The 112,487-nt window shown below is 72.0% G+C and carries 106 protein-coding genes, 1 pseudogene and 1 riboswitch (2 of these 108 only partly in view); of the genes and pseudogenes, 57 read left to right on the top strand and 50 right to left on the bottom strand.

Going from position 1 to position 112,487, the window contains the following annotated elements; translation table 11 throughout:
- The 7 genes from IF04_RS0105100 to IF04_RS0105070 form a co-directional block, all read left to right on the top strand.
- Positions 1-574 carry the 3' portion of an RsmB/NOP family class I SAM-dependent RNA methyltransferase gene (locus IF04_RS0105100; RefSeq protein WP_030251550.1) on the top strand. 854 nt of this gene lie to the left of the window's left edge, so the window shows 574 of its 1,428 coding nt (coding positions 855-1,428); its start codon lies beyond the left edge, outside the window; its stop codon occupies positions 572-574.
- Between the two features lie 198 nt (positions 575-772).
- Positions 773-1,396 carry a TetR/AcrR family transcriptional regulator gene (locus IF04_RS35515; protein WP_051830714.1) on the top strand — a complete coding sequence of 208 codons (624 nt, stop codon included), beginning with the start codon at positions 773-775 and terminating at the stop codon, positions 1,394-1,396.
- Between the two features lie 133 nt (positions 1,397-1,529).
- Positions 1,530-2,972 (top strand): MFS transporter, encoded by a 1,443-nt coding sequence (locus IF04_RS0105090; RefSeq protein ID WP_051830711.1) that lies wholly within the window; start codon positions 1,530-1,532, stop codon positions 2,970-2,972.
- Positions 2,969-4,180: a M20 family metallopeptidase gene (locus IF04_RS0105085; RefSeq protein WP_030251542.1), complete on the top strand. Its 1,212-nt coding sequence runs from the start codon at positions 2,969-2,971 to the stop codon at positions 4,178-4,180. Before IF04_RS0105090 ends, IF04_RS0105085 begins: the two co-directional genes overlap by 4 nt.
- Before the next feature lie 41 nt (positions 4,181-4,221).
- Positions 4,222-4,905 (top strand): ribulose-phosphate 3-epimerase, encoded by a 684-nt coding sequence (gene rpe, locus IF04_RS0105080; RefSeq protein WP_030251539.1) that lies wholly within the window; start codon positions 4,222-4,224, stop codon positions 4,903-4,905.
- A 216-nt stretch (positions 4,906-5,121) separates the two neighbouring features.
- Positions 5,122-6,105, top strand: coding sequence for a sugar-binding transcriptional regulator (locus IF04_RS0105075; RefSeq protein WP_030251537.1), 984 nt, complete (start codon positions 5,122-5,124; stop codon positions 6,103-6,105).
- Positions 6,106-6,295: 190 nt separating this feature from the next.
- Positions 6,296-6,739, top strand: coding sequence for a barstar family protein (locus IF04_RS0105070; RefSeq protein ID WP_030251535.1), 444 nt, complete (start codon positions 6,296-6,298; stop codon positions 6,737-6,739).
- Between the two features lie 47 nt (positions 6,740-6,786).
- Here the strand turns inward: IF04_RS0105070 and IF04_RS0105065 are convergent, their stop codons facing one another.
- Positions 6,787-7,236 carry a GNAT family N-acetyltransferase gene (locus IF04_RS0105065; protein WP_030251533.1) on the bottom strand — a complete coding sequence of 150 codons (450 nt, stop codon included), beginning with the start codon at positions 7,234-7,236 and terminating at the stop codon, positions 6,787-6,789.
- Between the two features lie 133 nt (positions 7,237-7,369).
- On the opposite strand from IF04_RS0105065, the gene IF04_RS0105060 reads away from it, so the two are divergent.
- Positions 7,370-7,786, top strand: coding sequence for a hypothetical protein (locus IF04_RS0105060; protein WP_030251530.1), 417 nt, complete (start codon positions 7,370-7,372; stop codon positions 7,784-7,786).
- 16 nt (positions 7,787-7,802) lie between these two features.
- Here the strand turns inward: IF04_RS0105060 and IF04_RS0105055 are convergent, their stop codons facing one another.
- The gene (locus IF04_RS0105055) at positions 7,803-8,303 is read right to left on the bottom strand and encodes a GNAT family N-acetyltransferase (RefSeq protein ID WP_030251526.1); all 501 of its coding nucleotides are present in this window, start codon (positions 8,301-8,303) and stop codon (positions 7,803-7,805) included.
- An 80-nt stretch (positions 8,304-8,383) separates the two neighbouring features.
- Positions 8,384-9,370 carry a hypothetical protein gene (locus tag IF04_RS0105050; RefSeq protein WP_030251523.1) on the bottom strand — a complete coding sequence of 329 codons (987 nt, stop codon included), beginning with the start codon at positions 9,368-9,370 and terminating at the stop codon, positions 8,384-8,386.
- Positions 9,371-9,623: 253 nt separating this feature from the next.
- Here IF04_RS0105050 and IF04_RS0105045 point away from each other — a divergent pair, with 253 nt between their 5' ends.
- The 5 genes from IF04_RS0105045 to IF04_RS0105025 all read left to right on the top strand — a co-directional run bounded on the left by IF04_RS0105045 (position 9,624) and on the right by IF04_RS0105025 (position 16,277).
- Positions 9,624-11,060, top strand: a complete 1,437-nt coding sequence (locus tag IF04_RS0105045; RefSeq protein ID WP_030251520.1) for a GuaB1 family IMP dehydrogenase-related protein — start codon at positions 9,624-9,626, stop codon at positions 11,058-11,060.
- Between the two features lie 417 nt (positions 11,061-11,477).
- Entirely contained in the window at positions 11,478-12,959 is a 1,482-nt protein-coding gene (locus IF04_RS0105040; protein ID WP_030251517.1) for an amino acid permease, read from the top strand.
- Between the two features lie 10 nt (positions 12,960-12,969).
- A complete protein-coding gene (locus IF04_RS0105035; protein WP_030251514.1) occupies positions 12,970-13,425 on the top strand; it encodes an Lrp/AsnC family transcriptional regulator in 456 nt (151 codons plus the stop codon).
- Between the two features lie 249 nt (positions 13,426-13,674).
- Positions 13,675-14,472, top strand: a complete 798-nt coding sequence (locus IF04_RS0105030; protein ID WP_030251511.1) for a carbon-nitrogen hydrolase family protein — start codon at positions 13,675-13,677, stop codon at positions 14,470-14,472.
- Between the two features lie 113 nt (positions 14,473-14,585).
- A complete protein-coding gene (locus IF04_RS0105025) occupies positions 14,586-16,277 on the top strand; it encodes a flavin monoamine oxidase family protein (protein WP_030251508.1) in 1,692 nt (563 codons plus the stop codon).
- Between the two features lie 105 nt (positions 16,278-16,382).
- On the opposite strand, the gene IF04_RS0105020 is transcribed toward IF04_RS0105025, so the two are convergent.
- Entirely contained in the window at positions 16,383-17,312 is a 930-nt protein-coding gene (locus IF04_RS0105020) for an LLM class F420-dependent oxidoreductase (RefSeq protein ID WP_030251504.1), read from the bottom strand.
- A 187-nt stretch (positions 17,313-17,499) separates the two neighbouring features.
- Here IF04_RS0105020 and IF04_RS0105015 point away from each other — a divergent pair, with 187 nt between their 5' ends.
- A complete protein-coding gene (locus IF04_RS0105015) occupies positions 17,500-18,192 on the top strand; it encodes a DUF5995 family protein (RefSeq protein WP_030251501.1) in 693 nt (230 codons plus the stop codon).
- A gap of 265 nt (positions 18,193-18,457) precedes the next feature.
- On the opposite strand, the gene IF04_RS0105010 is transcribed toward IF04_RS0105015, so the two are convergent.
- Positions 18,458-19,864: a uracil-xanthine permease family protein gene (locus tag IF04_RS0105010; protein WP_030251498.1), complete on the bottom strand. Its 1,407-nt coding sequence runs from the start codon at positions 19,862-19,864 to the stop codon at positions 18,458-18,460.
- Between the two features lie 241 nt (positions 19,865-20,105).
- Here IF04_RS0105010 and IF04_RS0105005 point away from each other — a divergent pair, with 241 nt between their 5' ends.
- Positions 20,106-20,582, top strand: a complete 477-nt coding sequence (locus tag IF04_RS0105005) for an acyl-CoA thioesterase (protein ID WP_030251495.1) — start codon at positions 20,106-20,108, stop codon at positions 20,580-20,582.
- Between the two features lie 57 nt (positions 20,583-20,639).
- Here the strand turns inward: IF04_RS0105005 and IF04_RS0105000 are convergent, their stop codons facing one another.
- Positions 20,640-21,857, bottom strand: coding sequence for an MFS transporter (locus IF04_RS0105000; RefSeq protein WP_030251491.1), 1,218 nt, complete (start codon positions 21,855-21,857; stop codon positions 20,640-20,642).
- A gap of 88 nt (positions 21,858-21,945) precedes the next feature.
- On the opposite strand from IF04_RS0105000, the gene IF04_RS0104995 reads away from it, so the two are divergent.
- On the top strand, positions 21,946-23,181 hold the full coding sequence (locus IF04_RS0104995) for an ROK family transcriptional regulator (protein ID WP_037958291.1): 1,236 nt from the start codon (positions 21,946-21,948) through the stop codon (positions 23,179-23,181).
- A 32-nt stretch (positions 23,182-23,213) separates the two neighbouring features.
- Here IF04_RS0104995 and IF04_RS0104990 read toward each other — a convergent pair whose 3' ends face one another.
- Positions 23,214-24,971 carry an ATP-binding protein gene (locus tag IF04_RS0104990; protein WP_051830707.1) on the bottom strand — a complete coding sequence of 586 codons (1,758 nt, stop codon included), beginning with the start codon at positions 24,969-24,971 and terminating at the stop codon, positions 23,214-23,216.
- A 27-nt stretch (positions 24,972-24,998) separates the two neighbouring features.
- Positions 24,999-25,784, bottom strand: coding sequence for a response regulator transcription factor (locus IF04_RS0104985; RefSeq protein ID WP_245654279.1), 786 nt, complete (start codon positions 25,782-25,784; stop codon positions 24,999-25,001).
- A 143-nt stretch (positions 25,785-25,927) separates the two neighbouring features.
- Between IF04_RS0104985 and IF04_RS0104980 the strand changes: the two genes are divergently transcribed.
- Complete coding sequence (locus IF04_RS0104980; protein WP_051830705.1) at positions 25,928-26,701, top strand: GAF and ANTAR domain-containing protein; 774 nt, start codon at positions 25,928-25,930, stop codon at positions 26,699-26,701.
- 21 nt (positions 26,702-26,722) lie between these two features.
- Here IF04_RS0104980 and IF04_RS0104975 read toward each other — a convergent pair whose 3' ends face one another.
- Entirely contained in the window at positions 26,723-27,535 is an 813-nt protein-coding gene (locus tag IF04_RS0104975) for an SDR family oxidoreductase (protein WP_051830703.1), read from the bottom strand.
- Between the two features lie 201 nt (positions 27,536-27,736).
- A riboswitch (FMN riboswitch) is annotated at positions 27,737-27,867 on the top strand.
- A 180-nt stretch (positions 27,868-28,047) separates the two neighbouring features.
- Here IF04_RS0104975 and ribD point away from each other — a divergent pair.
- The 10 genes from ribD to IF04_RS0104925 all read left to right on the top strand — a co-directional run bounded on the left by ribD (position 28,048) and on the right by IF04_RS0104925 (position 36,676).
- On the top strand, positions 28,048-29,124 hold the full coding sequence (ribD, locus tag IF04_RS0104970; protein WP_030251478.1) for a bifunctional diaminohydroxyphosphoribosylaminopyrimidine deaminase/5-amino-6-(5-phosphoribosylamino)uracil reductase RibD: 1,077 nt from the start codon (positions 28,048-28,050) through the stop codon (positions 29,122-29,124).
- Position 29,125: 1 nt separating this feature from the next.
- Positions 29,126-29,734 carry a riboflavin synthase gene (locus IF04_RS0104965; RefSeq protein ID WP_030251475.1) on the top strand — a complete coding sequence of 203 codons (609 nt, stop codon included), beginning with the start codon at positions 29,126-29,128 and terminating at the stop codon, positions 29,732-29,734.
- Complete coding sequence (locus IF04_RS0104960; protein WP_030251472.1) at positions 29,731-30,384, top strand: nicotinamide mononucleotide transporter family protein; 654 nt, start codon at positions 29,731-29,733, stop codon at positions 30,382-30,384. Before IF04_RS0104965 ends, IF04_RS0104960 begins: the two co-directional genes overlap by 4 nt.
- A complete protein-coding gene (locus IF04_RS0104955) occupies positions 30,381-31,673 on the top strand; it encodes a bifunctional 3,4-dihydroxy-2-butanone-4-phosphate synthase/GTP cyclohydrolase II (RefSeq protein WP_030251470.1) in 1,293 nt (430 codons plus the stop codon). Before IF04_RS0104960 ends, IF04_RS0104955 begins: the two co-directional genes overlap by 4 nt.
- A gap of 58 nt (positions 31,674-31,731) precedes the next feature.
- Positions 31,732-32,217 (top strand): 6,7-dimethyl-8-ribityllumazine synthase, encoded by a 486-nt coding sequence (gene ribH, locus IF04_RS0104950; protein ID WP_030251467.1) that lies wholly within the window; start codon positions 31,732-31,734, stop codon positions 32,215-32,217.
- A 34-nt stretch (positions 32,218-32,251) separates the two neighbouring features.
- A complete protein-coding gene (locus tag IF04_RS0104945) occupies positions 32,252-32,524 on the top strand; it encodes a phosphoribosyl-ATP diphosphatase (RefSeq protein WP_030251465.1) in 273 nt (90 codons plus the stop codon).
- Positions 32,525-32,574: 50 nt separating this feature from the next.
- Positions 32,575-33,423 (top strand): ATP phosphoribosyltransferase, encoded by an 849-nt coding sequence (gene hisG / locus IF04_RS0104940; RefSeq protein WP_030251463.1) that lies wholly within the window; start codon positions 32,575-32,577, stop codon positions 33,421-33,423.
- A 73-nt stretch (positions 33,424-33,496) separates the two neighbouring features.
- On the top strand, positions 33,497-33,946 hold the full coding sequence (locus tag IF04_RS0104935; protein ID WP_030251461.1) for a PH domain-containing protein: 450 nt from the start codon (positions 33,497-33,499) through the stop codon (positions 33,944-33,946).
- A 271-nt stretch (positions 33,947-34,217) separates the two neighbouring features.
- On the top strand, positions 34,218-35,573 hold the full coding sequence (locus tag IF04_RS0104930) for a hemolysin family protein (protein ID WP_037958287.1): 1,356 nt from the start codon (positions 34,218-34,220) through the stop codon (positions 35,571-35,573).
- A complete protein-coding gene (locus IF04_RS0104925) occupies positions 35,570-36,676 on the top strand; it encodes a hemolysin family protein (RefSeq protein WP_030251456.1) in 1,107 nt (368 codons plus the stop codon). The genes IF04_RS0104930 and IF04_RS0104925 overlap by 4 nt, the downstream gene beginning before the upstream one ends.
- A gap of 40 nt (positions 36,677-36,716) precedes the next feature.
- Here IF04_RS0104925 and IF04_RS0104920 read toward each other — a convergent pair whose 3' ends face one another.
- Positions 36,717-38,600, bottom strand: coding sequence for an AAA family ATPase (locus IF04_RS0104920; RefSeq protein ID WP_030251453.1), 1,884 nt, complete (start codon positions 38,598-38,600; stop codon positions 36,717-36,719).
- 362 nt (positions 38,601-38,962) lie between these two features.
- Positions 38,963-39,580 (bottom strand): uridine kinase family protein, encoded by a 618-nt coding sequence (locus IF04_RS0104915; protein ID WP_030251451.1) that lies wholly within the window; start codon positions 39,578-39,580, stop codon positions 38,963-38,965.
- A gap of 157 nt (positions 39,581-39,737) precedes the next feature.
- On the opposite strand from IF04_RS0104915, the gene IF04_RS0104910 reads away from it, so the two are divergent.
- Positions 39,738-41,120, top strand: a complete 1,383-nt coding sequence (locus tag IF04_RS0104910) for a peptidase C39 family protein (RefSeq protein WP_030251449.1) — start codon at positions 39,738-39,740, stop codon at positions 41,118-41,120.
- Positions 41,121-41,174: 54 nt separating this feature from the next.
- Here IF04_RS0104910 and IF04_RS0104905 read toward each other — a convergent pair whose 3' ends face one another.
- The 3 genes and pseudogenes from IF04_RS0104905 to IF04_RS0104895 all read right to left on the bottom strand — a co-directional run bounded on the left by IF04_RS0104905 (position 41,175) and on the right by IF04_RS0104895 (position 43,933).
- Positions 41,175-41,618, bottom strand: coding sequence for a DUF7144 family membrane protein (locus IF04_RS0104905; protein ID WP_078599863.1), 444 nt, complete (start codon positions 41,616-41,618; stop codon positions 41,175-41,177).
- A 185-nt stretch (positions 41,619-41,803) separates the two neighbouring features.
- Positions 41,804-41,962: pseudogene (locus IF04_RS38100) on the bottom strand (cation:proton antiporter domain-containing protein); the annotation flags it as partial.
- A gap of 51 nt (positions 41,963-42,013) precedes the next feature.
- Positions 42,014-43,933, bottom strand: coding sequence for an alkyl/aryl-sulfatase (locus tag IF04_RS0104895; protein WP_030251440.1), 1,920 nt, complete (start codon positions 43,931-43,933; stop codon positions 42,014-42,016).
- A 263-nt stretch (positions 43,934-44,196) separates the two neighbouring features.
- Here IF04_RS0104895 and IF04_RS0104890 point away from each other — a divergent pair, with 263 nt between their 5' ends.
- Positions 44,197-45,519 (top strand): DUF2254 family protein, encoded by a 1,323-nt coding sequence (locus IF04_RS0104890; RefSeq protein WP_030251437.1) that lies wholly within the window; start codon positions 44,197-44,199, stop codon positions 45,517-45,519.
- An 18-nt stretch (positions 45,520-45,537) separates the two neighbouring features.
- Here IF04_RS0104890 and IF04_RS0104885 read toward each other — a convergent pair whose 3' ends face one another.
- Positions 45,538-46,980, bottom strand: a complete 1,443-nt coding sequence (locus IF04_RS0104885; RefSeq protein WP_078599859.1) for an MFS transporter — start codon at positions 46,978-46,980, stop codon at positions 45,538-45,540.
- A 47-nt stretch (positions 46,981-47,027) separates the two neighbouring features.
- Entirely contained in the window at positions 47,028-48,332 is a 1,305-nt protein-coding gene (locus IF04_RS0104880; RefSeq protein WP_211259766.1) for an MFS transporter, read from the bottom strand.
- Between IF04_RS0104880 and IF04_RS0104875 the strand changes: the two genes are divergently transcribed.
- Positions 48,319-49,239, top strand: coding sequence for a LysR family transcriptional regulator (locus IF04_RS0104875; protein ID WP_030251427.1), 921 nt, complete (start codon positions 48,319-48,321; stop codon positions 49,237-49,239). The two genes, IF04_RS0104880 and IF04_RS0104875, sit on opposite strands and share 14 nt — an antisense overlap.
- Positions 49,240-49,248: 9 nt before the next feature.
- Here the strand turns inward: IF04_RS0104875 and IF04_RS0104870 are convergent, their stop codons facing one another.
- The 3 genes from IF04_RS0104870 to IF04_RS0104860 all read right to left on the bottom strand — a co-directional run bounded on the left by IF04_RS0104870 (position 49,249) and on the right by IF04_RS0104860 (position 54,957).
- The gene (locus IF04_RS0104870; protein ID WP_030251425.1) at positions 49,249-54,291 is read right to left on the bottom strand and encodes a caspase family protein; all 5,043 of its coding nucleotides are present in this window, start codon (positions 54,289-54,291) and stop codon (positions 49,249-49,251) included.
- Positions 54,288-54,644 (bottom strand): hypothetical protein, encoded by a 357-nt coding sequence (locus IF04_RS0104865; protein ID WP_030251422.1) that lies wholly within the window; start codon positions 54,642-54,644, stop codon positions 54,288-54,290. The genes IF04_RS0104870 and IF04_RS0104865 overlap by 4 nt, the downstream gene beginning before the upstream one ends.
- A gap of 109 nt (positions 54,645-54,753) precedes the next feature.
- Positions 54,754-54,957, bottom strand: coding sequence for a hypothetical protein (locus tag IF04_RS0104860; protein ID WP_245654277.1), 204 nt, complete (start codon positions 54,955-54,957; stop codon positions 54,754-54,756).
- A gap of 246 nt (positions 54,958-55,203) precedes the next feature.
- Between IF04_RS0104860 and IF04_RS0104855 the strand changes: the two genes are divergently transcribed.
- On the top strand, positions 55,204-56,097 hold the full coding sequence (locus IF04_RS0104855; protein ID WP_030251416.1) for a D-alanyl-D-alanine carboxypeptidase family protein: 894 nt from the start codon (positions 55,204-55,206) through the stop codon (positions 56,095-56,097).
- Between the two features lie 137 nt (positions 56,098-56,234).
- On the opposite strand, the gene IF04_RS0104850 is transcribed toward IF04_RS0104855, so the two are convergent.
- Positions 56,235-57,410 (bottom strand): adenosine deaminase, encoded by a 1,176-nt coding sequence (locus tag IF04_RS0104850; protein WP_030251413.1) that lies wholly within the window; start codon positions 57,408-57,410, stop codon positions 56,235-56,237.
- A gap of 117 nt (positions 57,411-57,527) precedes the next feature.
- On the bottom strand, positions 57,528-58,283 hold the full coding sequence (locus tag IF04_RS0104845) for a GntR family transcriptional regulator (RefSeq protein WP_030251410.1): 756 nt from the start codon (positions 58,281-58,283) through the stop codon (positions 57,528-57,530).
- Positions 58,284-58,667: 384 nt separating this feature from the next.
- On the opposite strand from IF04_RS0104845, the gene IF04_RS35510 reads away from it, so the two are divergent.
- The 4 genes from IF04_RS35510 (at position 58,668) to IF04_RS0104820 (ending at position 62,419) form a co-directional block, all read left to right on the top strand.
- Positions 58,668-60,230, top strand: a complete 1,563-nt coding sequence (locus IF04_RS35510; protein WP_245654276.1) for an MFS transporter — start codon at positions 58,668-58,670, stop codon at positions 60,228-60,230.
- 43 nt (positions 60,231-60,273) lie between these two features.
- Positions 60,274-61,752 carry an FGGY-family carbohydrate kinase gene (locus tag IF04_RS0104830; RefSeq protein ID WP_030251408.1) on the top strand — a complete coding sequence of 493 codons (1,479 nt, stop codon included), beginning with the start codon at positions 60,274-60,276 and terminating at the stop codon, positions 61,750-61,752.
- 131 nt (positions 61,753-61,883) lie between these two features.
- On the top strand, positions 61,884-62,111 hold the full coding sequence (locus IF04_RS0104825) for a DUF5133 domain-containing protein (protein WP_030251405.1): 228 nt from the start codon (positions 61,884-61,886) through the stop codon (positions 62,109-62,111).
- Between the two features lie 80 nt (positions 62,112-62,191).
- Entirely contained in the window at positions 62,192-62,419 is a 228-nt protein-coding gene (locus IF04_RS0104820) for a DUF6480 family protein (RefSeq protein WP_030251401.1), read from the top strand.
- A 29-nt stretch (positions 62,420-62,448) separates the two neighbouring features.
- On the opposite strand, the gene IF04_RS0104815 is transcribed toward IF04_RS0104820, so the two are convergent.
- The 4 genes from IF04_RS0104815 to IF04_RS0104800 form a co-directional block, all read right to left on the bottom strand.
- Positions 62,449-64,218 (bottom strand): hypothetical protein, encoded by a 1,770-nt coding sequence (locus IF04_RS0104815; RefSeq protein ID WP_030251397.1) that lies wholly within the window; start codon positions 64,216-64,218, stop codon positions 62,449-62,451.
- 216 nt (positions 64,219-64,434) lie between these two features.
- On the bottom strand, positions 64,435-64,617 hold the full coding sequence (locus tag IF04_RS0104810) for a DUF2795 domain-containing protein (protein ID WP_245654275.1): 183 nt from the start codon (positions 64,615-64,617) through the stop codon (positions 64,435-64,437).
- An 85-nt stretch (positions 64,618-64,702) separates the two neighbouring features.
- Positions 64,703-65,422, bottom strand: coding sequence for a 2OG-Fe dioxygenase family protein (locus IF04_RS0104805; protein WP_030251395.1), 720 nt, complete (start codon positions 65,420-65,422; stop codon positions 64,703-64,705).
- Positions 65,423-65,484: 62 nt separating this feature from the next.
- A complete protein-coding gene (locus IF04_RS0104800; RefSeq protein ID WP_030251394.1) occupies positions 65,485-65,988 on the bottom strand; it encodes a metallophosphoesterase family protein in 504 nt (167 codons plus the stop codon).
- Between the two features lie 81 nt (positions 65,989-66,069).
- Between IF04_RS0104800 and IF04_RS0104795 the strand changes: the two genes are divergently transcribed.
- Positions 66,070-67,311 carry an ROK family transcriptional regulator gene (locus IF04_RS0104795; protein ID WP_030251393.1) on the top strand — a complete coding sequence of 414 codons (1,242 nt, stop codon included), beginning with the start codon at positions 66,070-66,072 and terminating at the stop codon, positions 67,309-67,311.
- Positions 67,312-67,321: 10 nt separating this feature from the next.
- On the opposite strand, the gene xylA is transcribed toward IF04_RS0104795, so the two are convergent.
- Positions 67,322-68,485: a xylose isomerase gene (xylA, locus tag IF04_RS0104790; RefSeq protein WP_030251392.1), complete on the bottom strand. Its 1,164-nt coding sequence runs from the start codon at positions 68,483-68,485 to the stop codon at positions 67,322-67,324.
- Between the two features lie 115 nt (positions 68,486-68,600).
- Here xylA and xylB point away from each other — a divergent pair, with 115 nt between their 5' ends.
- Positions 68,601-70,079: a xylulokinase gene (gene xylB, locus IF04_RS0104785; RefSeq protein ID WP_245654274.1), complete on the top strand. Its 1,479-nt coding sequence runs from the start codon at positions 68,601-68,603 to the stop codon at positions 70,077-70,079.
- A 76-nt stretch (positions 70,080-70,155) separates the two neighbouring features.
- Here xylB and IF04_RS37120 read toward each other — a convergent pair whose 3' ends face one another.
- The 4 genes from IF04_RS37120 to IF04_RS0104760 form a co-directional block, all read right to left on the bottom strand.
- The gene (locus tag IF04_RS37120) at positions 70,156-72,402 is read right to left on the bottom strand and encodes a caspase, EACC1-associated type (RefSeq protein ID WP_078599855.1); all 2,247 of its coding nucleotides are present in this window, start codon (positions 72,400-72,402) and stop codon (positions 70,156-70,158) included.
- Between the two features lie 3 nt (positions 72,403-72,405).
- Positions 72,406-72,816 (bottom strand): effector-associated constant component EACC1, encoded by a 411-nt coding sequence (locus IF04_RS0104770; RefSeq protein WP_051830699.1) that lies wholly within the window; start codon positions 72,814-72,816, stop codon positions 72,406-72,408.
- Between the two features lie 403 nt (positions 72,817-73,219).
- Complete coding sequence (locus IF04_RS0104765) at positions 73,220-73,954, bottom strand: Mut7-C RNAse domain-containing protein (protein WP_030251380.1); 735 nt, start codon at positions 73,952-73,954, stop codon at positions 73,220-73,222.
- 15 nt (positions 73,955-73,969) lie between these two features.
- Positions 73,970-74,632, bottom strand: coding sequence for a TetR/AcrR family transcriptional regulator (locus IF04_RS0104760; protein WP_037958279.1), 663 nt, complete (start codon positions 74,630-74,632; stop codon positions 73,970-73,972).
- A gap of 183 nt (positions 74,633-74,815) precedes the next feature.
- Between IF04_RS0104760 and IF04_RS0104755 the strand changes: the two genes are divergently transcribed.
- The 5 genes from IF04_RS0104755 to IF04_RS0104735 all read left to right on the top strand — a co-directional run bounded on the left by IF04_RS0104755 (position 74,816) and on the right by IF04_RS0104735 (position 79,117).
- Positions 74,816-76,366 (top strand): long-chain-fatty-acid--CoA ligase, encoded by a 1,551-nt coding sequence (locus tag IF04_RS0104755; RefSeq protein ID WP_030251372.1) that lies wholly within the window; start codon positions 74,816-74,818, stop codon positions 76,364-76,366.
- Between the two features lie 73 nt (positions 76,367-76,439).
- Positions 76,440-76,838, top strand: a complete 399-nt coding sequence (locus IF04_RS0104750) for a hypothetical protein (protein ID WP_030251370.1) — start codon at positions 76,440-76,442, stop codon at positions 76,836-76,838.
- 74 nt (positions 76,839-76,912) lie between these two features.
- A complete protein-coding gene (locus IF04_RS0104745; protein ID WP_030251367.1) occupies positions 76,913-77,410 on the top strand; it encodes a winged helix-turn-helix transcriptional regulator in 498 nt (165 codons plus the stop codon).
- A gap of 118 nt (positions 77,411-77,528) precedes the next feature.
- A complete protein-coding gene (locus tag IF04_RS0104740; protein ID WP_030251364.1) occupies positions 77,529-78,059 on the top strand; it encodes an SRPBCC family protein in 531 nt (176 codons plus the stop codon).
- A complete protein-coding gene (locus IF04_RS0104735; RefSeq protein WP_030251361.1) occupies positions 78,059-79,117 on the top strand; it encodes an LLM class flavin-dependent oxidoreductase in 1,059 nt (352 codons plus the stop codon). The genes IF04_RS0104740 and IF04_RS0104735 overlap by 1 nt, the downstream gene beginning before the upstream one ends.
- Positions 79,118-79,127: 10 nt before the next feature.
- Here IF04_RS0104735 and IF04_RS0104730 read toward each other — a convergent pair whose 3' ends face one another.
- The 3 genes from IF04_RS0104730 to IF04_RS0104720 form a co-directional block, all read right to left on the bottom strand.
- Positions 79,128-79,634, bottom strand: coding sequence for a DinB family protein (locus IF04_RS0104730; RefSeq protein ID WP_030251358.1), 507 nt, complete (start codon positions 79,632-79,634; stop codon positions 79,128-79,130).
- Between the two features lie 106 nt (positions 79,635-79,740).
- Positions 79,741-81,237: an amino acid permease gene (locus IF04_RS0104725; RefSeq protein WP_169746109.1), complete on the bottom strand. Its 1,497-nt coding sequence runs from the start codon at positions 81,235-81,237 to the stop codon at positions 79,741-79,743.
- Positions 81,238-81,409: 172 nt separating this feature from the next.
- On the bottom strand, positions 81,410-82,951 hold the full coding sequence (locus IF04_RS0104720; RefSeq protein ID WP_030251352.1) for a UxaA family hydrolase: 1,542 nt from the start codon (positions 82,949-82,951) through the stop codon (positions 81,410-81,412).
- 172 nt (positions 82,952-83,123) lie between these two features.
- Between IF04_RS0104720 and IF04_RS0104715 the strand changes: the two genes are divergently transcribed.
- Positions 83,124-84,044, top strand: coding sequence for a dihydrodipicolinate synthase family protein (locus IF04_RS0104715; protein WP_030251350.1), 921 nt, complete (start codon positions 83,124-83,126; stop codon positions 84,042-84,044).
- Between the two features lie 12 nt (positions 84,045-84,056).
- Here IF04_RS0104715 and IF04_RS0104710 read toward each other — a convergent pair whose 3' ends face one another.
- From IF04_RS0104710 to IF04_RS0104700, 3 genes are all read right to left on the bottom strand, one after another.
- On the bottom strand, positions 84,057-84,749 hold the full coding sequence (locus tag IF04_RS0104710) for a hypothetical protein (RefSeq protein ID WP_157847608.1): 693 nt from the start codon (positions 84,747-84,749) through the stop codon (positions 84,057-84,059).
- Complete coding sequence (locus tag IF04_RS0104705) at positions 84,734-85,336, bottom strand: sigma-70 family RNA polymerase sigma factor (RefSeq protein WP_245654271.1); 603 nt, start codon at positions 85,334-85,336, stop codon at positions 84,734-84,736. Before IF04_RS0104705 ends, IF04_RS0104710 begins: the two co-directional genes overlap by 16 nt.
- Positions 85,337-85,469: 133 nt before the next feature.
- Complete coding sequence (locus IF04_RS0104700; protein WP_037958277.1) at positions 85,470-86,342, bottom strand: MEDS domain-containing protein; 873 nt, start codon at positions 86,340-86,342, stop codon at positions 85,470-85,472.
- Positions 86,343-86,633: 291 nt separating this feature from the next.
- Here IF04_RS0104700 and IF04_RS0104695 point away from each other — a divergent pair, with 291 nt between their 5' ends.
- Positions 86,634-87,158: a hypothetical protein gene (locus tag IF04_RS0104695; RefSeq protein ID WP_030251337.1), complete on the top strand. Its 525-nt coding sequence runs from the start codon at positions 86,634-86,636 to the stop codon at positions 87,156-87,158.
- 97 nt (positions 87,159-87,255) lie between these two features.
- Positions 87,256-87,492 (top strand): hypothetical protein, encoded by a 237-nt coding sequence (locus IF04_RS0104690; RefSeq protein ID WP_051830697.1) that lies wholly within the window; start codon positions 87,256-87,258, stop codon positions 87,490-87,492.
- A gap of 11 nt (positions 87,493-87,503) precedes the next feature.
- Here the strand turns inward: IF04_RS0104690 and IF04_RS0104685 are convergent, their stop codons facing one another.
- The 5 genes from IF04_RS0104685 to IF04_RS0104665 are packed head-to-tail and all read right to left on the bottom strand — an operon-like array spanning position 87,504 to position 94,365.
- Positions 87,504-89,186, bottom strand: coding sequence for a right-handed parallel beta-helix repeat-containing protein (locus IF04_RS0104685; RefSeq protein WP_245654270.1), 1,683 nt, complete (start codon positions 89,184-89,186; stop codon positions 87,504-87,506).
- Positions 89,183-90,166 (bottom strand): UDP-glucuronic acid decarboxylase family protein, encoded by a 984-nt coding sequence (locus IF04_RS0104680; protein WP_078599849.1) that lies wholly within the window; start codon positions 90,164-90,166, stop codon positions 89,183-89,185. The genes IF04_RS0104685 and IF04_RS0104680 overlap by 4 nt, the downstream gene beginning before the upstream one ends.
- Positions 90,163-91,506, bottom strand: coding sequence for a UDP-glucose dehydrogenase family protein (locus IF04_RS0104675; protein ID WP_037958274.1), 1,344 nt, complete (start codon positions 91,504-91,506; stop codon positions 90,163-90,165). The genes IF04_RS0104680 and IF04_RS0104675 overlap by 4 nt, the downstream gene beginning before the upstream one ends.
- Positions 91,503-92,567 carry a UDP-glucose 4-epimerase GalE gene (gene galE, locus IF04_RS0104670; protein ID WP_030251323.1) on the bottom strand — a complete coding sequence of 355 codons (1,065 nt, stop codon included), beginning with the start codon at positions 92,565-92,567 and terminating at the stop codon, positions 91,503-91,505. The genes IF04_RS0104675 and galE overlap by 4 nt, the downstream gene beginning before the upstream one ends.
- A gap of 22 nt (positions 92,568-92,589) precedes the next feature.
- Positions 92,590-94,365: a glycosyltransferase family 2 protein gene (locus IF04_RS0104665; RefSeq protein WP_078599915.1), complete on the bottom strand. Its 1,776-nt coding sequence runs from the start codon at positions 94,363-94,365 to the stop codon at positions 92,590-92,592.
- 194 nt (positions 94,366-94,559) lie between these two features.
- Here IF04_RS0104665 and IF04_RS0104660 point away from each other — a divergent pair, with 194 nt between their 5' ends.
- Entirely contained in the window at positions 94,560-95,273 is a 714-nt protein-coding gene (locus IF04_RS0104660; protein WP_030251318.1) for a TetR/AcrR family transcriptional regulator, read from the top strand.
- Between the two features lie 437 nt (positions 95,274-95,710).
- On the opposite strand, the gene IF04_RS0104655 is transcribed toward IF04_RS0104660, so the two are convergent.
- The 6 genes from IF04_RS0104655 to IF04_RS0104630 form a co-directional block, all read right to left on the bottom strand.
- Positions 95,711-96,631, bottom strand: a complete 921-nt coding sequence (locus tag IF04_RS0104655) for a sugar phosphate isomerase/epimerase family protein (protein WP_030251314.1) — start codon at positions 96,629-96,631, stop codon at positions 95,711-95,713.
- Between the two features lie 128 nt (positions 96,632-96,759).
- Entirely contained in the window at positions 96,760-97,455 is a 696-nt protein-coding gene (locus IF04_RS0104650) for an HAD family hydrolase (RefSeq protein WP_030251311.1), read from the bottom strand.
- A gap of 76 nt (positions 97,456-97,531) precedes the next feature.
- Positions 97,532-98,296, bottom strand: a complete 765-nt coding sequence (locus IF04_RS0104645) for a phosphatase PAP2 family protein (protein WP_063829434.1) — start codon at positions 98,294-98,296, stop codon at positions 97,532-97,534.
- A gap of 92 nt (positions 98,297-98,388) precedes the next feature.
- Entirely contained in the window at positions 98,389-99,324 is a 936-nt protein-coding gene (locus IF04_RS0104640) for a M56 family metallopeptidase (protein ID WP_030251305.1), read from the bottom strand.
- 125 nt (positions 99,325-99,449) lie between these two features.
- Entirely contained in the window at positions 99,450-100,007 is a 558-nt protein-coding gene (locus tag IF04_RS0104635; RefSeq protein WP_030251302.1) for a DUF5134 domain-containing protein, read from the bottom strand.
- A gap of 165 nt (positions 100,008-100,172) precedes the next feature.
- Positions 100,173-100,565, bottom strand: a complete 393-nt coding sequence (locus tag IF04_RS0104630; protein ID WP_030251299.1) for a VOC family protein — start codon at positions 100,563-100,565, stop codon at positions 100,173-100,175.
- Between the two features lie 112 nt (positions 100,566-100,677).
- Between IF04_RS0104630 and IF04_RS0104625 the strand changes: the two genes are divergently transcribed.
- Complete coding sequence (locus tag IF04_RS0104625) at positions 100,678-101,220, top strand: GNAT family N-acetyltransferase (RefSeq protein ID WP_030251297.1); 543 nt, start codon at positions 100,678-100,680, stop codon at positions 101,218-101,220.
- Between the two features lie 10 nt (positions 101,221-101,230).
- On the opposite strand, the gene IF04_RS0104620 is transcribed toward IF04_RS0104625, so the two are convergent.
- Complete coding sequence (locus tag IF04_RS0104620) at positions 101,231-101,914, bottom strand: glycerophosphodiester phosphodiesterase (RefSeq protein WP_030251294.1); 684 nt, start codon at positions 101,912-101,914, stop codon at positions 101,231-101,233.
- A 215-nt stretch (positions 101,915-102,129) separates the two neighbouring features.
- The gene (locus IF04_RS0104615; protein ID WP_037958437.1) at positions 102,130-102,684 is read right to left on the bottom strand and encodes a helix-turn-helix transcriptional regulator; all 555 of its coding nucleotides are present in this window, start codon (positions 102,682-102,684) and stop codon (positions 102,130-102,132) included.
- 370 nt (positions 102,685-103,054) lie between these two features.
- Here IF04_RS0104615 and IF04_RS0104610 point away from each other — a divergent pair, with 370 nt between their 5' ends.
- From IF04_RS0104610 to IF04_RS0104595, 4 genes are all read left to right on the top strand, one after another.
- Positions 103,055-104,452 (top strand): DUF6421 family protein, encoded by a 1,398-nt coding sequence (locus tag IF04_RS0104610; RefSeq protein WP_030251289.1) that lies wholly within the window; start codon positions 103,055-103,057, stop codon positions 104,450-104,452.
- Positions 104,453-104,481: 29 nt separating this feature from the next.
- Entirely contained in the window at positions 104,482-105,243 is a 762-nt protein-coding gene (locus tag IF04_RS0104605; RefSeq protein ID WP_030251285.1) for an SDR family NAD(P)-dependent oxidoreductase, read from the top strand.
- Positions 105,240-106,313, top strand: a complete 1,074-nt coding sequence (locus IF04_RS0104600) for a threonine aldolase family protein (protein WP_030251282.1) — start codon at positions 105,240-105,242, stop codon at positions 106,311-106,313. Before IF04_RS0104605 ends, IF04_RS0104600 begins: the two co-directional genes overlap by 4 nt.
- Positions 106,314-106,404: 91 nt before the next feature.
- Entirely contained in the window at positions 106,405-107,100 is a 696-nt protein-coding gene (locus tag IF04_RS0104595; RefSeq protein WP_030251280.1) for a B3/B4 domain-containing protein, read from the top strand.
- 61 nt (positions 107,101-107,161) lie between these two features.
- Here the strand turns inward: IF04_RS0104595 and IF04_RS0104590 are convergent, their stop codons facing one another.
- Complete coding sequence (locus IF04_RS0104590; protein WP_030251277.1) at positions 107,162-107,875, bottom strand: lysophospholipid acyltransferase family protein; 714 nt, start codon at positions 107,873-107,875, stop codon at positions 107,162-107,164.
- Positions 107,876-108,169: 294 nt separating this feature from the next.
- Between IF04_RS0104590 and IF04_RS0104585 the strand changes: the two genes are divergently transcribed.
- The 6 genes from IF04_RS0104585 to IF04_RS0104565 all read left to right on the top strand — a co-directional run.
- A complete protein-coding gene (locus IF04_RS0104585) occupies positions 108,170-108,514 on the top strand; it encodes a thioredoxin domain-containing protein (RefSeq protein ID WP_030251275.1) in 345 nt (114 codons plus the stop codon).
- Complete coding sequence (locus IF04_RS40320) at positions 108,514-108,690, top strand: putative leader peptide (protein ID WP_425428364.1); 177 nt, start codon at positions 108,514-108,516, stop codon at positions 108,688-108,690. The genes IF04_RS0104585 and IF04_RS40320 overlap by 1 nt, the downstream gene beginning before the upstream one ends.
- Before the next feature lie 56 nt (positions 108,691-108,746).
- Positions 108,747-109,259, top strand: coding sequence for a flavin reductase family protein (locus tag IF04_RS0104580; protein ID WP_030251272.1), 513 nt, complete (start codon positions 108,747-108,749; stop codon positions 109,257-109,259).
- Positions 109,260-109,470: 211 nt separating this feature from the next.
- On the top strand, positions 109,471-110,256 hold the full coding sequence (locus tag IF04_RS0104575; RefSeq protein WP_078599845.1) for an electron transfer flavoprotein subunit beta/FixA family protein: 786 nt from the start codon (positions 109,471-109,473) through the stop codon (positions 110,254-110,256).
- A gap of 75 nt (positions 110,257-110,331) precedes the next feature.
- Entirely contained in the window at positions 110,332-111,294 is a 963-nt protein-coding gene (locus IF04_RS0104570; protein ID WP_030251252.1) for an electron transfer flavoprotein subunit alpha/FixB family protein, read from the top strand.
- A 223-nt stretch (positions 111,295-111,517) separates the two neighbouring features.
- Positions 111,518-112,487, top strand: partial view of a DUF6986 family protein gene (locus IF04_RS0104565; protein ID WP_030251242.1) — the 5' portion only. The gene runs 314 nt beyond the window's last position; 970 of the gene's 1,284 nt are visible here — the first part of the coding sequence; the start codon lies at positions 111,518-111,520; its stop codon lies beyond the right edge, outside the window.

Raw genomic sequence — 112,487 nt, 5'->3', positions numbered from 1 at the left:
CTGGCTGGATGCCTGCGCGGGCCCCGGGGGCAAGGCGGCGCTGCTGGGCGCGCTGGCGGCGGAGCGCGGTGCCGCGCTGCTCGCCGCGGAGAAGCAGCCGCACCGTGCGCGGCTGGTCGCGCGGGCGCTGGCGGGCAACCCCGGGCCGTACGAGGTGGTCGCCGCCGACGGTACGCGTCCGGTCTGGCGCCCCGGCGCCTTCGACCGCGTCCTGGTGGACGTGCCGTGTACGGGCCTGGGCGCGCTGCGCCGCCGTCCGGAGGCGCGCTGGCGCCGCCGCCCCGAGGACCTGGACGGCTTCGCGCCGCTCCAACGCGATCTGCTGCGGCAGGCGCTGCGGGCCGTACGGGTCGGCGGGGTCGTCGGGTACGCGACCTGCTCGCCGCATCCGGCGGAGACCCGCGCGGTCGTCGACGACGTACTGAAGGAGCAGGGCGTGGACGCCGAGTTCGTCGACGCCCGGCCGCTGATGCCCGGGGTCCCGGCCCTCGGCGACGGCCCGGACGTCCAGCTCTGGCCGCATCTGCACGGTACGGACGCGATGTACCTGGCGCTGCTGCGCCGCACGGCGTGAGAAGGTGGCGCGTGAGTTAGGGGACGCTCTGGGTTCTAACTCGGAGAGCTGCTCGGCCCTGCGGGGCAGGGAGTAGCTGGTGATCGGGGACAGTGCGTTTCCGTTGAAGTATTGACCGGGTGGGTGGCCCGTCGTACGTTGTTGGCCTGCCGGCGGGGATCCGCCGGCCCCTCTCCCCTTGCCGCTGCGGAGTGCACCATGAGTTCGCGTCGTACCCCGAAGACCGAAGCAGCCCGCGGCGGCCGTCCCAAAGACCCCGAGCTGGACGGCAAGGTCCTGGACGCCGCGGCCGGGCTCCTGGAGGAGCTGGGCTATCTGGAGCTGACGATCGAGAAGGTCGCGGCCCGGGCCGGCGTCACCCGTAAGACGGTCTACAACCGCTGGGCCAACAAGTCCGCGCTCGTCGGCGAGCTGCTCATCCGGAACGCCGGGGTGGAGCACATCCCCGACCTCGGGGACACCCGCGCCGAGATGCGCGAGCTCTTCGCGCAGATCGTGCGGGACGTGGGGGAGAGCCGCGGCAGGCTGCTGTCCTCCCTGTGGGCGACCATCGGCGACCCGGTCGTGCTGCACCGCTTCCGTACCGAAGTACTGGGCCCGCGGCGGCAGTTCGCGCGCGCCGCGGTCCAGCGCGGGGTGGCCCGCGGCGATCTGCCCGCGGACATCGACGTGGACCTGCTGATCGACATGTGGTCGGGCACGGTGATGTTCCGTACCGAGGTCCGCTCGGACGCGCTGCTCGACTCGCAGGCCGACGCCATGGTCGAGCTGGCGCTGTCCGGGTGCGTACCGCGCCTCCCGAAGCCGGACCCCGCTCCTTAGCCGTACCCCGCTCCGCAACCGGCCCCGCTCCTTAATCCGTGTAGTTCCCCCTTCCCGGTACGCCTCCGTGGCGGGCCGTCGCTCCGGCCTGCCCTCGTGCCGCGTACCGCCTCCCTGAACCGAGGTCTCTGTCATGAACAGAACAGTCAGACCCGTACCGCCCGGCCGCCCGCTCGGCCCCCGCACCATGCTCGCCTCCATGGCCCTCGTCGAGGTCGCCAGCGGCGCCACCCAGCAGTACCTGCCGCCGATCCTGCCCGGGCTGGGCGCGCAGGCCGGCTTCGGCACCGCACAGCAGAACTGGATCATCGTGGTGCAGATGGCGAGCTGCGCCGTGCTCACCCCGGTCCTCTCCCGGCTCGGCGACGGCTTCGGCTACCGGCGGCTCCTCCGGGCCTCGATCCTCATGGTCGTGCTCGGCTCGCTGGTCATGGCGCTGCGCCCGACGCTGCCCTTCCTGACCCTCGGCGCGGCCCTTCAGGGCGGCGTGGTCGGCTTCATGCCGCTGATGATCGGCATCCTCCGCGACCAGCAGGGCGAGGCCGCCTCACGGCGCGGCATCGGCGTGCTGGTCGGCGCGCTGCTGCTGGCCGTCGGCTGCGCGGGCATCGTCTCCGGCGCGGTCGGCGCGCACGACGCCCGGCTCGGCCTGTGGATCGGCGTGGGCGCGGGCGTACTGGGGCTGGTCGCCGGGTTCCTGCTGCCGGACGGCGCGACACCGGCGGCCGCGGCCCGGCGCTTCGACGTACCGGGCTTCGTCCTGCTCACCGCCGGGCTGGTCGGCGTGGTGCTCGCGCTGGCGCAGGGCGCCGCCTGGGGCTGGACGTCGGCCGCGACCGTGGGCTGCGGGTTGGTGGGCATCGTGGCGCTGGCCGGCTGGTGGGCGCTGGAGCTGCGGGTGGCGCAGCCGCTCGTGGACGTACGGATGCTCCGCAACCCGCGGGTGGCCGTGCTGAGCGTGGTGACCTTCTGCGTCTCGGCGGCCACGATCGGGTCGATCGCCTTCAATGCCACCTTCCTCGGCGCCTCGCCGCAGGCGGTGGGCTACGGCATCGGGCTCAACGCGACCGCCATCGGGTGGGCGCTGCTCCCGATGACGCTCGCCAGCGTGGCCACCTCGGCCCTCACCCCGGTACTGCTGCGCAGGCTGGGGGAGCGCGTCACCGTGGCCGCGGCCGGGGTCACGACGCTGTTCGGCTTCGGCTTCCTCTTCGTGTTGCACACCGGCCTGGCCCACTACCTGATCGCGTCCCTGTTCATCGGCGCGGCGCTCGGCCTCTTCGAGTCCGCCACCCGCACCCTGACCGTCGAGGCCGTCGCCCCCGAGGAGACCGCGACCGCCGCCGGCGTCAACGAACTCGTGCTGTCGCTGGGCTCCGCCGTCGGGTCCGCCCTGCTCGGCGCCGCGCTCGCCGCGTACGCCACCGACGGCGGCCGGGTCGCCCTCGGCGGCTACACCACCGGCTGGGCGCTGTGCGCCGCCGCCGGGCTGGCCGCCGCGCTGGCCGTCCTGAAGCTGCGCCCCGCCGCGCCCTCCACCCCGTACGCCACCGTCCCCGAAGGAGTACACCAGTGAAGCTCACCGCCCACCACCGCACCGCGCGCGACGCCGCCGAGTCCTGGCGGGAGGAGCTGCTCGGCCTCAGCCATCAACTGCACGCCGACCCCGAGCTGTCCTTCGAGGAGCACCGGTCGGCGGCCGCGCTGGCCGGGCTCGCCGAGCGGGCCGGATTCACCGTCGAGCGCGGCGTGGCCGGGCTGCCCACCGCGTTCACCGCGGTCCGCGGCAGCGGCGAGCTGGTCGTCGGCCTGTGTGCGGAGTACGACGCGCTGCCCGGGATAGGCCACGCCTGCGGGCACAACGTCAACGGGACGGCGGCGCTCGGCGCGGCCCTCGCGCTCGGCGAGGTCGCCGACGACCTCGGCATCACCGTCAAGCTGCTCGGCACCCCGGCGGAGGAGGACGGCGGCGGCAAGGTGTACATGATCGAGGACGGGCTCTTCGACGACGTGGCCGTCGCGATGATGGTGCACGCGAACGACGCCGACACCGTGGGCAACGGCTCGCTGGCCATCGGCTCGTGGAACCTCACGTACACCGGACGCCCGGCGCACGCCGCCGCCGCTCCCTGGGAGGGCCGCAACGCCCTGGACGCACTCACCGTGGCCCAGACCGGGCTCGGCCTGCTGCGCCAGCAGCTGCCCCCGGAGAGCGTCGTGCACGGCATCATCACGGACGGCGGCCAGGCCGCCAACGTCATCCCGGCCCGCACCGCCGCCCGGTACGAAGTGCGCTCGCCCACGATGGAGTCGCTGCGCGCCCTCCAGGAGCGGGTACGGGCCTGCTTCGAAGCGGGCGCGCTGGCGACCGGTACGGAACTGCGCATGGAGCCGCACGGGCACGACTTCGCCGACCTGCGGCAGGACACCACCGTGGCCGAGCTGTACGCGGGTGCCGCCGAGGCCCTCGGGCGTACCGTCGGGCGCGCGCCGGAGCGCGCAGGCTCCACCGACATGGGGAACGTCTCGCACCTGCTCCCCACGATCCACCCGATGATCGGCTACGACACCGGCGGCGCCCGGCAGCACACCCCCGAGTTCGCCGCCGCGGGCACCTCCGAGGGCGCCGACCGCGCGGTCCTGGACGGCGCCGTCGCCATGGCCTGGACGGGCGTCTCGCTGGCCGCGGACCACGGACACCGCGCGCGGCTGCTCGCCGAGGCGGGCCGTCGTGCCGCCGCCCGGGAGCGCGCGCCGGAGGGCGTCGCGAGCCCGCGCCCCTGACCCGCTTATGGATGTCGGCGCGGTCACGACATACTGGAGTCATGGCCTTGATCAACCCCAGCATTCTGTCCGCCGACTTCGCCCGGCTCGCCGAGGAGGCGAAGGCCGTCGAGGGCGCGGACTGGCTCCATGTCGACGTCATGGACAACCATTTCGTGCCCAATCTGACGCTCGGCGTGCCCGTCGTGGAGTCGCTGCGGAAGGCGACGGACACCCCCCTCGACTGCCATTTGATGATCGAGGACCCGGACCGCTGGGCGCCGCAGTACGTCGAGGCCGGTGCGGGTTCCGTCACCTTCCACGCCGAGGCCGCGGCCGCGCCGGTCCGCCTCGCGCGGGAGATCCGGGCCAAGGGCGCGCGGGCCTCGATGGCGCTGAAGCCCGCCACGCCCATAGAGCAGTACGAGGACCTGCTCCCCGAGCTGGACATGCTGCTGATCATGACGGTTGAGCCGGGCTTCGGCGGGCAGGCGTTCCTGGACATCATGCTTCCGAAGATCCGCCGCACCCGCGCGCTGATCGCCAAGCACGGTCTGGAGATGTGGCTGCAGGTGGACGGTGGGGTGTCCGACAAGACGATCGAGCGCTGCGCCGAGGCGGGCGCCGACGTCTTCGTCGCGGGCTCCGCGGTGTACGGCGCCGAGGACCCGGCGAAGGCCGTGCGTACGCTGCGGGACAAGGCCGACGCCGCGACCGCGGCGGCGGGCTGGGGCTGCGCGCACTGACGCGGCCGGGCCGCGCGGAGGCGCGGTCCACGGGTCGTGCCGAGGCGCGGCCCGCACCCGGGGCGGCGGGGGTTGACCTCGTGGCCACGCAGCGTTCATCGCGGGCCGAAGGGTCATGGCCCACGGCGACCTCGGGTTTCTGGAAGGATGAGCGCAGAGTCGATCAGGTGCGCAGTAGGGGAGATTTTCGTGGTTGCCAGCCGCCCACATTCCGGGATGGGCCCCGCCGAGCTGGTGCAGGCTGCGGCCATGGCCCGCCGGTTCTATCTCGAGGGCAAATCCAAGATCCAGATCGCCGAGGAGTTCGGCGTCAGCCGCTTCAAGGTCGCGCGGGTGCTGGAGACGGCACTCGAGCGTGACCTCGTACGCATCGAGATCCGCGTCCCGGCCGAGCTGGACGCCGAGCGCTCGGACGCGCTGCGGGCCCGGTACGGCCTGCGGCACGCCGTCGTCGTGGAGTCGGCCGCCGACTCCGACGACGCGCCGGATCCGGAGAACCTCGGCGATGTCGCCGCCGACCTGCTCGGTGAGCTGGTCGCCGAGGGCGACGTGCTCGGCATCGCCTGGGGCCGCTCGACGATCCACATGGCGTCGGCCCTGCACCGGCTGCCCCCGTGCACGGTGGTCCAGCTGACCGGTGTGTACGACGCGGGGACCGCCGACAGTGGCTCGGTGGAGGCGGTCCGCCGCGCCGCCGACGTCTCCGGCGGCGAGGCGCACCCCATTTATGCGCCGATGCTGCTGCCGGATTCGGCCACAGCGGCGGCGCTGCGGGGCCAGACGGGTATCGCGCGGGCGTTCGATTACTTCGACAAGGTCACCGTCGCGTGCGTGTCCATCGGCTCCTGGGCGCCGGGCATCTCGACGGTGTACGACATGCTCTCGGAGGACGAGCGCGAGCACTACGCCTCGCTCGGCGCCGCCGCGGAGATGTCCGCGCACCTCTTCGACGCCGAGGGTCGGCGCATCGGCCGTGACCTGGGGGAGCGCTGCATCACGGTCGAGGCCGACCGGCTGCGCCGGATCCCCGAGGTGGTCGCCATCGCGGGCGGCCAGCGCAAGGCGCACGCGATCGGCGCGGTCCTGAAGTCCGGCCTGGTCACGAGCCTGGTCACGGACACCGCAGCGGCCGATTACCTCCTCCTGGAGTCCGCTCCGGGCCCGCGCCCGGCCCTGGACCGCGCGGACCCGGACTCCTGAGCCCGTCCGCAGCGGGCGCCCGCCGGAGCGGCCGTCTCCGTAGGGCTTGAGCCGTACGGAGGCCGTTCGTCCGGCGCGGCGGCCGGGGCTGTGACAGCATCGCGGCATGCCAGATTCCCCCGGAGTCCCCGGCCAGGCGGGTGCCGGCCGACGTGCCGGCGCCCCCGTCCCCGGCCCCGCGCCGGACGGCGTGCCCAGGCCGCTGGCCGCGGTGCTCGACGGGCGGACGCCGCCCGGCGTGCTGTCCTGGCCCGCCGGCCGGCCCGTGCAGGAAGCGCTGGACGCCGCGCTGACCGCGGGCTGGCAGGGCACCGTGCTCGACCTCGAAGGGGTCGCCGACAAGGCCGAGTTCATGACGCGGGCCGCGGCGGCGCTGCGGCTGCCGTCGTGGTTCGGGCGGAACTGGGACGCGCTCGCCGACTGCCTCGGCGACCTCTCCTGGTGGCCGGCGGAGCACGGCGGCCGGCTGCTGGTCGTACGGGCCTGGCAGGGCTATGCGGCGGCGGAGCCGGAGGAGTGGCGGGTGGCCGAGTCGGTCCTCGCCGACGCGGTGGCGCACTGGCGCGACACGGACACCGGACTGGCCGTACTGCTGACCCGCGACGCGGGCGGCACGGCACGGGCCCGCACCTAGGAGCCGCGGCACGGGCCCGCCGGTAGCCGTCCGCTCTGACCGGACGGCTACAGCACCCGCTCGAAGCACCAGGAGTCCGCGACGCCCGCGTACGCCCCGAAGTTCGGGATACGGGTGTATCCGGCGCGGGTGTAGAAGCGGACCGCGGCGTGCTGCCGGTCGCCCGTCTCCAGCCGGAGGCGGGTCCAGCCCCGGCCGCGCGCCCACTCCTCCAGGGCCCGCAGCACGGCGGCCGCGGCGCCCGAGCCGCGCCGGTCCGGCAGTACGTACATCCGCTTGACCTCGCCGGTCCCGTCGCCGAGGTCGCGCAGGCCGCCGCAGCCCACCGGTATCCCGTCGTCCTCGTACGCCACGAAGAACGCCGTGCTGTCCGCCGCCGAGGGCGGGACCCCGGGCTCACTGTCCGGGGTCCCGTAGATCCCGGCGATCTCGCTCCGCTGCTGCGCCCGCAGGACGGCGGCGTCCGGGTCGTCCCAGGCCACCTGTTCGATCTTCATGCCCGGGATTCTGCCGAGGCCCCGTTTCGCACAGGTAACGCGGCAGACCGAAGGCTCCGGCACAGGCGCCCTATGACGACTACTGAGGCTTCTATAGCCTGCCGTTGTCCGTGCGCTGGAGGGGGAAATGACCGTGGAAAACGTCCTGTCCGTGGCCATCGGTGCCGGTCTGGGCCTCATAGGGGCCGTTTTCGGTGCGTGGTTCACCGCGCGCCGGCAGGACCGCATGTGGCTCCGCGAACAGAAGCTCAAGGCCGGGGTCGGCTTCAACACCGCCGTGAGCCAGCTGATCGACTACCTCCGGGACGCACGGCTGAGCGACGACGGCGCCGGCGCCAACGAGCTGGCGGGCCGGATGCAGGAAGCGCGCTCCGCCATCTACCTCCTGTGCACCGACGACACCGTCGACCTCGCCAACGCCCTCGCCCGCCGGGTCTGGAAATCCCGCCCCAGCGAAGGCCAGGACGACCGCAGAGCCGAACACCACGAAACCCTGGCCCTCCTCCGCCGCTTCACCCAGCAACTCCGGCGGGAGATCGCCGGCTCGTAGCCGCCACCGGCACTGCCTAGCTGCGGCTCACCAGCGTGGTCACGTACGGCAGGAGTCCCTGCCGGGTGTAGAAGCGGATGGCGTCCGCATTGCTCGCGATGACAGCAAGCTCGAACTCCCGCGCTCCCCGGCTCACGAACTCGGCACGGACTGCCTCGAACAGGCGGGACCCGATCCCACCGCCCCGCTGGTCGGCCCGTACGGAAAGGCTTTCCAGGACACCGGTCTTCGCTCCCCGCTCCCAGGATCCCGGCTGCTGTTCCTTGACGCGGGCCATGGCATAGCCGACGAGTTCGCCATCGGCTTCGGCGGCCAGGGCGAAGACATCCGGGGCAGCGAGCCATGCCTCGTACTTGGCCCTGCGATTCCGCCACGACGCCTCGGGGGACAGCGAAGGCGAGAGCTGTTCCAGGTGCCCGGCAACGGCCACATGGTGCCGATGCAGCGCTTTCCACAGGGGCTCGAGGTCGTCGAGCCGGTCAGCGGATATGTACGTGATCGAGAGGCGCTGGTCCATCCGCACACCGTACGAGAACGGGCCGGCGCGCCGACCGCGATGCCGTCGCGCCGGTGGCCCGTCCCCGCCGGACCGGAGTCCTACAGGCGGTCCCGCAGTACCGAGCCGCCGAAGTCCTCGTCGTCCGTGCCCCACAGGGCGTGGTCGCCGTCGGGGAGGAGGGCGACGGCCTCGATCTTGCGGTTGTCCGTTGTGGTGTAGCGGCTCACCTCTTCCGGCTTGCTCAGCTTCAGGGCGGGGCGGCCCTTGGTGAGCGTGAGCCGGCCCGCCTTGTACACCGCGGAGCTGAACGGGCCGGAGTTCTTGTTCGGGTCCTGGGCCGCGGAGAGCAGCACGGACCCGTCCGGCGCGATCTTCAGGTCGCTGATGTGGCGTACCTCGTCCTGCGCCGGCCACGGTGCGCGGAACGCCACCGGGCCGCTGACGTGCCCGAAGACCTTGTCCGGGGCGGCCGCGGTCGGGTCGAAGGCGGCGCTGCGTACCTGGGAGGCGGTGCCGTTGCTGCCGCGGGTGGCCCAGACCGCCAGGTACTTCTTGGTGGCCCGGTCCCGGTGGACGGCGAACGCCTCGTAGTTCTGCGTGTCGTCGCCCGCGTACTTCTCGGTGCCCGGCAGCGGCGCCGACCAGCGGACCGTCGCCGTACCGCCGCTCACCTTCACGTCGTACACCGTCGGGCGGAACTTTCCGCTGTCCCCGCTGCTCACGGCGGTGTACTCGCCGGGCCGCCCGGGCACGGTGTCCAGCGACTCCAGGTCCTTGGGCACCTCGGTACCGGCCTGGGCCCGCCACTTCAGCTCCCGCACTTCGGGAGCCTTGCCCGGCACCAGGCGTACGGTCGCCATCCGGCTCTGCCCCGGCTCCTTGTTGTCCCGCGCCACGACGGCGTCGATCACGTCACCGGATGCCTTCGCCACGGCCAGCCCGCTGACCCCGCCGGTCATCCCGTCGCCGACCTTCTGCCACGTGCTTTCCTCGGCGCCGTTGGCGCTCAGGGCGCCGGTGGTGACCAGGACGGCGCAGGCACACACGCCCGCGACGCCCGTTGCAACAATTCGTTTCTTGGCCATGGCGGAACGTTAGGGGCCGAACCGTCTACGCGCGATGACCAGGTCCGTATCGTCCGCCGTACGGCCCGAATTTCGGCGGAAGCAACAGCCGCCGACAGGGCCGCTCGGGTGAAGCCACAGAACCGCCCGCAATATTCGCCATCGGCTGACCGGATCAGCGATGATGGACTAGGAGCCGCGGCCCGGTCCGATTCCGGTTCTGAGCTGACTCCCCGCCCGCTACCCAAGCAAAACCGCAGGTGAGAGAGTTAGCATGCGATTTCTGAACGATTCGAAGCCGCCGTACGACCTGACGTACGACGACGTGTTCATGGTGCCGAACCGCTCCGCGGTCGGCTCCCGGCAGGGTGTGGACCTTTCCTCGCCGGACGGCACGGGCACCACCATCCCGCTGGTCGTGGCGAACATGACCGCGATCGCCGGACGCCGGATGGCCGAGACGGTCGCCCGTCGCGGCGGTCTCGTCGTCATCCCCCAGGACATCCCGATCGACGTCGTCACCGACGTCGTGAGCTGGGTCAAGGGACGCCACCTCGTCCTCGACACCCCGATCGTGCTGTCGCCGATCGCGACCGTCGCGGACGCGCTGTCCCTGCTGCCCAAGCGAGCGCACGGCGCGGGCATCGTCGTCGAGGGCGGCCGCCCCATCGGCGTCGTCACCGAGCACGACCTGACCGGCGTGGACCGCTTCACCCAGGTCGCCGAGGTCATGTCCCGGGACCTGCTGGTCCTGGACGCCGACATCGACCCCCGCGAGGCGTTCAACCAGCTCGACGCCGCCAACCGCAAGCTCGCCCCCGCGGTCGGCAAGGACGGCCAGCTCGTCGGCATCCTCACCCGCAAGGCCGCGCTGCGCGCGACCCTGTACACCCCGGCGACCGACGCCGACGGCAAACTGCGCATCGCCGCCGCCGTCGGCATCAACGGCGACGTGGCGGGCAAGGCCAAGGCGCTGCTGGCCGCGGGCGTGGACACCCTCGTGGTGGACACCGCGCACGGCCACCAGGAGTCCATGATCAGCGCGGTCAAGGCCGTCCGGGCGCTGGACCCGCAGGTCCCGATCGTCGCGGGCAACATCGTCGCCGCCGACGGCGTGCGCGACCTCATCGAGGCCGGCGCGGACATCATCAAGGTCGGCGTCGGCCCGGGCGCCATGTGCACCACCCGCATGATGACCGGCGTGGGCCGCCCGCAGTTCTCCGCCGTCCTGGAGTGCGCCGCCGAGGCGAAGAAGTACGGCAAGCACGTCTGGGCGGACGGCGGCGTGCGGCACCCGCGCGACGTCGCCATGGCGCTGGCCGCGGGCGCGTCCAACGTCATGATCGGCTCGTGGTTCGCCGGTACGTACGAGTCGCCCGGCGACCTCCAGCAGACCGCCGACGGCCGGCTCTACAAGGAGAGCTTCGGCATGGCCTCGGCGCGCGCGGTGCGCAACCGCACGAGCGAGGAGTCGGCGTACGACCGCGCCCGCAAGGGCCTCTTCGAGGAGGGCATCTCCACCTCGCGGATGTTCATCGACCCGGCCCGCCCCGGCGTCGAGGACGTGATCGACTCGATCATCGCGGGCGTGCGGTCCTCCTGCACCTACGCGGGCGCCTCGAACCTCGCGGAGTTCGCCGACAAGGCCGTCGTCGGCGTGCAGAGCGCGGCCGGCTACGCCGAGGGCAAGCCGCTGCACAACAGCTGGTAGGCGTTCCTGCCCTACGGGCCTGGCCCCGCACGTCATGCGCGTGCGGGGCCAGGCCCGTTCGCGTTTCCGGAGAGGGGGTGTCTCCGTCCCCACTGCGAGGACGCGTGAGATCGATTACTTCCGGCCGCGGTCGCCCGTCCGGTCGAAATGTCGCTCCTTCGAATCCATGGCCTCAACACGCCCTGGGCGCGCAACAAATGGCCGCTGTGCCGCTTCGTGCGCAAGGATCATGCGCGCATGCGCAAAGAACCCGCATTACGGCAGGTCACACGTGGGCCTTAAGGTCAGGCAAGTTAATTACGTGGAGTGGCGGGGACCGTCCGCTCGGCGGGTCCCGTGCGGGTTGCTTCATGCTGCCCGCGTACGGGCCGCCCCGGTCACCGCCGCCGGTACGGCAGCGATAAAGGAGCCACCCCAGTGTTGGACCACGGCGCAGCCCCTCCCTCCGAGGGCAGCGACCCCCAGCCGCAGCAGCCTCCGTCCCGCCCCGGGCCGCTCGGCACGCTGATGCGGCGCAAGCCCGTCGAACGCCTGGTGGCCGAAGGCGGCCAGGGAGAGGGCGGTACGCTGCGCCGCTCCCTGGGCATGTGGCAGCTGACGATGATCAGCATCGGCGCCACGCTCGGCACCGGCATCTTCGTGGTGCTGGGCGAGGCGGTGCCCGACGCCGGTCCCGCGGTCATCATCTCGTTCGTGATCGCCGGCATCACCGCGCTCTTCTCGGCGCTGTCCTACGCCGAGCTGGCCGGCACCATCCCCGTCTCCGGCTCCTCGTACTCCTACGCGTACGCCACGCTCGGCGAGCTGGTCGCCTGGATCTGCGGCTGGTGTCTGATCCTGGAGTACGGCGTGTCCGTGGCCGCGGTCGCGGTGGGCTGGGGGCAGTACCTCAACGAGCTGCTGTCCGGCACACTCGGCTTCACCATCCCCGAGGTGATCGCCGCGCCGCCCGGTGACGGCGGCATCTTCAACCTGCCGGCGCTGCTGGTCGTGCTGCTCGCGATGGCCTTCCTGCTGGGCGGCGCGAAGGAGAGCGCCCGGGCCAACGCGGTCATGGTCGCGGTCAAGATCGCCGCGCTGCTGCTCTTCTGCGGCGTCGCCTTCATGGGCGTCCGCGCCGGGAACTACGCCCCCTTCATGCCGCTCGGCATGGCGGGCGTCAGCGCCGCCGGCGCCACGCTCTTCTTCTCCTACATCGGCTTCGACGCCGCCTCCACGGCCGGCGAGGAGGCCAAGAACCCGCAGCGCGACCTGCCGCGCGCCATCATGCTCTCGCTGGTGATCGTCACGGCGCTGTACTGCCTGGTCGCGGCCGTCGCCGTGGGCGCGCTGCCCTGGAAGCAGTTCTCCGGCACCGAGGCCGCGCTGGCCGGGATCATGAAGGACGTCACGGGCCAGAGCTTCTGGGCCGTACTGCTCGCGGCCGGTGCGGTGGTCGCCATCGCCAGCGTCGTGCTGACCGTGCTCTACGGTCAGACCCGCATCCTCTTCGCGATGTCCCGCGACGGCCTGGTGCCCAAGGTCTTCTCCAAGGTCCACCCGAAGACCGGCGCGCCCCGCGCCAACACCGTGATCGTCTCGCTCTTCTGCGGCATCCTGGCCGCCGCCGTGCCGCTCGGCCAGCTCGCCGACGCCACCAGCATCGGCACGCTCTTCGCGTTCGCGCTGGTCAACGTCGCGGTCATCGTGCTGCGCAAGACCCGCCCGGACATGCCGCGCACCTTCCGCACGCCGCTGTCGCCGCTCTTCCCCGCGATCGGCTTCCTGCTCTGCATCTGGATGATGGGCAGCCTCGACGCCGTCACGTGGATGGTCTTCGGAGTCTGGATGGCGGCGGGTCTCGTGTTCTACTTCGCTTACGGCATGCGCCGCTCCCGATTGGCCACCGCAGAGAAGTGAACCACCCCCTGTGCGACTGAACGACCTCGACGAACGCATCGTCCACGCCCTGGCTGAGGACGCCCGCCGCTCCTACGCCGACATCGGTCAGGAGGTCGGGCTCTCGGCCCCGGCCGTCAAACGCCGGGTGGACCGGCTGCGGAACGAGGGCGCCATCACCGGGTTCACCGTACGGGTGGACCCGGCGGCGCTCGGCTGGGAAACCGAAGGCTTCGTCGAGCTGTACTGCCGTCGCAACACCTCGCCCGAGGCCATCCACCGTGGCCTCGCGCGCTATCCCGAAGTGGCGTCCGCCTCCACCGTGACCGGTGAGGCGGACGCCATCGTGCAGGTCTTCGCCTCGGACATGCGCCATTTCGAGCGCGTCCTGGAGCGCATCGCCGGCGAGCACTTCGTCGAACGGACCAAGTCCGTCCTGGTGCTCTCGCCCCTCCTGCGGCGTTTCTCCTCCGGCTCCCCGGTCTGACGCACCGCCCCTGGGGCCTGCCGCCTCTGGGGCCCGCCGGCGCTCGGGCTCGATGCCCCTCCGGCCCGGCGCCGCGGTGCGTGGCGAGAGCGCAACGAATCGCCGTCAGCGGCTCGGAAGGCGCAACGAATCGGTACGTGAAGCGCAATGGTGCAGCCTTGTACCACTTGGTCCGCGGACCGTACCGTCTTTACGTCTTCCGAAAGCCCGTACGCACCGTCGTGCCGTACACACCAACCGAGGGGTTCCATGTCTTCGCTGCGCACCGCCCTGCTCCAGAGTTCGGGACGGCCCGGTGACGTGGCGTACAACCTCAAGGCGCTGGAGCGGGCCGCCGCGGACGCCGCGGCGGCCGGTGCCGGGCTGCTGGTCACCTCGGAGATGTTCCTGACCGGGTACGCGATCGGCGCGGACGTGCCCCGGCTGGCCGAGCCCGCCGACGGCGACAGCGCCGACGAGGTGGCCCGGATCGCCGCCGAGCACGGCATCGCCGTCGCCTACGCCTACCCGGAGCGCGACGGTACGGCGATCTACAACGCGGTCCAGCTCATCGGCCCGGACGGCACCCGCCTCGCGAACTACCGCAAGACCCACCTCTTCGGCTGTTTCGAACGCGAGTGGTTCACGCCCGGTGATACGCCCGTCGTCCAGGCCGAGCTGAACGGCGTCCGGATCGGCCTGCTGATCTGCTACGACGTGGAGTTCCCGGAGAACGTCCGGGCGCACGCGCTGGCCGGCACCGACTTCCTGGTCGTGCCCACCGCGCAGATGCATCCGTACCAGTTCGTCGCCGAGTCGGTGATCCCCGTACGGGCCTTCGAGAGCCAGCTCTACGTCGCGTACGTCAACCGGACCGGCCCCGAGGGCGATTTCGAGTTCGTCGGGCTCTCCACGCTGGCCGGGCCCGACGGGGTCGTCCGGGCCCGCGCCGGACGCGGCGAGGAAGTGGTGTACGGGGATGTCGACCCCGGCTTCCTCGCGGCCTCCCGCGAGGCGAACACCTACCTCGCCGACCGCCGCCCGGAGCTGTACGGCTCGCTGAGCTGACCCCACCGCATCCCGGCCGGCGCGTCCCGACCGACACGTCCCGACCGCGCCCGGCCCGGTCCCGCCTGCCTGCTTCCCCTCGTTTTGCCCTGTTTCGCAAGGAGTCTCGCCCCATGACGTCCACGGTGCCCACCGCCGTCCAGCACACCGACGCGCAGCCGCCGATCACCATGTTCGGACCGGACTTCCCCTTCGCGTACGACGACTTCCTCGCCCACCCGGCGGGCCTGGGCCAGATACCCGCGACCGAGCACGGCACCGAGGTCGCGGTCATCGGCGGCGGCCTCTCCGGCATCGTCACCGCCTACGAGCTGATGAAGATGGGCCTCAAGCCCGTCGTCTACGAGGCGGACCAGATCGGCGGCCGGCTGCGCACCGTCGGCTTCGAGGGCTGCGACTCCTCGCTCACCGCCGAGATGGGCGCGATGCGCTTCCCGCCGTCCTCCACGGCGCTGCAGCACTACATCGACCTGGTCGGGCTCAAGACCAAGCCGTTCCCCAACCCGCTCGCGCCCGAGACCCCCTCCACCGTCGTCGACCTCAAGGGCGAGTCGCACTACGCCGAGACCGTCGACGACCTGCCCGACGTCTACCGCCAGGTGGCCGAGGCGTGGAACGCCTGCCTGGAGGAGGGCGCCGACTTCTCCGACATGAACCAGGCCCTCCGCGAGCGCGACGTCCCGCGCATCCGCGAGATCTGGGCCAAGCTCGTCGAGAAGCTGGACAACCAGACCTTCTACGGCTTCCTCTGCGACTCCAGCGCCTTCAAGTCCTTCCGGCACCGGGAGATCTTCGGCCAGGTCGGCTTCGGCACCGGCGGCTGGGACACCGACTTCCCCAACTCCATCCTGGAGATCCTCCGCGTCGTCTACACCGAGGCGGACGACCACCACCGCGGCATCGTCGGCGGCAGCCAGCAGCTCCCGCTGCGCCTGTGGGAGCGCGAGCCGGAGAAGATCGTGCACTGGGCCCAGGGCACGTCCCTCTCCTCGCTGCACGACGGCGCGCCGCGCCCGGCCGTGACCCGGCTGAACCGCACCGCCGGCAACCGGATCACCGTCACCGACGCCTCCGGCGACATCCGCACCTACCAGGCGGCCGTCTTCACCGCGCAGTCCTGGATGCTGTTGTCAAAGATCGAGTGCGACGACGCGCTGTTCCCCATCGACCACTGGACGGCGATGGAGCGTACTCACTACATGGAGTCCTCCAAGCTCTTCGTGCCGGTCGACCGGCCGTTCTGGCTGGACAAGGACGAGGACACCGGCCGGGACGTCATGTCGATGACGCTGACGGACCGGATGACCCGTGGCACCTACCTCCTCGACAACGGGCCCGACGAGCCCGCCGTCATCTGCCTCTCCTACACCTGGTGCGACGACAGTCTGAAGTGGCTGCCGCTGAACGCCAACGAGCGCATGGAGGTCATGCTGAAGTCGCTCTCGGAGATCTATCCGAAGGTCGACATCCGCAAGCACATCATCGGCAACCCCGTGACCGTGTCCTGGGAGAACGAGCCGTACTTCATGGGAGCGTTCAAGGCCAACCTGCCGGGGCACTACCGCTACCAGCGCCGGCTGTTCACGCACTTCATGCAGGACCTCCTTCCCGAGGACAAGCGCGGCCTCTTCCTCGCCGGTGACGACATTTCCTGGACCGCCGGCTGGGCCGAGGGCGCCGTGCAGACCGCGCTGAACGCCGTGTGGGGCGTGATGCACCACTTCGGCGGCGGCACGGACGCCACCAACCCGGGCCCCGGCGATCTGTACGACGAGATCGCCCCGGTCGAACTGCCGGAGGACTGACCGCCCTCCCGGCTCGGGACGGAGGGGACGGGGGAGCCGCCGCCGCGCGGCTCCCCCCGCCGGCTCAGCCGCCCGCCCGCCGGCCGCTCGTGCCCCGGCCGTGCGTCATATCCCCGCCGCGCGCGCCGCTTCGTACACCTCCGCCGCCAGGTCCTTCAGCTCCTCCGCGTCCCGGGCCCGGCCCTGCAGGTCGAGCAGGATTTCCTCCAGGCCGACCTCGGCGTGGGCCGCCAGGTCATCGACGATCTGCGCGACGCTGCCCTGGAAGGGGGCGCGGTCCTGACCCTCGTACGCCTTGGGTGTGTGCTGGGTGTTCACCCGCAGGACGTTCTGGAACGGGGCCGTGCGGCCGCGCTCCGCCGCCAGGTCCTGTATCCGCCGCCACTCCTCGGCCAGCTTCCCGGCGCCCATGCCCACCGGCATCCAGCCGTCCGCACGGTCCACCAGGCGGCGCAGCGCCCGCGGGCTGGTGGCGGGCAGCAGCACCGGGATCGGCCGGGCCGGCTTGGGACCGACCACGGACGGGGCGATCGTCGTCAGCTCGCCCTCGTACTCCACCGGGTCCGGGCCCCACACGGCCCGGCACACGTCCAGCAGCTCGTCCAGGACCTCGCCGCGCCGCTCGAACGGGGCCACCGCAGCGGCTGCGTACTCGTCCAGGGACCAGCCCGTGCCGAGCCCGGCGATCACCCGGCCGCCGCTGGCCGCGTCCAGCGAGGCGAGGCTGCGGGCGAGCTGGAAGGGCACGTGCAGCGGGGCGACCAGCACGCTCGTGCCCAGCCGCGCCCGCTCCGTCACCGCGGCGGCCAGCGTCAGCGTCACCAGCGGGTCGGCCACCGAGCGGTACTGATCGGGCCAGGGGAGGCCCGGTATGCCGTACAACCCCTGGGTCGCGGGCTCGGGGAAGAGCACGCGCTCGAAGACCCAGAGGCTTTCGTAACCGGTCTGCTCGGCTGCGCGCGCCACGTCCGGCACGTCGCGCCCGAGGTCGTACTGCCGCATCTGCGGAAGGCTCAGCCCGAGTCGTACAGCCATGTCCGTGCTCCTTCGGATCCGGTTCGCCGGCGGTGTACAAGCGATCAACGCCCGCCGGTCCCGCGGGAGTTCCGGCCGTCGGGGGCGCAATGGCGCGCGACCCCGGCGCGCGCTGATCGTTAGGCCGATCCGGTCACGCGTCGCCGCGCCGTCCCTGCCGGGCCCCCGGCCCTGCCACGCTGACCGCATGACAACGATGCAGCCGACGGGTGCGACGGCAGGCGTGGCGAAGATCGTGGCGCGGATGCGCGCACTGGACGCAACGCTGCCCCCGCGCGACGGCGTCGCGGTGTTCAACCGGGTGTACTTGCAGGTCACCGAGGAGGTCGGGCGGCAGATCGGCGCGGGCGGCTTCCGGGACGCGGACGCGGCCGCCGAGCTGGACGTGCGGTTCGCGCTGCGGTACTTGAGCGCGGTGGACGCCGGCACGGCGGGGCTGCGGCCGCCGGCCTGCTGGCGCCCGCTGTTCCAGCTCCGCTGCCACCCCGGCGTCAAGCCGCTGCAGTTCGCGCTGGCCGGGATCAACGCGCACATCGGGCACGACCTGGCGCTCGCCCTGGTGGACACCTGTCGCGCCCTGGACTGCGAACCGGCCGCGCTGGAGGCCGACTTCGACCGGGTGGGGCGGGTGCTGACCGGCCTGGAGGAGCGGGTGCGCGAGCGGCTGATGCCGGGTCCCGACCTGCTGGACATCGCCGACCCGCTGACCCACCTGGCCGGCTCGTGGAGCCTGGAGGCGGCCCGGGACGGCGCGTGGGCGGCGGCCCGGGTGCTGTGGAGCGTGCGCGGACTGCCGGACGTGGGCGAGGAGTTCGCGCAACGGCTGGACGCGGGCGTCGGCCTGGTCGGCCAGATGCTGCTGACACCCCTGCGGGGCTGACGGCCGGTTCGCCGCCCGCCCCCTTTGGGTAACCCCCTGGTGGGGGCCTCCGGGTGCGCGCCTGTATGCGCGCCGCTCCGCTGGATAAACCCGGCCCCGCCGGATAGCCGACAGCTCCGCTTGGGTAACCCCCAGGTGGGGGCCTCCAGGTCTGCACCCGTATGCGCGCCGCTCAGCGTGTATGCGCAGCGCTCCGCGCACCCGTAGGCACGCCGCTCCGCGCATGCGTTACGGCGCGACGCCGCCCGTCACCCGCCGGCCCGAGCTACGAACCCGCGCCCCCGCCCTTCCCCTCACCCGACTCCTCGTCGTAAGCCGAAGTCCCCTCGTCCAGCAGCGGTTCCTGGGTCTTCAGGTGTGCTGGGGCCAGTGCGCGCAGTACGTGGTAGCCGGAGAGGACGACGATCGTGCCGAGGGCGATGCCGCCCAGTTCGAAGTTGTCGGAGATCTTCAGGCTGACGCCGCCGACGCCGATGATGACGCCCGCGGCCACGGGGACGAGGTTCAGCGGGTTCCGCAGGTCCACCTTGTTGTGGACCCAGATCTGCGCGCCCAGCAGGCCGATCATGCCGTACAGGATGACCGTGATGCCGCCGAGCACTCCGCCCGGGATCGCGGCGACCACCGCGCCGAACTTCGGGCAGAGGCCGAAGAGGAGGGCGAAGCAGGCGGCGGCCCAGTAGGCGGCGGTCGAGTAGACGCGGGTGGCCGCCATGACGCCGATGTTCTCGGAGTACGTGGTGTTGGGCGGGCCGCCGAGCGCGGTCGAGAGCACGGAGGCGGCGCCGTCCGCGGAGATCGCGGTGCCGAGCTTGTCGTCCAGCGGGTCGCCGGTCATCTCGCCGACGGCCTTGACGTGCCCGGCGTTCTCGGCGACCAGCGCGATCACCACCGGCAGCGCGACCAGGATCGCGGACCACTGGAAGCTGGGCCCGTGGAAGGAGGGCAGGCCCACCCAGTCGGCCTGGGCGACGGCCGAGAAGTCCAGGCGCCAATGGTCGGTGACCTTTCCGGCGGCGTTCTGCGAGTGGATCATCCCGAAGGCCAGGTCGAAGAGCCAGGAGACGAGGTACCCGAAGACCAGGCCGAGGAAGATCGCGATGCGTGACCAGAAGCCGCGCAGGCAGACCACGGCCAGCCCGGTGAAGAGCATGGTCAGCAGCGCCACCCACTGGTCCTGCGGCCAGTACGTGCTCGCGGTCACCGGCGCGAGGTTGAAGCCGATCAGCATGACGACGGCGCCGGTGACGACCGGCGGCATCGCCGCGTGGATGATCCGCGCGCCGAACTTCTGGACGGCGAGCCCGATCGCGAAGAGCGCCGCGCCGACCACGAGGACCGCGCCGGTCACCGTGGCGCTCGTACCGCCCTGCGCCCGGATGACCGCCGCGACGCCCACGAAGGAGAGGCTGCAGCCGAGGTACGAGGGCACCCGGCCGCGGGTCGCCAACAGGAAGATCATGGTCGCGACACCGGACATCATGATCGCGAGGTTCGGGTCCAGGCCCATGAGGACCGGGGCCACGAACGAGGCGCCGAACATGGCGACCACATGCTGCGCGCCGAGGCCCGCCGTCCGCGGCCAGGACAGCCGTTCATCGGGTCTGACCACGGCTCCCGGCGCCGGGGTGCGCCCGTCTCCGTGGAGGGTCCAGCGCACGCCGAGGCCCATGAATGCTCCCGTTCTCGTCAAGTGGTCATCAGGTCGCCGACCGGCGGCGACCGGCCAATGTTAGTGCGGGCCGAGTCCGCTTCCTCCGGCTACGGGCGGATTGGCGGCGCATGGTCTAGGTCACTCGGCCCGGCGCGGAAGCAGTCTAAGCGCATGCTTACGATGGGATGGTTCAACTTTTGAACACATCTGTACCGCAACCGCACCTGTCCTTCCGGACCGCACCACCAGGAGTACGACCGTGAGCGCCCCCGCCCCGTATACCGCCGAGACCCTCCCCTTCGGGGAGCTGGTCCCCGTGACGGTCCACTTCGACGACCTCGACGCGCTCGGGATGCTCCACAACTCGCGCTTCCCGCTGCTCGTCGAGCGCGCGTGGGGCGACTACTGGCACGGCCACGGCTTCGGTTACACGGGCGACTGGGCGACCGCCGGCGACATGGCCAACGTCATCAAGGAGATGCGCGTCTCCTACGAGGCGCCGATCACCCGCCCCGGTACCTACGCCGCGCACCTGTGGGTCGAGAAGCTGGGGCGGACCAGCCTCACCTACGGCTTCCGGGTCTGCTCGGCGGACGGCGCCACCACGTACGCGCAGGGGCACCGCATCCTGGTCCGCGTGGACGCCGCGACCCTGCGGCCCACGCCCTGGGCCGACGAGGCCCGCGCGATAGCCCGCAAGCTCGCCCGGCCGGAGGCGCTGCCGGACGCGAGCTGACCGCTACGGAGGCGGGCCGCGGTCACGAGCTGACCGCTGTACGGACGCGGGCCGCGGTCACGAGCCCTTCAGATCGAAGGTCGCCGAGCTCACCGACGCGCGGCGCTCCGGTACGCGGAGCACGCCCGCGCCCACTATCAGTCCCAGCGCCAGCACCGTGACCAGCACGAACGAGCCGGTCAGCGAGGTGGCCTGGGCGATCGAGCCGATCGCGGAGGGTGCGATCAGGCCCGAGGTGTACGTGATCGTCGCGACGCCCGCGATGGCCTGGCTCGGCGCCGGGCCGCTGCGGCCCGCCGCCGCGAACGCCAGCGGCACGACCACCGCGATGCCCAGCCCGATCAGCGCGAAGCCCGCCACCGCCATGACCGGGTGCCGCGCCAGGACGATCAGCAGCCCGCCCGCCGTGGCCAGCACGCCGCTCGCCCGTACCGTACGGACCGCCCCGAAACGGGCCACCACGTGGTCGCCCGCCAGCCGGGCCACCGCCATCGTGCAGGCGAACGCGGTCGTCGAGCCGGCCGCGAGCCCCGCCGACGTGCCCAGCACGTCCCGCAGGTACACCGCCGACCAGTCCAGGCTCGCGCCCTCGGCGAACACCGCGCAGAACCCGACCGCGCCGATGACCAGCGCGGACTTCGGCGGCAGCGCGAACCGCGGCGGCGGGTGCTCGTCCGGGGCGCTGCGCAGGTCCAGTACGCCCTGGCAGAAGACCGCGCCCAGTACGGTCAGCACGCCCGCGGCGAGCGAGAGGTGGACGCGGGCGTCGATGGCGGCGTGCGCCGCGACCGTGCCGGCCGCCGAGCCCAGCAGCGCGCCCACGCTCCACATGCCGTGCAGCCCCGACATGATCGGTTTGTCCAGCCGGTTCTCGATCTCCACGCCGAGCGCGTTCATCGCCACGTCCGACATCCCCGCCGTCGCCCCGTAGATCAGCAACGCGCCGCAGAGCGTGTACAGGTTGGGGGCGAGCGCCGGCAGGGTCAGGGCGAGCGTCCACAGGGCGAGCAGGCCGCGCAGCGCCGTACGGGCGCCGAAGCGGTGGCTGATCCGGCCGGCCAGCGGCATCGCCAGGGACGCGCCGATCGCCGGGAACGCGAGCGCGAGGCCGAGCTGCCCGGCGCTGACGCCGGTGTGCTCCTGGATCCAGGGGACGCGGGTGGCGAAGTTGCCGGTCACCGAGCCGTGTACGAGGAAGACCAGCGCCACCGACCAGCGGGCGCGGCGCAGTTGGCGGGGGAGCGCGGACGGGACGGAACCACCGTTGGCGGGCATGGCCGTCAAACTAGCAGGGACCCTGCCTATTAATCCGCCCATTAATCTCCGATTATTTGCGGCGCGTGCGCTCTGGAAGGATTCCGCCATGCCTGACACCTCCGCGCGCACCGGCCGTACGGCGTCCCGTACCGCGTCGCCGCGCACCGCGCGGGCCATCAACGATCGTATTGCCCTCCAACTGCTTGAATCCGAAGGCCCACTGACGGCCTATCAGCTCAGGGAGCGGACCGGGCTGTCCCGGCCCACGGTGGCCGACCTCGTCGACCGGCTGCGGGCCGCCGGGCTGATCGCGGTCGTCGGCGAGACGGGTGCCGACCGCCGCGGCCCCAACGCCCGGCTCTACGGCATCGTCGCCGACCGCGCCCACCTCGCCGGCATCGACGTCCGCACGCACGGCGTCACCGTCGCCGTCGCCGACCTGCTCGGCACCGTCCGCGCGCAGGAGTCCGTACCGGTCGCCGAGGGCGCGGCCCCGGAGGACGCGGTGGCCGGCGCGTACGCCGCGCTGGACCGGGCGCTGGCGCGCGCCGGCGGGGTCCGTCCGCACACCGTCGCGGTCGGCGCCCCCGGCCTCGTCGACCCCGCCACCGGTCGGCTGACCGGCACCGGAACGCTGCCCTCCTGGCACGGCGCGCTGGTCGCCGGACTGCGCGACCGCCTGGAAGCGCCGCTGCTCCTGGAGAACGAGGTCAACCTCGCGGCCATCGCCGAATGCCGGGACGGCGCGGCCCGGGACCGCGATACCTTCGTCCTCCTGTGGCTGGGCCACGGTGTGGGCGCCGCGGTGTTCCTGGACGGCCGGCTGCGCCGCGGCGCCTCCGGCGGCACGGGCGAGATCGGCTTCCTGCCCGTGCCCGGGGCGCCGTCGCTGCCCACGGCCGCGGGCTGCGACGGCGGCTTCCACGCCCTCGCCGCCTCCCCGGCGATCGTGGAACTGGCCGGGGAGTACGGCTTTGCCCCCGCGCCCACCGAAGCCGGTACGGACGCCCCGCCCGCCGAACACGTCGTCCGCGCGGCCGTGGCCGCCGGACCGGCCGGTGCCGGCTTCCTCGACGCCCTCGCGCGGCGCCTCGCCGTCGGCGTGGCCGCGGTGGCCGCCGTGCTCGACCCCGGCTGCGTCGTGCTCGGCGGCGAGATCGGCCGGGCCGGCGGCGAGCCCCTGGCCACGCGGGTGGCCACGCACGCGGCCCGTATGTCACCTCTGTACACCGAGGTCCGCGCGGGCACGGTGGGCGGCCGCGGCGTCCTCCGCGGTGCTCTGCTCGCGGCGAAGGACGCGGCGCAGGACGACCTCTTCGGCCCGGACGAGGCGGCGCACTGAGCGATGCGTCGCCCGGTCACGGAGCCCCCCGGTCACCGGGCCCCCGGCCACGGAGACGCATCGTCGGCCCACCGGCCCAGCAGGCGGTTCAGCACCGTGAGGGACAGCGGCTTGGCCAGATGGGCGTCGAATCCGGCGTGCGTCGACCGGTCGCGGTCGGCCTGCCCGCTGAAGCCGGAGACGGCGATCAGCCGGGTGCGGTCGGCCGGGAACGCCGCGCGCAGCCGGCCGGCGAGGTCATGACCGTGGATGTCGGGGAGCGCCAGATCGCTCAGGACCAGGTCGAAGGGGGCGGCGTGGGCAGCCGTCAGGCCCTCGCGCCCGGTGTGGCAGACCGTCACACGATCGCCGCACCGCTCCAGCAGGGTGCGGTACGTGGCCGCCAGGTCGGCGTTGTCCTCGACGACCAGCACGCGCAGCGCCGGGCGGCTGACGGCCGCGGCCGGCTCAGCGGACCGGCGGACGGGCGGGAGCGCGGGGGAGGCCAGCGGCAGCCGGATGCGGAAGTGCGCGCCGCTGCCGGGGCCGTCGCTCTGCGCCCGTACGGTACCGCCGTGCAGTTCGGCGATGCCGCGGACGATCGGCAGGCCGAGCCCGAGCCCGCCGGAGGAGGTGTCGGCGGCCGGGGCGGCGCGGACGAAAGCGTCGAAGAGGGCGTCGGCGGTGGCCGGGTCGAACCCGATGCCGTCGTCCCGCACGGTCAGTACCGCGTGGCCGGCCTCCCCGGTGCCGGAGCCGGCCACTGTCTCCAGCTCCAGTTCCACCCTGCCGTTCGGCCGGGTGTACTTGCAGCCGTTGCTGAGCAGATTGGCGGTCATCTGCGCGAGCCGGACCCGGTCCCCCTCGACGGGCACCGGACCGGTCGGCACGACGACCAGCAGCCTGCGCCGCGCCCGGTCGTACTCGGGCAGCATGTCCTCGGCGGCGGTGGTGACCACGGAGCACAGATCGAGCCGCTCGCGGGCCAGGTGCAGCCGGCCGGTCAGCGCCCTGGTCGCGTCCAGCAGGTCGTCCGTCATCCGCACCATGTGCGTGATCTGCCGTTCCAGAACGGCCAGCGCCGGGTGCGCGTCGTCGGGGCCGTCCAGGGCGAGCAGTTCACCGGCTGCCCGGAGCGCGGCCAGGGGGTTGCGCAGTTCGTGCGAGAGGGTGGCGATGAAGCGGTCCTTGGCTTCCTGCTGCTCGCGCAGCGCCGCCCCCGCGGTGGTCAGTGCCTCGTTGGCCTGCCGCAGCCGCTGGTTCGCCTCCTGGACCTCGCGGCTGCGGGCGAACAGTTCGCTCTCCATCCGTTCGGCGCGCTCCTGTTGTGCGGCGGCGGCCCGCCGCTGCCGCTGCCTCGCGCGGCGCAGCCGTACGAACTCGGTGACGTCCTCGACCCGGTGGACGATGTGGGTGAGCCTGCCGGCACCGTCCAGGACGGGGGAGTTGACCGGACTCCAGTACCGCTCCTCGAAGGAGCCGCCCGACCCGGCCGGAATGTCGTAGCGCTGCAGTGCCATGGTGTCGGGCCGTCCGGTGGCCAGCACGGTGCGCAGGGAGTGGGCCAGGTTCCGGACGCCGTCCGCTGCCGGGTTGCCGGGGTTGTCGGGGAAGACCTCGAACACCGGGCGGCCGAGGATGGCCTGCCGCTCGGTGCGGGTGGCCGCCAGGTACGCCCGGTTGACCTCGACGATGCGCAGCTCGGGATCCAGGACCAGGTACGGCGTTGGTGTCGCGTCGAACAGTTGGTGGTAGTCGGGTGCGGCTTCGGGGCGGCGCGCGGGACCGTCTTGGCTCGGGCCTGGGGGCATGGCACTTCACCTCGTCGTGCGGAGGGATCAGGCGTACGGTTCGGTCGCCACGTCCAGGCGGTAGCCGAAGCCGCGCACCGTCGTGATCCGCGGCGCCCCGACACCGGCGGCCATGAGTTTGCGCCGTACGCGGTAGACGTGTTCGGTGACGGTCGCCGGGTCCTGCCAGTCGGCGCCGTCCCACAGCCGGCCCATCAGCTGGCCGGGGGAGAAGGTCTGGCCCGGGGAGGCCGCGAGGAACTCCAGCAACGCGTACTCGCGGGGCGTGAAGGCGATCGGGCCGCCCACGCTGCGCACCTGCCGGGCGCCGGTGTCCACGATGAGGTCGCCCAGCCGGAGGACCGGCCGTCTCCCGGCGCTCCGCCGGTCCCGCGGGGCCGCCGCCCGGCGCAGCACGGCCCGGATGCGGGCGGCCAGTTCCCGCTGCGAGAACGGCTTGACCATGTAGTCGTCGGCGCCCAGCTCCAGTCCGAGTATCCGGTCGGTCTCCTCACCGCGCCCGGTAATGATGATCATCGGCGGGCCGCCGGCGTCGCGCGCACCGCGCAGCAGGTCCAGGCCGTTGCCGTCCGGCAGCCCCAGGTCCAGTACCACCAGATCGACCGGTTCGGTGCGCAGCACCGCCTGCCCCGACCGGGCGTCGGGCGCACTCACCACCGCGAAGCCCTCGCGTTCCAGGTGCGCCCGCGACATGGCGGCGAGGTCGGGTTCGTCCTCGATGAGCGCGATCACCGGCCGTCGTGCGGTCGGCGCGCAGCCCGCGGCGGCGCCGGCGGCGCCGCTGTCCCGGGGAGTTCCGGAAGGTGACGGCAAGGGTGGTCCCGCGAGGATCGACAGAGTTGATACGGCGTTGATCCGGTGTGCAGGAGGTGGCCAGCCGGCCGCGGTATCACTGGAACACCGGACGCTGAAGTGCTGTCCACCGCAGCATCTCACGACGGGGACAAGGGGCCACAGTGAGTTCTTCGTTCGACGAGCACGAACACGCCTTCGCCCGGGCCCTGCTGAACCTGATGCAGGGGCACGCCGGCACCACGCCCGGCGCGCTGCCCCGGCGCTTGGTGGCGCACTGCCTCGCTCTGCTGCCCGTCGATTCCGCGGGTGTCCTGCTCGTCGCCCCCGCGGCGCTCAAGGGCCGGGGGCGTTCCGGCACCGGCCGCGCCATCGAAGTGGCCGCCAGCTCCCACGAGACGCTCCGCCGCGTGGAGGTGTACGAGATCGGCACCGCGCAGGGCCCGTGCATCGAGGCCCTGCGCACCGGCCGCCCGCACCACGTCACGGACTTCACCGCCCACCGCTCCCGCTGGCCCGGACTCGCCCTGCGGGCGACGGCCGCCGGCTACCGGGCCATGTGGGCCGAACCCCTGTGCCACCGCGGCCATGCCGTCGGGGTCATCAACCTCTACCGCCACGCCACCGGGGCGCTGGACCAGCGGGACCAAAGGCGCGCCCGGACCTTGGCCCGGGCGGCCACCACCGGCCTGCTGCAACGGACGCTCGACGACCGCCCGTTACGGAACGGACAGCTCCAGCAGGTCCTCTCGACCCGTATCGCGATCGAACAGGCGAAGGGCATCCTCGCCGGCCGGCTCGCGCTCTCACCGGACGCCGCCTTCGAAGTGCTGCGCATCCATGCGCGCACACAGCGGATGCGCCTGCACGACCTCGCCCGCGTCCTCGTCGACGACCCCACCGGCACCTGGCCGCCGCCGAACGGGCAGCGGCCGTGAACCAGCGGGCGGCCCGGCCCTTCAGCCGCCCGTGGTGTCGCCGCTCCGCACCACCCGTACGCCCGGGATCCGGCCGCCGCGCTCCGCCAGGAAGTCCGTGTAGCGGAGCTTGCCGGTCGCCTGGTCCGGGGCGAGGTTGCCGCCGGCCCGGAGGGCGCGGAACGTCGCGCCGGGGAGGCGCAGCGGGAGCGTGAGGCGGCGGCGCTCGCCCGCGTGCAGGGTGCGGTCGACCAGTTCGCGGGCGGTGAGGATCTCCGGGCCGCCCATGTCCGGGACGTGCCCGGCGGGTTGGCCGTACGCCAGCTCCACCAGCCGCGCGCCGACCTCGCGGACGTCGACGGGCTGGACCCGTACGCCCGCCGGGAACGGCAGTACCGGCGACCGGGCGCCGGCCTTCACCAGCCGCAGCACCAGATCGTGGAACTGCGTCGTGCGCAGCACGGTCCACGGCACGTCCGACTCCGCCAGCAGCCGCTCGACCTCGTGCTTGGTGCGGTAGTAACGCAGGGGCACACGGTCCACGCCGACGATGGAGATATAGACGAGGTGGCCTACGCCCGCCGTCCGCGCCGCGTCCACCAATTGGCCCGCCGCATCCAGGTCGCCGCCGGACGGCGTCGAGGCGCAGTGCACGATCACCTCCACGCCGGACATCGCGGCGGCGAGCCCGACGCCGTTGCGCAGATCGACGGCGTACGAGTGCAGCCGCGGGTTTTCCGTGCGGGTGTGCGGCCGGCGGCTGAGCACCCGCACGGTGTGCCCGTCGGCGAGCAGCCGGTCCACCACCACCCGCCCGAGGGTCCCCGTGCCGCCGGTCACCAGAAACGTCGTCATCGCCCGCTCCTCCCGGAGACTGTCCTGTCATGCGACCGCGCGCCGGGCGCGGTCTGTCACCGTAAGAACTCCCCGGGAACGCGCGGAGAACTCCCGGGGCCGGTGCGTGCATGCCCCGCCACCCAGTGTGAGTCAGCCCACAGGCACGCGCCCGCATGGCAGACGATCAGACGTGGCAGACTGGAGGGGTACTGATATACGCAGCGCACTCCGGGGTCGGTGAAAGTCCGAACCGGCGGTTACAGTCCGCGACCCGTCCGCAGCCAGCGGCCGGTTGAGCAGGTGAAATTCCTGCACCGACGGTTAAAGTCCGGATGGGAGGCAGTGCGCGGCGGGCGAGCAGCATCGGTGCACCGCCGTCGGCGGTCCCGTCCGGAGCGACGGGATCCTCTGTCCGGCCCGGTGTGCGTGTTGTTCCGTACCGCTTCTGTCGCTCGCGACAGCCCCGGAGTCCGTGCCTGAAGAGGCAGGAGGACCCGGTGGCCGCGACAGCCCCCGCTGAGACCACGGCGATGCGCCGAGCCATCGAGCTCGCAGCCCGCGGCCTCGGGCACACCAGCCCCAATCCCGCCGTCGGCTGCGTCGTCCTCGACGCGTCCGGACAGCTGGTCGGGGAGGGCTGGCACCAACGGGCCGGCGGCCCGCACGCGGAGGTCCACGCCCTGGAAGCGGCCGGTGAGCGGGCCCGCGGCGGTACCGCGCTGGTCACTCTGGAGCCCTGCAACCACACCGGCCGTACCGGCCCCTGCGCCCAGGCCCTCATCGACGCCGGGATCGCCCGCGTCGTCTACGCCGTACCGGACCCGAACCCCACCGCGACCGGCGGCGCCGGCACGCTCCGCGCGGCCGGCGTCGATGTCGAGGGCGGGCTGCTGGCCGACGAGGCCGCCGCCGGGAACGAGGCCTGGCTGACCTCCGTACTGCGCCGCCGCCCCTTCGTGCTGTGGAAGTACGCGGCCACGCTGGACGGCCGGATCGCGGCCGCCGACGGCACCAGCCAGTGGATCACCTCGCCGCAGTCCCGGGCCGACGTGCACCGGCTGCGCGCCCTGGCCGACGCCGTGATCGTCGGCTCCGGGACCGCTCGCGCGGACGACCCGCAGCTCGGCGCGCGGCTGCCGGACACCGAGGTCACCCAGCCGCTGCGGGTCGTCGTCGACTCCTCCGCCACGGCCGTGAAGCCCGGCGCCCGGATCCTGGACGGTACGGGCCCGACCCTGATCGCGGTCGCCGAGGACGCCGACGCGACCCACCTCGAAGGGCTCGCGCCCATCGTCCGGCTGCCGCGCGCCGCCGACGGCCCGGGCCTGGACGTACCGGCCCTGCTCGGCGCGCTGTACGAGCGCGGCGTCCGCTCCGTGCTGCTGGAAGGCGGCCCGACCCTCGCCGGGTCCTTCGTCGCGGCCCGCGCCGTCGACAAGGTCGTCGGCTATCTCGCCCCCACGCTGCTCGGCGCCGGCCCGGCCGCGCTGGGCGACGCCGGAATCACCACCATCGCCCGGGCGTTGCGCCTCGACGTGACCGATACCGAACGGCTCGGCCCCGACCTGCGCATCACCGCCACCCCCGCCCTCCACGAGGAGAACTGAAGTGTTCACCGGAATCGTCGAAGAACTGGGTGAGGTCGTCTCCGTCGAGGAGCTGACCGATGCCTCCCGCTTCCGACTGCGCGGCCCGCTCGTCACCGACGGCGCGAAGCACGGCGACTCCATCGCGGTCAACGGTGTGTGTCTGACCGTCGTGGAGACGGAGAACGGTGAATTCACCGCCGATGTGATGGCCGAGACGCTGAAGCGGTCCAGCCTGGGCGCGCTGGAGAAGGGCTCCCGGGTCAACCTGGAACGCCCGATGGCGCTCGGCGGCCGCCTGGGTGGCCACCTCGTACAGGGGCATGTGGACGGCACGGGCACGATCGCCGAGCGCACCCCCGGCGAGCACTGGGAGATCGTGAAGATCGCGCTCCCGGACGGCATGGCCCGCTACGTCGTCGAGAAGGGCTCCATCACCGTCGACGGCGTCAGCCTCACCGTCGTCGAGGCCGGGGACGACTACTTCACCATCAGCCTCATCCCGACCACCCTGGACCTCACCACGCTCGGCATCAAGCAGGTCGGCGACCCGGTGAACCTGGAGGTCGACGTCCTCGCCAAGTACGTCGAGCGGCTGCTCGGCCACGATGGTGCGGGGGCCGCGCGATGAGCGGGCTGACCTGGCTGAACGGTGAGGCGTTCACCGTCTTCGGTCAGCACGTCATCTGGTCCGACATGATCGGCAACACCGTCGGCCTGATAGCCCTGGCCCTCGGCTGGCGGCGGTCCATATGGACCTGGCCCGCGCAGTTCCTCTCCGGCGTCATCCTCGTCGCCGCCTACGCCTCCGCGCACCTCGCCGGCGGCGTCGGCAAGCAGCTCCTGGTCATCGTCGTCGCGCTGTGGGGATGGCGGCAGTGGCAGCTCGGCCGGCAGCAGGCGCAGGACGGCACGATCGCCGTCCGCTTCGCCTCCTGGCGCGAGCGCGGCACCCTGATCGCGGGCACCGTCGTCGGCACCCTCGCCGTCGGCTTCCTCTTCACCCAGATCCCCCAGCTGTCCTGGAACCCCTGGCCGGACGCCTACATCTTCGTCGGCACGCTCGCCGCGATGGTGGCCCAGGCCCGCGGCCTGGTGGAGTTCTGGTTCGGCTGGCTGCTGGTCGACGTGGTCGGCGTCCCGCTGGCCTTCAGCAGCGGCCTGGCCTTCTCGGGCCTGGTCTACGTCGTCTACTTCGGTCTCGTCCTGTGGGGCCTGCGCGACTGGTGGCTGCGCTCCCGTACGAGTACGCAGCCCGTCCTGGAAGGAGCGGCGGCATGACCGCACAGCAGAACTGGTACGAAGGTCCCGACGCGATCGACCTCACGCTCGACCCCGTCGAGCGGGCCATCGCGGACATCGCCGCCGGCCGCCCCGTCGTGGTCGTCGACGACGAGAGCCGGGAGAACGAGGGCGACCTCGTCCTCGCCGCCGAGAAGGCGACCCCCGAGATCATCGCGTTCATGATGAGCGAGTGCCGCGGCCTGATCTGCGCGCCCATGGAGGGCCCGGAGCTGGACCGGCTCGAACTCCCGCAGATGGTCCAGAACAACACCGAGTCGATGCAGACGGCCTTCACCGTCTCCGTGGACGCCACCGCCGAGCACGGCGTGTCCACCGGCATCTCCGCCGCCGACCGCGCCACCACGCTGCGCCTGCTGGCCTCCGGCGAGTCCGCCCCCGGCGACTTCGTCCGCCCGGGCCACATCTTCCCGCTGCGCGCCAAGCCCGGCGGCGTGCTCGTCCGCAACGGCCACACCGAGGCCGGCGTGGACCTCGCCCGGCTCGCCGGGCTGCGCCCCGCCGCCGCGATCGTGGAGATCGCCGGCGAGGACGGCACCATGCTGCGGCTGCCCGAGCTGATCCCGTTCGCCCGCAAGCACGGCCTCGCGATCATCTCCATCGAGGACCTGATCGCGTACCGGCGCAGCGCGGAGCCGACCGTCCGCCGCGAGGCCACCACCCGGCTGCCCACCGCGTTCGGCGACTTCACCGCGCACGGCTACCGCTCCACCGTCGACGGCGTCGAGCACATCGCGCTGGTCGCGGGCGACCTCGGTGACGGCGAGGACGTCCTGGTCCGGGTCCACTCCGAGTGCCTGACCGGCGACATCTTCCACTCGCTGCGCTGCGACTGCGGCCCGCAGCTGGAGGAGTCGCTGCGCCGGGTCAGCGAGGCGGGCCGCGGCGTGGTGATCTACCTGCGCGGCCACGAGGGACGCGGCATCGGACTGCTGTCCAAGCTGCGCGCCTACGAGCTCCAGGAGCGCGGCCGCGACACCCTGGACGCCAACCTGGAGCTGGGCCTGCCCGCCGACGCCCGGGACTACGCGGCCGGCGCGCAGATCCTCAACGACCTGGGGGTGCGCTCGCTGCGCCTGCTGACCAACAACCCCGAGAAGACCGCGGCCCTGGTCGAGCACGGCCTGCACGTCACCGGCCGGGAGCCGATGCCGGTCCAGGCCGGCGAGCACAACCTGCGGTACCTGCGTACCAAGCGCGACCGCATGGGGCACGACCTGCCGTGGCTGGACCCGGCGGAGCGCGCCTCGGCGTGCAACACCCAGTAGGACCACCCCGTACCCCCGACGTACCCCGACAACATCAGCAAGCAGCACGAGGAGCAACGTGAGCGGCAAGGGCGCACCCGAACTGTCCGTGAAGAACTGTGGCGACCTCCGGGTGGCGGTCATCGCGGCCCAGTGGCACACCGAGGTCATGGACGGCCTGGTGAACGGCGCACTGCGCGCGCTGACCGAGCTGGGCATCGACGAGCCGACCCTGCTGCGCGTCCCGGGCAGCTTCGAGCTCCCGGTCGTCGCCAAGGTGCTCGCGGGTCGCGGGTACGACGCGGTGGTCGCGCTCGGCGTGGTCATCCGCGGCGGCACCCCGCACTTCGAGTACGTCTGCCAGGGCGTCACCCAGGGCCTGACCCAGGTCTCCATCGAGACCGGCGTGCCCATCGGCTTCGGCGTGCTGACCTGCGACGACGAGCAGCAGGCGCTGGACCGTGCGGGCCTCGAGGGCTCCAAGGAGGACAAGGGCCACGAGGCGGTCACCGCCGCCGTCGCCACGGCCGCCACGCTCCGTTCAGTATCCGAACCCTGGCGCTGAGCCGGGGCGGGCGACCGCTAGGGTGGGTATCACCATGTCCAAGAAGACGTTCGAGGAGCTCTTCGCCGAGCTCCAGCAGAAGGCCGCCACCGGCGACCCCGCCACCTCCCGCACCGCCGAGCTGGTCCAGTCCGGCGTCCATGCGATCGGCAAGAAGGTCGTCGAAGAGGCCGCCGAGGTGTGGATGGCCGCGGAGTACGAATCCCACGACGCCGCCGCCGAGGAGATCTCGCAGCTCCTCTACCACCTTCAGGTGATGATGGTCGCCAAGGGCATCAGCCTTGACGACGTCTACGCCCACCTCTGATCCGCATCACACCGCTCACCATTTCTCCCTCGTACAAAGGAAGCCCACTCATGCTGCGCATCGCCGTCCCCAACAAGGGTTCACTGTCCGAGCCTGCGTCGGCGATGCTCCATGAGGCCGGCTACCGCCAGCGCAAGGACCGCAGGGAGCTGGTCCTGGTCGACGCCGAGAACGAGGTCGAGTTCTTCTTCCTGCGCCCCCGCGACATCGCGGTCTACGTCGGCTCCGGCAAGCTCGACATCGGCATCACCGGCCGTGACCTGCTGCTGGACTCCGGCTCGGACGCCGAGGAGATCATGCAGCTCGGCTTCGCCGGCTCGACGTTCCGCTACGCCACCCGCCCGGGCACGGCCAAGGACGTCAAGGAGTTCGGCGGCATGACCGTCGCGACCTCCTTCTCCGGGCTGGTCCGGCAGCACCTCGCCGACAACGGCGTGGACGCCTCCGTCGTGCACCTCGACGGCGCGGTGGAGACCGCCATCCAGCTCGGCGTCGCCGAGATCATCGCGGATGTGGTCGAGACCGGTACGACGCTGCGCAACGCCGGCCTGGAGATCATCGGCGAGCCGATCCTGAAGTCCGAGGCCGTCGTCATCCGCCGCGAGGGCGCCCCCGCCGACGACCCGAAGGTGCAGCAGTTCCTCCGCCGCATGCAGGGCGTCCTGGTGGCCCGCCGGTACGTGATGATGGACTACGACATCCGCGTCGAGCACGTCGAGAAGGCCGTCGCGCTCACCCCGGGCCTGGAGTCGCCGACCGTCTCCCCGCTGCACCACGAAGGCTGGGTCGCGGTCCGCTCGATGGTCCCCTCCAAGGACGCCCAGCGCATCATGGACGAGCTGTACGCCCTCGGTGCCCGCGCGATCCTGACGACCGGCATCCACGCCTGCCGCCTCTGAACCCCGTACGGCCGGGCCGTACGTCTCTTTACGTACGGCCCGGTCGGCCACCCTCGCCACGGAAGACGACGACGTGTCCGCGCCTCTGCCCGACCTCCCGGTGACCTTCCGGCCCGCCCGCACCCGTGCCGTCCTGTACGCCGTCGGCATCGCCCAGCTCGTGGCCCTCACGGTCGTCGCGTTCCTGCTGCCCGCCCTCAGCGGCGGCGAGCGGATCAGCTTCGTGTTCACCGGACTGCTCGTACTGGCCGTCCTGCTGCTGCTCGCGCGGCCCAAGGTCGTCGCCACCGGGCACGGCATCACCGTCGTCAACCTCACGACCAAGCGCGAGCTGGCCTGGGCCGAAGTCCTGCGGGTGAACCTCCGCGCCGGCGACGCCTGGGTTCATCTCGACCTCGCCGACGGCACCAGCCTGCCCGCCATGGGCATCCAGCCCGGCATCGCCAAGGAACAGGCCGTCCAGGACGCCCGTACGCTGCGGGCCCTGACCGAGGCGCACGGCACCGACAGCCACGACCGCTGACCGGACGGGCCCGCACCGTCCGGTCCGTTTCGACCCGGCCGGGCCGCGCCGTGCGGCGTACCGCACGTCCGTCGGCTCTCCCCTCGCCGCGCCCGGCCTGATTACTCTGTACCCCCGGGGCCGCGCCGTGCCCCGCCCCCTTCGCGGGGACCCTGCGACCCGAGGAGTGACTCCTTCCAGCAATGGACGGATCGTCCTGTAGTACCTGCGCCGCCCCTCCCGGACACCGCCCGCAGACCGCGGATGTCCCTCGCACCACGGAGGCGGCGGCATGACAGTCCCCCTGCTGCTGCTCGCCGCGGCCTTTGTGCTGATCCTGGCGAACGGCTTTTTCGTGGCCGCGGAGTTCGGCCTCGTCACCGTGGAGAAGGCGGCCGCCGAGCGGGCCGCCGAGGCCGGTGACCGCCGCGCCCGTACGGTCGTCACCGCGCTGCGCGAGCTGTCCTTCCAGCTCTCCGGCACCCAACTGGGCATCACCATCACCTCGCTGGTGGTCGGCATGCTCGCCGAGCCCGCCCTCGCCGAGCTGCTCGGCGGGCCGCTGGCGGCCACCGGGCTGCCCGCCGGCGCGGTGCCCGGCATCGCCGTGGTCATCGGCATGCTGGCGGCCTCCGCCGTCCAGATGGTGATCGGCGAGCTGGTCCCGAAGAACTGGGCGGTCTCCAAGCCGCTCACCGTCGCCCGCTTCGTCGCCGGCCCGCAGAACGCCTTCTCGCGCTTCTTCCGCCCGGTGATCTCGCTGCTCAACACCGTGGCCAACCGTCTCGTACGGGCCCTCGGCGTCGAGCCCACCGACGAGCTGGCCTCCGCCCGCACCCCCGGCGAACTGGTCTCGCTGGCCCGGCACTCCGCGCAGGCCGGCGCCATCGAGCAGGACACCGCCGACCTGTTCGTCCGCACCCTCGCCCTCGGCGAGCTGACCGCGGAGAACGTGATGACCCCGCGGGTCCGGGTCTCCGCGCTGCAGTCCTCCGCGACCGCCGAGGACGTACTGAACCTCACCCGCGCCACGGGCCTCTCCCGCTTCCCCGTCTACCACACCCGGATCGACGAGGTCGTGGGCATGGTCCACCTCAAGGACGCGCTGGCCGTACCCGCGGACGAACGGCTGCGCACCCCTGTCGGCCGGATAGCGGTCGCCCCGCTGCTGGTCCCGGAGTCGCTGCCCGTCCAGCCGCTGCTGGAGCGGCTGCGCAGCGAGCAGCCGATAGCCGTGGTCGTCGACGAGTACGGCGGCACGGCCGGCGTGGTGACCCTGGAGGACATCATCGAGGAGCTGGTCGGCGAGGTCCGCGACGAGCACGACCACGCCGACCTGCCGGAACTGGTGCTCGCGCCCGCCGAGGACGGCCACCCCGCCTGGGACGCCGACGGCGGCTGCCGCGTCGACACGCTCCGCCGCATCGGGCTGAGCGCGCCGGACGGCCCGTACGAGACGGTGGCCGGACTGGTCGCCCACGTACTCGGCCGGATCCCCGCCTCCGGGGACATCGCCGAGCTGGACGGCTGGCGGCTGCGGGTGCGGCTGGTCGACCACCACCGTGCCGACCGGGTGCGCCTGATACGGACCGGGGCGCCGCAGGGCGTCGCCGCCGCGCAGGCTGGCGAGCGGGCAGGTGTCCGATGAGCGTGCTGCAACTGTTCTTCGCCGCCCTGCTCGTGCTCGCCAACGGCTTCTTCGTCGGCGCGGAGTTCGCGCTGGTCTCCGTACGCCGCAGCCAGATCGAGCCGCTCGCCTCCGAGGGCTCGAAGCGGGCGAAGCGGGTGCTGTACGGGCTGGAGAACCTCCCGCAGATGATGGCCGCCGCGCAGTTCGGCATCACCGTCTGCTCGCTGACGCTGGGCGCGGTCGCCGAGCCGACCGTGGCCCATCTCCTGGAGCCGGTCTTCCATGCCGTCCACCTCCCCGAAGCGCTGATCCACCCGCTGGGTTACGCCATCGCCCTGGCCCTCGTGGTCTTCCTCCACCTGGTCATCGGCGAGATGGTGCCGAAGAACCTCGCGATGGCCGCGCCGGAGAAGACCGCCCTGTGGTTCAGCCCGGGCCTGGTCGTCTTCGCCCGGATGTGCCGGCCGGTCACCGCGCTGCTGGGGGCCTGCTCGCGGGGCATCCTGCGGCTCTTCCGCGTGGAGCCCAAGGACGAGGTCGAGGCGGTGTTCACCACCGAGCAGCTCACCCACCTCGTGGCGGACGCGGGGCAGGCCGGGCTGCTGGACCCGGGGGAGCAGGAACGCCTCTCCGACGCCCTGGAGCTGGGCCGCCGCCCGGTCACCGACGTACTGATCGACCGCGCGGCCCTGGTCACCGTCGACCCGTCCGTCACGCCCCGGCAGGTCGAGGAGCTGACCGTGAAGACGGGCTTCTCGCGCTTCCCGGTGTCCGCGCCGGGCAGTGCGTACATGGGCTATCTGCACGTCAAGGACGTACTGGACCTGGAAGAGCGGGACCGCGCGGTGCCGCAGCACATCTGGCACCCGATGACCACGCTGCGCGCCGAACTCCCGCTGGACGACGCGCTCACCGCGATGCGCCGGGCCGCCTCGCACCTCGCGGCGGTCTCCGACGGCGCGGGCCGGGTGCTCGGCCTGGTCGCGCTGGAGGACGTACTGGAGAAGCTGGTCGGTGAGGTACGCGATCCCGCCCACCGCGGGGAGATCGCACCGGCGCACATCGCCGAGCCGCGCGGGGCCGGGGATCTCCAGGCGGGGAACCGGGCGATGGCGGGCTGACTGCCTTTATGGGAGAGCGGGGCGGCCCGGGCCTGCGGCCCTACGGGCCCAGGTCCGGCGCCGGCCCCCGCCCCGACAGCACCTCGCCGTACGCCTGCATCAGATCCGGCAGCCGCAGCGTCGACAGGTCCTCGCGCCCCGGCGTGCCCGACCACGTCGACAGCCGCAGATCGCGGTAGGCACAGCTCTTCTCGTACAGCGTGCGCAGGAAGCGGCCGTTGCCCAGCTCGTCGATCCAGCCCTGGTCCACGACGTGCCCGCTGATGCTGCGCAGCTCGTCCAGCGACTCCTCGTCCCAGCGGTCGCCGTTGTCCGCGGCCAGCACCTCGCCGATGGCCGTCAGCTCCAGCGGGCGGTAACTGGGGAAGTCCACGCGGGTGGTGAAGCGCGAGGAGAGTCCGGGGTTGGCGGCCAGCAGGCGGTCCATGCCCTCGGGATACCCGGCGAGGATCACCACCAGCCGGTCGCGGTTGTCCTCCGCGCGCTTGAGCAGCACCTGCAGCGCCTCGTCGCCGTACGCGTCGCCCTTGGTGTAGCCGGAGTTGGAGAGGGAGTACGCCTCGTCGACGAAGAGCACGCCGCCCAGCGCCGAGTCGATCAGCTCGTTCGCCTTCACCGCCGTCTGGCCGAGGAACTCGCCCACCAGATCGGCCCGTTGGGCCTCCACGAGATGGTCGCCGCCCAGCAGCCCCAGCGCGTAGAAGACCCGGCCCAGTATCCGCGCCACGGTCGTCTTGCCCGTCCCCGAGGGGCCCGAGAAGACGAAGTGCCGTTTCGGCGGCTGCACGGGCAGGCCCTGCCCCGCCCGCAGCCGCGCCATCCGAAGCTGCGCCGACAGCGCCCGCACCTGCCGCTTCACCGGCTCCAGGCCCACCATCCGCTCCAGCTCCTGGAGCGCCTGCTCCAGCAGGACGGGGTCGGCGGGACCGGCCGGCAGCTGGTCGGCGCCGCGCTGCTCCGGCACGCGCGGGGCGCGGACGGGTCCCGCCGTGCCGGTGGACTGCGAGCCGAGCAGGTCCCCCTCCGGGCCCTCCGGATCGGCCGTGGCCAGCAACTCCCGGCCGTCCACCGGGTCCAGCGGCGCCAGCGGGTCCAGATCGCCGCCGTTCTCCTGCCCGAGCCCGGCCGGCACCGCGGCCAGGTCCGCGCCCTCCTCCAGGCCGTCGCACTCGGCGATGGCCGCGAGCCGGGCAGCGGTGTCCATGAAGGCCGGATCCACTCGGTGGACGGCGCGATACAGCGGGAGGGCGGCGGCGCTGCGCCCCGTGCCCTCGTGCGCCCGCGCGAGCCAGTACCGCAGCTCCTTGCGCTGCGGCTGCTCGCTGCGGCAGCGCATCAGGGCGGCCGACAGCAGCGGTTCGGCCTGTCCGTACATCTCCAGCCGGACCCGCGCCATGCCGCCGAACAGCCCCGACTCGATGCCCAGCAGCGGGTCGTCGATCAGCGGCTCGGTGTGCCGCACGAGCTGCTCCCAGTCCTTGACCAGGTAGGCGCGGCAGGCGTGCAGGAAACGTACCTGCGGATCGGCGTCGACCGGCGGGCAGCCGGCCAGCGCCTGGTCCAGCTCGGCGACGTGCCGGCCGTCCAGCCAGTGCGAGGCGTGCGCGAGCAGCAGGTCGCGGCCGGACTCCAGCACCGGCTGCACCCACCAGCCCAGCCAGTACCAGGAGTTCAGGGTGCGGCGGTGACGGGCGCGCTGCTCGCCGAAGCGGTCGCGGTGCCGGTACATCCGCAGCAGCGCCGTGGTGGTGTCCGCGCGCAGCGCGTGCAGCCCGAGCCAGGCGTCCGCCATCGAGGGGTCGATCCGCACCGCGGCCCGGAACTCCTCCTCGGCCTGCGCGTACGCGCCCATGGTGTACGCGTCGACCGCGCGCAGCCAGGCGAGTTCGGCCGGGGCCGCCGTGCCCTGCGCGCCACAATCCATCCTGTCCCCCACAAAAGATCCCCCGCGCCGTGCCCGCATCGTACCTGCGGTCGCGAGGCGGCCGAAGAGGGGCGCAGGGGGGAAGCGGGGACTCGGCGGCGCGAAGGGGCCGGTGACCGAGGGTGAGGGAGATGCGGCGCGAAGCGCGGAAAATCAGGAGCTGAGGGCAGAACGAAGCCCCCGATCACGGGGGAACAACCGGGGGCTTCGCGACTGCGGGCGGTCCGTCAGAACCGCACATTGAGAACGTAAGTCCTGTACGGCCCCCAGGTCAAGCCGAGTTGAGGCACTCGGCGGGAGCCCGTCGGCCGTCCTCGGTACACCGACCCCCGTCCGTCACGGAGTGTGAAGGAATGGGGGAGTCAACGCGCGTCCACCGGTCCCTCGTGCCACTTGTAACCCACCCGTCCCTGTGTCACCAGAAGGTCCGCGTACGGCCGGGACGGGTCCGCCGCGAAGTGCGCGCGCTCCGCCGAAATCCAGCCATCCCAGAAGGTGGCGAGTCCCGGCCCGTCCCGCCGCCGCCCGCGTGACCAGGCGGTCTCATCGGGCAGTTCCATCCACAGCAGGCACGCCAGATACGGGCGGAGTGCGCTGCGGCCGGCGCCGACGCCTTCCAGAAGCACGACCGGGGCCGGCGCCAGCGTGCGCTCCCGCGTGAAGCTCCGGCGCACCCAGTCGTACACGCCGTACCGCGCGCTCCTCCCTTCGGAGAGCGGCTCGATCACCTGTTCCCGCAGCCGCCCGGTCCACGCGAAGAGCTCGTCGTGCGTCGCGAGGTCGTCGAGGTGCAGTACGGGGGCGGGGCCGCTGCAGGGACCGGTCGTCGTCGGCTCACCGCCCAGCGCCGTCGCCAGCCGCCCCGCGAACGTGCTCTTCCCCGACCCCGCGTGCCCGTCCACCGCGACCAGTCGCACCGGCCCGCACGAGGGGGGCAGCCCGCGCAGACGCGCGGCGAGCGCGGCGAGGTCCTGATCCATGGCGCCTTCCATCACGCCAGCGTACGACAGTGGTCCAGGCCAATATTCGGCGCGCGACGCGCGTCGAACCGCTGGCCGAATGGCGTCCCGTGCGGAGATAGTTGAGCCACGACTGCCGTGACGCTCATCCCGCACCCGACTGGGGGACATGAAGCCCATGACCAGATACGCGCCCCGCCGCACCGTGCTGGCCGCCGCCCTCGCCGTCGCCGCCGGCGCAGCGACCCCCCTGCCCGCGCATGCAGCGAGCCGCTCCGGGACCCCCGACCCGGACGACTCCGCCGCCCACCCCGCCGCCGCCTCGTGCGTGGACTACCGAGGCTGGAGCACCCTGGCCGACTGGCTCGCGGGGTCGGGGCACGGCACCCGCATCGAGCCCGGCGCGCGCCCCGGCGTGCAGATCGCGGTCCCGATCGGCACCATCGACTACCGCGACCCGCACCTCAAGAAGACCTCCACCTGGGAGTACGCGACCTGGACCTCTCCGGTCCACCAGCTCAAGGTCCCCGCGACGGAGATCATCGCGTCCTGGAACGCGCACACCCCGGCCGGCACCTGGATCGCCGTCGAGGTGCGCGGCACGTACTCGGACAAGACCCGTACCCCGTGGTACGTCATGGGCCGCTGGGCCGCGGGCGACCAGGACATCCGCCGTACGTCCGTGGACGGCCAGACCGACAACAAGAGCACGGTCTACACCGACACGCTCTCCCTCGACAGCCCGGCGTCCGGCCTCCGCATCGTCTCGTACGAGCTCCGCCTCACCCTGTACCGCAAGCCCGGTACGGACCTCACCCCCATGGTGTGGCGGGTGGGCGCCATGGGTTCCGACGTCCCCGACCGCTTCACGGTCCCGGCCTCCAAGCCGGGCATCGCCAGGGGCCGGGAACTCGCGGTGCCGCGCTACTCCCAGGAGATCCACAAGGGCCAGTACCCCGAGTACGACAACGGGGGAGAGGCGTGGTGCAGCCCCACCTCCTCCCAGATGATCATCGAGTCCTGGGGCCGCCGCCCCACCCCCGAGGACCTGGCCTGGGTCAACCCCGCCTACACCGACCCCCAGGTCTGCCACGCGGCCCGCTTCACCTTCGACTACCAGTACGAGGGCTGCGGTAACTGGCCCTTCAACGCGGCCTACGCGGCGACGTACCACGACCTCCAGGGCGTCGTGACGCGCCTGAACACCCTCACCGACGTCGAGAAGCTCATCCACGTCGGCATCCCCGTCATCACGTCCCAGTCCTTCATCGCCTCGGAACTGGACGGCGCGGGCTACGGCACGGCGGGCCACCTGATGACGGTCATCGGCTTCACCCAGTCCGGCGACATCATCGCCAACGACCCCAACTCCCCCACCAACGTCGCCGTCCGCCGCGTCTACAAGCGCCGCCAGTGGGAGAACATCTGGCTGCGGACAAAGCGCAAGGACGCCGCCGGGGTCGTCAAGTCCGGTACCGGCGGGGTCTGTTACCTGTACTTCCCCGCCCAGCCGACGCCGACCCAGCGGCGGGCTCTGGGTGAGCTGGGGATCTGTCCGTAGCCGGCGCGGGCAGCGGATGAGGTGAGGGCGGGGGCCTGCCCCGCCCTCGGTGGCTCAGCGGTCGGGGTGGTAGGCCGTCAGTGCCCAGATGACGAAGACGTCGAGTGCCATCATGATGACGGACCAGACGGGGGCGTACGGCAGGAACAGGAACTGGGCCACCAGGCTCAGCGCGGCAAGCATGATGCCGGTCATGCGGGCCCACGTCGCGCCGCTCAGGATGCCGCAGCCGACGAGGACGGCGACGACGCCCAGGATGAGGAGGATCCAGCCCCATCCGGTGAGGTTGATCCGGTAGAGGTAGTCGTCGAGACGTACGTACACCTCGTCCTTGGCGATCGCGGAGATGCCCTGGAGCACGAAGAGCACACCGTTGACCAGCATCAGGACGCCCGCGAAGGTGACGCCGGTGGTGACCCAGACGCGGTTGTCCACCGGCCCGGTGCCGTGCCCGGGGCCCCGCCCGGGATGGTGCGCTGAAGACGGCTGATCGGTCACGTCGTACCCCTTTCCGTGCGCGGCCGCTCAGGCCGCCGCGTGCTCCGACCTTCGCCGCCGTGCGCGCGGGGCACCACAAGGGCGGCACCGTCCGGGTGACACCGGCGTCACCAGGTCTCGGCGTCCTCCGCGGCCCGGGGAACGGACTCCGCCCGGCCCCGGAGTCGCATGGCCAGCAGGGGCAGGAGAAGGACGGAGAGCATCGCGGCGCCGAACTCGCCCACCGCGCCGAACGCCGACATCACGGTGCCGAAGCGGCCCCGCAGTTCCCCGCGGTCGCGCAGGATCGGCAGGACCGTGCCGAGGGCCGTACTGGTCAGCGCGGTACCGATGACGAAGCTCTGGAAGAGAGTTTCCGGATGCTTCATGAGCCGCTGCCGCGCCGTGTCGCCGGGCTACGGGGTGACGATGGCGAAATCGGGGTCCGGGGTGCCGAGATGGCCGAGCAGCTCGGTCACCTTGCCGAGGTCCCCGGTCACCTGGACGTCCGCCCGCCCGGTCAGTTCGGCGGGGCCGGTGGTGCCGAGGAGTACGGCGCGCAGGACGGCCTCGTCGAGGGTGATGTCGACGTCCGGCTCGGCCGCGGCGGGGCTGCGGCCGGTGACATGGGTGAGGACACCGTTGCGCAGCCGGAGAGTGAGGGGCGGGCCGGCCTTGAGGTTCCAGCGCACGGTGATGTCGGCGTCCCAGCTGTGCGGCCCGTCCACGCGGATGGCGAGGGCGTCGCAGAGCTGATCGAGGGTGAGGGCGCCGAGGAAGTCGGGGGACGAGGTGACGGTGGGCGTGCCGACCGGGCCCTCGCGCAGCTCCAGGGCGCCGGTGAGGTAGAAGTTGCGCCAGGTGCCGTTCTCGCTGCCGTATCCGAGCTGTTCCAGGGCGTTGGCCTGCAGGGCGCGTGCCTCGGTATTGCCGGGCTCCGCGAAGACCACGTGGTTGACGACCTGGGCCACCCAGCGGAAGTCGCCCGCCTCGTACGACCGGCGGGCCCGGCGCAGTACCTCCTCGGCGCCGCCCATGAACTCCACGTACCGGCGCGCTGCCTCGACCGGCGGATGCTCCCACAGGTGCGCCGGGTTGCCGTCGAACCATCCCAGGTACCGCTGGTAGACGGCCTTGGTGTTGTGGCTGACGGAGCCGTAGTAGCCGTGGGTGTGCCAGGCCCGTTCCAGGGCCGGGGGCAGCTCGATCCGCTCGGCGATCTCCAGTGGTGTCAGCCCCTGGTTGAGCAAGCGCAGCGTCTGGTCGTGGAGGTAGGCGTACAGGTCGCGCTGCTCGGACAGGAACGTCAGAGCGCGTTCGCGGCCCCAGACGGGCCAGTGGTGGGAGGCGAAGGCGACGTCCGAGGAGTCGGCGAAGAGCTCGATGGCCTCGGTGAGGTACTGCGCCCAGACGCGCGGGTCGCGGACCTCCGCGCCGCGCAGGGTGAGCAGATTGTGCAGGTTGTGGGTGGCGTTCTCCGCCATGCACAGCGCCGCGTGGTCCGGGAAGTGGATGTTGAGCTCCGCCGGGGCCTCGGTGCCCGGGGTGAGCTGGAAGACCATCCGGATGCCGTCGACGGTCTCCGTCTGCCCGGTACGGGTGATGTCCAGGGTCGGCGGAATCAGGCCGACCGAGCCGGTCGAGGTGGTCTGGCCGAGCCCCGCGCCGATCTGTCCGCGTGCCCCCTTCGGCAGCGCGGCACCGTACATGTAGGCCGCGCGGCGGGCCATGGCGGTACCGGCGTAGACGTTCTCGCTGACGGCGTGCGCGAGGAACCCCTCGGGCGCGATCACCGGAAGCCCGGCCGCGACTTCCTCCTCGCTCACGACGCCCTTCACGCCGCCGAAGTGGTCGGCGTGGCTGTGGGTGTACAGGACGCCGGTGACGGGCCGGTCCCCACGGTGGCTCCGGTACAGGGCGAGGGCCGCCGCCGCGGTCTCGGCCGAGATCAGCGGGTCGATGACGAAGACGCCCCGCTCGCCCTCCACCAGCGTCATGTTCGACAGGTCGAAGCCGCGCACCTGGTAGATGCCCTCGACCACCTCGAACAGCCCGTGGTCCGAGACCAGCCGGCTCTGCCGCCACAGGCTCGGGTGGGCCGTGTCCGGGCAGTCCTGGTCGAGGAACCCGTACGCACCCAGCTCCCACACCGTGCGCCCGTCCGCACCACGGATCACGCTCTCCCGCGACGTCCCCATGAAGCCGCGGCGCGCGTCTTCGAGGTCCTGGGTGTCGTCGAAGGGGAAGCGCTGCCGGGCCGCCCGGTGGGCCCGCGCGATGACCGGCTCCGCAGGCTTGGGCTCCGTGTTCCGCGACGTCTGGTCGTTCCGCAACATCTCGTCTCCCTCGAAGGCGGCAGTGCGGAGGCCGGCGGTGCGACAGCCGGGCCTGGTCCGGCCCGTACCACTCTCACCCGGGTGTCGCTTCCGGACTACCGGGTGTGCACCGTCCGAGGGAAGTACGGCACCGGCCGGACACCCCACTGATCACCTCACCGTGTACCTCACACGAGCGGCGCTCACCGGCTGGCCACGGAGCCCTGTGCCGGTCCATGCTCGAAACCCCCTCCGCGAAGGCGGGGCCGGGCCGAGGAGGGCAGATGGACAACGCCGTGCGCGCGCGTCACCCGCACGGCGGCAGAGGTTCCCGCCATGCCCGACGCGTCCGCCGCCACGGCGCGGCACTGCTTCTGGTCGCCGCCGGAGCGCTGCTGGGCTGGGTGCTGCCGCGCTGGGAGCGGCAGCTGCCGGTCTCGGGGCTGCGCTTCGACGCCTCCACGGCACAGGCGACACTCGCCGCCATCGCCGGCAGCATGATCACCCTCGCCGGCTTCGTCGTCACGGCCATCACCCTCGTCGTCCAGACCGTCCAGGCGATGTCACCCCGGCTCGTCGCCGCCCTCGGCCACTTCAGCCGCTACCTCGTCCTGTTCGGCCTGCTGGTGGGCACCGCCCTGTACGCGCTGGTGGCACTGAGCCACGTCCGCGGCCCCGACGTGCCCCGGCTCAGCGTGACGATCGCCATCGGTCTCGTCCTCGTCGACGCCGTCGCCGTCCTCCACCTGCTGGCCTCGCTCCGCCACGCGGTCACCGGCGGCGGGCTGGCACGCGCCGTCGGGGCCCGGCTGCGCACGGTCATCGACCAGCTGTACCCCGCTGCCGCGCAGTCGGCCGCGCCCGAGGACACCGGACCGGCACACCGCCGCGAAACGGTCCCCCTCGTGTACCGGGGCCGGCCCGCGACCCTCTTCTCGGTCGACGAACCCGCCCTGACCCGGCTCGCCGCCCGCCACGACGTCCACGTCCACTTCCTGTACGCCGTCGGTGACTTCATCAGGTCGGACACGACAGTCGCCCAACTGCGGCTCCAGGGTCCGGTCACCGATCGGCACCGGAGGCTGGCCCGACGGGTCGCCAAGTGCGTCCGCTACGGCCCCAGCCGCAGTGTGGATCAGGACGCGGCCTACGGCGTCCGCCTGCTGGCCGACATCTCCGTCAGAGCGCTGTCGCCCGCCGTCAACGACCCCACCACAGCGGCGCAGACACTGGACCAGATCGAAGACGTACTGCTGCGGCTGTCGGACCGCCCGCTCGGCCCCGCCTGGCTGCTCGACGGGGCCGGCCGGCCGCGGGTCTCCTACCCGGCCCCGCAATGGCCGGACCTGGTCTCGCTGGCCCTCGACGAAACACTCCTCTACGGCTCCGCCAACCCGCACATCGTCCGACGCCTGCACGCCCTGCTCCACCGGCTGCACGGCGCCACGGCCGAGGACCGGAAAGCGTCCGTCGCCGAACGGCAGCAGGCGCTGGAGCGACTGGCCGCCGCCGCACTGCCCGACCCACTGCTGAACCGCGTGGCGGCCCGGCCGGAGCGGGACGATCCCGAAGCGGGCCGAGCGGCCGACGAGACCGCCGGCCGCTGAGCTGTGGGGGGTTGATCATCAGCGTTGGGTACTCCGGGCCAGTTCCCGGGCCTCTTCCTTCGATTCCACCGCGGGTGCGGAGCCGGGCAGCGGGCGGCCCGCGGATTCTGCCGCGAACCAGCAGGCGACGGCGCCGATCGCGCCGGCGGCCATGAGGTAGTAACCGGGCACGTTGATGTCTCCGGTGCCCTCCACCAGCAGGGCGTTGAAGAACGCGGTGGTGCCGCCGAAGAGCGAGACGGAGATGTTGAACGCGATCGACAGGCCGCCGTAGCGGATCTCGGTGGGGAAGAGCGCCGGCAGCGTGGAGGGGACGGTGCTGTTGAAGCAGAGCAGCATCAGCGACATCAGGACCAGGCCGAGGAAGACGGACAGCAGGGTGTTCTGCTGGATCAGCAGCACCGAGGGCACGCCGAGCGCGACCAGCATGGCGCAGCCGAAGTACATCACCGGCTTGCGGCCGATGCGGTCCGAGAGCCGGCCGACGAAGGTGATGAGCACCATGCCCAGCGCCAGGACGGCGATTTCCAGGAGCTGTGCCCAGGTGGCGCTCACCGAGGGGGCGAACTTGCCGATGTACTCCAGCATGTACGTGGTGAGCATGTAGTTGACCACGTTGAAGACCAGCACCAGGCCCATGCAGATCAGCATCGGACGCCAGTACTTCACGAAGATCTTGCGGATCTCCTTGAGGGTCTGGTTGCCCTCGCGGCCCTCGGACTCCGCGACGACGGCCTGGAACGCGGGGGTGTCCTCCAGCTTCAGGCGGAGGTAGAGCCCGATGATGCCGATCGGCCCGGAGATCAGGAACGGGATGCGCCAGCCCCAGGAGAGCAGGTCGTCGTGGGACATCACGCCGGGCAGCTGGATGACCAGGCCGGCCACGCCGCCGAGCAGGTAGCCGGTCAGGGTGCCGAATTCCAGCCAGCTCCCGAGGAAGCCGCGCTTCTTGTCGGGCGCGTACTCGGCGATGAAGGTCATCGCGCCGCCGTACTCACCGCCGGTGGAGAACCCCTGGACGAGGCGGGCGAGCAGCATCAGCAGGGGAGCGGCCGGGCCCCAGGTCTCGTAGCCGGGGATGAAGGCGATGATGAAGGTGCCGATGGCCATCATGATGACCGTGAGGGAGAGCACCTTGGTGCGTCCGATGCGGTCGCCCAGCGGGCCGAAGAACATGCCGCCGAGCGGGCGCACGAGGAAGGCGACGGCGAACAGGCCGAGGGTGCCGATCGTGCCGACCGTCTCGCTCGCGCCGGTGAAGAACACCGCGGTGAGGACCGGTGTCAGATTGGCGAAGACACCGAAGTCGAACCATTCGGTGACGTTGCCGATGGCTGCCGCGCCGATTGCCCGTCTGGTGACTTTGGGGTCGGTGACCGTTATTTCTTCGGGCGTAAGCGCCCTTCGGTTCGCGGATTCAGTATCGGCATGCGCCGTAGGCACAGTAACTCCTTCACACATTCGCCCCGGCCGGTGTCGGCCGGGGCGCACTTCAGCTCGTCGCGCGTTCACTTCAACTTGATATAGACAATCTTTCCGTTCGATGGGATTCGAGGGATGCGGGTGGCTTTATCGACCTCGGCGACCGCGATGCTCGTCAGCAGAACGAGAATGGCGGCGATCGAAGTCACCAGGCAGGTCGTCGCAGTGAGGGAGAACGGGACGGTCAGCAGCCCGACGGCCAGGGCCGGCAGTCCGGAGCCCAGGTAGAAGGAGAGATAGAGGGCGCCGGTGAGGGCGGCGCGTTCTGTTCCGGGGGCCCGCGCGTCGACCGCGGCGGCTGCTCCGGCGTAGGCGAGTCCGTGTCCGGCGCCCGCCACCACGGCCGCGGCCAGGGTGAGGGATACCGACCTGCCCGCGGTGAGCGACAGCAGGGAAAGGCTCACCAGGAGACCCGCGAGACCGGCGAGCTGCGCGCGGCGCGGGCCGAGCCGCCCGACCAGGGGCTGGGTCAGCGCGGAACAGAGCAGCACGGAGCCCAGAATGCAGCCGGTGACCGCCGTATTGTCGCGGCCGGACCGTGCCAGCAGCGCCGGAATGATCGCGAGAAACAGGCCGGCCGTTGTCCAGGCGAGAAATCCGACCGCCGAGGCGGTGGCGAACAATGCCCGCATTCCCCGGGGAATGCGCGGGACCGTCGGCCGCCAGTGCTGAATTCGCCCGGCCGCGAGAGCAGTGGTCGGCGCGAGGGCGGAAACCCAGTACCAGGCGATCGCCAGCAGAACGAGATGCAGGAGGAAAGGCAGTACGTACGGGGCCGGAGCGTACTGACCGAGGAATCCGCCCACGGCGGCGCCGAGTGCCGTGCCTGCCACGAAGGCGATACCGGAGAGCACGGCACCCCGACGGCGGCCGCCCCCTGCCGTCTCCTCGCTGACGAGCGCGGCGGCCGCGCCGGTCGTCGCCCCGAGGGCCAGCCCCTGCGCGACGCGGCCGACGAGCAGCCATTCCACTCCCGGGGCGAGCGCGAAACAGGCCGAGCCCAGCGCCGCCAGCACGATGCCCGCACGCAGCACCGGCCGCGCCCCGAACCGGTCCGAGACGGGGCTGAGCAGCAGCAACGCGGGGGCGCTGACCAGCGCGAAGACGGCATGGATCAGCGTCATGGTCAGGTCATCGGCACCGAAGGCGTGCTGATAGCCGGGGTACAGCGAGTTGGGCAGGTAGGCCCCGAAGGTGAGGACGACCAGGACATAGAGGCCGGTCGTCGGACTTGCGGACAACACGTCGCACAGCGTGACACCGACGATCAGTGGGCACAATCGCACGGATTTGGAGATGACCGTGCAAACTATTTGCATGATCGATCCCAAGCTCAAGATCCTGCAGATGGTCGACCGCTACGGCGGCGTGACGGCGGCCGCGGAGGCCATGCGCCTTTCGCCGTCGGCGGTTTCCTACCAGCTGCGCCAGCTCGCCGAGCAGCTCGGCGTGAAACTGATCGAGCCCGCCGGCCGGGGCATCCAGCTCACCGCCGCGGCCCGCACACTGCTGCGGCACACCGCCGTCCTGCAGGCCCAGTGGGAGCAGGCACGCGGCGAGCTGGCGGCGACGGCCGAGGAGCCCTCGGGCCCCTTCACCCTCTGCGGCTTCTCCACCGCCGCGACGTACCTGCTGCCGCCCGCAGCGGCAGCGCTGCGCGACCGTCATCCCCGGCTCGGCGTCCGGCTGGTGGAGGCCGAGCCGGCCCGCTGCTTCGAACTGCTCCTGGCGGAGGAAGCCGACCTCGGCCTCGTGGTGGTGACGCCCGACTCACCTCCGCTGAACGACGACCGCTTCGACCAGCAGCCGCTCCTGGACGACCCCCTGGACCTGGTCGTGCAGGCCGACCACCCGCTGACGGCGCGGAAGCGGGTCTCCCTCGCGGACGCGGCCCGCGAACCATGGATCCTCGGCACCCCGGGCAGCACCTATCACCAACTGGTCGTGACGTCCTGCATGGCGGCGGGCTTCACACCGGACATGGCCCACCAGGCCGATGAATGGGACACCGGGCAGGCGATGGTCGCTCAGGGGCTCGGCGTGATCCTCGTACCGCGCCTCGCCCGCATCAGCACGGAGTGGCCCGTGACCCGCATCCGGTTGTCGGGCGAGCCCGCACCCGCCCGGACGATCCTCGCGGCCACCCGCAAGGGCGCGGCCCACCATCCGGTCGTCGCCCAGGCCCTCGAACTCCTCCGGACCACCGCCGGCGAACTGCTCCCGGCCGGGCACCCTTAGCCACGGACTTCAGCCCTGGGGTTTTCGCAGGCCGAGGCGTTTCTGCACCTCGTTGTTCTCGGACGCCGCCCAGGAGCAGACCTTGTTGAAGCCGCCGACGCTGTGTTCCCGGGCCGCGTTCAGCAGCCAGAACGCCTGGCGGAGCTGGGCGTCCCGCTCGTGGGGGAGCGGCCGCGAGATCGGGTCCGGGTCGTGCAGATACTTCGCGGCCAGCGTGATGGCGCGCCCGCGCTCGAACTTCGTCACGATGGATTCGTTGCCGTGCGCCTCCTGCAGCACGCGGCAGGCGTCGAAGCAGTCGTAGGCCCGCCGGGCATGACCGGCCGCCTCCCGGGCGGTCTCCGAGCCCGGTTCCGGTTCGCTGCCGTGCGCCGCCTGATGGCCGGCGATCAGGTCGTCCGCCCGGTGGAGGTAGAGCTTCCCGAGCCCGCTCAGCAGCTTCACGCTGGTGAACTCCGTCAGCAGCAGCTCCCCGAGCAACTCGGAGGCGAACTGCCCCGGGTCCTCGCCGCCGACGAGCGCCGCCTCCGCCGCGCCGGACGGCGGTCGGCCCTCCTGCCCGTTGTGCTGCCGGGGCACCGCGGCACCCTGCCGGCCGCCCGCCGGGGCGGCGCGTGCGACGAGACCGCCGTGGTCCCCGAACAGCTCGCTGAGCCGCTGCTGTTCCGATGAGCCCGCGCCGTCCTTGACGGTGATGCGGACCCGGGCGCCGAGCCGGTCGGAGTCCCGGTCCCGGCCGTAGCGGCGGCGGTCCAGGAAGCGCCCGACCGTACCCGCGTAGTCGCCGCCGACGACGGCCTCGAAGGCTTCGTCGACGGGGTCCCAGCGCACCGGCCGGCCCAGCCGGATCGCGACCCGCTCCCGCAGCACCATGGCCAGCCCGCCACGGGGGTTGGGGCTGAACACGGCGTCGAGATGGTCCTGTGCGGCGAGCAGCCGGTCGTGCCAATCGCCCCGGTGGGCGCGGGTCGCGTACTCCAGGTCGGCGAGGAGCGCCTCGGCGGCGGACAGGTGCGCGCCGCGCCGGATCTCACCGTTCGGTGCGGTCCGGGCGAGGTACTCGTACAACTCGACCGCTCTGTCGTAGTTCCACACGTACCGGTGGAGGGCGGCCTCGGCGGCGATCAGCCGGGCGTCGCCGGGCCAGCGGGTCGCGGCGTCGCGGTAGATCGCGAACAGCGGCTCGTTGTCGACCTGCGGGGACATGGCCACGGGGCGCGGGCCGAGCCCCTCCTTCCAGTCCTGCTTGGCCTGCTTGAAGTCCAGGACGCTCGTCCAGCGGCGGTACTCGCGCTCCAGCCGGGACTCCAGGGCACACAGTTCGATCGAGGGGCCGTACCGGTGGAGGTGCGCCTTCAGCTTCTGCCGGCGCTCGCGGTACAGCGCGTCGATGGGCACCCGCTGCCGACGGGCCTTGAGCCGGAGGAAGTCCTCGCCGGGCACCCGCTTCTGGGCGGCGCCCCGCAGACTGCCCTCCTCCGCCCAGTCGGAGTCGAGACAGGTGATGTCGAGCACGGCATGGGCGTGCGAGTGGCTGTCCTGCTGGGCCAGCCAGCCGCGGACCTCCTTCACACAGGCCCGCCGGCGCTTCGACGCGGCGTCGCCGGCCGGGCCGGTGCGCGGCGTCATCCGCCGGATGTCGAGCACCTGCCGGAGCCAGACCGAGTACGAGAACGTGCTCGGGGCGAGCTCCACCGCGGCGTGGGCGCACTCCGCCGCCCGCTCCAGACGGGAGCGCGCCACGCCGATCCGGTCGTTCTCCCGAAGCGTGTAGGAGTGGAAGCCGTACGCCTGGGCCAGGGCGCTGAGGACCTTCGCGGCCTCCTTGCCGTCCACGGGCGAAGCTCCGTCGGCCTCCGCGCGCCGGGCCTCCGGCAGCCGTTCCAGCAGGTCCACGGCCTCCTTGGCGCCGTTCTGCCGCAGCGCCGCATCGACGCAGCGCACGTACAGCTTCCGCAGGAAGCGCGCCGCGGGGACGCAGACGCCCGACGGCCACGACGACCGCTCGCCCCAGCACTCCTCCAGGGCGTCCATGACCAGCGACCGGGCCTCGGTCAGCTCCTCGTCGGTCCGGCTCTGCTGGATGACCAGCAGCGTCGCGTCGAACAGCCGCGAGGTCCACAGCGACAGCGGTTCGCCCTGCGCGTGCGCGAGCCGCAGCCCCGCGGCGACGCTGCGCGCGCCGTCGAGCAGGACCCGGCGGCTCTCCCCGGTGTCGCTCAGGAGGCGGCCGCGCACCCGGGCGATACGGCTGTTGAGCTGGAGCCGCGAGGAGACGCTGCGGGGCGCGTCGTCCTGCGGGAGCACATCCGTCACCGGGCCGCTGACCTGGTCGACGAGTGCCCCGGCTTCGTCCAGCCGGTCCGCGTCGATCAGCGCGTCGGCCGTGTTGAGCAGCCAGGACACCGCCAGGGTGATGCGCCCGGCCTGTCCGGGGCCGCGGCGGTGCGCCCCGAGCAGCAGTACGTCGACCGCGGCCAGCCGGACGTCGAGCAGCCGCGCCCGCAGGCCGAGCCGGTTGCCGGTGAACGCCAGCGACGCGTCCGCCGAGCGCAGCAGGGTGTGCGGTACCTGCTCGGCGTCGCAGCCGGCGAGCGCGGCGGAGACCTCCTCGGCGGCGGCCGTGAACCGCGCACCCGTCCGTTCCGCCGGGCCCTCGGCACGGGCGGCCAGGGTCAGGGACGCCACGGCGTGGTACAGCCGGTAGAGCGCCGCCAGCGAGGTGACGCCCTCCTCCGCATCCGTCGGCCGCTCCACCGGAAGCGGTTCGGGCCCGGTCACGACCAGCTCGTCCGCCTCGGCCGGAGGCACCAGAGGCGTATCGGCAGGGGGCGCCAGGGGCTCGTCCGACGTCGGGCGGTAGCTCGCGTCACCGGAGGGCGCGAGGACGAGCGGGCGGATGGCCTCGTGCAGCGCCGGCAGCCGCCGGTCGCCCTCGTCCTCGATCCAGCCGAGCGCCGAGCGCAGCCGGAGCCGGTACGCCGCGTCCGCCTCGTCGTCCTTCGGCGCACCGGCCGTGAACAGCGGGAGCGCGGCCGCGGCCAGCCGGCGGTCCAGCTCGGGGAGGTCCAGCTCCTCGGGAATGAGGGTCTCGAGGAGCGCGGGTTTGACGAGCGGCCGACCGGGCGGGTTCTCCTCGGCGCGGCTCAGCGCGGCGGATACCAGATTACGCAGCGCCTGTTCGCTGGCCTGCCCCAGCAGGAGCGCTCCCGCGTCGGTCCGGGAGAGGACACGCGCGTCCACCAGCCGGTCCAGGGTGTCGCGCGGAAAGCCGACGGCCGGGTCCGCCAGGACCTGCGGGGACAGCGGCAGTTGGTCGGCGAGGGCCCAGACCGCGAGGACCGCGAACGGCTCCGGGGCGGAGGGCGCGTCGGGTCCGGCGGCGAGGCAGCAGCCGAGCTCCCACAGAGTCTTGATCATGCTGGGCGCGGTGCCCTCGACCAGGGCGGCGGCCACGTCCGCCGGTTCGGGCGTGCTCGTACCGCGGTCCTTGCGGCTGAGGTAGCCGATCGCGCTCTGGTTCAGCACGCCCGGGAGGCGCAGCCGGGGGTCCTGGACGCAGCGCAGGACGTTCGCACCGTCGACCGTCACGCTCTCGTGTGCCATGAGGGTGGTGAGCAGCTCGGCGGCCTCCTCCTGCCGCAGCTCCTCGAGCAGGACGGGGATCTGGTGGGTGAGCTGCTCCTCGCTGTGGACCGGTTCGTCGAGCTCGACGCGGGAGATGACGATGTTGGCCGTGTGCCGGAAGTACGGATGCGCGAGCAGTTCGTCCAGCTCGGCGCTGATGTGGTGGGAGTCGTACCCGAGGCGCCCGCAGTCGACGACGAGCAGCAGGGTGCGTCCGCGCGCGTGCTCGCGGAGCCGCTCGATGACCAGGTCGCGGCGGGAGGCGCCGTCGGCCTCGGCGTGCTGGGCGACCTCCTGGAAACCGACCTCCAGCGCGGAGGCCAGGGCCTCCATGACCGGGGACTCCGCACTGGCATTGAAGATCTTCAGTTCCAGCAGCAGCCAGGGCTGCTCCGCAGGCTCGGCCCCCTTCACCTCGGGAGCGGCCAGCAGCTCACGCACGAACGCGGACTTGCCGGCGTAGCGCGGCCCGTACACCGGGAGGACCGTGCGCTGCCGGAAACGGCCGAGCGCCGCCGCCAGTTCCGTATCGCGCCCGGTGAAGAAGGCATCGGCGACCGGCCAGGCGGTGAAGCCGTGCGGGCGCGCCTGCTGGACGCCGGCCGGCTGGGGGGCCGCGACCGGGGGAAAGCTGTACGAAGTGGTGGCCGGCCTGATGTGGTCACGGTTGCGCAGCCAGGGCTTGTCCGCCCAGGCGGCCGGGGCGTGCTGCGGCAGAAGCTTCGCGGCGTCCACTCCCGGGGTGCGGTTGATGATGTCGCTCACGGCCTCGAAGACCCACTGCACGGAGAGGCTGGGCCGCGTCTCCCGGACGCCCCCGAACGACTTGAGCAGGGCTCCGGTGAAGAAGGTGGTGTCGCGGCCGGAATCGGCGCGGGCGAACTCCTCCTCCGCGCACGCGGTGATGACGTGCCAGCCGTTCTCACTGGAGACCGTCGACGCCTCCGCGGGCATGTCCTTGATGGCACTGCCGGAGAAACAGCAGTCGAGGATGAGCAGCTTGCGTCTGGCGTGCAGCTCTTCCTGGTCGGCCACCGCCCGGAAGATGTCGGCGACCGACACCATGGAGTCCTGCGGGGACAGCGGGTTTCCGGCGTCGTGCGGCGCGAGGTAGAGCGTGCCGGACCTGTCCTGCTGCGCGTGCCCCACGAAGTAGAGGACGAACAGGCCGTCCGGGTCGGACGTCCGGTAGATCTTGCCGATCGTCGACAGCATCCGGCGGCGCGTCAGGTTCAGGTGCTGGTACAGCGTCTCGACGCCCCACAGCTCAGGGTCTTCGAACGCCTCCGCGAGCCTGTCCAGGTTGGTCGCGGCGGCGGGTACGGGTGCGAGCTGGGTCCCCGGATACTCGGTCCCGCCGATCAGCAGGACGGTGGAGCGGGACGGGTCGACCCGCTCCACGTCCGGGTTCGGCGTGGCGCTCACTGCAGTTCCTTGAGAGCCGCAGCTACGTCCTTCGCCTTCCCCTCGAAGACGATTTCGGTACGGCGCGTACCGTCGGGGAGGTCGGTCCGGACGGCCTGGACCTTGAGGTCCGCGCGCTTCGGCTGCCCCAGCCGCTGCGACGCGTACTCGTACAGGGCCTGGAGGAAGACGGGGAGCAGCACGTTCTCCCCCATGAACTGGAGCACCTCGACGGCGCCGAGGGCGCCCCGCTCCGGCTCACGGACGGTGCGCACCGTCCGGACGCCCTGCGCCTTGAGCTTGTTCTTCACCGCGCGCTCGAGGCCTCCGAGCTCGTCCGTCCGGCCACCCTCGATGCTCACCACGATGTCCATGTGTCCCCCCGAGAACCAGTGCCTTACGGGCACCAACCGTCAAGGAGACCTACTTTAACGCCAGTTCAACCAAATGAGATCGCCTCGTGGAGCGTACGGAAGCTACGGTTCAGTGCTCGTTGATCTTCGCCAGGCGGAAGGGGCCGGCGGCGCCGGGGCCGTACATCACCGGCAGGTCGTGGCCCTGCGGTACCACGACGAGCGGTTCGTCGCGGTACTCCTTCAGGAATCGTTCCAGCGGCTCCCAGATGAGGCTCTGGTAGCCGGACTCGCTCCGCTGGTGTTCGAAGGACAGGGTCAGTGCAGAGTCCATGACGGTGACGCTCACGCAGTTCACCTCCAGCCATGCACCCCCGATCCAGGCTTCAAGCCGCACGTAGGACATGGCGCACAGCCTGCCTCGTCCGGCACACCGCTCGCAATCAGCCACGGCGGGTCCCCGACGCGTGTGCGAAGGGTGACGGCTCTCCGGTGCGTGCATCCATCGCTGCGACTCGTGCGTCTCATGAGTGAGCGGCACTCTCATGTGACCGCACGGCAGGGTAATGGAGTACACGACTTGAAAAACGGCATCAACGGCATGCGTCGCGTGTCCGCGGTCCTCGTGACCACGGGAGCCGTCCTTGCGGCCGGGGCGTTCGCCGCTCCGGCGCAGGCCGCCACGCTCAAGACGCCCACGATCACCGCCAAGGGCGGTTACGTGATGAACAACGGCACGGCGAAGAGCCTGTTCACCAAGGCCGCGGACACCCGGCTCTCCACCGGGTCCACTACGAAGATCATGACCGCCCGGGTGGTGCTCGCGCAGCCGAACCTCAACCTGGATTCCAAGGTCACGATCCAGAAGGCGTACAGCGACTACATCGTCGACAACAACTGGGCCTCGTCGGCCCGGCTGATCGTCGGTGACAAGGTCACGGTCCGTCAGCTGCTGTACGGGCTGATGCTGCCGTCCGGCTGCGACGCCGCGTACGCGCTGGCCGACAAGTTCGGCAGCGGCTCCACGCGGGCCGCGCGCGTGAAGTCCTTCATCGGCAAGATGAACTCGACGGCGCAGAGCCTCGGGCTGAAGAACACGCACTTCGATTCGTTCGACGGCATCGGCAAGGGCGCGAACTACTCCACGCCGCGCGATCTGACCAAGATCGCCAGCAGCGCGATGAAGTACTCGACGTTCCGCACGGTCGTGAAGACGAAGTCCACCAAGCAGAAGGTCACGACCAAGAGCGGTGGCTACCGCTACATGAACTGGTCCAACACCAACAACCTGCTCGGCAGTTACTCGGGCACCATCGGCGTCAAGACCGGCTCCGGCCCGGAGGCCAAGTACTGCCTGGTCTTCGCCGCCACCCGCAGTGGCAAGACGGTCATCGGCACCGTCCTGGCGTCCTCCTCGGTGGCCAACCGCACCGCGGACGCGAAGAAGCTGATGGATTACGGGTTCAAGAAGTAGCCGCGGCAGTACGCGTGCAGTAGGCGTACAGCACGGTCGGGCCGGCGTCGGGGAGTTCCCGGCGCCGGCCCGGCGCTGTGCGGGGCGTCGCTGTACGGCGCGGTGCTGTGCGGGGCGGCGCTGTGCGGGGCGTCGCGTCAGGCCGCCGCCGCGCCGTCGCGGACCGGGACGTGGCCGAGGGCACGGGAGCGCAGGCGCGCGTAGCCGGGGCGGATCACCTCGTTGATGAGCGCCGCACGCTCGTCGAAGGGCAGGAAGGCCGCCTTGGCCGCGTTGACCGTGAACTCCTCCAGCTCCGCCGGGCCGTAGCCGAACGCGGTGGCCAGGTGCTGGAACTCCTGGGTCATCGTGGTGCCGCTGACCAGCCGGTTGTCCGTGTTGAGGCAGACGCGGAAGCCGAGCCGGCGGAGCAGCTCGATGGGGTGGCCGGGGTAGCTCGACGCGGCGCCGGTCTGCAGGTTGGAGGTCGGGCAGACCTCCAGGGCGATCCGCATGTCGCGTACGTAGGAGGCGAGGCGGCCGAGGCGGACCGAGCCGTCGGCGGCGATCTCGATGTCGTCGGTGATGCGGACGCCGTGGCCGATGCGGTGGGCGCCGCAGCGCAGGACGGCCTCCCGGATGGACTCCATGCCGACGGCTTCACCGGCGTGCACGGTCACCCGGGCGCCCTCGCTGCGGAGGTGGTCGAACGCCTCGGCGTGGCGGCTCGCCGGGTTGCCGATCTCGCCGCCCGCGATGTCGAAGCCGGCCACGCCGCGGTCGCGGTGGGCGACGGCCAGCTCGGCGATCTCCAGCGCGCGGTCGGCGTGCCGCATGGCGCAGAGCAGCGTGCCGACGCGGATGCGGTGGCCGGCCACCGCGGCCCGGCGCTCGCCCTCGCGGAAGCCGGCGGTGACCGCGTCGACGACCTCGTCCAGGGTGAGGCCGGCGTCGAGGTGCTGCTCGGGCGCGAAGCGGACCTCGGCGTAGACCACGCCGTCGGCGGCCAGGTCCTCGGCGCACTCGGCGGCGATGCGGAAGAGCGCGGGCGCGGTCTGCATGACGGCGCAGGTGTGCGCGAACGTCTCCAGGTAGCGCTCCAGCGAGCCGGAGTCCGCGGCGTCCCGGAACCACTCGCCCAGCGCGGCGGGGTCGGTGGTGGGCAGCGCGTCGTATCCGGCCTCCGCGGCCAGTTCCACGACGGTCTGCGGGCGCAGGCCGCCGTCGAGGTGGTCGTGCAGCAGGATCTTGGGCGCCTGGCGGACCAGATCCTCGTCGAGGGGGTGCGTGGGGACGTGGGGCAGTGCGTGGGTGTACTTGTCAGACAGCGTCATGGGGTCGGAGTATGACATGGCTTTCTGAGTGGGAGCGACCGTGTCTCATGAGCCGGGCCCGGGGCGGCAGGTGCGCTGCCTCCCCGGGCCCGTGAGTGCGCCCGCCGCCCCGGCCGGTCAGCGGGCCTGCCACACCGGGAGGGCCGGTGCGCCCGGCGGCAGCATGTGCTTGGCCGCGAGCAGCGGGGTGCGGTCCAGGCGTACGACCTGGATCACCAGGACGGCGGGGGAGTCGGCGGGGCGGCCGAGCTGCTCGCCGCGCTGGCGGCCGAGCGTGGTGGCCACGATCGTGCTGCTGCCCGTCAGCGGCAGCGCGCGCCCGGCCTCCAGCAGCAGCCGCAGCATGGACGAGTGCTTCGCGGCGGGCCCGTCGAACGCCTCCGCCGCCTCCGGCAGCAGCTCGGCCAGCGTCTCGTCCCGGGCCGCCCACTCCTGGGTGAGGCAGGCCGGCAGGCCGCCGACCTCGATCAGGCTCTCCCAGAAGCGCACCCGGCTGGTGCCCGGCAGCAGCAGGTGCTGGGTGGAGAAGTCGGTCGGCTCCTCGTAGGCGCGGGCCAGCGCCGTGGTCACCGCGTGCCCGCCGTCGCTGAGCAGCTGTTCCACCGGCTTGAGGTACTCGAAGCCGCGCGGCGGGAGGTGCGGGCTGACCGTGCGGCCGACTCCGCGCCGTACGGTGATCGCGCCGTCCTCCTGCAGCAGGATCAGCGCCTCGCGCAGGGCGGGGCGGCTCACCCCCAGCTCGGCGGCGAGCCGCGGTTCGGTCGGCAGCGTGGAGCCCGGGGGGTAGGTGCCGTCCCGGATGGCCTCGACCATCCGCTCGTACAGCGCGACGACCGGCCGCCGTCGTGGCGGCGGAGGTTGTCTGCCGGGCATGTTCGTCTCCCTGGGGCCGTGGTCCGACGTCGTCACCCGTCGTGGGTGGCGGCCCGCGCACTCGCGTGGCCGCGCGGACCCCAGTTTCGCACCGCGGTAAGCGGCCGTGAGCAGCGCGAAGGGGAGCGGTAGCAACCGCAGCGCCGTCGGTGGCGATCTTCAGGCGAACTCTTGACACCCCCTGGAGCGCGGGGTAGACCAGACCGCACGACGCGTTCCTGTCTGACAAGTGACGCCGAACGAGCGTCGCCGACGCCATGCGACGCCGAGAGCGTCGCTGACGCCCACGTGCGTGCCGAGTGCCCCGTGCAGCGAGCCGTGACCCGGCCGCACCGGGGTTCGCCGCGCTCGCACGCCGCCTCCCCCTCAGCCCCAGGAGCCGTCATGCCTCTCAGGAGCCTCGAGCGCGCCCGCACCGCGCCGCCCGCCACGCCGCGCTTCCTGCTGCCCTCGCTCGTGCTGGCCGTCCTCGGCTACCAGATCAACGCCACCATGCTCAGCCCCGCGCTGCCCGACATCGCCCGCCGGCTGGACACCTCCAGCAGCCTGGTCGGCCTGTCGCAGACGCTCTTCTTCCTGCTCGCCGCCGTCGGGCAGGTCACCCTGGCGCGCCTCAGCGACTACCGCGGGCGCAAGCCCGTGATGCTGCTGTGCGGCGTGCTGCTGATCATCGGCAACCTCGCCTGCGCCCTGGCGCCCGACATCTCCGTCTACCTCGCCGGGCGGATCCTCCAGGGCGTCTCGGCCGCGATGTTCTCGCTCTCCTTCCTGACCCTCAACGATCTGCTCCCGCCCGCCGGATTCGGCCGCGCGGCCGGCATCATCAGCGCCGTCAACGGCGGTTTCGCGGGCATCGACGCCATCGTCGGCGGCCATCTCGCCGACACGGTCGGCTTCCGCGCGATCTTCCTCGGCGGCCTGGTGCTGTCGGTGGTGGGAACGCTGGCGGTGGCCCGGTACGTACCGGCCGTGCCGCCGAAGGCCGCCGGCACCATGGACTGGCTGGGCGCGGGGCTCCTCGCGCTGGGCCTGTCCGGTGTCCTCATCGGCCTGGCGCAGGGCTCCGGCTGGGGCTGGACCTCGCCCGCCACCCTCGGCTGCGTAGTGGGCGGACTGGCCGCGCTGGCGGCGTTCGTCCTCGTACAGCGGTCCCGCTCGGCGGGTGGCGACTCGACCGGCAGTGACTCCGCCGACGGCGCCGGTGCCGGCACCGGCACGGACTCCCGTACGGGTGCCGCGGACGCCCCCGCCCGCCCCCGCATCACCGCCGTCATCGACATCCGGCTGCTCGCCTCGCGCCGGGCATGGCCGCTGCTGCTGACCGTGACCCTCACCCTCGCGGGCGCCTTCGGCGCGCTCGCGCTGACGATCCCGCTCTTCACACAGGACCCGCTCGCCGGTTACGGGCTGTCCGCCACCCGGTCCGCGCTGCTGTACGCGACGCCTGCCGCGGCGATCGGCGTGATCGGTGCCCCGCTCGCGGGGTACTTCGGGCCGCGCATCGGGTGGCGCCGCGTCGCGCTGATCGGCTCGGCCGGTTCGCTGCTCGCCTTCGCCGTCGCCGTGCCGTTCCGGTCCGAGCCCTGGGTGCTCTTCGCCGCGCTCGCCGTACTGGGCCTGACGTACAACGGCATCAGCATCACCGCGCTCAACGGGCTCGCCGTCGTCTCCGCGCCCAAGGACCAGCAGGGCGCGCTGACCGGTCTGACCGGCGCCTGCTTCGGCGTCGGCGCCTCCCTCGGTACGGCCCTGGCCTCCAGCCTGATCACCTCGGCCGGCACCGAGGGAGTCACCGGCGCCGCCGCCTACACCGGCGCCTTCGTCGCAGCGCTCGCCCTGCTGGCCCTCGCCATGGCGACGGCCCTGGCCATCAGGCCGGTACCGGCGGGGGAGACGAACGGCGAGGGAGCCGGTGCCACGGAGCGGGCGCCGAGCATCCACCTCTGACGCGGCTCCTGAAGTGCCGGGCCGATTCTGCCAATGTGTGCCCATGGCACTCAACGCAGTCATCGGTGTCGACATCGGCACCTCCAGCAGCAAGGGCGTCCTGGTCGCCCTGGACGGCACACTGCTGCGCTCGGCGGTCCGCGAACACGCCGTCGACCGGCCGGCACCCGGACACGTCGAGATGGCCGCCGACGTCTGGTGGACGGAGTTCGTCTCGCTCGTCCGCGAGCTGACCGCGGACGGCGGAGCGGACGTGCGCGCCGTCGGCGTCAGCGGCATGGGCCCGTGCGTCCTGCTCACCGACGCCGACGACGTACCGCTGCGCCCCGCGATCCTGTACGGCGTCGACACCCGCGCCACCGAGCAGATCGCCCGGCTCGAACACCGCCTCGGTGCCGACGAGATCAGGGCCCGCTGCGGCTCGGGACTCAGCAGCCAGGCGGCCGGCGCGAAGATCGCCTGGGTCGCGGACGAGGAGCCGGAGCTCTTCGCCCGCGCCCGCCGCCTCTACATGCCCAGTTCCTGGCTGGTCCGCAAGCTGACCGGCAGCTATGTCCTGGACCACCACTCCGCGAGCCAGACCACGCCGCTGTACGACACCGTCGCCCGCTCCTGGTACGCCCCGTGGACCGACTTGATCTGCCCGGATCTCGAACTGCCGCCGCTGCGCTGGTCCGGTGAGGCCGCCGGCACGGTCACCGCCGAGGCCGCCCGGCTTACCGGACTGCCCGCGGGCATCCCCGTCATCACCGGCACGGTCGACGCCTGGGCCGAGGCCCTGAGCGTCGGCGCGCACACCGTCGGCGACCTGATGCTCATGTACGGCACAACGATGTTCCTCGTCCACACCGTGCCCGGCCTGCTGACCGCGCCCGCGCTGTGGAGCACGGTCGGCGCCCTGCCCGGCACCCGCAACCTCGCCGGCGGCATGGCCACTTCCGGCGCCGTCACCTCCTGGCTGCGCGACCTCTGCGGCGCGCCCGATTACGCCGACCTGCTGCACGAGGCCGAGAAGTCCGGCCCCGGCGCCAACGGCCTGCTGATGCTGCCGTACTTCGCGGGCGAACGCACCCCCGTCATGGACCCGCAGGCCCGCGGCGTCATCGCCGGCCTCACCCTCTCCCACACCCGCGGCGACCTCTACCGCGCCGCGCTGGAGGCCACCGCGTACGGCGTCCGGCACAACATCGAGGCCATCGAGGCCGTCGGCGGCGACATCCGGCGGGTCGTCGCGGTCGGCGGCGGCACCCAGGGCCGGCTGTGGACGCAGATCGTCTCCGACGTCACGGGCAGGCCACAGGAGGTGCGCACCACCTCCATCGGCGCCAGTTACGGCGGCGCGCTGCTCGCCGCCCAACTCCTCGGCGACGCCTCGGCCGACACCTGGAACCCGGTACAGGAAACCGTCCTACCGCAGCCCGGCCCCGCGGCCCATTACGAGGAGCTGTACGCCCTGTACCGCGACCTCTACCCGGCCTCGGCGGACGTCGTGCACGCCCTCGCGGCCCACCAGACCCGCTGATCAGCCCGTCGATTTCCGTACGGGAAATCGACGGGCATGGGGACACGGGTGACGGGTAGTCGGGGGGTGGTGAACGCTACGCCTGCGGACGGCTGATTCCGCAGAGGGAAGCAGAGGGAAGGAGCCCGACCATGCTGATGGCCCACTCCGCGATGCTGCGCAATCTCATCGACCAGTACGAGGCGCTGGCGGTGCTGAATGCGGAACGCGGCACCGACGAGGTGCGCCAGCGGATGGACGACCTCGCGTATCTGCTGTGCATCAGCACCGGCACGGCCGACGTGGACAGCGCGCTCGTGGCCGCCCGGCACCGGCTGCCCGGCGCCCGTATGGAGGACGACTCCCTGCTCACCGCGTGACCCCGGCGGGGCGGTGCCCCGCCGGTGCGGTACGGCCGTGGTAGATGTTGCGTGCCCCGCGCCGTGGACAGGAGAGGCGTATGACCGAGCAGAATCCGGACCCGGACCCGCGGCGGACCCCGGGCCTGGAGCCCGGCGGCGGCGTGCCGCCGGGCGAGACGCCGCCCGCCGAGGGCAGCACGCCCTGGGCCGGCCCGCAGGAGACCTACAACCCCCCGAAGGGCTGGGGCAAGGGCCCGCTGATCGCCATCGGCATCGTCGTCCTGCTCTGCGTCGTCTTCTTCTTCGCCTTCGCGTTCCTGGTGTGACGTTTCCGGGCGGCCTTGCGCGTGATCGCTCAGGGGTAGGAGAGCACCGTTGACGGCACCGTGTCGGTGCCCGACGTGGCGGTCCCCGTGTCATTGATGACGTGCTCGAACTGGCCGTGGCCGCTCAGGGAAACGACGAGCAGGTCGTGGAACTTCACACCGGGCGTGCGCGGCGCCGCGAAGCCGTGGTCCTGGCGGATCGTCGGGTCCACGTTGTAGTAGCAGTAGCTGCCCAGGCCCCAGCCCTCGTGCGTGGTGACCGAGTCGGCGACCTTGTACGCGGCGTAGCCCTTGATGCTGCCGTTCTGAATCGCGGCCTGGTTCGGCGCGTCGTACGCCTTCTCGTTCTGGAAGAAGATCGTGCGGCCGCGCTCGCCCCGCCACTCCACGTCGTACTTGTTGAAGTGTTCTACGAAGAGGCCGGTGGCGAGGACGTCGGCGCCGTTGACGCGGACGCCGTAGTCGGCGCGGTTGGTCTCCCAGCCCACGCCGTCGCCGTGGTCGGCGCGCCAGACCCAGGTGTGGTCCACGATGGTGTGGTTGCTGTTGATGACCATGCTGGTGGTGGCCTTGCCGGCGCCCGCGCCGCCGATCCGGATGAACACGTCCTGGACGGTTGTCGGGTTGGCGGCGTGGTCCGCCGAGGCGCCCTCGGGGCCGATCTCCAGCAGGGTGGCGGAGTTGACCGGCCCGGCGTCGATGAGGAAGCCGGCCAGCCGCACGCCGTCCACGTCGGCGACCTTCAGGGCCGGCACGCCGTTGTCCGGGATGAGCGTGGCGTAGCCCAGGCCCAGGACGACCGTGTTGGCGCGCTTGACCTCGACGGTCCGGTCGAGGTGGTGGATGCCGGGGGTGAGCAGCAGGTGGAGGCCCTGGTCCAGCGCCTGGTTCAGGGTCGCCGCGCTGGTCCCGGGCTTGACCACGTAGAACTGGTCCAGCGGCAGGGACGTGCCGCGCGGTGCGCCGCTGCCCCAGGTGGTGCCGCGCGCGTTCGTGCGCTTCTCGGGGAGGAAGACCCGGTACGCGTCGCCGTCCAGGTAGAGGAAGGGCTTCTCGCGGGAGACCGGCGTGGTGTCCAGGGTGGTGTACGGCGGGTCGGGGAAGCTCTGGGCCGGGGCGCCCTCGACGCCGGAGAAGACCATGTTCCAGACCGCGTTGGTCCAGCCGCCCACCGAGCTGTCGCGGGTGTACCACTGCTGCTGCGAGTACGGCCCTACGGTGCCGTCGACGCGGCTGTCGGCGATATAGCCGCCGCTGGCCCAGCCGTAGCCGTCGGGCGCGAGGTTCAGCCCGCCGCGGATGTGCATCCGGCGGAACGGCGCGGCCTGCGCGACCGCCCACCGGTTGGTGCCGCTGACCGGGGTGAGGGCGAGGTTCTCCGCCGAGCGCCAGAAGTTCTGCGTCGCGTTGCCGTCGAACCAGCCCGCGTCCACGGTCACATCGCCGTTGATGGAGGTGTCGTCGGGGGAGAGGCCGAGGCCGGCGATGGAGGTGTAGAAGCCGAGCTGCGCGTTGAGACCGTGGTACGTGCCCGGCTTGAACAGCAGCGCGTACCGGCCGGTGCCGAACTGCGCGCGCTCCTGCTGCCGGAAGATCTCGTCCAGCCTGCCCTGGATGCCGGGCGTGGACGGGTCGAAGACGAGGACGTTCGGGCCGAGATCGCCGCCGCCGGGGAGCGGGTCGGCGGTGGGTGCCGCGGGCGCCGCCGGGGCGGCGGAGGCGGCGGTGGCGAGGGCCGGGAGGCCGGCCGCGGGGAGCGCGGCGGCCATGGCGGCCAGGACGGAGCGGCGTGCGGGCATGGCGACTCTCCTGCTTCAGGAACTGAACGGTGGGGTTTCCTGGGAGCGCTCTCTTGCCCGACGAATGTTCAGTACGTGAGGACACACCGTCAAGAGGTACGGACCAACTCGCCCGTAGGTAAGGGGGTTTGACGGCTGTGGCGTTCGTGGGTTGATGACGCGACGGAGCCGGCCGCTGTGGGGGCGGCCGGCTCCGTCTGCGCGAACGGCGCGGTGCTACTCCTTGCCCACCTCCCTGTTCACGGCGGCGGGCGACTCGTAGTCGGTCTCGGGCAGCTTCTTCAGCGCGCCCATGATGTCCTTGCTCGCGCCGTGCTGCTCCGCCTGCCGCATGATCTCGTCCTTGGAGGCCGGGTAGTCGACGCCGCCGAGGCACTTCTGCATTTCGATGGGATTCACCTTGTTCTCCATGCGCTGTGGGTTCCCGGTGGCCTGCTTCCCACGGCGCGCGGACGTGATTATTCGCCCCGATGGAGCAAGAAATTCAGGACGCTGTATAGGTGACGACGAGGACATCTCGGCGGGCGGGCCGGCCGGTGTCCACCGGCCGAATGGGGGAGACCCCGTGCAAGGTGCTGCGGTCGTCGGAGAGCAGCAGGGCCGCCGGCTCCCGCAGCGTCGTCGACAGCACCTCGCGGCCGTCGGTCGCGTACACCGTGCTCTGCCCGCCGGTGGCGTTCTCCCGGCTGATGAGCAGCGAGGTCACCAGCGTCACGCCGTCCCGGTGGCGGCCCTCGGGAGTGGGCTGCCCCTCGCCGTCGGCGGCGGCGCTCACCCGGAAGGGGTGCACTTTGACCTGCCACCGCTCCGGCCTCGCCAGCGCGTCCGCCGCCTTTCCCAGCAATTCCAGCAGCGAATGCAGGACAGGGTCGGCGAGGAATGCGTCGGTCAGCGGGTCGAAATGGCGGTCCTGCGTTTCGTAGAGGTGATTGGTGCCGGCCGGCTGCAGGAAAGGCGTATGGGGCTGGAGCGACCGTTCGCCGGTTTCCGGGTCGACGGTGAAATGGCCGTACCGGCGCAGCCTGCGGGTGCCGCGGGACGCCGCGTACGGGTCCGGCGACAGGTCTTCCCAGTGCGCGGCGAACCGCGCCCAGCCCTCGGCCCCGCCCGGCAGCGCGGCCCGCACGGCGGCCGGGGGCATGAGGTGGGCGCCGGTGGCGGCCAGTGCGGTACGGGCGGCCTCGATGTGGTCCCTACGGTCCATGCCGCCATGATGGGCGGCTCTTCCGGCGGCTGCACGTCGATGCCCCGTTACGGAGCCAACGTTCAGCGGCGCGGAGGCAGCCGGTGCAGCTCCACTTCGCTCAGCCGCCCCTCCGCCGCGGTCACCGTCATGTACGTGCAGTACGGCTCGCGGCGCCGGTCCGTCGGGGAGCCGGGGTTGAGCAGCCGCAGGCCGCCCGGCGCGACCGTGTCCCAGGGGATGTGGCTGTGCCCGAAGACCAGCACGTCGAGGTCGGGGTAGCGCTTGGCGCACCGGCGCTCGCGGCCCTGCGCCGCGCCGGTCTCGTGCACGACACCGAAGCGCAGCCCGCCCAGCTCGGCGCGCGCCACCTCCGGGAGCCGGGCCCGCAGCTCCGGCCCGTCGTTGTTCCCGTACACGCCGATCACCCGGCGGGCCCGCGCCTCCAGCAGGTCCAGCGTCGCGGCGTCCACCCAGTCCCCGGCGTGCAGCACGGCGTCGGCGCGCTCCAGCTCCGCGAGGAGCGGATCCGGCAGGACCTTGGCGCGCTTGGGCAGATGGGTGTCGGCGGTCAGCAGCAGACGCACCGGGCGGCCTCCCTGGGCGGACGGGCTCGTCACGGTACACCTGGAGCCCTCCCCGGCACCGTCGCATAGGCTCACCGGGCGATGAAGAACACTCAGGTGCCGCCGGCGGCCAAGGCGGACAGGTCGACCGTGCGGCGGCACAACCTCAGCCTGGTGCTGCGGGTGGTGCACGACGAGGGCGAGGTCACTCGCGCCGCGGTGGCCGCGCGGGTGGGGCTGACCAGGGCGGCGGTGTCCTCGCTGGTCGAGCAGTTGCTGGCGGGCGGGTTCCTGGTCGAGTCGGGCAAGACGTTCAGCGGCCAGGCGGGCCGTCCCGGCACCGTGCTGAAGGTCGCGGGCACGGGCCCGGCCGGGCTCGGCGTCGAGATCAACATCGACTACGTCTCGGTGTGCGTCGTCGACCTCGCGGGCACCGACCGGGTACGGCTGACCACCCACCTCGACAACCGGGGCGCGTCCCCCGAGGAGGTACTGGACCGGGCGGCCCGGATCGCCGCGCGCACGCTGGAGTCGGCCGCCGAGCAGGAGCTGCGCCCGGCGGGGGTGCGGCTCGCGGTCCCGGGCCTGCTCTCCGGCGGCACCGTGCGCCAGGCCCCGAACCTCGGCTGGCACGGTGTGGCGGTGGAGGAGATGTTCGGCCGGGCGCTGTCCCGGCTGCGGCCCGCCGGCCGCCCGCTGCCGGTCGGCTCCGACAACGAGGCGAACAGCGCGGCCCTCGCCGAGCTGTGGTTCGGCGGCCTGGACCGGGTGCGCAGCTTCCTGTACCTGACGGGCGAGACCGGCGTCGGCGGCGCGCTCGTACTGGACGGTGAACTGCTGCGCGGCGCGCACGGTTTCGCGGGCGAGATCGGGCATGTGGTGGTGGACCCGGACGGGCCCGAGTGCCGCTGCGGGGCGCGCGGCTGCCTGGAGCAGTACGCGGGCCAGGCCGCGCTGTTGCGCAACGCCGGGCTGGAGCCCGGGGAGGGCGGGGCGCCGGCCGTGACGGAGCTGGAGCGGCGGGCCCGGCAGGGCGAGCCGCGCGCGCTGGCGGCGATCGAGCAGGCCGGGCGGCAGCTCGGGCTGGTGCTCTCCGGCGCGGTGAACCTCTTCGACCCGGACGCCGTGGTGCTCGGCGGCAGTTACCGGCTGCTGATGCCGTGGCTGGCGCCCGCCACCCGCGCGGAGCTGGCCCGACGGGTGGTGTCGGGCCTGTGGAGCGCGGACGGCGGGCGGCTGCGCGCCTCGTCCTCCTCGGGCGACGCCGCGCGGGGCGCCGCCGCCCAGGTCGTACGGGAGGTACTGGCGGACCCGCTGGCGTACACGGGGGGCCAGTCGGGCTGAGGAGCCTCGTTCAGCGGACCGCGAGCAGGTGCTCCATCGCGAGCTGGTCGAGCCGCTCGAAGGCCATCGAGCGGCCGGCGGCCGCCGCCACGTCGAACTCCTCGTACGCGGTGCGGTCGGCCCGCAGCGCGGCGAGGCCGTCGGCGGCGGTGGGCTGCGCGAGCTCGTCCAGCCGGGAGTCGCGCAGCGCCTGCTGCACCTCGGGGTCGGCGCGGAAGGCGGCGGCCCGCTCGCGCAGGATCAGGTAGTTGCGCATGCAGTTCTTCGCGGACTCCCACACTCCGTCGAATCCGTCGGTGCGCACCGGCTTGAAGTCGAAGTGGCGGGGGCCCGCGTACCCCGCGGTCTCCAGCAGGTCCACCAGCCAGAACGCCTGCCGTAGATCGCCCGCGCCGAAGCGCAGGTCCTGGTCGTACTTGATGCCGTTCTGGCCGTTGAGGTCGAGGTGGAAGAGCTTGCCCGCCCACAGGGCCTGCGCGATGCCGTGCGGGAAGTTCAGCCCCGCCATCTGCTCATGGCCGACCTCCGGGTTCACGCCGAACAGTTCGGGGCGCTCCAGCCGCTCGATGAACGCCAGCGCGTGGCCGACGGTGGGCAGCAGGATGTCGCCGCGCGGCTCGTTGGGCTTGGGCTCGATGGCGAAGCGCAGCCCGTAGCCCTGCTCGGTGACGTACTCGGCGAGCAGGTCGAAGGCTTCCTTCATGCGGTCCAGCGCGTGCCGGACGTCCTTGGCGCCGCCGGACTCCGCGCCCTCCCGGCCGCCCCACGCCACATACGTCTCGGCGCCCAGCTCGGCCGCGAGGTCGATGTTGCGCATGGTCTTGCGCAGTGCGTAGCGGCGCACGTCGCGGTCGTTGGCGGTGAAGCCGCCGTCCTTGAAGACCGGCTGCGTGAAGAGGTTGGTGGTCGCCATCGGGACCTTCATGCCGGTGGCGTCCAGCGCGGCGCGGAACCGCTTGAGGATCGCCTCGCGCTCGGCGTCCGTGGACCCGAAGGGGATCAGGTCGTCGTCGTGGAAGGTGATGCCGTACGCGCCGAGCTCCGCCAGCCGCTCGACGGACTCCACCGGGTCCAGCGCGGGCCGGGTGGCCACGCCGAACGGGTCGATGCCGGTCCAGCCGACGGTCCACAGGCCGAAGGTGAAGCGGTCCTCGGGGGTGGGGGTGTAGCTCATGGGGCACCTCTCTTGCGTCGCACCTATTAGTAAAGGCAGAAAACAAATTAGTATGCGGCGCAGTCGCGGGGAAGCCCCCACGGCGGACCGACCGGAAATGTGTGAGGGAGGAAGCGTGCGCGGACAGCAGCGCGTGGTCATCGGGGTGGACAGCTCGACCCAGGCCACCAAGGCCGTCGTCGTCGACGTCGGGACCGGCCGCATTCGGGGGCAGGGGCGCGCCCCGCACACCGTCACCGGCAGCGACGGGGCCCGGGAGAGCGACCCGGAGGCGTGGTGGAGCGCGCTCGGCGAGGCCGTCGCCGCCGGGCTGAAGGAGTCCGGCGCCGAGCCGTCCGCCGTGGCCGGTATCGCCGTCGCGGGCCAGCAGCACGGCCTCGTCGTCCTGGACGCGGCCGGGCGGCCGCTGCGGCCCGCGCTGCTGTGGAACGACACCCGCTCGGCGCCGCAGGCCGCGGCTCTCACCGAGGCGCTCGGCGGCCCGGAAGCCTGGCTCGCCCGTACCGGATCGGAGCCCGTCGCCTCCATGACCGCTACCAAGTGGCAGTGGCTGCGGGAGCACGAACCGGCCACCGCCGACGCCGCAGCCGCCGTCCGGCTGCCGCACGACTTCCTCACCGAACGCCTCGCCGGTACGGCCGTGACCGACCCCGGCGACGCCTCGGGCACGCTCTGGTACGCCACCGCGACCGGCGCATACGACCCGGAACTCCTCGATCTCGTCGGCATGGAGGCCCGGCTGCTGCCCGAGGTCGCGCCGACCGGCGCCACCCGCGTCGGGGCGCTGACCCCGGCGGCGGCCGAGGCGCTCGGGCTGCCCGCCGGCATCCCCGTGGCCGCGGGCACCGGCGACAACATGGCCGCCGCCGTCGGCCTCGGCCTCGGCGGCGCGGGACTGCTCGACCACCCTGTGGTCAGCCTCGGCACCTCCGGCACCGTCTTCGCCGCCAGCCGCACCCGGCCCGCCGCCCCCGGTATCGCCGGGTTCGCGGCCGCTGACGGTACGTATCTCCCGCTCGGCTGCACCCTGAACTGCACGCTCGCCGTCGACAAGATCGCCGCGCTGCTGGGGCTGGACCGCGAGGACGCCGAGCCGGGCGGGGCGGCGGTCCTCCTCCCGTACCTCGACGGCGAACGCACCCCCGACCTGCCGCACGCCTCCGGGCTGCTCACCGGCGTCCGCCACGACACCACCCCGCGGCAGCTGCTCGGCGCGGCCTACGAAGGCGCGGCGTTCACTGTGCTCCGCGCGCTGGACGAGATGTTCCGCGCCTGCGGCCTGGACCCGGCGTCACCCGAGGTGCGCGACCGTCCGCTGCGGCTGACCGGCGGGGGTGCGCAGGGCCGGGTCTGGCGGGACACCGTACGGCGGCTCTCCGGCCGCCCGGTTATCGTGCCGCACCACACCGAACTGGTCGCGCTCGGCGCCGCCGCGCTGGCCGCGGGCGCGGCGACCGGCGCCGATCCCGTGGGGATCGCGGCCGGTTGGGGCACGGGGGAGGGCGAACCGCTGCCGGCCCTGCCGCGCGACCGGGCGGCGTGGGACCGCATCGAGGACGTACTGGACCGGGCGACACCGTCGCTGCTGAGCTGAGGCGGCGGCACGTGTCGGTGCGCCCCGGGCCGGCACCGCAACGTCGCGCCAGTTCAGCGCAGGAAGAGAGGCGTAGCTACGACGCCACGGCGCAGAGAATCCACGCTTCGGCCTCTTCGAAGCGGCCCGCGTCCTTCAACAGGAAGACGAGGTTGCGCATGGCCACGGTGTCGCCGGCTTCGACAGCTCGGCGGCACCAGGCTTCGGCCTCCTTGACCTGGCCCTCCTCCTTCAACAGGAAGACGAGGTTGCGCATGGCCACGGTGTCCCCGGCTTCGGCGGCTCGGCGCCACCAGGCCTCGGTCTCCTCGCTCCTGTCCGCCTCTTCCAGGAGTACGTCGACGCGTCCTTCGAGGTCTGGTTCTTCGTCGACTCGGCGGTACCAGGCCTCGGCCTCCTCGGCCCGGTCTGCCCTTTTCAGTTGAGCTCCGAGGTCGGTGTCGGCGCCTTGTGCTTCGGCGACTTCGCGGTACCAGGCGTCGGCCTGCTCGAGCCGGTCCATCCCCTCCAGCAGGACACCGAGGCCGGCGTCGGCGAACTCTGCTTCGGCGATTTGGCGGTACCAGAAATCGGCCTCCTCGCCCCGGCCTTCATCGTCCAGCAGGACACCGAGGCTGAACATGGCGCGGGTGCTCCCGGCTTCAGCGGCTCCGCGGTACCAGTGCTCCGCCTCCCCGACCCGGTTGTCCTCGTCCAGCAGGACACCGAGGTGAAACATGGCGCGGGTGTTCCCGGCTTCGGCGGCTTGCCGGTACCAAGCCTCCGCTTCCTCAATCCGTTTCGCCTTGTCAAGCATGAGGCCGAGGTTGACCGCGCTCCGGCCGTCCTCGTCCAGGAGGGCCCCGAGCTTGACCATGGCATCGGTGTCCCCGGCCTCGGCGGCTCGGCGGTACCAGGCTTCCGCCCCGCTGTTCCGGCCCTCCTCGTTCAGGCGGACACCGAGGTGGAACATGGCATCCGCATCACCGGCTTCGGCGACTCGGTGGGACCGGGCTTCCACCACTTCCTTCTGGGCTGTTCCCGCCCACATGGCCCGGAGCTTGGCCATGGCGTCGGTGTTCCGGGCTTCGGCGGCTCGGCGGAACCAGGCTTCGGCCACCTTGTTCCGGCCTGTTGCTTTCAGCAATGCCCCGAGGTTGGCCATGGCGTCGGTGTTCCCGGCTTCGGCGGCTCGGCGGAGCCAAGCTTCCGCCCCCTTGCTCCGGCCTGTCTGCTTCAGCAGGGCCCCGAGCTCGACCATGGCATCGGTGTCACCGGCCTCGGCAGCTCGGCGGAACCGGGCTTCATCGGGCACGTTGTTTCCGACGACGTCCCGCGCGTTGATCACGCTGCCTTGCCGGCCACCCGAAATGGTGTTGCGCGTGGCCTCCGCCGGCTGCGTACTCGTTCCGTGCCGCCGGCCTCCGGCGACGGTGCGGCAGGCGGTGGGATGTTGATGTTGAGGTCGTGGTTCCCGCCCCTGAGCCGGGCCAGCAGGGGAAGGCGAGGAGGGCGGCTGCTGATTGGTGGCCGGCTGTCGCCTCATGAGAGGGCCTGCGGTCGACGGGGCGGGACCGGGGGGAAGTGGTGTGGGCGGGCGGGGAGTCCACGATCGGACAGCGCGGTTGCGGGCGAGGGCGATGAATACTCCCGTGTCGCGGCTGCGTTGCTCCGGCAAGGGCCGGGCCTTCGCCCTCAAGTTGCCTTTGAGATGTTGGTACAGGCTGATCATGTCGATCGGGTCCGGTGCGTCGGGGATGCCCTCAGACAGTGCAGTGATCAGTTCACCAGTGAACGCCGTGTACGTCTCTCCCGGTGGGGCCAGCGCCATGCGCGTCGCGCTCGAAGCGGTGAGCACAAAGGAGCCCTCCACCCTCGCGTGGTCGGCGAGGCGGTCACTCGGGCTCATGTAGCCGGCCAGTGCGCGTCCGCTGTAGCAGCAGTCCAGGATCACCACGGTGCGCAGGGCACCAGCCTGCAGAACCTCATGTCTGAGGGAATCGTATGGCAGCGCTTTGTACTCGTTTTCGCGGTCCGACTGTGGCAGGGCCAGACACAGTTCGTCGCGTCGATCGATGAGACCATGCCCGGCGTAATAGACGAGTAATGTGTCCGAGGATCTGCTTGCGGCTTCTTTCACCGCGTCCAGAACCTGCTCGGCACTCTCCGGCTGGGCGAGCACGGTGCAGCGGTCGGAGGGCAGACCCCACACTGCGGGGTCGGTCAAAACCTCGCGCAGGCCGTCCAGGTTGTAGGCGACTGCGGGTAAGTCGTCCAGATGCCTGTACTTGTGCACGCCTATCAAGACTGCTGCTGAGCGGGCCGGGTCCGCGAGACCGGGCACCGGCTACTCCACGTTCCCTTGATCCGGGTCATGGTTGTCGTCGGGACCAGCGGTGTCCCAGGCCTTGAGGATCTGTTCGACGACCTCTGGCGAGGCGCCCTGGACGGTGACGGTTACGCCGTCTCGTTCCAGCCGCACCTCGGGTGGGCTCGAACGTGATCCGCGCCAAGCAGCGACGGCGACCAGCAGGCTGCCCAACGCGATGGTGTTGCTGACGACGACATTGACAACCTCCAGCGGCCCGCCCATGCGCCCTTGGCCTGGTTGTGCAGGTGCGGTGGACACCTTGGCTCGCCCACGGAGTTCAGGGTCCATGACGAGCCAGCGGTACAGCGACATCGCATGGTCGGCAGGGTCAGTGCCCCGCGCTTCTTTGTCGTTTGCACCCTCTACACACGTAAGACGAACCTCCACCGGCTCGGCTCCCCCTCGCTCGCACTGATCAGCAACGATGCACCATAGTAGAGATGATTGCCCCGCACAGGCGTTTCCCAGCTGGGGGCTCGCCGCGGAGTCAAGCGGAAGCGGTAGGGCGTGCAGCAAGTGCGCGGCACCAGCCGAAGCCGTGTGCAACGCGGCGGCTCGGAAGCGCTACCGGTCATGCCGCGCCGCGCTCCCCGAGGCGGCCCGTGGTCGAGGGTCGTGTCCGCGAAGTCAGGGGAGCCAGAGCTCTAGGCAGTGGTTACTCCCAGGGCAGCCTTCTGCCGCATGTTCGCGCATTTCAGGGCGCGCTGGATGCAGGGAAGCCGAGTCCATGACCATGGAACCGACCCGGCCCTCCGACATCGCGAGCCGGGCCCGGCTCGTCGGGCAGCCCCTAAGCCACCGCGTCCCCGAACTCCCGTACCGCCTCGTCCACGATCGTCTGCAACTGGGCGTGGTGCGCCCCGCGCCAGTACACCCGGCCGCAGGCGGTGCACTGCGCGAACACGTCGTACGTGCGCCGCGTGCCGTGCTCCAACTGCTCCCGCACCGACTCCTTGTCCGCGTCCTTCAGCTCGCCGTTGCACGCCGTGCAGCGCGTCCACGGGGCCAGCCGGGGCGCGAACCTGCCCAGTACGTCCCGGAGTTGTTCCTCCGGGCGGTCGCTGTAGACGAAGCCGCCGGCCCACAGCTCACGGCGGCGCAGCAGCCCGCGGTCCCGGGAGAGCAGTACGCGGCGCTGCGCGGCGGAGCGGGCGGCCAGCTCCGGGTCGCCGATGTCCTCGCTCTCGTACGCCGCGTCCACGCCGAGCAGCCGCAGCCGCCGTGCGAGCGTGCCGAGATGGACGTCGAGCAGGAAGCGCAGCGGTGCGCCCGGCACCCGCTGCGGCCGCTCGACCGGCCGCACCTCGACGCTCTCCCGCTCCCGGGGCACGTGCGAGACCGGCTGCGCGCGGCCGTCGACGAGCAGTGCGCCCACCTCGGTGAGCGGCACGCCGAGCGATTCGACGATGTGGCCGAGCGTGGACGACCCGTCGGTGACGAAGGCGGTGGGGCCGCCGCGCCGGCCGGCAGCGGCGAGAACCCGCAGCTCGGGGGCGAAACTGATGGTGATCTCCGGACCGTTCACCCCCACAGCATGCCATCACCGCGACGCGTCGGACCGGGGATTTTCCGCCGTGCCGACGACGCGCGCGTACTGGGCTGCCAGCCCCTCCAGCAGCGCCTGCAGGCCGGTCTCGAAGGCGCCCTCGTCGACCGACCGCTGGTGCTGGGCCAGCAGATGGGCCTGGTCGAGGTGGGGGTACGTACCGGCGTAGAGGTCCGCGTCGGTGGGGAAGCCGGCGGCGAACGAGCCGAGGGCCGAGCCGGTGATGAAGTACCGCATCGAGGCGCCGATGTGCGTGGCGTGCGCGCGCGGCCAGCCGGCCGCGACCAGGCCGCCGAAGACCGCGTCGGCCAGCCGCAGGGAGTTCGGGCGGTGGGCGGAGGGGCGCATGAGGGCCGGGACGAGGTTGGGGTGGCCGGCGAGGGCCGCGCGGTAGGAGCGGGCCCAGTCGCGCAGCGCCGTACGCCAGTCCAGGCGGCCGAACATCGACAGGTCGACCTGGCCGACGACCTGGTCCACGAGCGCGTCGACCAGCTCGTCCATGGTGCGGAAGTGGTTGTAGAGCGAGGGTCCCGTGACGCCGAGGACGGCCGCGAGCCGCCGCGTGGACAGGGCCTGGAGCCCCTCGTCGTCGACGAGCCGCAGGGCCGCTTCCATGATGCGGTCGCGGCTGAGCAGTGGTTGGCGCGGGCGGGCCACGGCGCATCTCCTCGGCAGGTCGGCGGGACGTGGACCTTACACGGTGGGTGCCCGGACGGTCGCGGAGCACCTCTTTTCAGCGGCATGACGGCGGAGTAAGGTGCGAAAAACTTGCACCGCTAGTTTATGAGTAGCGGGCGCGTCGTACACAGCGTCGTACACGGCGAACAGGAGCATCCGCACATGACCACCCTGTCCCTGGCCACGATCCTCGCCGAGGCCGCCCGGCGCCGTCCCGATCACCTCGCGCTCGTCGAGGGCGAGCGGCGGATCACCTTCGCGGAGCTGTGGCGGCAGGCCAGGACCCAGGCGGCGGCGCTGGGCGCGCTCGGCGTGCGGCCCGGCGACAAGGTCGCTCTGATGGCGCCGAACACCGCCGAATTCCCGCGCGCCTACTACGCGATCCTCGCCGCGGGCGCCGTCGTGGTCCCCGTACATCTGCTGCTCTCCGCGGGCGAGGTGGCGCACGTGCTGCGCGACAGCGGCGCGAAGCTGCTGCTCTGCCACGCGGACCAGGCGGCGACCGGCGGCGAGGCCGCGGCCGCCACGGACGCGCGGATGGTCACCATCGGGCCCGAGGTACGGGTGCCGGGTGCGGACGGCCGGCTGGAGGACCTGGCGGAGACCGTGGAGCCGCTGCCGACGTACGTCACCCGCGAGGCCGAGGACCCGGCCGTGGTCTTCTACACCAGCGGCACCACGGGCGTCCCGAAGGGCGCCGTGCTCACCCACCTCAGCCTGGTCATGAACGCGACCACCAACGCCTTCGACTCCCACGAGGTGCGGCCTGACGACATCACCTTGGGCGCGCTGCCGCTGTACCACACCTTCGGGCAGACGGCGAGCATGAACTCCTCCTGGCGGCGCGGCGCGACGCTCGTCCTGCAGCCGCGCTTCGACGCCGCCGCGGCCCTGGAGCTGATGGTGCGCGAGGGCGTCAACACCTTCCAGGGCGTGCCGACCATGTACGTACGGCTGCTGGAGGCCGCGGGCACGGCCGCTGAACTACCCAAGCTGCGGCGGTGCGTCTCGGGCGGCGCCTCGCTCCCGGTACCGGTGCTGGAGAAGTTCACCGAGGTCTTCGACACGGCGGTGTACGAGGGGTACGGACTCTCCGAGACCTCCCCGACCGCGGCCGTCAACCAGCCGGTCTTCGGCACCCGCGCGGGCACCGTCGGCCACGCGATCTGGGGCGTGGACGTGGAGATCGCCGCGCCCGAGCCCGCCGACCGCATCGACCTGCTGCCCGCCGGCGAGCTGGGCGAGGTCGTCGTGCGCGGCCACAACGTCTTCGCCGGCTACCTCGGCCGCCCCGAGGAGACCGCGGCAGCGCTGGTCGATGGATGGTTCCGCACCGGCGACATCGGCACGAAGGACGCCGAGGGGTTCCTCAGCATCGTCGACCGCAAGAAGGACCTGATCATCCGGGGCGGCTTCAACGTCTACCCGCGCGAGGTCGAGGAGGCGCTGCTGCGCCACCCCGGCATCGCGGAGGCCGCGGTCATCGGCCTGCCGCACCCCACGCACGGCGAGGAGGTCTGCGCCGTGCTCATCCGCGACAAGCACGCGGACGCGGCGCCCACCGCCGAGGAGATCATCGACTGGTCCAAGGAGCGGCTGGCCAAGTACAAGTACCCGCGCCGCGTCGAGTTCGTCGACGCCTACCCGCTCGGCCCGAGCCACAAGGTGCTGAAGCGTGAACTCCGGAAGCGGTTCACGGACCGGTCGGCCTAACCTCGGACGCAGCGCCGCCCGCAGCGGGAGAATGGCGGCGGCACACGGCCGTCGACGGACTGCGGGGCGAGCGATGCGGACAGGGCTGCTACGGATGGTGGGCGCGGCGACCGCCGTGTACGGCCTGGCGGTGACGGCCCGGCCGGAGCTGCTCGCCCGACCCTCGGGACTGGCGGACGCGGGCGGCCGGGTGGCCGAGGCGACCCGCGTCTCGCTGCGGCCACTGGCCTGGCGCGACGCGGCGAGCGGCGCCGCGTTGGTCCTCGCGCCCGAGGGCCCGGCGCTGCGGACGGCCGCGCTGGTCCGGATCGCCGCCGACTTCGGGGACGCGGCCCTGCTCGGCGCCACGCTCCCGGACCGGTCCGCGCGCCGGATGGCCGTCGCGGTGTCGGTCGGTTGGGGCGCCCTCTCGCTGGCGGGGCTGCTCGCGCCCGCCCCGCGGCGGCCGCGCCGCGTGCCCGGCCGGGCGTAGCGCACCCGCCGGGCGGCTTCCGTACGGCGTTCGCCTGCTGGGTCTTCTCACGAGACGGTCCGTATCCTGGCGGCATGAGGCGGACATCCTTTGCCCACTGGCCCTGCTCGATCGCCCGCACGATGGACCTGCTGGGCGACTGGTGGACGCCGCTCGTGCTGCGCGAGGCGTTCTACGGGATCCGGCGGTTCGACGCGTTCCAGGAGTCGCTGGGGATCGCCCGCAACACCCTGACGGACCGGCTGCGCCGGCTGGTGGACGAGGGGCTGCTGGAGAAGCGGCCGTACCAGACCGAGCCCGTGCGGTACGACTACGTCCTCACCGAGAAGGGCCGCGACTTCTACACCGTGCTGCTGGCCATGAACCGGTGGGGCGACCGCTGGCTGGCCGGTGAGCAGGGGCCGCCGATCGTCTTCCGGCACGACGCGTGCGGGCACGACAGCCACGCCGAGGTGGTCTGCGCCGACTGCGGCGAGCCGATGACGGCGGAGAACACCCACGCCCGGCCGGGCCCCGGCTATCCGCCGAAGCTGGCCGAACGGCCGGACGTACGGGAGCGGTTCGGCCACTGAGCCACCACTGAGGCACCACGCCGCATTGGCGGTGCTTACCCTTGACAGGTGAGTCCAACTACGCAACTTTGGAGGTCAGAGCCCCGCCAAGGGGTAGTGCTGAGGAGGCTTGCCAGGCATGGAGTGGACGGGCGCGCGGTACGCGGACGGGCCGACGGTCGAGGTGGACACCTGGGTCGGCGCCCCGCCGGAGCGGGTGTGGGAGCTGGTGTCCGACGTCGAGCTGATGCCGGAGCTGAGCGCCGAGCTGCGGTCGGCGCAGTGGCTGGACGGCGCGTCGGGGCCGGCCCTCGGCGCCCGCTTCGTGGGCCACAGCGCCCATGAGGCGCTGGGGGAGTGGCAGACCACTTCGTACGTCGTGGAGTGCGACCCGCCGCGTGCCTTCGCCTGGGCCGTCGAAGACCCCGAACACCCCAACGCCACCTGGCGGTTCACCCTCGCCCCCGAGGACGGTGGCACCCGGCTGCGGCAGTGGGTCCGGCTGGGCCCCGGCCGGTCAGGGCTCTCGCTGGCCATCGACCGCATGCCGGAGAAGGAGCAGAAGATCGTCCACGTACGGCTGCGGGAGTTCGAGCGGAACATCACGGCCACGCTCGGCGCGCTCAAGGAACGGGCCGAGCTGAGCGGCTCCCGGAAGGCGGGCGCCTGATGCGTACCGCGACGACGATCGAGGCGTCCGGCGGCCCGTGGCCGGAGCTGGTGGATTACGTCACCGAGGCCGAGAAGCTGGGCGTGGACATCTGCTGGGTGGCCGAGGCGTGGGGCTCCGAGGCGCCGTCCCCGCTGGGATACCTCGCCGCGCGCACCGAGCGCATGCTGCTCGGCTCGGGCATCATCCAGCTCGGCACCCGTACGCCGATGGCCATCGCCCGCGCGGCGATCACCCTGGCGCAGATCTCCGGAGGCCGCTTCCTGCTCGGGCTCGGTCCGTCCGGGCCGCAGGTGATCGAGGGGCTGCACGGCGTGCCGTTCGCCCGGCCGCTCACCCGCATGCGGGAGACCGTCGAGATCGTGCGGCAGGCCGCGGCCGGCGAGAAGATCGCTTACTCCGGGCGGGAGTTCACGATCCCGCTGCCGGGCGGCGAGGCCAAGCCGATGCGGCTCTCGATGCGTGCCGAGCACGACATCCCGGTCTACCTGGCCACCCTCTCGCCGAAGATGCTCCGGCTGACCGGCGAGGTCGCCGACGGCTGGCTGGGCACGTCCTTCGTGCCCGAGGGGGCCAAGGAGGCGTACTTCGACCACCTGGACGCGGGGCTGGCCGCCGCGGGGCGTACCCGGGCGGGGTTCGACGTCTGCCAGGGCGCCGAGGTGGCGTTCGCCGAGGACGAGGACGCGCTGCGCGCGATGGTGGCCGGGCGGAAGAAGGAGCTGGCCTTCAGCCTCGGCGGCATGGGCTCGGCGAGCACGAACTTCTACAACCGCGCGTACAGCCGCCAGGGCTGGGCCGAGGTCGCGGCCGAGGTGCGGGAGCGCTGGCAGGCCGGGGACCGGGACGGCGCCGCCGGGCTGGTCACCGACGAGATGGTGCTCGGCACGACGCTCATCGGGACGGTGGACATGGTCCGCGCCCGGCTGCGGGTCTGGCAGTCCGCGGGCGTCGACACCGTACGGCTGTACCCCGCGGGCGACACCCTCGACGCCCGGCTGACCACCCTCGGCCGCGCCCTGGACCTCGTACGCGAGGTGACCGCCGAGGCCGGATAGCCGTCGGCCGTCAGAAGCCCACCGCCCCGTCGATCCCCTCGCGCAGGAAGTCGGCGTGGCCGTTGTGGCGGGCGTACTCGTGGATGACGTGCAGCATGACGAAGCGGAGCGAGACGTCCTTGTCCCAGCGCGCGAAGTGGCCGGTCACGTCGAGCGAGGGCGCCGCCGCTTCGATGCGCTGGGCGTGGCCGACCTCGGCCTCCCAGGCCGCGAACGCCTCGGACGGGGTGGCGCCGCTCGCGTCGAACGCGGCCTGGACGTCCCGCTCGGGCGACCAGAGGAAGGGGACGTCCTCGGCGTCGATGACCCGGCGGAACCAGGTGCGCTCCACCTCCGCCATGTGCCGTGCCAGGCCGAGCAGGGTCAGCGTGGACGGCGGCATGGAGCGGCGGTGCAGCTCCTCGTCGGTCACGCCCGCGCACTTCATCGCGAACGTGGCGCGGTGGAAGTCGAGGAAGGCGCGGAGCGTCTCCCGTTCCCCGCCCCGCAGCGGCGGTATCACCCGGTCGTCCTTGATCGCCGGCTGTCCGGTGGTCGCCGACTGCTCGTTGGTCGCCGACTGTTCGCTGGTCACGTGTGGTCCCCTCCCCGGGGCCGCGTCCTGCCGCGGCCCCGGCGTGAGGTTAGCCCGCTTCGGTCTTCGCCGCCGGAGTTTCCTCGGTGCGCTTGCCCAGCACGCTGTGCCGCCGGCCGTATCCGAAGTACAGCGCGAGGCCGGCCGCGAGCCAGACCAGGAAGCCGATCCAGGTGACGACCTGGAGGTTGAGCATCAGGTAGAGGCAGCAGAGCAGCGAGATCAGGGGGATGACGGGCACCCAGGGCGTACGGAACGCGCGGGGCAGGTCGGGGGCCGTGCGCCGCAGGATGAGCACGCTCGCGGAGACCGCGGCGAACGCGAACAGCGTGCCGATGTTGACCATCTCGGCGAGCAGGTCGAACTTCAGGAACGCGGCCAGGCACGCCATGATGACGCCCAGCACCCACAGGTTGATCTTCGGCGTGCCGTGCTTGGGGTCCACCTTGCACAGCGCCTTCGGCAGCAGCCCGTCGCGGGCCATCGCGAAGACGACCCGGCTCTGGGAGCGGAAGCAGATCAGGCTCACGGCGGTCAGGCCGACCACCGCGCCCACGCTGATGACCGTGGCGAAGGCCGGGTGCCCCTTGGCCGTGAAGGCGTCCGCGAGCGGCGCCTGCACCGACAGCTCGGAGTAGTGCTGCATGCCGGTGACCACCAGGCACACCGCGACGTACAGCACGGTGACGATGATCAGCGAGGCGATGATGCCGATCGGCAGGTCGCGCTGCGGCTTACGGGTCTCCTCGGCGGTCGTCGCGACCATGTCGAAGCCGATGTACGCGAAGAAGACCATCGCGGCGGCGCTCAGGATGCCGGCCACGCCGAACGCGGTCGGGGTGATGCCGGTGAGCACCTGCAGCAGCGGGGCCTGCAGCCCGGCGACCTTGCCGGTCGGCGCGGCGTCGGGCACGAAGGGGTGGTAGTTCGCGGTGTCGATGAGGAACGCGCCCGCGATGATCACCAGCAGCACGATGGCCAGCTTGATCGCGACGAGCACGTTGGTGACGCCCTTGGACAGCTTGCCGCCCGCGATCAGTACGCCGGTCAGCACGAGGATGAGCAGCGCGGCCGGCAGGTTCATCACCGAGCCGTCGCCGCCGCTCAGCGCGGCCGGCAGGTGCACGCCGATGCCGTTGAGCATCGAGTTCAGATAGCCGGACCAGCCGACCGCGACCACCGAGGTGGCCAGCGTCAGCTCCAGGCTCAGCGCCCAGCCGATGATCCAGGCGGGCAGCTCGCCGAGCGAGGTGTAGGAGTACGAGTAAGCGGAGCCGGCGACCGGCACCGAGGACGCGAATTCCGCGTAACACAGTGCGGCGCAGGCGCAGACCGCGGCGGCGACGACAAAGGAAAGCGCCACGGCCGGGCCCGCCATGTTCCGGGCCACCGTGCCGGTCAGTACGAAGATTCCGGTGCCGAGAATGACACCCACCCCGAGGATCGTGAGATCCAGCGCGGAAAGATCACGGCGAAGGCGCTGTTCGCCTTCTCCGCGGGCCTCCTTCAGCGCGCGTTCCAGGGGTTTCTTTCGTAGCAGACTCACGGTGGTTATCCGAACTCTCAGGGTTACCGGGAACAAAGGGTGGTGTTCCCGAGCAGGGAGTGTCGGACAGCCGCGCAGCTCACCGCAACGCGACGCCCCGGTGTCTCACATCCTGATACGCCTCGTCCGCGCCCGTATTTCTCCGGTCACCTCACTCGCATGACCGTGTCACTCACATCACCGTGCCGATATGCCACGGCACGAATTCCTCCTCGCCGTATTCCATTGATTCGCTCTTCGTGGGCTCGCCCGAGGCAACCGCGAGGACGCGTTCAAAAATGACCTGCCCCGTTTCCTCGACGGTGCTGGTGCCGTCGATGATGCCGCCGGTGTTGATGTCCATGTCATCGGCCATGTGCTCGAACAGCGGGGTATTGGTGGCGAGTTTCAGGCTCGGTACGGGCGCGCATCCGAAGGCCGAGCCGCGTCCGGTCGTGAAGCACACCATGTTCGCGCCGCCCGCGACGATGCCGGTCACCGAGACCGGGTCGTAGCCGGGGGTGTCCATGAAGACGAAGCCCTTGCCGGTGACGGGCGCCGCGTAGTCGACGACGTCGGCGAGGGCCGTCGTGCCGCCCTTGGCGACCGCGCCGAGCGACTTCTCCAGGATGGTGGTGAGGCCGCCCGCCTTGTTGCCGGGGGAGGGGTTGTTGTCCATCGACCCGCCGTTCTTCGCGGTGTACTCGCGCCACCACGCGATCCGCTCCAGCAGCTTCTCGCCGACCTCCTTGGTGGCGGCGCGGCGCACGAGCAGGTGCTCCGTGCCGTAGATCTCCGGGGTCTCGCCGACGACGCCGGTGCCGCCGTGCCGGACCAGCCGGTCGACCGCGTTGCCGAGCGCGGGGTTGGCGGTGATGCCGGAATACGAGTCGGAGCCGCCGCAGTTGGTGCCGAGGATCAGCTCGCTCGCGGGCACGGTCGTCCGGCGGGCGCGGTCGGCGGCCGGCAGCATGGCGGTCAGCCGCTCGACACCGGCCGCCACGGTCTTCTTCGTACCGCCGAGCTCCTGGATCGTGCTCGCGGAGACCGACAGGTCCGCACGGAGCGGCAGTCCGTCGGTCAGCGCCGCGATCTGGTTGTCCTCGCAGCCCAGCCCGAGGAGCAGGAAGCCGGCGAAGTTCGGGTGCATCAGATAGCCGCGCAGCACGCGCCGCAGTACCTCGATGCCCTCGCCGTCCGCGGCGAGCCCGCAGCCCTGGCCGTGGGTGAGCGCCACGACGCCGTCGATGTGGTCGTAGTCGTCCAGCACGCCGGAGTACCGCAGCCGCGCGGCGATCTGTTTGGCGGCGGTGGCCGAGCAGTTGACGCTGGTGAGGATGCCCAGATAGTTCCGGGTGCCGACCGAGCCGTCGGCGCGCACGTACCCCTGGAAGGTGGCCCGCTCGGACTCGGGGAGCGGCTCCACCGGCCGGGCGTCCACGGAGAACTCGTAGGCGCGCTCGAACTCCCGGTACTCCAGGTTGTGCAGGTGGACATGGTCGCCGGGCGCGATGTCCGTCGCCGCGAAGCCGATGATCTGGCCGTACCGCAGCACGGGCGCGCCCCGGCGGACGGCGCGCAGCGCGATCTTGTGCCCGCGCGCCACGCCGTCCCGCAGCAGTACGGTCTCCCCGCCCGCGTCGACGGCGGTGCCCGCCGGGATGTCGGCCGCCGCGACCGCGACGTCGTCCTGGGGCTGAAGGCGGAGGGCACGGGCGGCTGCGGGCGGGACCATGAGCACCTCGATACGTGGGCGGGAGCGGCCGGCGGGTCGGATGTTCTGACGCGCTCTCACGTATGCCCGGGCACCCGCTCATTGACGCCGCTCAGAAGGCGGCTTTACGCTCCCGCTCAACAGGTCGGACAACGTTCGGTATTTCGAACCGAACGCGATCAGAGAGGCTCCCATGCTGACGACGCCCCTGAGCGGTGTGATCCCCGTCGTCCCGACGGTCTTCGACGACGAGGAGGAGCTGGACCTCGCCGGGCTGGCCCGGGTCGTCGACTACCTCATCGACGGCGGCGCCGACGCGCTGTGCGTCCTCGCCAACTACTCCGAGCAGTTCTCGCTGACGGACGAGGAACGCGACCAGGTGTGCCGTACCGTCCTCGAACGCACCGCGGGGCGCGTCCCGACGGTCGTGACGACCAGCCACTACAGCGCCCGCGTCGCCGCCCGCCGCAGCCGCGAGGCGCAGGCGATGGGCGCCGACATGATCATGCTGATGCCGCCGTTCTTCGGCGCCACGATGGCGGTCCCCGAGGCGGCACTGACCGAGTACTTCACCACCGTGGCCGCCGCCACGGACCTCCCGCTGATGGTCCAGGACGCCCCCATGTCCACCACGCCGCTGTCCGTCGGCGTCCTCGTCCACCTGATCAAGGAGGTGCCGCAGCTGCGGTACGCCAAGATCGAGACGCCGGGCGCCGCCGACAAGCTCCGCACCCTCATCGCCGCGGTCGGCGACCGGCTGGAGGGCCCGTTCGACGGCGAGGAGGCCGTCACGCTCATCCCCGACCTGGACGCCGGCGCGGTCGGCACGATGTCCAGCTCGACCGTGCCCGACCGGCTCGGCCGGATCGTCCGGCAGTACCACGCGGGAGACCGGGCCGGCGCGGTCGCGGACTGGGAGGAGCTGCTGCCGCTGATCCACTACGAGAACCGGCAGTGCGGGCTGCGCGCGCAGAAGATCCTCCTGGCGGAGGGCGGCATCATCGGCTCCGAGCGCACCCGCGCGCCCTTCGGCCCGGTACCGCCCGCGACTCGCGCCGGGCTACTCGAACTGGCCCGGCGGCACGATCCGTTGGTGCTGCGCTGGGGGCGGTGACGGAGGCTCTGCTCAGCCGGACGCGGTCCCGTCGGGTGCGGTGCCGTCCGGCGTGTGGCCGCTGGACCGCAGTGGTCGTACCGGGAGGTCGGCGACCAGCCGGCCGTCCTGGTCCTCCACCAGCAGGGACTTGATGGAGTCGCGGGCCATCGCGGTCATCATGCGGGTACGGGCACCGGGACCCGGCGCGGTGAGACTGCCGGCGGGTACCCGGTTCCCGTCGGCATCGGCCGTCATCATCCGGTACGTCCGGCCGGGCGTGAGCCCGGACAGGGACACCGGCACCTCGGTGCCCCACGGGTGCGGGATCATCAGCCCCTCGCGGGCCACCGTGACGACGTCCACCGGGCCGCTGTCCCGGTCGTGCACGGCCACCGGTACCAGGATCGCGATCGCGGCCAGTACGGCGGCGGCCGCCAGGACGGCGAGCCGGCGCGTGCGCCGGGGCCAGGGGCGGGACGAGGGCGCGGGGACCGGTACAGCCGAGGGGAGCGGGAGGAGCCCGGGCGCGGGCAGTTGCGACGGCGCACCCTCCGCGCGCTCGAACGTCCGCACCACCCGGCGCACGCCTTCGCACTCGGCCGCGCACTCCTCGCACCCCGCCAAGTGCCGGGTCAGGGCGGCCGGCAGCGGGCGGCCCAGCAGCAGGAGTTCGGTCGCCTGCGAACGGACCGCCTGGCACAGGGCACTCATGGGGCCAGCCATCCGTTCTCCTCCAGGATGCTCCGTAGCGCGCGGACACCGTAATACAGCCTGCTGCGCATGGTGGCCGCCGGGATGCCGAGTTCGGCGGCGAGGTCCGCGCAGGTCCGGCCGAGGAAGTAGACCTCCACGACGGCCTGCCGCTGATCGTCGGAGAGCCGCAGCAGCGCTTCGTCCAGCTCGATGCGGGTCAGCAGGTGATCGAAGACATCGGTGCGGACCGGCTCCGGCTCCTGCTGCTCCCGGCGGTCGGCGCGGTCGCGCACGGACCGGCGGCGCACGGCGTCGACCACCGCGTTGCGGGCGATGGCGAAGAGCCAGGTGCGCAGCGTCGCGCGGGCCGCGTCGAAGCCGTCGGCCGCGCGCCAGGCGCGGATGAAGGTCTCCTGGACCACGTCCTCGGCGAGCTGGTGGTCGCCGAGCGCGTTGAGCGCGAAGCCGTACAGCTCGCCGCCGTACCGGTGGTAGGCGATCCGTACGTCCGCCTCCCCGGCCAGCGTCTCCTCGACCGGCGCGTCCCCGGCCGGCGGCTTCGCGCCGGGCGCGCCGGCCGTCCCGCGGCGGCGCACGCGCCGGAGCAGCCCGCCCACTACCGGCTCCGCCCCGGAAGTCCCGCCCACCGCACACGCATGCGCCCGTCCTCCTCCAACGCCGAGAGTCGATCACCGTCCCAGGGAGTACGCGGCGCGGACGCTCCGCGTTGAAGCCACCCGCAGAAAATCTTCAGGAATCCTCGGTCAGGACGACATGATTGAGGTACCGGCTCCCGAGGCCCACGAGCAGCCTGGCCTTGTCGCGGTCCAGGCGTACTTCGATACGGCCGTGCCGGTGCGCGTCGGTGGCCAGGCTCAGCAGGTCGGACGCGCAGCCGACGCTGAGGAAGTGCAGCCGGGAGAGGTCCACGACCAGATGGCCGTCGTGCGCCGAGCGCTTGAACGCCTCGCGCAGCGCGGAGATCCAGTCGATCTGGGTGGCCATGTCGGCCTCCCCGATCAGCCGGACGGCGCCCGCCGCGTGCAGCGCACGCAGCGCGCCCGGCCCGTCGAGCAGGTCGTGCGGGTGGGCCGCGTGCATGGCGTCGAGCACCGCGGGCTCGAAGGCGCTCGTGTCGTACGCGCAGATCTCGCTGTAGGAGCGGGCGGCGAAAAGATGCGCCGTGTTCTTCTCGCGGGCCATCACCTCCTCCACGTCCGCGCCGAGGTCGGCGACCCAGCGCATGTCGATGTACGTGCGCAGTCCGGCGTAACGCTTCGCGAGCGCGCCGGCGATCTCCTCCTGGAGGCGCCGCCACTGGCGGGTGGGGGTGAAGCGGTCGTCGGGGTGGAGCAGCATGCCCATGCTGGCGAACACCAACTGGCCGCGGGCACAGACGTGGTCGAGCGAGGGGCCGTGCTCCTCCAGCCGTTCCCGCACCGTGTCGCGGTCGGCCTGTGGTGCGGGGCAGATGATGACCTTCTCGCCGCGCGCCAGTCCCGACCACGCGTACGCGGCCACCAGGTCCCACCTCGGCCGCTCCGTGTACCGGCAGAACGCGTGGTCCCCGGCCCGCAGTCGCTGTACGGGCAGTGTGCCGCGCCGCATCGCCTCCCCGGCCATCGTCCGCCGCCTCCCGACCGCACCACCGCCCGGACTGTGCCGTACGCCAAGCCCAGCAGAACGTAAACGACCGCGCGCGCTCCGCGCCGAGTCGTGCACCAACTGCCCGACTGTGCAAGAAAACCGCTTACCCGAGCCCTCTACCAGAACGAACCGGTGCCGAACCCGAACGAGAGCGGTCGGCTCCGGTCCACCGCCCCGCGGCATTGACCCCGACCCTCCCGCCCCTTACGTTCACCCTCCGGCGCGCGGCACGGAACGCGCGTCGTCGGCTTTCCGAAGGAGGCCCAGGTGTCCGTCACCATTTGTTCCCTGCTGTGGGACGCGAAGCGGCACGGCGCACGTACGCAGCAGATCTCCTACGACTCCGACGGCTACCACCTCGTCCGCTTCCCCTACGGCACCTCGGACGAGAGCTACGACCCGTGGCGCATGCACGACCCGGCCAACGGCGGCGGCGACCCCTCGGCCTTCCCCGACGCCCGCTCCGGACTGATATGGCCCAGCCACGAGGGCTGGGGCGTGCTCTCCGCGATGGTCTTCTGGTCCGCCGACTCCCGCCCCAACGAATACCGCGCCCGCTTCGTCCGCGACCCGCTGAACAGCGCCGGCGGCTATGACTCCACGGCCACGACGGACACCTGGAAGACCGGCGGCGGCCAGTACAAGACGTACATGTGGCAGATCTTCGTCCACCCCGGCACCCCGCTCGGCCTGAAGATCTCCGCCCGCGGCAGCGGCGACACCAAGGTCCGCGTCCCGATCACCCACGCCCAGTTCAAACTGGCCATCCACACGGACGTGAAGCGGCCCTGAGTGCTGGACGGAGCAGGCCGGGTGGAGCCGGGTGGTGGCGGTGAGCAGCGGGAGTACGCTGAAATCAGTCCCGTGACAGAGAGGCGGTGAGGCGGCCATGGACACCGGTATCACCATCGCCGTCATCCTCGCGATGATCGTCCTGGGGGCGCTGCTGATCCACCGCCTGAACGACCAGCAGACCGGCCGGATCGCGGCACACCCGCACGGCCACCGCCTGCATTGGCACCGGGCCCTGCACGGCCACCGGGTCCTGCCGCGGCACCGGGGCCTGCCGGGTCACCGGCGCCGTCACGGCTCCACCGAGCCGCCGCCCCCTGGGGCACATTCGTAGTTCCGTCAGGGTCAGTCCGCCGCAGGGCGGGCGGCCCCGATCGGCGGGGGTGTGCCGACGGTGTGGCCGAAGTAGTCGGTCTTGCCCGGGTCGGTGTCGAAGTCCTTCCGCAGGTCCAGGCCCTTGCCCTGCAGGGCGGGGCAGTCGGGGACGAGCAGCCGGGCGTCGGCGGCGGAGCGGATGTCCGGCAGCGCGCCGCCGGTGAAGCAGGGCCTGGCGGTCAGGCCGGTGGGGCGGTCGTCGGCGGTTTCCTGGGAGGTGGCGGCGCGCCAGTCGGGCAGGGCGTAGTAGGCGCGGCCCGCCCAGCTCACCTTCCACTTGCTTTGCGGGGCGCGGTAGTTGTTGCCTTGCAGGACGACATCACGGAGGTCGAGGCCGCTCTCCGCGGCGACCAGCGGGGAGCCGTCGGTGACCAGGAGGTTGTTGCGCAGGGTGACGCCTGTTTCGCCCCTCTCCAGCTGTACCGCGGGACCGATTCCGTTGGGGGAGGCCGTCATGATCACGGTGTTCTGGTAGATCCGCAGTTTCCGGATGTCCGTGCCGTGGACGGCCAGCCCGCCGTGGCTGGGCAGCTTGCGCCCGTCGTTGTTGCTGATGTTGTAGCGCATCGTGTTGTTGGTGTGGGCGCCGTTCGCGTGGCGTGTGTAGGCATAGAAGCCGGGGCCGTCGTTGTGGAAGGCCAGGTTGTACTGGATCGTCGCGTCCGAGACGCTGGAGTCCAGCCCGAAGCCGGAGCCGTCGACGCGGGATCCCGTGTGGTTGCGGTAGGCGGTGTTGTGTTCGAGCAGCACTTCGGTGGCGTCGTAGGCCCAGATGCCCGCCGGGCCTGCGGGCGCCTCGGCTGCCGCGCGCTTCCCGTTGTCGTGGGCGCTGGAATGCCGCACCGTGGCGTCGCGTACACCGCCGAGGATGATGCCGTTGCCGGTGTGGCGGTCGTTTGCCGTGGGGTCGCCGGGATTCCGGTACGCCTGGACGTCGGCGATGTCGACGTTCTGGTGCGCGTAGCCCGGGTCACGGGGGTCGAAGGTGGGGCCGTAGGTCAGCAGCCCGGCGTCCTTGTTGGCGTGCAGGCGTGCCGTGCGGACCGTCACGTCCTTGAAGCCGGTCCGGCCGGCCCCGCCGCCGACCGCGATACCCACCTGGAAACGGGAGACATCGACGCCGGAGACGGTGACATGGTCCAGCTTCGTCCCGTCCCGGAGGTCGCTGTAGACGTTGATGCCGCTGTCGCGGGTGTAGGCAGTGCCCTTTCCGGTGAGGGTGAGGTCGCGGATGTCCACCCCAGCGGTGTTGTGCACGGAGACGGCGGGGCTTCCGGTGGCCTCGATGGTCGCGTGTCCCCGGCCGTACGATCCGATCACCACGGGCCGGTTCGCGTCTCCCGCTTCGCCGCGTTTGACGGCGATGGTGCCGGAGAACCGGGCGCCGCCCTTGAGCAGCAGCCGGTCGCCGGGGTGGAGTGCCACGCGTTCGGCCCGCGCGAGGGTGCGCCAGGCCGTGCCCGGTGACGACCCTTTGTCGCGGTCGTCACCGCGCGGGCTGACGTAGTACGTGTGGGACACCGGCGGAGGCGGGGAGTAGTGCGGCGTTCCGGCGCAGCCGCTGGCGGCGATCACCAGGATCGCGGCGGTGAGGGCGCCCGGTGCGTAGCGTGCGGGGGCGCTGTGCGCGGCTGTCCGGCGCATCGTGCTCATGCCTCCACGGACTCCTGGAACGCCCGGTACGACGCTCCGTCCAGGGGTGGCGGACAACGCCCGGCGAACCAGGCGACCGTGTTCCGCAGGCCCTCCTCAAGGGGGATCACCGGAGCCCAGCGGAGCTCCTCGCGGGCCCGGGTGATCACGGGGCACCGGCGGGTCGGGTCGTCGACCGGCAGCGGGCGGTGCTCGATGCGGGAGGGCGAGCCGGTGAGGCAGAGCACGAGTTCCGCGAGCTGGCGGACGGTGCGCTCGCTGGGGTTGCCGAGATTCACCGGGCCGCTGTGGGTGCTGTCGAGCATCGCCACGATGCCGCGGACGAGATCGTCGACGTAGCAGAAGCTGCGGGTCTGGCTGCCGTCGCCGTAGAGGGTCAGCGGGTGGCCCGCCAGGGCCTGGCGGACGAAGGTGGACACCACCCGGCCGTCGTGCGGCCGCATCCGGGGGCCGTAGGTGTTGAAGATCCGTAGGATCCCGACGTCGACGTCGAGGCTGCGCCGGTACGCCATGGACAGCGCCTCCGCATACCGCTTGGCCTCGTCGTACACGCTGCGCGGGCCGACCGGATTGACATTGCCCCAGTAGTCCTCGGGCTGCGGGTGGACCGCGGGGTCGCCGTACGCCTCGCTGGTGGAGGCGAGGACGAAGCGGGCGCCGTGCCGCTGCGCCAGCCGCAGCGCGTTCTCCGTCCCCCGGCTGCCGACGGACAGGGTCTCCAGCGGCAGCCGGTGATAGTCCGGGGGCGAGGCAGGGCTGGCGAGGTGGGCCACGGCGTCCACCGGTCCGCTCACGTCGAACGCGGCTGTCACGTCGGCGCGGCCGAGCCGGAAGCGGGGGTCCCCGATCAGATGGGCGACGTTCGCCGGTTTGCCGGTGGAGAAGTTGTCCAGGCACCATACCGTGTCTCCTCTGCGGAGCAGGGCTTCGCACAGGTGCGATCCGAGGAATCCGCCACCGCCGGTCACCACGACCTTCATGACGCGCCTCCCGCGAGCGCCGCTGACGGGGCGAGCCACGGGCGGCCGAGCGCGTGCAGCGTCCAGCCGGCCAACGACCAGGGCTCCGCGTCGAGGCTGTTGCGGGCGTCCAGGATGAGCGGGTCGCGCACCACGGCGGCGAGCGCCGCGGGGTCGATCTTCCGGTACTCGGGCCAGGGCGTGAGATGCAGGACCAGGTCCGCGTCCTCGCAGGCCAGGGGGACGTACGGGGCGTACGTCAGGTCGGGGTGGGCGGTGCGTGCGTTGTCGAGGGCTTCCGGGTCGTGCACGCGTACGGTCGCGCCTTGCCGCTGGACGGCCGCCGCGACGGCGAGCGCCGGCGAGTCCCGTACATCGTCGCTGCCCGGCTTGAAGGCCGCACCGAGGACGGCGATCCGCCGTCCGGTCAGGGACCCGCCGAGGAGCTGCCGTGCCCGGTCGACGGTGCGCCGCCGCTGCCGGGTGTTGATCCGGTCCACCTCGTGCAGGAACACCACCGCCTCACCGGCGCCCAGCTCCTCCGCGCGGGCCGCGAAGGCCCGGATGTCCTTGGGGAAGCAGCTCCCGCCGTAGCCGAGCCCCGGCTCCAGGAAGCGGTCGCCGATCCGGGTGTCCGCGCCGATGGCCCGGGCGAGGACCGAGGCATCGGCGCCCGCGGCGTCGCACACCTCCGCCATCGCGTTGATGAAGGAGATCTTGGTCGCGAGGAAGGAGTTCGCCGCCACCTTGACCAGTTCGGCGGTGGCCGGGTCGGTACTGAAGAACGGCACACCCACCCGCAGCATGGGGCCGTAGATCTCCCGCAGGACGGCGTCGGCGCGCCGGGAGGAGACGCCCACGACGAGCCGCTCGGGGCGCATGGTGTCCCCGACCGCGCAGCCCTCGCGCAGGAATTCGGGGTTCCAGGCGATCTCGGCGTCCGAGCCGGTCGCGGCCAGCCGCCTGCCGAGCCGGGCCGCCGTGCCGACCGGCACGGTGGACTTGCCCACGATCAGGCTGCCCTGGCTCAGATGCGGCGCCAGGCCGTCCACGACGGCATCGACGTACCGCAGGTCGGCGGCCTCGCCGTCGGTGCGCTGCGGGGTGCCGACGCATACGAAGTGGGTCCTGGCGAAGGCGGCGCCTTCCGCGAGGGAGGTGGAGAAGCGCAGCCGGCCGGAGCCGACGGCACGGGCGAGCAGCTCGTCCAGGCCCGCTTCGCGGATGGGCGCGCGGCCCGACGACAGGGCGGCGATCCGTTCGGCGTCGATGTCGATGCCGAGGACCTCGTGGCCGATGTCGGCCATGCACGCGGCGTGCACCGTTCCGACGTATCCGGTGCCGATGACGGTCATTCTCATGGTGTTGCTCCTTGATACGCACGCTGCTGCGCCCGGCCGGCGTAGCCGTGGGGGTTGTGCTGCTGGAATCGCCAGGCGTCCTGGCACATGTCGGCAAGACCGCGGGTGGCGCGCCAGCCCCAGGCGCGTTCCACCGCGGTCGGGTCGGCGACGAGTTCGGTGACGTCGCCGGGGCGGCGGGGCACGACCTGGTAGGGGATGGGGCTGCCGCAGGCCGCCTCGAACGCGGCGATGACTTCGAGGACCGTCCGGCCTGCTCCGACGCCGAGATTGAACACGTGCATACCGGGGCCGTCGGCGAGGTGCTCCAGCGCGACGCGATGGGCCTCGGCGGTGTCCATGACGTGGAGGTAGTCGCGGATCGCAGTGCCGTCGGGGGTGTCGTAGTCGGCGCCGAAAACGCTGAGCCGGTCGCGCCGGCCGTCGGCGACCTGCGCCACGTACGGCACCAGATTGCCGGGAGTGCCGCGGGGCACTTCGCCGAGCAGCCCGCTGGGGTGGGCACCGACCGGATTGAAGTACCGAAGACACAGCACGGTGAATTGCGGGCAGCGGCGGCACACGTCGGCGAGGACCTGTTCACAGGCCCATTTGGACGCGGCATAGGGGTTCGTGGGCCGGGCGGGGGTGGTCTCGTCCAGTGGCCCGCGTCCGGCATCGCCGTAGATCGAGCACGAGGAGGAGAACACCAGCCGGTGCACCCGGTGCTCCTGCATCGCCCGCAGCAGGCTGGTCGTCCCGCCGATGTTGGTGTCGTAGTACTCGACGGGCAGCTGCATCGACTCACCCACGGCTTTACGGGCGGCGAAGTGCACGACGGCGTCCACGGAGTGGCGGTCGAAGACGGCCGAGAGAGCGTGCCGGTCACGGATGTCCACGTCGTAGATGGCGTCGATGTGACGGCCGGTGAGCCGTTCCACGCGGGGGAAGACGCGCGGTGTGCTGTTGGCGAAGTTGTCGACCACGATCAGTTCGTAGCCGTGGTGGAGCAGTTCGGCGCAGGTATGGCTGCCGATGAAGCCGGCTCCGCCGGTGAGGAGGATCGTTGGGGGTTTTTTCATGGCCCGGTTCCTTCAGGTGAGCTCACCGGCTCAGGACGGCGAGGGCGTAGGCGGGGAAGAATGTGAGGGCCGTGGCGAGCGGCAGCGTCGCCAGCAGGCCGATGGCGAGGGGCAGCCGGGCGGTCGGCAGAGCGGAGACGAACCGCGTGCCCGCCGCCCGGGCCGCTTCCCGGACATGGAGTACGGGGACGGCCACGGTGACCGCGGCGTAGGCCATGGCGGCGAGGATGCAGAGGAAGACATAGCCGGCCGACGGACTGGTCAGCTCGCCCAGCACGGCTGTCCCGGAAAGGGCCATGGACAGTGCGGCGAACGGGGCGATCAGCCGGGCGAGCAGCGGCCGCGGCCCGCCGGTGTCCTTGGGGGTGACCTTGAACGTCACCGGCCGGGGACGCACCTTCTGACGGATGGCGCCGCCGACGCCCCAGATGACGAACGGCCAGCGGGCGAGCGAGAACAGCCAGGTCTCCCAGCTGATGAGGGGGGCGGTACGGGGCCGCAGGAGCCCCCAGCGGCGCATCAGGTACAGGGTCAGCAACAGCCACACGGGCATGCACCAGAAATGGAGGAGGAAGTCGAAGTAGTTGACGTTCATCCAGGGCAGGCCGGTGATCACCGCGATCGGCGGGAGGGTGAGCCCGCCGACCATCATCAGGCCGAGCAGGGGGTAGTACGACAGCGCGTAGGCGAAGCGCATGCGCAGCAGGGCGGGCAGCCGGCCCAAGTGGCGCGGCAGCAGCCCCAGCAGCATGGTCGTGAGGCTCCGGGACCACTGGTACTCCTGGGTCACCATGTCGGCGAAGGACAGCGGGCCGTCTCCGTGCGCCTCGGCATCGATGGCGAAGGCACCGTGCCAGCCCGCCGAGTTGAGCAGGAACGTCGTGGAGAAGTCCTCGGCGAGTTCGGGGCCGAGGCCGCCGATCTCCCGCAGTGCCCGGGTCCGTACGGCGTAGTGCGAACCGATGCACATGGGTGCGAGGCCGTCGCTGTGGCCGAGTTGGAAGGCACCGTGCAGGATGGCCTCGCGGTGGGACCGCCCCCGGGCGGCCCAGGAGACCGCGTCGTTGGCGTCGCACATGCTGGGCGCAGCGACGTAGCCGATGGCGGGGTCATCGAACGGGCGGACCATCTGGGCGAGATAGGTCGGGGCCGGCACATGGTCGCAGTCGAGTTGCGCGACGACGGCGTACCGCCGGTAGCCCCAGTGGTCGTAGAAGTAGGCCAGGTTGCCTTCCTTGCAGCGGGTCCGGCGCGGCCAGTCGGCCCGGTGGTACGGGGTCACGCCGCGCCGGCAGGACACCTGCACGCCGTGCCGCCGGCACCAGTGCTCGATCTCTTCGGTCGGGTCCTCGTCGCAGAGCCACACGTCGTACGCGTACGGAAACGTCTGTGCCAGCATCGCTTCGAGCGTCCGCCGGACGGTGGGCCAGGGCTCCGACGGGGCGCGGGTCACGACGAAGGCGACCGGCAGCCGGGGAATCGGCAGGGCCGGATCGACCCGGCGCAGGCGGACGGCGATGGCCAGGAAGTAGCTGGGCAGGGCGGTGAAATAGAGCAGGAGGGCGCTGTTGACGAGCAGCCCGGCCCAGCCGACCCGGTGCTCCGGTTGCAGCCACCACAGCCAGAACCAGGTGAAGGCGGCCGCCCAGGTCACGGCGAGCACGATGACGGCCGCTCGGTCGAGCCGGGGGAGCGCGGGCACGAAGGTCGTCGGCCGGACGGTACGCATCGGGTACGGACGCCCGAAGAGCGGGCCGCCGGTGGTGACCCGGGCGACATTGCCGTCCGAGATCGACATGAGGTGGCGCTCCAGGCGGGAGACTTCCGCCGGCGCCGAATCGCTGTGCGTCACGAGGACGCTCCTGAGGGAGAGGGAGCTGTACGCTCACGACGTATGTTTACGCCGTATATGTACGACTTTGACCCCATTACTCCGTAGGGTCAAGAGGTTCAAGAGGTTCAAGAGGTTCAAGAGGTGACCTGGAGGCAGCCATGGAGGACGACACGCAGGGCGGCGCGGGCCGGCGCGCCAGTGACCGGGGGCGGTACGGGCGGCTGACCAGGGAACGCGTGCTGGTCACGGCGCTGGAAGTGGTCGACCGCGACGGACTGTCCGGCCTGAGCATGCGCAAGCTCGGCGCGGAGCTGGGCGTGGAGGCGATGGCCCTGTACCGGTACGCGGCGAGCAAGAGCGAGCTGCTGGACGGGCTGGTGGAGGCGTTCTGCGGGGAGCTGGAGCAGGTGCTGGGGGAGGAACCCGAAGCGGCCGGGGCGCAGGGTGCGGACTGGCGGCGGGGGCTGCACCGCATCGCGCTCGCCACCTACCGGGTCGGGCTGCGCCACCCCCATGTGGTGCCGCTCCTCGCCACCCGTCTGCTGTCCACCCCGCTGGCCCGGCGGCCCCCGGCCGTGCTGCGCAGCGACGAGCGCGTGCTGTCGCTGCTGCACGCCGCCGGTATGAACGACCGCCGCACGGTGTCCGTCCACCGGGCTTTCACGGCGTGGCTGCTCGGATACCTCATCGTCGAGCTACGGGCCATGGACGACGACCCCGCCGAGCCGGATCCGGCCTTCCGGCTCGGCCTGCACCGGATGCCGGCCCAGGAGCTGCCCCGGCTGCGGGCGACCGCCCTCGCCCTCGCCGAGCGCGGCGGCCCGGAACAGCTGGCCGCCGGGCTCGACGCGCTGCTCGACCGTTTCGACTAGCCGGTTTCAGCGGCCCCAGCGGGACAGTCCGCGCTGGACCAGCGTCCGGGCGTTGTGGGCCGGGAGGTCGTACGGGTCGTGGTCCGTCGTGTCGATCTCGGTGACGTGCCAGCGGATGCCGGCGGGGGCGTGGCGGAGGGCTGTGGAAGGGTCGGCCTTGCCCGTGCCGATGGGGGTCTGCGGGAGGTCGCGTCGCGCCGGGCCGTCCTTGAGTCGAGCGAGCGCCGCAGCCCGCGTAGGTGTGCCTTCCGGTCGGCGGCGGGCCGGTCGGGCGAGCCGAGCCCGAACGGCTCCACGTGCCGGAATCCGATGCCGGCCAGCCGGTCGAGTGCGGCGTCCCGGTCGGCGGCCAACTGTGGGGATCGGGGGTGTCGTGCTCAACTTCGGTGGCTCCTGTTGCTGCCGTACTGCGGTGGCTTCTGGTGATACCGATACGGTCAGTCGACGATGAGGGGCCGCAAGGTGCGGTGCGCGATGCGCAGGCCCTGCGTCACGCGCTCCTCATCGCCGCTCCAGACGGGGTCCTCGTGCTCGACGGAGAGCGTGCCGGTGAAGCCGTGCTCGTACAGCCGGTCCACGATGCGCGCCCAGTCGACCTGCCCCAGGCCGGGCACGCGGTAGCGCCACCAGCCCGTCTCCCACGGGTTGCCGCCCTTGTCGGCCTTCCCGAAGAACCCGTACCGCTGCCGTGCCCGCGCGTCGAGTTCGACGTCCTTCGCCTGCGCGTGCACGATCCGGTCGGCGTACGGCGCGATGGTCTCGACCGGGTCGATGCCGATCCAGGTCAGGTGGGAGGGGTCCCAGTTCAGATAGAAGCCGAGGGAGAACATCCACTCCCACAGCTCCGGCGAGTACGCCAGGTTCCCCGGGTAGCCGTCGGGATGCCACCCCTCCATGACGCAGTTCTCGATGATGAGTTTCACGCCGCGTTCCCCGGCGTACTCGACGAGTTCGGGGAGGACACGTTCGGCCTCCGCGAGGTTGTCGGCGACCGGCTTCGTCCAGTCCCGGCCGATGAAGGTCCCGACGTACGGGACGTCCAGTCCCTGCGCGGCGTCCACGGCATGCCGCAGATGCGCACGGATCTCCTCGCGCCGGACCGGATCCGGGTGCAGGTTGTTCTCGTAGTACGCCAGCGCCGACAGCTCCAGGCCGTGCCGGTCGAACAACTCCCGTGTCTCCTCCGCCTGTTGAGGGCCGAAGTCGGCGACGGGTAGATGGCTCGCTTCGAAGTCGCGGCCGCCGGTGCCGGGCCAGACGGCGACCTCCAGCGCCTCGTAACCGGCTCCGGCGGCCCAGGAGGCGATGCGCTCCAGGTCCCAGCCGGGGAGGCAGGCGGTCAGCATTCCAAGTCGCATGGTCACACCTTCGTCCAAGTGCCGTCGTGTTGGGACTGCAGGACCGCCTAGACGAGGCGCACGGACCGCAGCCCGCCGCGCCCGTAAAGCGTCAAACCGCGCGCTTGGCGGGAGCCGTACGGGACCCGTCAGTCGACCAGGGTGAGCACCGGGCCGAGGCCGTTCGGGCGGTCGGGGGCCGGGAGGTGGTCGACGGGGAGGTAGCCGCAGCCGAGTGTTTGCGCGCCGCCGTCCGCGCGGCGGTCGTCGCCGACCATCAGGACGTCCTGGGGAGCCAGCCCCAGCTCGCGGCAGGCCAGTTCGAAGATCTGCGGGTCCGGCTTCTGGATGCCGTGCTCGAAGGACAGTACGTACGTGCTGATCAGCGGGTCCAGGTCGTGCGCGCGCAGTACCGGTCGCAGGTCCCAGCCGATGTTGCTCACCACGCCGGTCGCCACGCCGCGGTCGCGCAGCGCGCTCAGCACCTCGGCGGCGTCCGGGTACGGCGCCCAGGCGGCCGGCGACTTGTGGCGGACGTAGAGCGCGTCGTACAACTCCTCGGAGGGGAGCGGCACTTGGCGGGCCAGCGCGGTGTACAGCTCGCGGTGGTGCTCGGCCGAGCGGTCCCGGATCCGCCACAGCTCCTCCAGGCCGGCGGGCAGCCGCTCGGGCGAGGAGCCGCCGGGCAGCGCGCCGGCGTGGTCCAACTCCCTTGCCGCGTGGTCGAATTCGTCCTCGGTCATGGTGGTTCCGGTCGCGTCGAGCGCCGCGCGCAGCCAGGTGGCGACCGGCTCGATCCGCAGCAGCGTCCCGGAGAAGTCGAAGAGCACGCCCTTGTACGCCATGGTCACCATCCTGTCCTGTACGGCGGCCCGGGCCAAGGGCATGCGGGGGAGGGGCGGGCGCGGCAGCCGGGCGTGCTCAGTGGGCATCGGGCGGCGTGGTGGCCGGGCCGGAGGGCTTTTCGGCGTCGGGCGGCGTGGTGGCCGCGGCCGAGGCGAGGCGGGTGTAGAGGCCGGCCGCGGCGGCCACCAGCGCCGCGCCCAGCAGCCAGCCGGCCAGGACATCGGAGAGCCAGTGCACGCCGAGGTACAGGCGGGTGCAGCCGACGCCGAGCACGGACACGAAAGCCAGCGCGGCCACCACCCGGCGCCACACCACGGGCGCGCCGCGCTCGGCCAGTACCCACAGCGCCAGCCCGCCCGCGACCGTGGCGGTCATTGCGTGTCCCGACGGGAACGAGGCGTAGTGCGCGGAGTCGACCGGGTCCGGCCAGACCGGGCGCGGCCGGTCCAGCAGGGCCTTGATGCCCTGCTGGAGCAGCGTGCCGACGACGGACGTGGCCGCCACCCACGCGGCGAGGACGCGCACCCCGCGCCACACCAGCCACCCCACGAACACCACCAGCACCGCACGCATCGTCCAGGGGTCCCAGATCCAGTCGGTGAGGATGCGGTTCGCCTGTGTCCAGTCCGGCGACGCGCGCGCCATCCGGTGCAGGTCCCCGGCGACGGTCCGGTCCGTGTGTGCCAGTGGTGCCCAGCGGACGGCCACGAGGATGCCGAGCGCCACGGCCGCGGCGGCGAGCCACCCCGCCGTGTGCAGCGCCCGCCCGCCTGCCGTGGTGCCGGGCGGCGTGGCCGTCCCGGGTGCGCTGTCGGTGCCGGAGGATGACGGAGTACCCATACTCCGATCCTGGCCGAACCACCCCGGCCCCGGCCACCTCTCAGCTGCACCGATGCCGCGCACCGGCCCCGTACCGCCCGATCACGCCGCCGTCAGGTGAGGGCGCTCAGCCCCGGTACGAAGGTGATCAGCAGGGGGAGGACCGGCACCAGGGCGGCCACGGCGGTCATGCCGAGCCGGCGGACCGGCGTGAGGCGGGCGGCCGGGGCGAGCAGCCGGTCGACCCGCGCCGGAACCTGCGCGCACTGCGCCGGGCAGGGGCCGAAGACCCCGCGGTCCTCGTTCAGTTCGACCAGTGCCAGGGCGGTCGTCAGCCGTCCGAAGCGGCGCGACGCCATGTCGTCGGCGCACAGTTCGACGAGCCGGTGCACCTGGTCCTGGAACGCCGCGAAGACCGGCACCTGCGGGAACCCCACGGCCAGCGCCGTCGCGCAGTGCAGCAGCAGATGGTGGCGCGCCCGGGCGTGGCCCTTCTCGTGCGCGATCACCGCGTCGAGCTGATCACCCTTCAGGCGGCGCAGCGCGGCCGTGGTGACGACCAACTGGGGCGACAGGCCGGGCAGCCACCACGCCTCCGCGCGGTCGCCCTCCAGCACCACGAGCGGGTCGTCGGTCCGCTCCTCGCCGGGCAGCAGCGGGGAGCGCAGCGCCACGTCGGCACGGCGCTGCTTGCGGCGCGCCCGCGAGGCCCGCACCTCCCGCGTCAGCACGACGGCGGTCCACGCACCGCCGCACGCGAGGAGGACGGCCAGCGGGGCCGCCCAGAAGCCGTAGGCGCCGAGCGCGTAGGCCTCGATGACGGCGCGCGGGGCGAGCGCGAAGACGTTGCCCCGCACGGCCTCCCAGGCCGCCGCGGCGCTCAGGGCCATGGCCAGCACACAGCACAGCAGCACACCGGCGACCACACACTGCCAGACCCACAGGGCGAGCACCGGCTCGCGGTCGGGCCAGTCCGCGCGGGCCATCAGGCGCGGCGCCATTGCCGCCGCCAGCGCGCCGAGGAGGATCAGCGCGAAGGGGACCATCATGGCCGTCACCTTATGGCGGGAGGCTACTGGGAGGTACGGTCTTGCCGCGGAAGTGACGCATGACACCGACACATGAGGGGTGAGGCGCTCAGCAGCGCTCAGCGCCCAGGCCCGGGGTCCAGCGCTCACACCGTCAGCAGCATCGTGAACATCCCGACGCTCATGGCCGTGCGGCAGGCGTTCAGCAACTCGGGGCGCGGCACGGCGGGCAGGCCGCCGGCAGGGACCACGGCGGGCGCCGGTATCAGGCGTATCCCGGAGGCGACGGCGTGCACTGCGAAGTACGCGAGCAGCAGCCCTGTCAGCACGGGTATCCCGCCCGCACCGCCGTGGACCGCATGGCCCGCGTGCCCGGCACCGGTCTGCGCCGTCGCCATCACCAGCGCCATGTACACCATGGCGAGCGAGCCCACCGCGTGATGCGGATGGCGGGCGGCGAGGGCCCACAGGCCGGTCGCCCCGAAGGCCGCCACAAAGGCCCATGCCGACCAGCCGGGGACCGGCACGACGGCGGCCGGCAGCGCCATCGCCGCCATGCCCAGCGCCATCAGCCCCTCGCCGCGCGCCTGTCCGCGCCGGGCCGGGTCCCGCTCCGCCCCCGCGCGCGAGCGCATGAGGCAGTACGCGCTCGCCGCTGCACACAGCGCGACCAGCAGCCAGCCGGCCATCGTCGGTCCCTGCACGGCGTACCTCCCCCTGGAGCACGTACGCGAACGATCTCTTCCGCTCGCAGGATGCCCGCCGGGGCCCCGCTTCACGGGAGCGCACAGGCGCACTAGGGAGCGCGTGTGCGATTACCGCGCGATTGCCGCACGAGGGCTCTCGTATCCGCCTCGCGGATCCGCCGCTCAGATCCCCGGCCGGTAACGCAGCGGATGGTCCGCCGGGACCTCCGTGAGGACGATCCGGTGGCCGTCCGGGTCGGCGATCCACATCTCGATCAGCCCCCACGGCTCCTTGACCGGCGGCCGCAGGATCTCCACGCCGCGCGCCGCCAGTTCCTCGTGCGCCGCCGCCGCGTCCGCGACCTGGAGCCAGAGCTGGAGCGTCGCGGTGGGCGGCTGCTCGGAGCGGCCCGAGACCTCCAGGAAGCCGCCGCCCAGGAAGTACACGACGCCGCGCTCGGGCCCCGTGCCGAACTCCCGGTACACCGGGAGGCCCAGCGCCTTTCCGTAGAACTCCCGCGACCGCTCGGGATCGGCCGGCCGCACCAGAACTCTGCTGCTCAGTACCTGCACCATGCCATGGACCCTACGGGCTGCCCGGCTTCCGGAACACCGCGACGTGCGGCCGGGCGCGCTTGTTAGCCTCGTGCCCGCCGGCCCCGCCCGCCCGAGAGGACCCCCGCCCGCCATGGCCACCACGCCCGCACCCGAGCTGACCTTCCGCGCCGCCACCGCCTCCGACGTCCCCGCGCTCGTCGACCTCATCGAGTCGGCGTACCGGGGCGACGCCAGCCGGGCCGGCTGGACCACGGAGGCGGACCTGCTGGCGGGGCAGCGCACGGACCCCGAGGGCGTCGCCGCGGTGGTCGCCGCCGAGGACAGCCGGCTCCTGGTGGCCGAGCGGGACGGCGAAATGGTCGCCTGCTGCCAGCTCGAACACCGCGGTGAGCACGCCTACTTCGGCATGTTCGCGGTGCGCCCCGCGCTCCAGGGCGGCGGCCTGGGCAAGGTGATCATCGCCGAGGCGGAGCGCACCGTACGCGCCGAGTGGGGCGCCCGCGAGATGCACATGACGGTCATCCGGCAGCGCGCCGAGCTGATCGCCTGGTACGAGCGCCGCGGCTACGCGCGCACCGGCCGGATGACCCCGTTCCCGTACGGCGACGAGCGCTTCGGCATCCCGCAGCGCGACGACCTGGAATTCGAGCTGCTGGTCAAGAAGCTGGCCTGAGGCGCGGCCGCTACGCCGTGAAGCGCGTCGCCCGGCGGATCTCCGGGAAGTCCGTGACCACGCCGTCCAGCCCCATCCCGCGGGCGATCCGCAGCTGGTCGTGGGTGTTCACGGTCCAGGCGAGCACCCGCAGGCCGGCCGCGTGGGCGCGTTCGACCAGCTCCAGGGTGAGCCGGCGGATGTTCAGCGAGACGTACTCCGCGCCCACGGTGCGCGCCCGGTCCACGACGTCCGTGCCGTACCGGCTCGCCACCAGGCCCGTGCGGACGCCCGGCAGCAGCGTGCGGACGGCCGCCAGCGCCTCGTCGTGGAAGGAGATCACGTCGACCCGGTCGACGAGGTCGCGTTCGCGCAGCACGTCGGCCAGCGCGTGGGCCGCCGCCACGTCCTTGATCTCGGCCTGCAGAGGCGACCGCACCGCCTCGACGACCTCTTCGAAGACCGGGATGCGCTCGCCCTTGCCCGCGTCCATCTCGCGCAGCGCGGCGAGGGTGTGGTCGGCGATCGGCCCGTGTCCGTCGGTCGTGCGGTCCACGTCGGCGTCGTGCATGACGACGAGCGCGCCGTCCTTGCTGAGGTGCACGTCCAGCTCGATGAGGTCGAGCCCTTCGTGTTCGGCGCGGCGGAAGGAGCGCAGGGTGTTCTCCGGCTCCACACCCATGACCCCGCGGTGTCCGATGGTCAGGAAGGACAAGGCTGCCTCGCTTCTGTGGCTGTCGGCTGTGGCTGGCGGTACGGCACCGGCCCCGGTGCCGCCGGCCGCCGCTGCCACCGGCTGTGGCACGGCTGCCGGAAACGGCGGCCAGCCTAACGGGCCACGCTGACCACGAAGGGAACGCCGGATGTCGTCGCGGCGTGCCCTGCGCGGGCGCTCGCGACCCAGGGCGGGGTACGGGTACCCGAATCCGCTCACCCTTGCGTGGGCGCGTCCTGCGCATGCTGACGGCCGCCCAGCCGCTCCAGGTCGGCGAGCATCGCCTCGGCCAGCTCCAGCTCCGCCAGGTGCTGCCGCTCGCTCCAGCCCAGCGCGACGCGTGGGAAGTCCCACTCCGGCTCCGCACCGGCGTCGGCCAGCGCCTCCCGTACCTCCCGCAGCCCGGCCCGGGTGCGCTCCCGGTGCCGCTCCACGAGGGCGCGCAGCGTGTCCGGTGCGGCGAGGTGCCCGAGCCAGACGCGCAGGAGGAGCGGGTGCTTGAGGACCGCCGGGCCGCAGTCCCGCGTGCCGTCCGCCCAGGCGGCCAGCGCGTCGCGCCCGTCCTCGGTGATCGTGTAGCGGCGCTTGGCCCGTGGCTCGTCCGGGCCCGAGCGCCGCGAGGTGACCAGCCCCAGCTCCTCCAGGCGGCGCAGCTCGGCGTAGATCTGGCTGATGGCCGGCGACCAGTAGAAGAAGCGGAGCGAGGCGTCGGCCCACTTCTTGAGGTCGTAGCCGGTGCGGCCGTCACGGAAGGAGAGCAGCCCGAGCACGGCCCAGGCGGTGACGGGGAGTCGCGGGTACGTGATGGCCCCCTGGCGGCGGTACGGCGTGCTTGCCCGGCCATCTTCGGGGCGCGGCGGGGGAGCGCGGTCGCGGAGCCCGAACATCTCGCGATCCGGGACGTTCCTGATCGGTCCGTGATCGTACGAACGCCGGCTGGTGACCGGATTCGGTCGGTCACCGTATGTACGCCACTCGCGTGGCCGATACGGCAGAAAACGCCGATTCCCGCTACGTCCACAGGAAAAACATCTTCGTTGGTGGGGGTTGAGCAGGATGATTTCCGTTGATCCCTCTTGAGGGACGGGAGTGACCCGGTTACGGTGTACCCACCGAACGATCTCCTGCCGGAGGGCAGTCATGACGGAAATTCTTTCGCCTGTGAGTGTCCAGGCGGGCACGACGACCGCGGAGCGCGTGGTCGAGCACGCGGCCTGGCCCGTACTGAAGGACGCCATCGAGACCATCAGGCCCTGGCAGTCCGCGGACGGCTCCATCGACCTCGAGGCCGAGGGCGCGCCCGACGCCGCCACGGTCCGGCGCACGGTGGACCGCGCGATAACCGCGATCGAGACGCTCTCCCCGCTGCTGCCGCACGACGCCGCGTACCACCGCGCGCTCGTCGCCGACCTGCGCCGCTGGGCCGACGGCGGCTTCGCCGTGCCGGACTTCCTGGACTCGCTGCTCGCCTTCCAGCCGGCCCGTGACCGTGCGGACGGCCTGCAGCACCTGGTCGTCTTCCCGATGTACACGCAGAACGGCAATCCGGACCGCAACTTCGAGGCGGTCGTGCTGCGCATGGTCTGGCCCGAGTGGCTCGCGGAGCTGGAGCGCACCCGCTACGACAACCCGCTGTTCTGCGGCATCACCTTCGAGGACTTCACCGCCGGCTACGACACCAACTCCGCGGTGCTCTTCCCCGAGACCATCGCCGTGCGGGAGGCCCCCGAGCGCTTCAGCTGGGGCGGCATCTTCTGCGACCGCGAGGCCGCGCGCTTCCGCCGGGTCAGCGAGGCCGCCGTGGACGTCCTCGGCATCGACCTCCCGGACGACGTGCGTGCGATGCTCGCCGACCAGGACCGCTGCCAGCAGGCGTTCGTCCTGTGGGACATGGTGCACGACCGCACGCACAGCCACGGTGACCTGCCCTTCGACCCCTTCATGATCAAGCAGCGGCAGCCGTTCTGGATGTACGGCCTGGAGGAGCTGCGCTGCGACCTCACCGCCTTCAAGGAGGCCGTGAAGCTGGAGGCGGAGGGGCTGCCGCAGGGCAGGGACGTCCAGTACGCCGTGATCTTCGACCGGATGTTCCGCTTCCCGGTCACCGGCGACCGCGTGAAGAACTACGACGGCCTCGGCGGCCAGCTGCTCTTCGCCTACCTCCACAAGCACGACGTCGTGCGCTGGACGGACAACACGCTGCACATCGACTGGCAGCGGGCCCCGCTGGTCACCCAGCAGCTGTGCGGCGAGATCGAGAAGCTCTACCGCGACGGCATCGACCGGCCGAAACTGGTCCACTGGTTCGCCGCGTACGACCTGGTCTCCAGCTACCTCGCGCCGCACCCCGGCTCGGTCTGGGCCAAGGGTCCCGACGCCCTGGATCTGAGCCTCCCGCCGCGGAAACTCGTCGACGAGGTGCTTCCGGACGAATTCCCGTTGAGCATGTTCTATGAGGCCCTGCGCAAGAAGCTCCGTGATGTCATCGCCTCCACGAAGGGCATCACGGCCGGCGACGAGGCAGGGGCGGCGGCGTGAACGCGGACGAGGAGCAGCGGGAGGCCGAGATGACTACTACGACCGGTAACCAGGGCGTACTGGAGGGCGCGGTCGTCGCGGTGGCCGGCGCGGCGGGCCCGGCGGGCCGGGCGGCGCTGCTGCGGCTGGCCGAGGCGGGCGCCACGGTGATCGCCTCGGACGCGGACGCCGCACGGCTGGCCGAGGCGGTGGACGCCGCGCGGTACGCCCACGGCGGCGCCACCGTCATCGGCGACACCGTCGACCTGCTGGACCTGGACGCCACCCGGGACTGGGTGGACCGTACGGAGAAGGAATTCGGCCGGATCGACGGCCTGGTGCACCTCGTGGGCGGCTGGCGCGGCTCCGCTTCCTTCGCGGAGACCGACCTCGCCGACTGGGACCTGCTGGAGAAGCTGCTGATCCGCACCGTCCAGCACACCTCGCTCGCCTTCGAGGGCCCGCTGAAGCGCAGCGGCAACGGCCGCTACCTGCTCATCAGCGCCGCGGGCGCGAGCAAGCCGACGGCCGGGAACGCCGCCTACGCCGCCTCCAAGGCCGCCGCGGAAGCCTGGACGCTCGCGCTGGGCGATGCCTTCCGCAAGGCCGGGGGCGACGATGGCCTGCACGCGGCGGCTGCCATCCTGGTGGTCAAGGCGCTCGTCAACGACCAGATGCGCGCCGAGCGACCGAACGCGAAATTCGCGGGCTTCACGGACGTCACGGAGCTGGCAGAGGCCATCGTCGGCGTCTGGAACCGGCCCGCCCAGGAAGTGAATGGACAGCGTCTGTGGCTGACCCCCAAGCCGTGAGTGCCGGCAAGACCGACGCGCGGCGCCACCACGACCCCTCGGTACGCGGCTTCGCCAGCGACAACTACGCCGGCACGCACCCCGAGATCCTCGAAGCGCTCGCCCTCGCCAACGGCGGTCACCAGATCGCCTACGGCGGGGACGAGTACACCGAGAATCTCCAGCGCGTCATCCGCAGCCACTTCGGGCAGACCGCCGAGGCGTTCCCCGTCTTCAACGGGACCGGCGCCAACGTCGTGGCCCTCCAGGCCGTGACCGACCGCTGGGGCGCGGTGATCTGCGCCGAGTCCGCGCACATCAACGTCGACGAATGCGGGGCGCCGGAGCGCGTCGGCGGCCTGAAGCTGCTGACCGTCCCCACCCCGGACGGCAAGCTCACCCCCGAGCTCATCGACCGCGAGGCGTACGGCTGGGACGACGAGCACCGGGCCATGCCGCAGGCCGTCTCGATCACGCAGAACACCGAACTCGGCACGGTCTACACCCCCGATGAGATCCGGGCCATCTGCGAACACGCCCACGAGCGCGGCATGGTCGTGCATCTCGACGGCTCCCGGATAGCCAACGCCGCGGCGTCGCTGGACGTTCCCATGCGGGCGTTCACCAACGCCGTGGGCGTGGACATCCTGTCGCTGGGCGGCACGAAGAACGGCGCGATCTTCGGCGAGGCCGTGGTGGTCATCAACCCCGACGCCGTGCGCGCCATGAAGCACCTGCGCAAGCTGTCGATGCAGCTCGCCTCGAAGATGCGCTTCGTGTCCGTGCAGTTGGAAGCGCTGCTCGCCAAGGACCTGTGGCTGCGCAACGCGCGGCACGCCAACACGATGGCGCAGCGGCTGGCCGCCGGGGTGCGCGCGGTCGAGGGCGTCGAGATCCTGTACCCGGTCCAGGCCAACGCCGTCTTCGCGCGGCTGCCGCACGACGTGAGCGAGCGCCTGATGAAGCGGTACCGCTTCTACTTCTGGGACGAGGCGGCCGGCGACGTCCGGTGGATGTGCTCGTTCGACACCACCGTGGAGGACGTGGACGGCTTTGTGGCCGCGCTCCGCGAGGAGATGGGACGACCGTAACGCGGTCGAGGATACGCGACACGCGGTTCAGTGGGTTGTACTTTTCGGTACAGCTTGCTGAACCGCATTCGTGCGTGCTGGAATGCCTGCCATGAGCATCTCCGTCACCGTCTCCGATGACGTCCGGGCGCTGGCGCCCGGCTTCGCGCACCTCGTCGTCGAGGCCTACGACCTGGTCAACGGACCCAGCGACGACGCCAGTTCGGCGCTGCTGGACGAGGCGGCGGCCCGGCTCGCCGCGCGGCTGTGCGGCACGCCCCCACAGGACGAGCCGCACATCGCCGCCTGGCGCGCCGCGTACACCGCCTTCGGTGCCAAGCCCTCGCGCACCCGCAACTCCGCCGAGGCGCTGGCCCGGCGCGCCCTGGCCGACGGCGGCCTGCCCCGCGTCAACCGCCTCGTCGACGTCTACAACGCGATCAGCGTCGCGCACGTCGTCCCGGTCGGCGGCGAGGATCTGGGCCGTATCGAGGGGGACATGCACCTTGTGCGTGCCACGGGGGACGAGCCCTTCGAGACGGCGGCCGGTGGCGAGCCCGTGATCGAGCACCCCGAGCCGGGCGAGGTCGTCTGGCAGGACGGCATCGGCGTCACCTGCCGCCGCTGGAACTGGCGCCAGGGCGTCCGCACCCGCCTCACCGAGGACTCCACCAGCGCGCTGTTCCTGCTGGAGCGGATGGCGCCGATGACGCTGGACGCGCTGGAGGAGGCGGGTGCTGAACTCGCCGAACTGCTGGAGAAGTTCTCCCCGGGCGCGCGCATCGAAATGGGCGAGATCCGCCGCTGAGCCGCGCGCTTACGGGGCTGCGGGGCGCGCGCCCGGGGATCACCGAGCGCGCGCCGGAAGGTCAGCCCGCCGTCCGCGGTGCCGGTGCCGTGCCGCCCAGGTGGGCCGGTACCCACCAGGTGTCGTCCGGCCCCTTGGGGCGTACGGGGTAGGCGCGCTGGGCCGCCTCCAGCAGGTCCTGCACCCGGAGGCGCAGCCGGTCGGTGATCTTCTCGGGCTGCTCCTCGGCGGGCGCCTCGATCGGCTCGCCGACCCGGATGGTGATCGGGAAGTGGTTCCGCCCCAGGTCGCGCTTGTGGCCCTTGGTCCACAGCCGCTGCGTGCCCCACAGCGCCATCGGGACCAGCGGCACGCCGGCCTCCTGGGCCAGCCGCGCCGCACCGGACTTGAAGTTCTTCAGCGTGAAGGACTCCGAGATGGTGGCCTCGGGGAAGACCCCGATGATCTCGCCGCCGCGCAGCGCGCTCAGCGCGTGGCGGTAGGCGTGCACACCCTGCGAGCGGTCCACGGGGATGTGCTTCATCGCGCGCATCAGCGGCCCGGACACCTTGTGCCGGAAGACCGAGTCCTTCGCCATGAAGCGCACCAGCCGCTTCGCGGGCAGCGCGGCCAGGCCGCAGAAGACGAAGTCGAGATACCCGATGTGGTTGCTCACCAGCACCGCGCCGCCGCGCCGCGGAATGTTCTCCGCTCCGGCGATGTCGAACTTCAGGTCCAGCGCCTTGAACGCCGTGCGGGCGAAGCCGATGACGGGCGGATAAACGAGCTCTGCCATGGTCGGGGGGTCCCCTTCTGTGCCTGGGGAGGGGCTCTCCCGGCGGGAAGTTACGCAGCCGTAGCTTTGCGGCTTTCGGCAGATCGTGCCCGATGACGGGCGCAGGGGCTACCGTCGGGCCGCTTCGGGCCGGGAGATCCTCGTCACGTCCGCTGTGGTGGATCCCTCCTGCGTACCCCGACAACCGCTGATCAATCGGCTCTCGCCGCAGACGGTACACCGGCAGGGAATCATCGCCGCCCCGCCTACGCTGACACCGGAAGCACGTACAACGAGCAGCGAGGAAGGCCGAAGGTGGCAGGGCAGGCGGCAGGACAGCAAGGGGCGGAGCGGCTGACCGCGGAGCGGATCGGCGCGGGACTGGGGGAGCGGGCCACGCTCGTACAGTTCTCCAGCGCCTTCTGCCAGCCGTGCCGGGCCACCCGTCGCACTCTGGAGGACGTCGCGGGCATGGTGCCCGGCGTGACACATGTCGAGGTCGACGCCGAAGCCCATCTCGACCTCGTGCGGGAGCTGCGCATCGTGCGCACCCCGACGGTCCTCGTCCTGGACGCGGGCGGCACGGTCGTGCGCCGCGCCTCCGGGCAGCCCCGCAAGGCGGACGTCATCGCGGCCCTGGGTGCCGCGGTCAGCATCTGATGCTCATGCGGGCGGCCCGTACACGCTGCGTGATTGTGGTCGCACCTGCCCGTGAGCACTTGACTGCATCACGCACGCATCGTCAGTCTGACGTCATGCGGCCTGATCCCCTTCTGTACGGACGTGTCCACGTGGACCTCCTGCGCACCGCGAGCGCGCGCTGTCCGGGCGCTTGAGCAGCGACGACAGCACCACCGCTCCGGCTCGTACACCACAGCAGAAGGACACTTTCATGACCGCCTCGTCCGATCTCGCGGCACCTCAGCTGGCCTCTCCCGAACTGCTGCGCTCGGTCTTCCGGCGGCACGCGGCGGGAGTCGCGGTGATCACCGCGCAGGGCCCGAACGCGCGCCCGGTCGGCTTCACCGCCACCTCCCTCACCTCCGTCGCCGCCGAACCGCCCCTGGTCTCCTTCGGGGTGGGCACCGGCAGCTCCAGCTGGCCCGTCCTCGCGGAGGCGGAGTACGTCGGCATCCACATACTCGGCGAGGACCAGCACGAGCTGGCCGCCACCTTCGCGCGCAGCGGCGCCGACCGCTTCGCCGCTCCCACCTCGTGGCACACCGGCCCCCAGGGGGTGCCGGTCCTTGATGGCGTGCTCGCCTGGCTGGTCGGCCGGGTCGTGGCGCGGGTGCCCGCGGGGGACCACCGGATCGTGCTGGCCGAGGCCGTCGTCGGGGATCCGACGGGGCCGGGCCGGCCGTTGCTGTACCACCAGGGAAGCTTCACCGCCCTACGTGACTGACACCCCGTCCGGCGGCCCCGACACGCCAGGTCGGGGCCGTTGGCAAGGTCACAGTTCGACGCGCTTGCCATCGGGGAAATGCATAGGTGTACTGGCGAGTAATATTTCGGTCGGCGCGGGGACGCGCACCCGACCGGGAGCCGCCCCAACAGGCGCCTATGCTGCCAGCACAAGGCAGTTGTGAAGCGACGAAGCAGGTAGGAGAGCCGGCGTGAGCCTGAGGATCGTTGTCTGTGTGAAGTACGTGCCCGACGCCACCGGCGACCGGCACTTCGCCGAGGACCTGACCGTCGACCGCGACGACGTGGACGGTCTCCTCTCGGAGCTGGATGAGTACGCCGTCGAGCAGGCTCTCCAGATCAAGGAAGCGGCCGACGACGCCGAGATCACCGTGCTCACCGTCGGCCCCGAGGACGCCAACGACGCGCTCCGCAAGGCGCTGTCGATGGGCGCCGACAAGGGCGTGCACGTCGAGGACGAGGACCTGCACGGCACCGACGCGGTGGGCACCTCCCTCGTGCTGGCCAAGGCCATTGAGAAGACCGGTTACGACCTGGTCGTCTGCGGTATGGCCTCCACCGACGGCACCATGGGTGTCCTCCCGGCGATGCTGGCCGAGCGCCTCGGCGTCCCGCAGGTCACCCAGCTCTCCGAGGTGAGCGTCGAGGGTGGCGTCGTGAAGGGCCGTCGTGACGGCGACACCGCCACCGAGCAGCTGGAGGCGTCGCTGCCGGCCGTCGTGTCGGTCACCGACCAGTCCGGCGAGGCGCGTTACCCCTCCTTCAAGGGCATCATGGCCGCCAAGAAGAAGCCGGTGGAGTCCCTGGAGCTGGACGACCTGGACATCGACGCGGACGAGGTCGGTCTGGAGGGCGCCTGGACCAAGGTCGAGGACGCCACCGAGCGTCCGGCCCGCACGGCCGGCACGATCGTCAAGGACGAGGGCGAGGGTGCGAAGCAGCTCGCCGAGTTCCTCGCGGGCCAGAAGTTCATCTAAGGCCCCTGCGGCCGGGGTTCGCCCCGGCTCGGTCGCCCCTCAACCGCCTCATTCTTTCCGCAGGAGTGCAATCCCATGGCTGAAGTCCTTGTCTTCGTCGACCACGTGGACGGTGCCGTCCGCAAGCCCACCCTCGAACTGCTCACCCTCGCCCGCCGCATCGGCGACCCGGTCGCCGTCTCCCTCGGCAACGGCGCGGCGGACACCGCTTCCGCGCTCGCCGAGCACGGCGCGGTCAAGGTCCTGACCGCGGACGCCCCGGAGTTCGCCGACTACCTCGTCGCCCCGAAGGTGGACGCGCTGCAGGCCGCCTACGAGGCCGTCTCCCCGGCCGCCGTGCTGCTGCCCTCCTCCGCCGAGGGCAAGGAGATCGCCGCCCGCCTCGCGGTGCGCATCGGCTCCGGCATCATTACCGACGCCGTGGACCTGGAGGCCGGCGACGAGGGCCCGGTGGCCACCCAGTCGGTGTTCGCCGCCTCGTTCACCACCAAGTCCCGCATCACCAAGGGCACCCCGGTCATCACCGTCAAGCCCAACTCCGCCGCTCCGGAGGCCGCGCCGGCCGCCGGTACGGTCGAGGCGCTCGCGGTGACCGTGGCCGACGCCTCCAAGGGCACCAAGGTCGTCTCCCGCACCCCGCGCGAGTCGACCGGCCGTCCGGACCTGACCGAGGCCGCGATCGTGGTCTCCGGTGGCCGTGGTGTCAACGGTGCCGAGAACTTCCCGGTCATCGAGGCCCTCGCCGACTCGCTCGGCGCGGCCGTCGGCGCCTCGCGTGCCGCGGTGGACGCCGGCTGGTACCCGCACACCAACCAGGTCGGCCAGACCGGTAAGAGCGTGTCCCCGCAGCTGTACATCGCCGCCGGTATCTCCGGTGCGATCCAGCACCGCGCCGGTATGCAGACCTCGAAGACCATCGTCGCCATCAACAAGGACGAAGAGGCCCCGATCTTCGACCTGGTCGACTACGGCGTCGTCGGTGACCTCTTCAACGTCGTCCCCGCGCTGACCGACGAGGTCAAGGCCCGCAAGGGCTGACCCGTCCCACGGCACGTCACCGGGCCCCGTACGCGCACGCCGCGTACGGGGCCCGGCGTTTGGGAGAAAGGCGCGAACTGTGCGCAGCGGCAAGATGGGTGTTGACCTGGCCAGACGGCGCGGATAGCTTCACTATGCGGAGTTTCACTTCCGTGAAGCGAAACTTGCCTAACTCTTAAGCGAACCTTGGGATGGAAACGTCCCCCTATCGGGAGGGTGTCGAATGCCGCAGCAGGAGACCGTGGCCACGAGCCTTGCGAGCACCGTACGCGAGGAGATCGGAGCCTCTCTGGCCGCGGTCGACGCGGACCTCGCGCGGCGCTATCCAGGGGATCCGGGCACCCGCCAGCCCGTCCACACGGTCTATGTCCCCGGTGACGTCTTCGCCGCCGACACCATCCGCTCCTGGGGCGAGGCGGCGCGCACCGCGCTGGACGAGCACGCCCCGGACGCCGCGGCCCTCGCCGCCGTGCTCGGCATCTCCGACGAGCTCGCCGGACCCGTGTACGACCGCGTACGGGCAAAGCTGGAGCGCGAGCCCATCGAGGACCTGCGCGTCGACTTCGAGGACGGCTACGGCGCACGCGCGGACGCCGAGGAGGACGAGGCCGCGGCCCGCGCCGCCGCGACGATCGCCGCCGCTTACCAGGACGGCACGGCGGCCCCGTACATGGGCATCCGCATGAAGTGCATGGAGGCCGCCGTCCGCGACCGCGGCATCCGCACCCTGGACATCTTCCTCACCGGCCTGATGCGGGCCGGCGGCCTCCCCGACGGCCTCGTCCTCACCCTCCCCAAGGTGACCTACGCCGAGCAGGTCACGGCCATGGTCCGGCTGCTGGAGGCGTTCGAGAAGGAGCACGGCCTGGCCGCGGGCCGCATCGGCTTCGAGATCCAGATCGAGACCACCCAGTCGATCCTGGGCGCCGACGGCCGCGCCACCGTCGCCCGCATGATCGAGGCGGCCGAGGGCCGTGCCACCTCGCTGCACTACGGCACCTTCGACTACAGCGCCTCCTGCGGGGTCAGCGCCGCCCACCAGTCGCTCGACCACCCGGTCGCCGACCACGCCAAGGCGGTCATGCAGGTCGCGGCGGCCGGTACGGGGGTCCGGCTGTCCGACGGTTCCACCAACGTCCTGCCCGTCGGCTCCACCGAGCAGGTCCACGACGCTTGGCGCCTCCACCACGGCC

The organism is Streptomyces violens (assembly GCF_000717745.1).
In the GTDB taxonomy this organism is placed as follows: domain Bacteria; phylum Actinomycetota; class Actinomycetes; order Streptomycetales; family Streptomycetaceae; genus Streptomyces; species Streptomyces violens.
The sequence above is the reverse complement of the archived record's forward strand: the minus strand, read 5'-3'. Positions and strand labels throughout refer to the sequence as shown.

Excerpts from the sequence above, each read along its gene's own strand:
- IF04_RS0104625 (WP_030251297.1), top strand. The coding sequence starts at position 100,678 with ATGGCCACCACGCCCGCACCCGAGCTGACCTTCCGCGCCGCCACCGCC.
- IF04_RS0104640 (WP_030251305.1), bottom strand. The coding sequence starts at position 99,324 with ATGATGGTCCCCTTCGCGCTGATCCTCCTCGGCGCGCTGGCGGCGGCA.
- IF04_RS0104960 (WP_030251472.1), top strand. The coding sequence starts at position 29,731 with ATGAGCGGGCTGACCTGGCTGAACGGTGAGGCGTTCACCGTCTTCGGT.
- IF04_RS0104850 (WP_030251413.1), bottom strand. The coding sequence starts at position 57,410 with ATGACGCTGTCTGACAAGTACACCCACGCACTGCCCCACGTCCCCACG.
- IF04_RS0104845 (WP_030251410.1), bottom strand. The coding sequence starts at position 58,283 with ATGCCCGGCAGACAACCTCCGCCGCCACGACGGCGGCCGGTCGTCGCG.
- IF04_RS0104655 (WP_030251314.1), bottom strand. The coding sequence starts at position 96,631 with ATGCGACTTGGAATGCTGACCGCCTGCCTCCCCGGCTGGGACCTGGAG.
- IF04_RS0104660 (WP_030251318.1), top strand. The coding sequence starts at position 94,560 with ATGGAGGACGACACGCAGGGCGGCGCGGGCCGGCGCGCCAGTGACCGG.
- IF04_RS0105055 (WP_030251526.1), bottom strand. The coding sequence starts at position 8,303 with ATGGACCAGCGCCTCTCGATCACGTACATATCCGCTGACCGGCTCGAC.
- IF04_RS0104690 (WP_051830697.1), top strand. The coding sequence starts at position 87,256 with ATGGACACCGGTATCACCATCGCCGTCATCCTCGCGATGATCGTCCTG.
- IF04_RS35510 (WP_245654276.1), top strand. The coding sequence starts at position 58,668 with ATGCCTCTCAGGAGCCTCGAGCGCGCCCGCACCGCGCCGCCCGCCACG.
- IF04_RS0104860 (WP_245654277.1), bottom strand. The coding sequence starts at position 54,957 with ATGGACTCTGCACTGACCCTGTCCTTCGAACACCAGCGGAGCGAGTCC.
- rpe (WP_030251539.1), top strand. The coding sequence starts at position 4,222 with ATGGCCTTGATCAACCCCAGCATTCTGTCCGCCGACTTCGCCCGGCTC.
- IF04_RS35515 (WP_051830714.1), top strand. The coding sequence starts at position 773 with ATGAGTTCGCGTCGTACCCCGAAGACCGAAGCAGCCCGCGGCGGCCGT.
- IF04_RS0104990 (WP_051830707.1), bottom strand. The coding sequence starts at position 24,971 with ATGCCCCCAGGCCCGAGCCAAGACGGTCCCGCGCGCCGCCCCGAAGCC.
- IF04_RS0104605 (WP_030251285.1), top strand. The coding sequence starts at position 104,482 with ATGACTACTACGACCGGTAACCAGGGCGTACTGGAGGGCGCGGTCGTC.
- IF04_RS0104610 (WP_030251289.1), top strand. The coding sequence starts at position 103,055 with ATGACGGAAATTCTTTCGCCTGTGAGTGTCCAGGCGGGCACGACGACC.
- IF04_RS0105020 (WP_030251504.1), bottom strand. The coding sequence starts at position 17,312 with ATGGCTGTACGACTCGGGCTGAGCCTTCCGCAGATGCGGCAGTACGAC.
- IF04_RS0104580 (WP_030251272.1), top strand. The coding sequence starts at position 108,747 with ATGACCGCCTCGTCCGATCTCGCGGCACCTCAGCTGGCCTCTCCCGAA.
- IF04_RS0104700 (WP_037958277.1), bottom strand. The coding sequence starts at position 86,342 with ATGGCCGGGGAGGCGATGCGGCGCGGCACACTGCCCGTACAGCGACTG.
- IF04_RS0104645 (WP_063829434.1), bottom strand. The coding sequence starts at position 98,296 with ATGGGTACTCCGTCATCCTCCGGCACCGACAGCGCACCCGGGACGGCC.
- IF04_RS0104650 (WP_030251311.1), bottom strand. The coding sequence starts at position 97,455 with ATGGCGTACAAGGGCGTGCTCTTCGACTTCTCCGGGACGCTGCTGCGG.
- IF04_RS0105000 (WP_030251491.1), bottom strand. The coding sequence starts at position 21,857 with ATGCCCGCCAACGGTGGTTCCGTCCCGTCCGCGCTCCCCCGCCAACTG.
- IF04_RS0104735 (WP_030251361.1), top strand. The coding sequence starts at position 78,059 with ATGCGTACCGCGACGACGATCGAGGCGTCCGGCGGCCCGTGGCCGGAG.
- IF04_RS0104930 (WP_037958287.1), top strand. The coding sequence starts at position 34,218 with ATGACAGTCCCCCTGCTGCTGCTCGCCGCGGCCTTTGTGCTGATCCTG.
- IF04_RS0104895 (WP_030251440.1), bottom strand. The coding sequence starts at position 43,933 with ATGTTGCGGAACGACCAGACGTCGCGGAACACGGAGCCCAAGCCTGCG.
- IF04_RS0104720 (WP_030251352.1), bottom strand. The coding sequence starts at position 82,951 with ATGGTCCCGCCCGCAGCCGCCCGTGCCCTCCGCCTTCAGCCCCAGGAC.
- IF04_RS0104975 (WP_051830703.1), bottom strand. The coding sequence starts at position 27,535 with ATGACGACGTTTCTGGTGACCGGCGGCACGGGGACCCTCGGGCGGGTG.
- IF04_RS0104685 (WP_245654270.1), bottom strand. The coding sequence starts at position 89,186 with ATGAGCACGATGCGCCGGACAGCCGCGCACAGCGCCCCCGCACGCTAC.
- IF04_RS0104795 (WP_030251393.1), top strand. The coding sequence starts at position 66,070 with ATGAAGAACACTCAGGTGCCGCCGGCGGCCAAGGCGGACAGGTCGACC.
- IF04_RS0104740 (WP_030251364.1), top strand. The coding sequence starts at position 77,529 with ATGGAGTGGACGGGCGCGCGGTACGCGGACGGGCCGACGGTCGAGGTG.
- IF04_RS0104875 (WP_030251427.1), top strand. The coding sequence starts at position 48,319 with ATGATCGATCCCAAGCTCAAGATCCTGCAGATGGTCGACCGCTACGGC.
- IF04_RS0104945 (WP_030251465.1), top strand. The coding sequence starts at position 32,252 with ATGTCCAAGAAGACGTTCGAGGAGCTCTTCGCCGAGCTCCAGCAGAAG.
- IF04_RS0105025 (WP_030251508.1), top strand. The coding sequence starts at position 14,586 with ATGACGTCCACGGTGCCCACCGCCGTCCAGCACACCGACGCGCAGCCG.
- ribD (WP_030251478.1), top strand. The coding sequence starts at position 28,048 with ATGCGCCGAGCCATCGAGCTCGCAGCCCGCGGCCTCGGGCACACCAGC.
- IF04_RS0105015 (WP_030251501.1), top strand. The coding sequence starts at position 17,500 with ATGACAACGATGCAGCCGACGGGTGCGACGGCAGGCGTGGCGAAGATC.
- galE (WP_030251323.1), bottom strand. The coding sequence starts at position 92,567 with ATGAAAAAACCCCCAACGATCCTCCTCACCGGCGGAGCCGGCTTCATC.
- IF04_RS0105050 (WP_030251523.1), bottom strand. The coding sequence starts at position 9,370 with ATGGCCAAGAAACGAATTGTTGCAACGGGCGTCGCGGGCGTGTGTGCC.
- IF04_RS0104710 (WP_157847608.1), bottom strand. The coding sequence starts at position 84,749 with ATGGCTGGCCCCATGAGTGCCCTGTGCCAGGCGGTCCGTTCGCAGGCG.
- IF04_RS0104920 (WP_030251453.1), bottom strand. The coding sequence starts at position 38,600 with ATGGATTGTGGCGCGCAGGGCACGGCGGCCCCGGCCGAACTCGCCTGG.
- IF04_RS0105075 (WP_030251537.1), top strand. The coding sequence starts at position 5,122 with ATGGGCCCCGCCGAGCTGGTGCAGGCTGCGGCCATGGCCCGCCGGTTC.
- IF04_RS0104925 (WP_030251456.1), top strand. The coding sequence starts at position 35,570 with ATGAGCGTGCTGCAACTGTTCTTCGCCGCCCTGCTCGTGCTCGCCAAC.
- IF04_RS0104865 (WP_030251422.1), bottom strand. The coding sequence starts at position 54,644 with ATGGACATCGTGGTGAGCATCGAGGGTGGCCGGACGGACGAGCTCGGA.
- IF04_RS0105090 (WP_051830711.1), top strand. The coding sequence starts at position 1,530 with ATGAACAGAACAGTCAGACCCGTACCGCCCGGCCGCCCGCTCGGCCCC.
- IF04_RS0104570 (WP_030251252.1), top strand. The coding sequence starts at position 110,332 with ATGGCTGAAGTCCTTGTCTTCGTCGACCACGTGGACGGTGCCGTCCGC.
- hisG (WP_030251463.1), top strand. The coding sequence starts at position 32,575 with ATGCTGCGCATCGCCGTCCCCAACAAGGGTTCACTGTCCGAGCCTGCG.
- IF04_RS0104590 (WP_030251277.1), bottom strand. The coding sequence starts at position 107,875 with ATGGCAGAGCTCGTTTATCCGCCCGTCATCGGCTTCGCCCGCACGGCG.
- IF04_RS0104665 (WP_078599915.1), bottom strand. The coding sequence starts at position 94,365 with ATGTCGATCTCGGACGGCAATGTCGCCCGGGTCACCACCGGCGGCCCG.
- IF04_RS0104755 (WP_030251372.1), top strand. The coding sequence starts at position 74,816 with ATGACCACCCTGTCCCTGGCCACGATCCTCGCCGAGGCCGCCCGGCGC.
- IF04_RS0104995 (WP_037958291.1), top strand. The coding sequence starts at position 21,946 with ATGCCTGACACCTCCGCGCGCACCGGCCGTACGGCGTCCCGTACCGCG.
- IF04_RS0104750 (WP_030251370.1), top strand. The coding sequence starts at position 76,440 with ATGCGGACAGGGCTGCTACGGATGGTGGGCGCGGCGACCGCCGTGTAC.
- IF04_RS0104595 (WP_030251280.1), top strand. The coding sequence starts at position 106,405 with ATGAGCATCTCCGTCACCGTCTCCGATGACGTCCGGGCGCTGGCGCCC.
- IF04_RS0104910 (WP_030251449.1), top strand. The coding sequence starts at position 39,738 with ATGACCAGATACGCGCCCCGCCGCACCGTGCTGGCCGCCGCCCTCGCC.
- IF04_RS0104955 (WP_030251470.1), top strand. The coding sequence starts at position 30,381 with ATGACCGCACAGCAGAACTGGTACGAAGGTCCCGACGCGATCGACCTC.
- IF04_RS0105065 (WP_030251533.1), bottom strand. The coding sequence starts at position 7,236 with ATGAAGATCGAACAGGTGGCCTGGGACGACCCGGACGCCGCCGTCCTG.
- IF04_RS0104715 (WP_030251350.1), top strand. The coding sequence starts at position 83,124 with ATGCTGACGACGCCCCTGAGCGGTGTGATCCCCGTCGTCCCGACGGTC.
- IF04_RS0104680 (WP_078599849.1), bottom strand. The coding sequence starts at position 90,166 with ATGAAGGTCGTGGTGACCGGCGGTGGCGGATTCCTCGGATCGCACCTG.
- IF04_RS0105010 (WP_030251498.1), bottom strand. The coding sequence starts at position 19,864 with ATGGGCCTCGGCGTGCGCTGGACCCTCCACGGAGACGGGCGCACCCCG.
- IF04_RS0104815 (WP_030251397.1), bottom strand. The coding sequence starts at position 64,218 with ATGCCCGCACGCCGCTCCGTCCTGGCCGCCATGGCCGCCGCGCTCCCC.
- IF04_RS0104830 (WP_030251408.1), top strand. The coding sequence starts at position 60,274 with ATGGCACTCAACGCAGTCATCGGTGTCGACATCGGCACCTCCAGCAGC.
- xylA (WP_030251392.1), bottom strand. The coding sequence starts at position 68,485 with ATGAGCTACACCCCCACCCCCGAGGACCGCTTCACCTTCGGCCTGTGG.
- IF04_RS0105045 (WP_030251520.1), top strand. The coding sequence starts at position 9,624 with ATGCGATTTCTGAACGATTCGAAGCCGCCGTACGACCTGACGTACGAC.
- IF04_RS0105030 (WP_030251511.1), top strand. The coding sequence starts at position 13,675 with ATGTCTTCGCTGCGCACCGCCCTGCTCCAGAGTTCGGGACGGCCCGGT.
- IF04_RS0104885 (WP_078599859.1), bottom strand. The coding sequence starts at position 46,980 with ATGTGTGAAGGAGTTACTGTGCCTACGGCGCATGCCGATACTGAATCC.
- IF04_RS0104825 (WP_030251405.1), top strand. The coding sequence starts at position 61,884 with ATGCTGATGGCCCACTCCGCGATGCTGCGCAATCTCATCGACCAGTAC.
- IF04_RS0104915 (WP_030251451.1), bottom strand. The coding sequence starts at position 39,580 with ATGGATCAGGACCTCGCCGCGCTCGCCGCGCGTCTGCGCGGGCTGCCC.
- IF04_RS0104675 (WP_037958274.1), bottom strand. The coding sequence starts at position 91,506 with ATGAGAATGACCGTCATCGGCACCGGATACGTCGGAACGGTGCACGCC.
- IF04_RS0104890 (WP_030251437.1), top strand. The coding sequence starts at position 44,197 with ATGGACAACGCCGTGCGCGCGCGTCACCCGCACGGCGGCAGAGGTTCC.
- IF04_RS0104805 (WP_030251395.1), bottom strand. The coding sequence starts at position 65,422 with ATGGACCGTAGGGACCACATCGAGGCCGCCCGTACCGCACTGGCCGCC.
- IF04_RS0104820 (WP_030251401.1), top strand. The coding sequence starts at position 62,192 with ATGACCGAGCAGAATCCGGACCCGGACCCGCGGCGGACCCCGGGCCTG.
- IF04_RS0104745 (WP_030251367.1), top strand. The coding sequence starts at position 76,913 with ATGAGGCGGACATCCTTTGCCCACTGGCCCTGCTCGATCGCCCGCACG.
- IF04_RS40320 (WP_425428364.1), top strand. The coding sequence starts at position 108,514 with ATGCTCATGCGGGCGGCCCGTACACGCTGCGTGATTGTGGTCGCACCT.
- IF04_RS0104630 (WP_030251299.1), bottom strand. The coding sequence starts at position 100,565 with ATGGTGCAGGTACTGAGCAGCAGAGTTCTGGTGCGGCCGGCCGATCCC.